Here is an 89,424-nt window from a genome sequence, read left to right as displayed (position 1 = left end):
GGCTCTTCGCGTCCGGGCGCAGCCAGTTGAGGCGGCCGTCCTTACGCAGCTCGGCCTGGCGCTGCATGATGCGGTGGGCGTAGTAGATCGGTAGCGGCATCAGCGACGGCGTCTCGTTGCACGCGTAGCCGAACATCAGGCCCTGGTCGCCGGCGCCCTGGTCGAGGTCGATGCCTTCGCCTTCATTGACGCCCTGGGCGATGTCGGGCGACTGGCGGTTGATCGCCGTCAGGATCGCGCACGACTTGTAGTCGAAGCCGATCTCGGAGTTGTCATAGCCGATGCGGCGGATGACGTCCTGCGCGATTTCCTTGTAGTTCGGGTGGGCGTGGGTCGTGATTTCGCCGGAGATCACGACGAGGCCCGTCGACACGAGGGTTTCGCACGCGACGCGCGCGTGGGGATCTTCGGCGAGGATCGCGTCGAGGACGCCGTCGGACACCTGGTCCGCGACCTTGTCGGGATGGCCTTCCGAGACCGATTCCGAGGTGAAGAGGAATTCCTTGCTCACTGAGCTGCTCCTGAAAAACAAAAATCCCCGGTGCTGTCCGGCGTTGCCGGCTCCGGGGATTTCGTCGAGCAGGCGACGCTTTAGCAGTACTTGTTTGCCACGACCGGTTTGGTGCGCTCGCGGCCCCGCCCTGCAAGTTGTCGTATTAACTCGGCGGGTAAGCGATAATTATAGCTTCCGTATTCAGTCGGTCAAATGCGCGTCGCCCGTCGGCCCGCACGGAGGCCGGCGCTTGTGATCGTGACCGTCGATTTTCTCTTTCGTATTCTCGCCCGCTTTCCGCTCTCCTGGCTGCATTGCCTGGGCGGCATTGCGGGCTGGCTGACCTGGCGCTTCTCGCCGACCTACGCCCGCCGCCTCGAAGAAAACCTCACGCGTGCCCTCGGACGCCGCGATCCCGCGGTTCTGCGCGCGGCGATCCGTGAAGCCGGCCGCCAGGCCCTCGAGCTGCCCTATGTATGGCTGCGTCCGCAGGACGAGGTGCTGTCGCGCATCGTTCGCGTCGAAGGGGCCGAGTTGCTCGCACAGGCGCGCGCCGACGGTGCGAGCGTGCTGCTGCTGACGCCGCATCTGGGCTGCTTCGAGATGTGTGCGCAATATTGCTCCACGCATGGGCCGATCACGGTGTTGTTCCGCGAGCCGCGCAAGGCGGCGCTGGGGCCCTTGATGGAGGCGGGGCGCAAGCGCGGCAACATCAGCGTCGCGCCTGCCGACGTGTCCGGTGTGCGCCGCCTCGTGAAGGCACTGCGTGGCGGCGAGATGGTCGGCATGCTGCCGGACCAGGCCCCGGGGCAGGGCGAGGGTGTGTGGGCGCCGTTCTTCGGCAAGCTCGCGTGGACGATGACGCTCGCGGCGCGCCTGTCGGAGGTGAAGGGCGTGCGCGTGATCATGCTGTGGACGGAGCGCCTGCCGCGCGGCCAAGGCTATGTGCTGAGGGTGTCGGAGCCGGTCGAGCCGATCACGGGCTCGCTCGAGGAGCGCTGCGTGAAGATCAACCGTGCGATCGAGCGCCTGATCCTCGCCTGCCCGCAGCAATACCTGTGGGGCTACAACCGCTACAAGCGTCCCTCCGGCGTCGAGCCGCCGCCGGCCGAAGGGGGCGCGCAATGAGAATCCTGAGCTATCTCGCGGTCGCCGTCTTCTGGCTGCTGCACTGGCTGCCGCTGCCGGTGCTGGCCGTGCTGGGCGAGGCACTCGGCGAACTGCTGTTCCTGGTCGGACGACATCGCCGTCACGTCGTCACGGTCAATCTGCGCCTGTGCTTTCCCGAGCTCGACGACGCGGCGCGGCGGCGCCTCGCGCGTGCGCATTTCCGCGCGCTCGGCCGCAGCCTGCTCGAACGCGGGCTGGTGTGGTGGGCGAGCAAGGAGCGACTGCAGAGACTGATCCGTTTCGAGGGCGTGGAACACCTGCGCGCGCTGGTCGATGCCGGCACGCCGGTGATGATGCTGTCGCCGCACTTCCTCGGCCTCGACATGGGCGGGGCGCGCATCGCGATGGAGTTCGACAGCGTCAGCGTCTATGCGCGGCAGAACAACCCGGTCTTCGACCGGCTGCTCTACCACGGCCGCAGCCGCTTCGGCGACCAGCTGCTGCTGTCGCGCCAGGACGGGGTGCGCGGCACGATCAAGGCGATGAAGGCCGGACGGCCCTTCTACTACCTGCCGGACATGGATTACGGGCGCAAGGACGCGATCTTCGTGCCCTTCTTCGGCGTGCCGGCGGCGACGATCACCGGCGTGTCGCGCCTGTCGCGTCTCGCGCGCGCCGCGGTCGTACCCTGTGTGACGCGCCAGTTGCCGGGCGGTCGCGGTTATGTCGTGCAATTCGGGGCGCCATGGCCCGACTTCCCGACCGAGGACGTCGAGGCTGACACCTTGCGGATGAACCGTTGGCTCGAATCGGTGGTCCGTACGATGCCGGAGCAGTACTACTGGGTGCATCGCCGCTTCAAGACCCGCCCGCGCGGCGAACCCCGCCTATATTGATATGACTGCCGCACCGGGCGGGAAGTGGACTCCCCCCGGTCGCTGCGCGAGAATTGCCGGATTCGCCCACCGCGAATCCCCCGCCAATCGCTCACCTGAGCCTCACCCGAAGATCCGCCATGCGCCTGCGCTTTGCCAAGATGCACGGACTGGGCAACGATTTCGTCGTCATCGACGCGGTCCGCCAGTCCGTCGAGCTGACTCCCGAACGCGTCCGTTTTCTCGCCGATCGCCATTTCGGCGTCGGCTGCGACCAGTTGCTGGTGGTCGAACCGGCCACGCAGCTCGGCGTCGATTTCCGCTACCGCATCTTCAACGCCGACGGCGGCGAGGTGGAGCAGTGCGGCAACGGGGCGCGCTGCTTCGTGCGTTTCGTGCATGAGCAGGGCCTCACCGACAAGCGCGAGATCCGCGTCGAGACGAAGTCGGGCGTCATCGCGCCGAAGCTCGAGGAAAGCGGGCTCGTGACCGTCGACATGGGCGTGCCGGTATTCGAGCCGGCGCGCGTGCCTTTCGTGTCGGATTCGGATGCCGTCGTGCAGCCGCTCGACGTCGCGGGCGAAACGGTGGCGATCACCGCGGTGTCGATGGGCAATCCCCATGCGGTGCAGGTCGTCGCCGACGTCGACAGCGCGCCGGTCGCGAGCCAGGGCCCGTTGATCGAGCATCACGCCCGCTTCCCCGCGCGCGTAAACGCAGGCTTTATGCAGGTCGTCGACGAACACAATATCCGTTTGCGCGTGTACGAACGCGGGGCCGGCGAGACGCTCGCCTGCGGCACCGGCGCGTGCGCGGCCGTCGTCGCGGGCATCAGCCGCGAACTGCTGGCGTCGCCGGTGCGCGTGCATACACGCGGCGGCGAGCTGGAGATTGCATGGGGCGGACCGGGCCAGCCGGTGCGGATGACCGGGCCCGCCGTGACCGTATTTGCCGGCGAGATCGAGCTCGCCTGACCCTCATACCCTGGGGCGCCGTCCGCGCCCGACTGGAGTTGTCTGTAATGAATGCCACCGATGTCGCACGTTACCTGAAGGAAAATCCCGATTTTCTGTCCGACCACGGGGAATTGTTCTCCGAGCTGACCGTGCCGCATCCGCACGGGGGCCAGGCGATCTCGCTTGGCGAGCGGCAGCTGCATGCGCTGCGCGACAAGATCCGTCAGCTCGAAGGCAAGCTCGCGGAGCTGATCCGCTTCGGCGAGGAGAACGACGAAATCGGCGGCAAGGTGCACGGCCTGAGCCTCGACCTGCTCGCCGCGGAGGACTACGAGAGTTTGCGCGGGGTGCTGTTCGAGAGCCTGCGCAGCGATTTCTCGGTGCCGAACGTCGCGCTACGTGTATGGAACAGCGTGCTGACGCGCGCCGGCGAGGATTTTTCGCCGGTCACCGAATCGGTGCGCTTTTTCGCCGGCGACCTGCGCCACCCCTACTGCGGTGCGCCGGGCAACCTGGAGGTGCTCGATTGGTTCGGCGTCGCTGCGCCACACGTGCGCTCGGTCGCGTTGGTGCCGCTGCGTCGCGAGGCACAGGTGTTCGGCCTGCTCGCGCTCGGTAGCGAAGAGGCGGAGCGCTTCTACGCCGAGATGGGCACGCTCTACCTGTCGCGCATCGGCGACCTCGTCGCCGCCGCCTTGCGCCGCCAGCTCGGCTGAGCATGGACGCGCCGCGGGGGGCGGAGGGCGGGCCGCAAGAGCCACCGGAGTGGCTGGACGCCTATCTCGACTACCTCGCGACCCAGCGGCGGGCGGCGCCGCTGACGCTCGAAAACTATCGGCGCGATCTCCTGCGTCTGGATGCGTTGCGTGACGGGCGCTCGCCCGTCGATCTGACATCCCACGACATCCGCCGCTTCGTCGCGCGCCTGCACGCGCAGGGGCTGGGCGGGCGCTCGATCGCGCGTGTGTTGTCGGCCTGGCGAGGCCTCTATCGCTGGCTGATTCGCCATCGGCGGGCGCTCGAGGTGAATCCCGTGGAAGGCGTGCGTGCGCCCAAGTCGCCGCAGCGTCTGCCGAAGGCGCTGTCGCCGGACCAGGCGCAGGCGCTGCTCGACGCGCCGGGCGAGGAGCCGCTCGACGTGCGCGACCGCGCGATGTTCGAGCTCTTCTATTCATCCGGACTGCGCCTGGCCGAGCTCGCGGCCTTGGAGGTCGATGGTGGATTGGATCCCCTTGAGGGCATGATCACGGTGCGCGGCAAGCGCGCCAAGATGCGGACCGTGCCGGTCGGCAAACCCGCCCTCGCGGCCCTGCAGGCTTGGTTCGCGGAGCGCGCGGCTTTCGTCCCGGCCGACGGCGAGACGGCGCTCTTCGTGACGCGCTCCGGTGGGCGCATGAGCCCGGGCGCGATCCGCTCGCGCCTTGCGGCATGGGCCGAGAAATGCGGGCTGGGCGTGCACGTGCATCCCCATATGCTGCGCCACAGTTTCGCCAGCCATCTGCTGCAGTCGAGCGGCGATCTTCGCGCGGTGCAGGAGCTGCTGGGACACGCCAGCATTCGCAGCACGCAGGTCTATACGCACCTTGATTTCCAGCATCTGGCGAAGGTCTACGACGCTGCACATCCGCGTGCGAAACGCCGATGAGATTCGCCGGTGAAGCGCATACTCAGGACGTTTCAGCCCGTGCGTGAAAAAGTGTAAATTTATGCCCAAATCGGGTAACAACATTAGCGGGAGGTGATGGGGTCTAGGCTATGCTCGGTTCAAAACCTCCTTCTTAAAGGGGTTGAAAAGAGTCTGTGATAGACCGAGTTTTGATGACGACCGCCTTGTGTGCCCCGAGGAGCGGGCGAAAAGAATAAGGCAGTCACGCCCAACAACGAAAAATTCACGAAACAACAATTTCATGGGCAAGTCCTGCTACACCGCTCCGACTACGCGACCGGCGGCCCTCGACCCTGGCGCAAAGGTATTGCGAGCCGCGGCGGTCCTGCTCGCGCGCTATCAGATCCGCAGCCTGCGACGGCTGTTCGAGGAATTCGAGCGCGACATCCTGTTGCCGATCCTGCTCGGTGAGATCGCATTGCATAACCTCGGCGCCCTCGAGAATGGGCTCAGCGCGGGTATCTTTGACGATATGTCGTCATTGATGACACGTTTGCGACCTTGCAACGCCTACTCGATCGCCGCGGCGACGGGCCTGCCGCGCGAGACCGTCCGACGCAAGATCGCGCGCCTGGCCGACCTCGGCTGGATCACGCGGCAGGGCAACGGCCATCTGTTCCTGACCCAACAGGCGGTGCAGCATTTCGGCGACCTGCTCGGTTCGCGTGATCTGCCCGAACTGCTCGAAACTGCCGACAAACTCCGTCGCTTCCTCGAGGTCTGAGGCCCGCCGTCTGGCGACGGCGGCAGGCAGGCGATACACTCTCGCGCCTGTCCCTTCCTGCGGTTCCGTCCCATGTCCAAGCTGATCCTCAAACCCGGCAAGGAGCGTTCGCTCCTGCGCCGTCACCCGTGGGTGTTTGCCGGCTCCGTCGAGCGGCTCGAAGGACGCGCGCGGCCGGGCGACACCGTTGAAGTCGCTGCCGAAGACGGGCGTGAGCTCGGGCGCGCCGCATGGTCGCCGGAGTCGCAGATCCGTGCGCGGATGTGGACTTTCGCATCGGATGTGTCGATCGACCACGCCTTCTTCAAGCGCCGCGTCGCCGAATCGGTCGCGCGGCGGGCGACGCATCCGCTGCTCGCGAATGAAACCGGCGTGCGCCTGATCCACGGCGAATCGGACGGCCTGCCGGGCGTGATCGCCGACCGCTTCGGCGATGTCGTCGTTGTGCAGCTCACAAGCGCGGGCGCCGAGAAGTGGCGCGACGCGATCGTCGCGGGGCTGGTGCAGGCGACAGGCTGCAAGGCGGTCTACGAGCGCTCGGATTCGGATGTGCGCAAGCTCGAAGGCTTGGAGCTGAAGACCGGGTGCGTGTACGGCGAACTCCCCGAAGGGGCACTGACGATCGTCGAGAACGGCGTGCGCATGGAAGTCGATGTCGTCGCGGGCCACAAGACCGGGTTCTACCTCGATCAGCGCGAAAACCGCAAACTGACTGGCATGCTCGCCGCCGGCCGTAGCGTGCTGAACTGCTTCTGCTATACGGGCGGTTTCTCGCTGCAGGCGCTCGCCGGAGGGGCGACGTCGGTGCTGTCGATCGACTCGTCGGGACCGGCGCTGGAAGTGGCGCGGCGCAACGTCGCGCTGAATCCGCAGCTCGACGCCTCGCGCGCCGAGTGGATGGAGGCCGACGTGTTCGCGGCGCTGCGCGCGCTGAAGGCCGAAGGGCGGCGCTTCGACCTGATCGTGCTCGATCCGCCGAAGTTCGCGCCGTCGGCGGCACATGCGGACCGGGCGTCGCGGGCGTACAAGGACATCAACCTCTTCGGCTTCCGCCTGCTCAATCCGGGGGGCATCCTGATGACTTACTCGTGCTCGGGCGGCATCGGGCTGGAGCTCTTCCAGAAGATCGTCGCGGGGGCGGCGAGCGATGCGGGCGTCGATGGGCGCATCCTGCATCGGCTGTCGGCCGCGGCCGACCATCCGATCGGGCTGGCGGTGCCGGAAGGCGAATACCTGAAGGGCTTGGCCGTTCAGGTCGGTTGATCGATAGTACTTCCCGGCGCACGCCAGTCCGGGTTCGGGCCGCGTTCGCCGAGGCTGAAGGCGGCGCTGACGAGGCCCAGCGCGAGCAGGATCAGCAGGAAGTAGCGGATCTGCCAGCGCTGCGACGCGCTGCCCACACGGCCGCGTCGGGCCTGGCCGATCGCCATCAGGCCGGCTCCGGCGATCGTCAGCAGGCCGGCGCCGAGGAGTTGCGAGGCGAGCCCGCCGAGGAAGATGCCTTGCGACGGGTCGAATCGGTCCGGCCAGAAGAAGGCCGGCCCTTGCAGCAGCCACAGACCGCCGACCGTGCACAGCACGATCGTGAAGGCGATGAAGGTGCGCATGCCTCGGGCTTAGGCGCTGAACAGGTCTCCGTCGCCGCGTCCCGGACGGGCGAGGCCGAAGTGTTCCCAGATGGCGGCGGTCGCGATCCGTCCGCGCGGCGTGCGTTGCAGGTAGCCCTGCTGGATCAGGTAGGGTTCGAGCACGTCCTCGATGGTGTCTGAGGATTCGCCGATCGCCGCGGCGAGGTTGTCGAGGCCGACCGGGCCGCCGGCGAATTTTTCCAGCATCGCGCCGAGCAGTTTGCGGTCCATCAGGTCGAGGCCGAGGTGGTCGACGTCGAGCATGCGCAGGGCCGCGTCGGCGACCTTGGCGGAGATGTCGCCATCGGCCTTCACCTGTGCATAGTCGCGCACGCGGCGGAGCAGCCGGTTGGCGATCCGCGGCGTGCCGCGCGAGCGGCGCGCGATCTCGAAGGCACCGTCTTCATCGATTGCGACGTCGAGCAGGCGCGCCGAGCGGCTGACGATGAAGGCAAGCTCCTCGGGCGTGTAGAACTCCAGCCGTGCCACGATGCCGAAGCGGTCGCGCAGCGGGTTGGTCAGCATGCCGGCGCGCGTCGTCGCGCCGACCAGCGTGAAGGGCGGCAGGTCGAGCTTGACCGAGCGCGCTGCCGGGCCTTCGCCGATCATGATGTCGATCTGGAAGTCTTCCAGCGCGGGGTAGAGGATCTCCTCGACGACCGGCGACAGGCGGTGGATCTCGTCGATGAAGAGGACGTCGTGCGGTTCGAGGTTCGTCAGCAGCGCCGCGAGGTCGCCGGCGCGTTCGAGCACCGGGCCGGAGGTCTGGCGGAGATTGACGCCCATCTCGGCGGCGACGATGTGTGCGAGCGTAGTCTTGCCGAGACCCGGCGGGCCGAAGAGCAGTACGTGGTCGAGCGCTTCGCTGCGCTGGCGCGCAGCGGCGATGAAGATTTCGAGCTGTTCGCGGATCTTTGCCTGGCCGACGTATTCGGCGAGCCGCTTCGGGCGCAGCGCGCGCTCGACGGCGTCTTCCTGGCGGTCGGCGGGCTGCGCCGAGATCAGGCGCGGGGCCTGGAGCTTGTCGGTTTCGATCATGGGGGAGAAGTGTACTGCGAAAGGGCGCCGGGGTTGCCGAATTGCGTGAGGGCCTGTGGGGCGGAAACGGGAAGCGCCTTCCGCCGCACCTGACGTTTCGTTAATGGGGGCGATAACGCGTCCGGCTCATCCGCCCTACGGTTCCACCACTCCGAACAGTCCGTCTCGTCAGTGCCGCTTGCTCGGCGGTTCGATCTGGATGCGCAGGTTCGCGAGCTTGACGTAGAGCGTGCTGCGCGAGATGCCGAGCAGCTTTGCGGCGCGCGAGATGTTGCCCTTGGCGTTGGCGACCGCGGAGTAGATGGCCTGGCGTTCGAGGTTTTCGAGGCTGGTGCAGGGGAGGGCGGTCGACGCGTTGGTCGCGGCTTCGGCGGCAGGCGAGGGCCCGCGGATTTCGTCCGGCAGCAGCGAGGCGTCGATCGCGTCCCCTTCGGAGAGCGCGAAGACCGATTCGAACACGTTCTGCAGTTCGCGCACGTTGCCGGGCCAGCGGTAGTCGCGGAAGGCGGCGCGGACGTCGCGGCCGATGTGGCGCGGCGGGCAGCCGTACTTGGCGGCGAGGCGCGTGTTGAGATGGTCGAGGATCCGGTCGATGTCGCCGGGGCGTTCGCGCAGTGCGGGCAGGCGCAGCGTGGTGACGCACAGTCGGTGATACAGATCCTCGCGGAAGCGGCCGGCCGCGACTTCGCTCTTCAGGTCGCGGTTGGTCGCGGCGATCAGCCGCACCGAGACGCGCCGCTCGCGGGTGTCGCCGAGGCGCACGACGACGCCGTCCTGCAGTACGCGCAGGAGATGCGGCTGCATGTCGAGCGGCATCTCGCCGATTTCGTCGAGGAAGAGCGTGCCGCCGTCGGCGAGTTCGAACTTGCCGGCGAGGCCGCCGCGGCGCGCGCCGGTGAAGGCGCCTTCGGCATAGCCGAAGAGTTCGCTGGCGAGGAGTTCGCGGGTCAGCGCGCCGCAATTGACGGCGATGAAGGGGGCGGCGGATTTCGCGCCGCTCAAGTGGATCGCGCGCGCGAACACTTCCTTGCCGACACCGGTCTCGCCCAGCAGCATCACCGGCAGGTCCAGTGTCGCGAGCCGGCGGGCGCGGGAACGGGCGTTGTCGATGACTACGCTGTCGCCGATCACGTCGGCGAAGGGATCGGCGCTGCGGGTGGACGATGGGAGTCGCGGAGCGCTCTGCGCGGCAGGCGCGCGATGCGTCAGCGGGATCACGAGCAGCGTGCCCAGATCGCCCTCGGGCGAGTGCAGCGGGTGCAGCCATTCCGAGCGCAACCAGTGCGGTGCGCGAAGGGCGCGCTCCTGCGGCGCGAGCGCGAGGTCGAGCGCGTCGAGTCGGGCTCCCGCTTCCGCCGGCAGGTTCGCGCCGTGTTGTTCGCGGGCCGCCTGGAGGCGTCCGTTGCTCTTGACGATGCGCCCACGGCGGTCGAAGAGCGCGACGCAGTCGCTGCCATAACGCAGGAAGCCGTCCATCGACTGCTCCAGCAGCCGCATCTGCAGGTCCATCTCCTGGTGCGCGATCAGCGATTCGATCTGTCGCGAGGCGGCGATCACGAGGCCGAGGCTGTGGCCGTGGAAGGTCTCCTTGACGCCCGAGACGTCGACGACGCCGAGCAGCAGTCTGCGCGTCGCGTCGAAGACTGGCGCGGCGGCGCAGGTCCAGCGTTTGACGTCGAGGCAGTAGTGTTCGCTCGCGTAGATCTGCACCGGCGCGCGCGCGGCGATCGCGGTGCCGATGGCGTTCGTGCCGATCACTTCCTCGACCCAGCGTCCGCCCTGCGCGAGGTTCACATGCTCGCCGGCCTGGCGCGCGCGGCTGTCGCCTTGCAGGTCGATGATCACGCCGCCGGGGTCGGTGAGCATGATCAGGGTGCCGCATTCGCGCAGCACTTCGCGCAGGTTGTCGAGCACGGGGCGTGCGGCGTCGTAGAGCTGGTGATGCTGTCGGCGCAGCTCGCGGATGCGCGCGTCGTCTGCGGCTGGGGCGCTATGGCTGGCGGGGTCGACGGCATCCGAGCGGCAGCGCCGCCACGATTCGAGCACGACGTCGCGCACCGGTGCCCGCGGCAGCGGATCGTTCTGGACGAAGCGCTCCCAGCATTGGGCGACCGCCTGTTCGTTGTTCGTACGCGGGATGAGCAGACCTGAGGGCATGGCGCGGGCGTCGAAGGCTCTCCGAAGGGGCGGACGATAGTTCGAAGAACTTATGCCTCTGCGTCTCTTACGTCAAGAAAAACCTTGAAAGATCAATTGGTTGTGCAATGCAACATGTCCGGCCCGGACTTGCCCGGAAGCCGGACAGTCGCGGGCCCGGTGTCCGGATTCCGGACAGTCCAAAAAATACCGGATGTCATCGAGCGTTTATTTATCGACCCATACAAACCGCTGATGTGACGCGGTTTTTTTGTCGATCGACGGCCTCGTGACCCGAAGTGGCCCGGCCCTTGCGGAAGAGGTGCCGGGGGCGACAGCTCTCCGGATCGTCCGAGGCGACCGGCCGGTGTCCAGCGTCTGTGGCGACCGGCAGGCACCGTGACTTCCAACACACCAATGACAGGAGGCAACATGCAAGTCCAGCAGTCATCCGTACAGGTGATGGGCATCGATGCCGGCGGCACGATGACCGACACCTTCTTCGTGCGCGCCGACGGCCGCTTCGTCGTCGGCAAGGCCCAGAGCAACCCCGGCGACGAATCGCTCGCCATCTACAACTCCTCCGTCGATGCGTTGGCGCACTGGGGCCGGGAGGTGGATGACGTCTATCCCGAGCTCGTGACCTGCGTCTATTCCGGCACCGCGATGCTCAACCGCATCCTGATGCGCAAGGGCCTCGATGTCGGTCTGATCTGCAACCGCGGCTTCGAGCAGATCCATTCGATGGGCCGTGCGCTGCAGAGCTACCTCGGCTACGCGCTGGAAGACCGCATCCACCTCAACACGCACCGCTACGACGAGCCGCTGGTGCCGGTCTCGCGCACCCGTGGCGTGACCGAGCGCACGGACGTGCAGGGCAAGGTCGTGATCCCGCTGCGCGAGGAAGAAGTGCGCCAGGCGACGCGCGAGCTGGTGGAAGCCGGTTCGCAGGCGATCGTGATCTGCCTGCTGCAGTCCCACAAGAACGAAAGCAGCGAGCTGCGCGCCCGCGATCTGGTCAGGGATGAGCTGAAGAAGTTGAAGGTCGACATCCCGGTGTTCGCTTCGGTGGATTACTACCCGTCGCGCAAGGAAAGCCACCGGATGAACACGACCATCCTCGAAGCCTACGGCGCCGAACCTTCGCGTCAGACGCTGAAGAAGGTCAGCGACCGCTTCAAGAAGCACGGCGCGAAGTTCGACCTGCGGGTGATGGCGACGCACGGCGGCACGATCTCGTGGAAGGCCAAGGAACTGGCGCGCACCATCGTCTCCGGCCCGATCGGCGGCGTGATCGGCTCGAAGCTGCTGGGCGAGTACCTGGGTGACGAGAACATCGCCTGCTCGGACATCGGCGGCACCTCCTTCGACGTGGCGCTGATCACCAAGGGTAGCTTCGCGATCAAGTCCGACCCCGACATGGCCCGCCTGGTGCTGTCGCTGCCGCTGGTCGCGATGGACTCGGTCGGCGCCGGTGCCGGCAGCTTCGTGCGCCTCGACCCGTACAGCAAGTCGATCAAGCTCGGCCCGGACAGCGCCGGCTACCGCGTCGGCACCTGCTGGCCGGAAAGCGGGCTGGATACGGTGTCGGTGTCCGACTGCCACGTCGTGCTGGGCTACCTCAACCCGGAGAACTTCCTCGGCGGTGCGATCAAGCTCGACGTGCAGCGCGCCCGCGACCATATCAAGGCGCAGATCGCCGATCCGCTCGGGCTGTCGGTCGAGGACGCCGCGGCGGGCGTCATCGAGCTGCTCGACCTGACGCTCTCCGAGTACCTGCGCGCCAACATCAGCGCCAAGGGCTACAACCCGGCGGAGTTCACGTGCTTCTCCTACGGCGGCGCCGGCCCGGTGCATACCTACGGCTATACCGAGGGCGTCGGCTTCAAGGACGTTGTGGTGCCCGCCTGGGCGGCCGGTTTCTCGGCCTTCGGCTGCGCCTGCGCGGACTTCGAGTATCGCTACGACAAGTCGGTCGACCTCGGCGTGGCGCAGTTCGCCAGCGATGCCGAGAAGGCGGCGGCCTGCGCCAGCCTCCAGCAAGCCTGGGAAGAACTGGCGGTCAAGGTCGTCGATGAGTTCGTGATCAACGGCTACAAGCCGGAAGACGTGATGCTGATCCCCGGCTACAAGATGCAGTACATGGGCCAGCTGAACGACCTCGAGATCGTCTCGCCGGTGTCCTCCGCGGCGACGGCGGCCGACTGGAACCAGATCATCGAGACCTTCGAGAACACCTACGGCCGTGTCTATGCCAACTCGGCGCGTTCGCCGGAACTGGGTTTCTCGATCACCGGCGCGATCCTGCGCGGCATGGTCGTGACGCAGAAGCCGGTATTGCCGGAAGACGCCGACTGCGGCCCGACGCCGCCGAAGGAAGCCTACCTGGGTACGCGCCCCTTCTATCGCCACAAGCGGTGGGTCGATGCGGCGCTGTGGAAGATGGAGTCGCTCAAGGCGGGTAACCACATCGTCGGTCCCGCGATCATCGAATCCGACGCGACGACCTTCGTCGTGCCCGACGGCTTCGAGACGACGGTCGACAAGCACCGCCTGTTCCATCTCAAAGAAGTGAAGTAAGGAGGAGACCCGCCATGAACATGATGACAAACAAGGAAGTCGGCTTTGCCGACCTGCTGAAGAACGGCCAGACGCTGAAGCAGTTCCGCGACGGCATCATCGAGCGCACCAAGACCACCGGTTACTACAACGGCATCGAGAAGCTCGAATTCCGGGACAGCGATCCGATCGGCTACGAGAAGCTGTTCTCCAAGCTGCGCGGCGGCCTCGTGCATGCCCGCGAAACGGCGAAGAAGATCGCCGCGAGCCCGATCGTCGAGCAGGAAGGCGAGCTGTGCTTCACGCTCTATAACGCCGCCGGTGACTGCATCCTGACCTCGACCGGCATCATCATCCACGTCGGCACGATGGGCGCGGCGATCAAGTACATGATCGAGAACAACTGGGAAGGCAACCCCGGCATCAATCCCGGCGACATGTTCACGACCAATGACTGCGCGATCGGCAACGTGCACCCGTGCGACATCGCGACCATCGTCCCGATCTTCTGGGAAGGCAAGCTGATCGGCTGGGTGGGCGGCGTGACGCACGTGATCGACACCGGTGCGGTAACCCCGGGTTCGATGTCCACCGGCCAGACCCAGCGCTTCGGCGATGGTTACATGATCACCTGCCGCAAGACCGGCATCAACGACGAGCCGCTGCGCGACTGGCTGCACGAAAGCCAGCGCTCGGTGCGCACGCCGAAGTACTGGATCCTCGACGAGAAGACCCGGATCGCCGGCTGCCACATGATCCGCGAGCTGGTCGAGGAAGTGATCCGCGCCGACGGTCTCGATGCCTACGAAAAGTTCGGCGCCGAGGTGATCGAGGAAGGCCGCCGCGGCCTGATGAGCCGCATCAAGGCGATGACGCTGCCGGGCAAGTACCGCAAGGTCTCCTTCGTCGATGTGCCGTTCAACCACGAGGACGTGCAGGTCTCGAACGCCTTCGCCAAGCTCGACTCGATCATGCACTCGCCGGTCGAAATGACGATCCGGCCGGACGGCAAGTGGCGCCTCGATTTCGAAGGTGCGAGCCGCTGGGGCTGGCACACCTTCAACGCCCACCAGGTGGCCTTCACCTCGGGCATCTGGGTGATGATGTCGCAGACCCTGGTGCCGACCCAGCGCATCAACGACGGCGCGTACTTCGCGACCGAGTTCAAGCTGCCGAAAGGCACCTGGTGCAACCCAGACGACCGCCGTACCGGCCACGCCTACGCCTGGCACTTCCTGGTCTCCGGCTGGGCAGCGCTGTGGCGCGGCCTCTCGCAGTCCTACTTCAGTCGCGGCTATCTGGAAGAAGTTAACGCCGGCAACGCCAACACCTCGAACTGGCTGCAGGGCGGCGGCATCAACCAGGACGGCGAGATCCACGCGGTCAATAGCTTCGAAGCTTCGAGCTGCGGCACCGGCGCCTGCGCGGTGAAGGACGGCCTCAACCACGCCGCCGCGATCTGGAACCCGGAAGGCGACATGGGCGACATCGAGATCTGGGAGATGGCCGAGCCGCTCCTGTACCTCGGCCGCAACGTGAAGGCCAACTCCGGCGGCTACGGCAAGTATCGCGGTGGTTGCGGCTTCGAGACGCTGCGCATGGTGTGGAACGCCCAGGACTGGACGATGTTCTTCATGGGCAACGGCTTCATGAACAGCGACTGGGGGATGATGGGCGGCTACCCGTCGGCGACCGGCTATCGCTTCGAGGCGCACAAGACCGGTCTGGAGCAGCGCATCGCGATCGGCGACTCGCTGCCGCTCGGGGGCGACCTCGATCCGACTCGCCCGGACTACGAGCGCCACATCGACGCGACCGCCGTGGTCAAGCGCGACAAGCAGTGCATGACCACCGAGGACTGCTACGACAACCACGACCTGTACCTGAACTACCTGCGCGGCGGCCCCGGTTTCGGCGACCCGATCGATCGCGAGCCGAAGGCGATCGAGAACGACCTGAACCAGAAGTTCCTGCTGCCGGAGTACGCGCAGAAGGTCTATGGCGCGGTCTTCACGCAGGACGCGAAGGGCGTGTTCTCGGTCGATCCCGCGAAGACGCAGGCCCGCCGTGCGGAGATCCGCAAGGAGCGTCTGGCCCGTGCGCTGCCGACCCGCGAGTGGATGAAGGAAGAGCGCGAACGCATCGTGAATAAGCACGCGGCCGTGCAGGTGCAGCACATGTTCGCGACGAGCTTCGCCCTGTCGGAAAAATTCACGAACGAGTTCAAGGCCTTCTGGAGCCTGCCCGCCGACTGGCAGCTGCTGGAAACCGAACTGGGCGTGCCGTCCTACGGCTCCAAGCACCGCATGGACCTGTCGCTGCTGCCCGACGTCACGACCGTCGTCCAGGTCGAAGAGTGATCACCGAATCAAGGAGTTGAGAAATGTCTACCTACACCAATGAACAGGTCTCACACCTCGTCGAGGGCTCGCTCGACTGGGAAACCACCTTCCGCATGCTGTCGATGCCCAAGGACAACAGCCGCTTCGAGCAGTACGTGAAGGCGCTGCAGGCCAAGGTGAGCTTCAAGGACAAGATCGTGCTGCCGCTCGGGCCGCATCTCTACATCGTGCAATCGGCGAAGACCAAGCAGTGGGTCACCAAGTGCGACTGCGGCCATGAGTTCGGCGACTACCGGCAGAACTGGAAGCTGAACGCGGCGATCTACGTGCGCGACACCGAGGAGGCGATGACCGAGGTATACCCGAAGCTGATGGCGCCGGACACGCAGTGGCAGGTGTACCGCGAGTACTACTGCCCGACCTGCGGGACGATGCACGACGTCGAGGCGCCGACCCCGTGGTACCCGGTGATCCACGACTTCGAGCCGGACATCGAGGCCTTCTACAAGGAGTGGGTCGGTCTGCCGGTGCCTGAACGCGCGGCGTAAGCCGTCCCGGCCGGGCGGGGTGCCCGGCGGCTGAGGGCCGGCGCTTTCGCCTGGAAAGCGCCGGCCGGGGGGCCGTAGTCCGGGCCCCCGATTTTCCCCGAACAAGGTAACGAACCATGCGAGGCGAATGCCCTGCAGGGATTCGGCTGCCCAAAAAAAGAAAACGCGCGCCGTTCCGGGGCGTGAAGGAGACTCTGATGCTGCGTCGATTGAGAAAGTATGGAGGCGGCGCCCGGCGCGTCGTGACCTTGATGACGTCGTCCGCGCCCCTGGTGATCGTCGGCGGACTGCTGTACGCCGGCCTCTTCGTCAAGGCCGAGGCGGTGGTGCAGAAAGTCGAACCGCCGGCGATCGAGCGCCGCGACACGTTCTACAGCGTCGCCACCCCGGACAGCCAGGTCGTATGGGCGGCGGGCGCCGGCGGCAAGATCGTCCGCAGCGAGGACGGCGGCCAGTCCTGGGTGCGCCAGAGCTCCGATACCGAAGTCAATCTGCAAGGCATCGCGGCGTGGGACAGCGAGCACGCGATGGCCGTCGGCAATGACGGCGTCGTCGTCGTGACCGGCGACGGCGGTCGCAGCTGGGCGCGCGCCGAGATTCCCGCCAGCAGCAATCCGAACAAGCTGTTCCGCGTTCGCATCGCGAGCGGAGCGGCCTGGGCCGTCGGCGAGTTCGGGGCCGTGCTGCGCTCGACCGACCGCGGCGCGACCTGGTCGCGTGTGCTGCCCGAAGAAGACCGCGCCTGGAACGACATCGCTTTCGTCGGCGATTCGGGCTGGCTCGTGGGCGAGTTCGGCGCGCTGATGCGGACCACCGACGGCGGCGCGAACTGGCAAGCGGTGGCGACGCCGAACAAGGTCAGCCTGATGGCGCTCGCCTTCCGCGACGCCGCACACGGCGTGGCCGTCGGTCTCGCCGGCACCTTGCTGGTCACCAGTGACGGCGGCGCCAGCTGGCGCCAGGTGCCGGCCTTCACCCGCGAACACTTCTACAGCGTGATGTGGGACGACGGCCGCTGGCTCGCCGTCGGCGACAAGGGCGTGATGGCCAGCGCCGACGCGGACGCGCAGACATGGCAGCTCGGCCGCGTCGCCGACGGCGACGTGTCGTGGCGCACCCAGGTCGCCCGCGTCGGCACGCGCTACTTCCTCGCCGGCAGCAACCTCGCCGTGCTCGACAACGGCGCCCTGCGCGTCGCCGGCCAACAGCGGATGTGAGGGAACACAGGTGAAAAACACGACATTCGGCAAGGTCGATCGCGCCTTTGCCTTCCTCATCCGCTTCCGCGCGCTGGTGGTCGCCGCGGTGGCCCTGGTGACGCTGGTGATGGGCTATCAGGCGAGCCAGATCGAAGTGAAGACGATCTTCAGCGACTTGCTGCCGCGCGATCATCCCTACGTCGCCGTGAACCAGCGCTTCAAGCAGACCTTCGGCGGCTCGAACATGGTCAGCATCATGCTCGAGGTCGAGCACGGCGACATCTTCAACCCGGTGGTGCTGGGCAAGGTGCAGAAGCTCACGGTCGATCTGCAGCAGGTCGAAGGCGTCGATACCTACCAGATCATTTCGCTCGCGTCGAAGAAGATCAAGGAGGTGCGCGCCTCGACCGAGGGCGTCGAATCGCGTCCGCTGATGTGGCCGGAACTGCCGCGCGACGAGGCGGCGCTCGCGGCGCTGAAGGCGTCGGTGCTCAACAATCCGCTGGTCTACGGCCCCTACGTGTCGACCGACCTGAAAGCGACGCTGGTCACGGTCGATTTCAGCGACGGCAATATCGACTACACACGCGCCTTCAACCAGCTGATGACGCTGGTGGAGGAGGCGAGCGGCGACGGCGTGCAGGTGCGCATCGTCGGCGAGCCGGTGCTCTACGGCTGGGTGAACCACTACCTGCACGAGACGCTGACGATCTTCTTCATCGCGGTCGGTGCGCTGGTGGTGTTGCTGTGCCTGATCACGCGGACCTGGCACGGCACGACGCTGCCGCTGCTCGCCGGCACGGTCAGTGCGATCTGGGCACTGGGCGCGGCGCGGCTGATGGGCTTCCATCTCGATCCGCTGGTGGTGGTGGTCGCGTTCCTGATCACCGCGCAGGCGATCTCGAACTCGGTGCAGCTCATCGCCCGCTTCGACGACGAGACCGCGCACGGCGTCGCGTTGGCCGAGGCCGCCGCACGGGCGAGTGCCCGCAACCTGTTCAAGCCGAGCATGCTCGCGATCGTCGCCGACGCCGGCTGTGTGCTGGTGGTCGCGCTGACGCCGATCCCGCTGCTGCAGAAGATCTCCTTCATCGGCACGGTGTGGGTGCTGACGATCCTGATCAGCGCGCTGGTGCTCACGCCGGTGATGCTGTCCTGGGTCAGCGCACGCCAACGCCCCATCCACCCGGTGAACATCAACCCCGTGCTGATGGCGATCCTCAAACTGTGCTCGGCGATCGTCACGACGCGCTGGCGCTACGCGGTGCTCGGGGCGGCAGGGGCGGTGTTCGTGGTCTCCGGCCTGTACGCCTTCAACCTGAAGGTCGGCGATGCCAACCCGGGTTCGCCGATCCTGTGGCCGGACTCGAGCTACAACCGCGACGCCGCGGAGATCAACCGCCAGTTCCAGGGCTCGGACCGCATGTTCGTCGTCGTCGCCGGGAATCAGCCGGGGGCGCTGCGCGAACCCGAGGTGCTGTCGAGCATGACGCGCTTCCAGAAGTACATGGAGGCTCAGCCGGAGGTCGGCGGCAGCATCTCGCTCGCCGACATCCTGCCGCAGGTCAAGCGCGTGCTGCGTGAAGGCAATCCGATGTACCAGGAGCTGGGGCAGAGCGGCGACGAGAACGGCGAGCTGATGTACATGTTCGTGTCCGGTTCCGATCCGGGCGACATGGATCGCTATGCCGATGCCGACGCGAAGAACGGCGCGGTGACGCTGTTCTTCCGTGACCACCAGGGCGAGACGATCCGCACGGCGGTGGCCCGCGTGCGCGACTACGTCGCCCAGCACCCGATCAAGGACGCCGAGTACCTGCTCGCCGGCGGCCTCGTCGGGGTGCTGGCGGCGGTGAACGAGGTGATCCTCGCCGGTCAGATCGAGGCGATCGCCCTCGCGCTGCTGGTGCTCGTCGTCTGCTGCACGATCACCTACCGCTCCACGGTGGCCGGGGTGTTCTTCATGATCCCGGTGCTGCTCTCCAACACCATCACCTTCAGCTACATGGCGTGGCAGGGCATCGGCATGAACATCAACACGCTGCCGGTGGTGGCGCTCGGCATCGGGCTCGGCGTCGATTACACCTTCTACATCGTCGATGGCATCCGCGAGAACCTGCACCGCTCGCACAACGTCGAGCGCGCCATCGTCAATGCGCTGATGGGGCCGGGCAAGGGCGTGCTGATCACCGCGATGACGCTGATCACGAGCGTCGTGCTGTGGCACTTCTCGTCGCTGCGCCTGCAGGCCGACATGGGCGTGCTGATCGCCCTGTGGCTCTTCATCTCGGCGTTCAGCGCCCTCTTCATCATGCCCGCCCTGGTCTATGTGTTCCGGCCGGAATTCATCGTGGGCAGCAAGCGACATCCGATCGAGCAGGCCGAGCCGGTGATGGTCGCTTGATGCGGTCCCGCGGGCGCGGCAGCGCCGAGCGGGCCGCGTCCGCCCATGAAGCTTTCAGTGCAGTGCCAAAACCATAAGGAGCGAGGAGATGACGAAGGGAGTAGCAAGAAGAAAGATCGCAGCGGCCGCCGTGGCCGCCGCGATTGCCGGGCTCGCGGGGAGTCCGGCACACGGTGCCGAGAGCCCGGCCCGGGGCGCCGAGGACGACGGGTCCTGGGCCAAGGATTTCAGCTTCAACCTGTCGGGCTATGCGCGCGCCTGGGTGTCGATGAACCTCGAGGACCAGCCCGAACTCGATGCGATCGACAAGAAGAGCAAGGGCAAGCTGTCGATGGTGCGCGGCTCGCTGTTGCTCGACGCGGATGCGCGCACCGGGCCGGTGAAGTGGAAAGCCATCGGCCGTCTCGATCGGGAAGCCAAGACCGACTACCTGCGGGACCTCGAGCGCCTGCGCGAGACCAACGGCACGGCTGGCGGCAACAGCATCCTGGACAACTACAACCAGCGCGAACTGCGTGAGCTGTGGGCCGAAGTGCCGCTCGGCGACCGGGTGACCGTGAAGGCGGGCAAGCAGCAACTGGTGTGGGGCGAATCCGACTTCTTCCACGCGATGGATCTGGTGCATGGCTATGACCTGTCGTGGCGCCTCTTCTTCGAGGGCGAGAACGAGGAGTGGCGCAAGCCGCTGACGCTGATCTCGACCAAGATCCGCGTCCCCGAGGCCGACGGCATGCTCGCGGCCTATGTGCGGCCGGGCTGGGACAGCTGCGAGTCGATCGGCAACACCTACGATATCCGCGGCGGACGCTGGTTCTTCCAGCCCTATCGTGGCTTCGACCTCAGCACCGTGACCAACAAGGACTGCAAGCACCCCGACGGCGATTACCGCGACGTCACCGGCGGCGTGCGCTGGTCGGGCGAGGCCTACGGATTGAGCTATTCCTTCGCCTGGCTCAGCACCTTCTCCGCCGATCCGGTCGCGAACTCCACGTTCAGGCCCTTCGAGAAGGCGCCGACCGGCTCGGTGTTCGATCTGATCCACCCGAAGATCGATGTCTATGGGATGACGGTCAGCGGCTACAGCGGCCCGCTCGACGCCGTGCTCAGCGCCGAGATCGCCTACACCCAGGATCAGCCCTACAACGTCGGGACCGGGGCTTTCCTCGATCCGAAAGTGCCGGGCAATGTCGGCATCGGGCTCGGCGGCGTGAAGAAGAAGGACACGCTGACGACGATGCTGCGCATCGACAAGAACCTCGGTCTCGAAGGCCTGCTCGGCACCTCGCGCCCGTCGTTCTCGTCGATCCAGCTGTTCGACACCCAGGTGCTGAACTTCAAGGAGTCGGACGACCTCGTGCGTCTCTTCGCCTACGGCACGCCGCTCACCGAGCACAACACCATCCTGACCGCGTTCACGACGCTGAACTACCGCAACGACACGATCAACCCCGGCTTCGCGATCGGCTTTGATCTCACGCACGGCGGCGGCTTCGCCATTCCCAGCGTGTCGATGACGCTCTCCGAGCAGTGGCTGGCGAAGATCGAGGCCGACCTGTTCTGGACCGGCGACCGCTCCAGCAAGGTCCCGTTCAGTAACCAGAAATCGCAGCTGTTCGGCTATTTCGACAACGCCAGCCAGATTGTTTTCCGCTTGACCCGGCAGTTCTAAAAAAGGAGGAGACCACCATGTACAAGCATTCCCGAAACACCGACCGCCCCGCGGTGCGACGCCTCGCCACCGGCGGCGCCGTCGGCCTGATGCTGTTGTTCGCGATGCAGGGCGCGCAGGCCAAGGTGCTGGAGCCCGGTTTCGTCATCACCAAGGACAACCTCGCCGGCGTCAAGAACGACACCTTCGAGGGCAAGACCATCGCGAGCATGATTCCCGAAAAGCTCGAATGGATGATCAACAACTACGACCTGACGATCAAGATCGCCCACTCGAAGAAGATCGAGATGGACCCGAAGTACGTCGAGGCGACGAAGAACTGGTCGAAGGACGTCAAGTTCAACCCCGCCGACCGCACCGTCACCGGCTGGAAGGCGGGCATGCTGTTCCCGCCCGAAGCGATCAAGCTCGACGACCCCAACGCCGGCGACAAGGTGATCTGGAACCTGCGCGCGGCGACCTACGGCGCGACGATGGACCTGCGCGACATCGCCTGGGTGTTCCTCGACGCGAAGAAAGGCTTCGAGCGCGTGCAGCGCTTCCAGTCGCGGCGCTACTACATGGAAGGACGCCTCGACGGCGGGCCGATCTCGGTCGGCGACGGCAACGTCGCGCAGAAGACCTACTTCGTCGCCACCAGCCCGCAGGAGATCCGCGGCATCGGCTCCTTCTCGGTGCGCTACAACGAGGCCGACTCGAAGAAGCCCGACGACGCCTACGCGTACCTGAAGTCGGTGCGTCGCACCCGTCGCCTGTCGGGCGGCGCGTGGATGGATCCGATCGGCGGCACCGACCAGCTCTATGACGACTGGGATATCTGGGACGCCTGGCCGACGAAATACACGTCGAACAAGCTGATCGAGAAGCGCTGGGTCTTCGCCATCGCCCACAGCCCCGACATGAGCGTCGACAACAGCCAGACCGGCAAGTCGATCGAGAAGGAATACCCGCGCATCGGCATGAGCGAGCCGCCCTTCTTCAACCCGGCGAAGGACATCGAGTGGGAGCCGCGCGAGGTGTATGTGGTCGAGGGCACGCCGCCGCCGGAGCACCCGTACAGCAAGAAGGTGGCCTACATCGAAGTCGAGTTCCCACGGCCATACCTAGGCTATGCGCTCGATCGCAAGGGTGAGTTCTGGAAGATGTTCATCTTCCAGAACCGCCCCGACACCGGCGACGACGGCTACAAGGCGGTGATGCCGGTGGTGGGCCACATCATCGACGTCAAGCGCGGTCACGCCACCAACTGGTCGTCGAACATGAAATCCAACCCGAAGGGCGTGAAGGAGACCGACGTGTCGCTCAACGTCCTCGAGGAAGTCGCAACCGGCGCGGGCCGCTGAGGCGGCTTCCGCCACCGCGATCGGGATTCCGGCTCTCCCCCTTTGTCCGTCCCCAGCCCCCTTCGGGGACGGACATTTTTTTGCGCAAGGGCGAGGCGGGACCGCTGCGGTCCGCGGCATCGACAAGGACAAGGCCGGGAGAACTCCGACATGAACATGTATACGCCCACGGGCTACGAATGGCGCACGACGCAGCTCGCGCGCTTCATCGCGCGCCACGGCTATCGTGACCTCGACGACCTGCGCGAGCGGGCGGCGTGCGAGCCGGCACGCTTCTGGGACCAGGTCGTCGAAGCGATCGGCCTCGACTGGGTGACGCCGTACCGCGAGACGCTCGATGTGAGCGACGGTGCGATGTGGCCGAAGTGGTTCGTCGACGGGCGCCTCGACCTCGTCGACAACCTCGTCGGCAAGCACGCCGGTGCGACGCCGACCAAGATCGCGATCCGCTGGGAGGGTGACCGCGGCGAGCTGCGCACCATCAGCTATGCGGAGCTGTGCGCCGAGGTGGAGCGCGTCGCCGCCGGCTTGCGCGCAATGGGCGTGGGCGAGGGCGACCGCATCGCCCTCTACCTGCCGATGATCCCCGAGGCCGCCGTGACGATGCTCGCTGCGACCCGCATCGGCGCGATCTTCATCCCCTTCTTTTCCGGCTACGGCGCCGACTCGGTCGCGCAGCGCATCGCCGACTGCGAGGCGCGCGTGCTGGTCTGCGCCAACGGCTACTACCGGCGCGGCAAGCGCGTGCCGATGCTCGCCGAGGCCCGGGCGGCGGCGCGCGCGAGTCCCTCGCTGCGCCACCTCGTCGTCGTCGACCGGCTGGGCATCGGTCCGGCCGACGTCGCCGACGATGCCGGCGAAGCCTCCTGCGTCGAGTTCGAATACCGGCGGCTCCCGGGCTACCTGTCCACCTGTCCGCGCACGGCCTTCCTGGCCGATCAGACGCTGATGCTGATCTACACCTCGGGCACCACCGGCAAGCCGAAGGGCGTCGTCCACACGCACGCTGGCTTCCCGGTGAAGGCCGCGCAGGACCTGCAGATGGCCTTCGACCTGCGCGCCGACGACACGCTGATGTGGATCACCGACATGGGCTGGCTGATGGGGCCGTGGATGGTCTACGGCGGGCTGATGCTCGGCGCGACGCTGATGTTCTACGAAGGCACGCCCGATTACCCCGACGCCGGGCGGCTGTGGCAACTGGTTGAGCGCCACCGCGTCACGCATCTCGGCCTGTCGCCGACGCTGGTGCGGATGCTGATGACGAACGAGGCAAGCCTACCTGCGCCGGGCACCCTCGACACGTTGCGCGTATTCGGCTCGACCGGCGAGGCGTGGAACGAGGCGCCGTGGCGGTGGCTCTTCGAGCAGGCGGGCGAATCGCGTCGCCCGATCATCAACTACTCGGGCGGCACCGAGATCGGCGGCGGCATCCTCGCGTGCTTTCCCGGCCTGCCGCAAAAGCCGTGCTCCTTCAACGGGCCGATTCCGGGCATGGCGGTGGACGTGCTCGACGGCGACGGCCGCTCCGTGCGCGGCACCGTCGGCGAACTCGCGATCCGTCAGCCCTGGCCCGGCATGACCCACGGCTTCTGGCGCGACGCGGAGCGCTACCGCGACGCCTATTGGTCGGTCTGGCCGGACGTGTGGGTGCACGGCGACTGGGCGCGCGTCGACGAGGACAGCTACTGGTTCGTCCATGGCCGCAGCGACGACACGATCAAGATCGCCGGCAAGCGCGTCGGCCCGGCCGACTTCGAATCCGCGCTGGTGTCGCATCCGCTGGTCGTCGAGGCGGTGGCGGTCGGGGTGCCCGACGAACTCAAGGGCGAAACCGCGGTGTGCTTCGTCACCGTTGCCGACCGCGAGGCGCTCGCGACGCGGCCATGGGAGGCGTGGGAAGCGAAGCTCGTCGAACACGTCGGGCGCCAGCTCGGCAAGCCCTTGCGTCCGGCGCATGTGCATCGCGTCGACGCGATCCCGAAGACCCGCAACGGCAAGACGGTGCGCCGCGTGATGCGCAGCGCCTACCTCGGCACTCGCGTCGGCGACCTGTCGTCGATCGAGAATCCGGCCGCCATCGACGCGGTGCGCGTGATTGGGCCGGCCGCCCGCGACGTGGCGGACGCCGTCGGAACATGATCTTTACCAGGAGAACCTTATGAGCAAAGTGTATCCGGACGCCGCTGCCGCACTGGCCGGCGTCGTGCAGGACGGGCAGACCGTCGCGGTCGGGGGCTTCGGCCTGTGCGGCATTCCCGAGACGCTGATCCACGGGCTGCGCGACGCGCAGGTGAAGGACCTCACCGTGATCAGCAACAACGCGGGCGTTGATGGCGTCGGCCTCGGGCTCCTCCTCGCCACGCGGCAGATCCGCAAGATGGTCGCGTCCTACGTCGGCGAGAACGCCGAGTTCGAGCGTCAGCTGCTGTCGGGCGAGCTTGAGGTCGAGCTGACGCCGCAGGGCACGCTCGCCGAAAAGCTGCGCGCCGGCGGCGCGGGCATACCGGCCTTCTACACCCGCACCGGCGTCGGCACGCTCGTGGCCGAGGGCAAGGAGGAGCGCGACATCGACGGTCGGCGCTACCTGCTGGAGCACTCGCTGACCGCCGACGTCGCCCTCGTCAAGGCGTGGAAGGCGGACCGCGCCGGCAACCTCGTCTATCGCAAGACCGCGCGCAACTTCAACCCGGTGGTCGCGACGGCCGGCCGGATCACGGTGGCCGAGGTCGAGGAGCTGGTCGACACCGGCACCCTCGACCCCGACCACATCCACACCCCCGGCGTCTTCGTCCAGCGCATCGTCGTCAATCCGCGCCCGACCAAGCACATCGAACAACGCACCACTCGGCAGGAATGAACATGGCCTATACTCGTGACGACATGGCCCGGCGCGCCGCGCAGGAGCTACGCAACGGTTATTACGTCAATCTCGGGATCGGCATGCCGACCCTCGTCGCCAACCACATTCCGCCGGGCATGGAGGTGTGGCTGCAGTCGGAAAACGGACTGCTCGGCATCGGGCCGTTCCCGACCGAAGCCGAGGTCGACGCCGACCTCATCAACGCTGGCAAGCAGACGGTCACGACGCTCGCCGGCAGCAGCATCTTCAGCAGCGCCGATTCCTTCGCGATGATCCGCGGCGGCCACATCGATCTCGCCATCCTCGGCGCGATGCAGGTGAGCGAGCGGGGCGACCTCGCCAACTGGATGATCCCGGGCAAGCTCGTGAAAGGCATGGGCGGAGCGATGGACCTCGTGGCGGGGGTCCAGCGGGTGGTGGTGATGATGGAGCACGCGGCGCGCGACGGCACACCGAAGATCGTCCGCGAATGCTCGCTGCCGCTGACCGGCGCCGGCGTGGTCGACATCATCATCACCGACCTCTGCGTGTTTGCCGTCGACAAGCGGCCCGGCGGGGGCGGTCTGGTGCTCATCGAACTGCACCCCGGCGTGAGCGTCGCCGAGGTGAAGACCAAGACCGGCTGCGAGTTTGCCCTCTCCCCCGGGCTGGCGGCGCAGAACGAGGCGGATTGTGTGGCCGGCTGAACCGCCGCCCGCTCGCGCCTGCGCCGACGCGCAGGCCGAGCGCATCCGCCTTGCGGAATCCCTGCGCGACATTACCCGCCGGCATCTGCTCGGCCGACTCTCCCGCGGGGAGTACCGCTGTGCCCTCGGCGCCCTCTGCAACGCCGGGGCGGGGGGCCTCAGCGAACCCCCTCGCAGCCGACCCAGCGCAGCCGGTCCCCCACCCGCAGCATCTGGCCCCGCGACCGCAGGTAGGCCTGCTGCACCGCGTAGGCCTGGCGCTCGGCCGCCATGACGTCGGCGCAGGTGTCGAACGGGTGCCCGCTGCTCGCGCCATCCTGCAACGCGTGCACGAACTCGTGCACCAGGAAGGAGTTGTCGATGTCGTTGTCGAGGCTGAGGTCGTCGCGATAGACGATGCGACCCTGCTCCACGATGTAGGCCGCCACGAGGCCCTGTTGCCCGGTGCACCGCTCATAGCGCGAGGAATCGAGGTCCGGCTCCTCGCAGACCGCCGGCCACATCGCGTGTTGCGTCGTGCAGTCATCGAATGCCGCGAGCAGCTGCCGGGCATCCGTCTTGAGATCGCTGCAGATCTCCTGCAACAGGTCCCGATACGGCATCGCCTGCACCGGGGGGCGTGCCTCCATCGCCGGCAGTCCGCTCAGCTCGACCGCCGCCGCAAACAGCAAGCTCAATAATTCGTCCATTGGCCCTGCCTCCCGCGGTTCCGGCAAGCTCCTGCTTGCCCTTGCGCTGGATGAGCCTCCGTGTCCCCTCCGCAGGGGAAGGCTGCCTCAGGCTTTGGACAGGCTCTTCAGTGCGAGACGGATGCCATCGGAGACGCCGCTGTCTTCCGGCACTCCCTTCATTGCCGACAGCGCTTCCTTCTCGTTATAGCCGAGCGCGAGCAGCGCGTTGAGAATGTCGCTACGCGCGTCCGGTTCGGCCGTCGCGCTGCCGGCCGGGAAGACCGTCGCCCCCAGCGTCGGCAGCGCCTTGCCGAGCTTGTCGCGCAGCTCCAGCAACAGGCGTTCGGCGGTCTTCTTGCCGATGCCGGGGATCTTGATCAGTCGCCCGGCCTCCTGCAGCGCCACGGCCTGCGCGAGATCCGTCACCGACAGCCCTGACAGCACCGCGAGCGCCGTGCGCGCGCCGATGCCCGACACCTTCAGCAGCTGGCGGAAGGCCGCGCGTTCGTCGGCGCTCGCGAAGCCGTACAGGAAGTGCCCGTCCTCGCGCACCGCGAGGTGGGTGAAAAGCGACACGGCTTGTCCGCTCGCGGGCAGGCCGTAGAAGGTGCTCATCGGCACGTCGATCTCGTAGCCGACGCCGTGCACGTCGACGACGATCTGGGGCGGGTTCTTTTCCAGCAGGATGCCGGCGATGCGTCCGATCATGGGATCAATCCGAAATTGAAGTCAGGTGTGGCGGCCGAAGGCGAGGGTGGCCGCGAGCACGAAACCGTGCAGGTTCGTCGCAAGAATTGTCAGCTTGATCGCCGGTGCGAGCTTCGCCGGTTCCTCCGCGTGCTCGCGCAACAGCCGCGCCGCATGGAAGGACAGGACCAACGTCAGCGCCGCGGCGGCGCAGGCCTGCGGCAGGTTGTAGCGCCCGACCTGCAGCACGAGCCAGCCGTAGGCGATGATCGCGACGCCAAAATAGGCCCATTTCGCGCTATCCGCGCCAAGCTGCACGACCAGCGTGCGCTTGCCCGCCGCCTGGTCGCCCGCGCGGTCCGGAAACTGGTTGATGAAGAGCAGATCCGCAACGAGCAGTGCGAAGGACACCCCGGCCGCAACCGGCGTCCACGCGAAGGTGCCACGCTGCACGAAGTCCGCACCAATTACGACCAGCAGCCACGCCGCCGCGACCGCGAACTCGCCCAGCCCGCGGCTCGCGAGCTTCAGCGGCGGCGCCGAATAGGCCCAGCCCAGCACGAGCCCCGCAAGTCCGATCGCAATCAGCCCCGTCCCCGACCCGGCCGCGAGCCAGATCCCGGCAGGGACCACCGGCACCAGCAGCGCCCAGCCCAGCCGCGCCGTCTCGCGCTCCGTCAGCACGCCGTTCTGGATGAAACGGCTGCCGCCCGTAAAGGGGAAGATCCGCTGCGTGTTCGCCGCGTCCGCGCCGCTCAAGGCGTCGTGGTAATCGTTCAGCACGTTGGCCCCGGCATGCGCGAGCAGCGCAAAGACGACCGTGACGATCGCGCGCAGCATGTCGAAAGGCAGGCCATCCGAATGCGCCGCCGCCAGCCCGATCAGGCAACCGGCGAGCGTGACGCTGAGGAAGGCGGGGCGGGTCGCGAGGAACCAGCGCAGCGGAGTGGCGCCGAAGCGCTCCGGCGTCGGCTCGCGCGGTGTTGCAGGCACGCCGACGCTCACAGCAGCACGATGTCGAACTGTTCCTGCTGGTAGCTCGCCTCCGCGTGCAGCGAGATCTTCTTGCCGATGAAGTCCGACAGCATCGCGAGCGACTGCGATTCCTCGTCGAGGAAGAGATCGATCACGCCCGGCGCGGCGAGGATGCGGAATTCGCGCGCGTTGAACTGGCGCGCCTCGCGCAACAGCTCGCGCAGGATCTCGTAGCACACGGTGCGGGCGGTCTTCACTTCGCCGCGGCCGCTGCAGGTCGGGCAGGGCTCGCACAGCAGATGGGCGAGCGATTCGCGCGTGCGCTTGCGGGTCATCTCGACGAGGCCCAGCGCCGTGAAGCCATTGACCGTCATCTTCGTGTGGTCGCGAGCGAGCGCCTTACGGAACTCGTCGAGCACCATGTCGCGGTGCTCCTGGCTTTCCATGTCGATGAAATCGATGATGATGATGCCGCCGAGGTTCCTGAGGCGCAGTTGCCGCGCGATGGTCTGCGCCGCTTCGAGGTTGGTCTTGAAGATCGTGTCGTCGAAGTTGCGCGCGCCGACGAAGCCGCCGGTGTTCACGTCGACGGTCGTCATCGCCTCGGTCTGGTCGATGATCAGGTACCCGCCGGACTTCAGGTTCACCCGCCGCGCGAGCGCCTTCTGGATCTCGTCCTCGATGTTGTGCAGATCGAACAGCGGCCGCTCGCCGCCGTAGTGTTCGAGCAGCGGCAGCACCTTCGGCGTGTATTCCGCGGCGAAGGTGCTGAGCTTCTGGTAGTTCTCGCGCGAGTCGACCTGCAGGCGCGTCGTGTCGTCATCGACGAGATCGCGCAGCACGCGCTGGGCGAGGCTGAGGTCCTCGTACAGCAGCGTCGGCGGAAAGCGCCCCGTGGCGCTGTTGCGGATCTCGCCCCACAGCTTCCTCAGGTAGCCGATGTCGGAGGAGAGCTCGGTGTCCGACGCCGACTCGGCCATCGTCCGCACGATGAAGCCACCCGGCTCGTCCTCGGGCACGAGGCGCGTCAGTCGCTCGCGCAAGGCTTCGCGCTCGCTCTCGTCCTCGATGCGCTGCGAGATGCCGATATGCTTTTCCTGCGGGAGGTACACGAGCAGCCGCCCTGCGATACTGACCTGCGTCGAGAGCCGCGCGCCCTTGGTGCCGATCGGATCCTTCAGGACCTGCACCATCAGGCTCTGGCCTTCGACGAGGATGCGCTCGATCGGCCGCCCCGTGTCGCCGTTGTGGCGGTCGCTCCAGATATCCGCGACGTGCAGGAAGGCCGTGCGCTCGAGGCCAATGTCGATGAAGGCGGACTGCATCCCCGGCAGCACGCGCACGACGCGGCCCAGGTAGATGTTGCCGACGATGCCGCGGCTCGCGGTCCGTTCGACGTGCAACTCCTGCACGACACCCTGTTCGACGATGGCGACCCGCGTCTCCTGCGGGGTCACGTTGATGAGGAATTCGATGCTCATGGAAACAGCCGCTCAATGGGAAATGCGCAATCGCAGTGCAAGGGTCGAACAGCGATTGCGCATTGCCCATCGGATGCAATGCGCGCGTACCGGCGTCGTCACAGAGGATAGCCGAAGGTTTCGAGCAACTGCGCGGTTTCGTACAGCGGCAGTCCCATGATGCCGGTGTAGCTGCCACGGATCTCCTCGATGAAGATCGCCGCGTGCCCCTGGATGCCGTAGGCGCCGGCCTTGTCCATCGGTTCGCCGCTCGCGACGTAGGGCCGGATCTCGGACTCCTTCAGTTCGCGGAAGCGCACCTCGCTGACGTTGATATGGCTGCGGATCTTCGTGCCGTCGCTCATCGCGACCGCGGTCAGCACGCGATGCGTCCGCCCCGACAGGCGTTGCAGGATCGCCGTGGCGTCGGCGGCATCCGTCGGCTTGCCGATGATCGCACCGTCGAGTTCGAGCGTCGTGTCGGCGGCGAGCACCGGGTTGAAGGGCAGCGAGCGCCAATGCAGGCGCTTGAAGCCGGCCTCGGCCTTGGTCAGCGCGAGGCGTTCGACATAACGCTCGACCGGCTCATTCTCGAAGGGTGTCTCATCGACGTCGGCATCGTCGCCGCGCTCGCCGCTGCGGAACACCAGCACGTCGAAATTCACGCCGATCTGGCGCAGGAGATCGCGCCGGCGGGGGCTGCGCGATGCGAGGTAGATGCGTGGAGGCAGGTGGGTCATGGCATTCTGGTGCCCGAAGCGGTAATGGTCGGGGTTTCCTCGATTCTACCCCGCGCCCGGCATGGGCGTTGCAACCACCCGGCCAGCCGGCGCAAGCTCTTGAAAATAATTGATACAATCTCAGGGTTAATATGCCGCGTCCATCCACTGGTTTCGATGGCGTGCCCTTCCGACCTTTCGAGGAGATCACCGCAATGCGCAAGTCCTTCCTGGCCCTCGCCGTCTCCGCGGCTTTCGTCCTTGCCGCCCCCGTTGTCATGGCCGCCGACTACATTGTCGACGGTCCCACGATCGTCAAGGCGGCAAATTGGGACGCGCTGGAGACCGTGACCATCGAACTCGAGGACTTCAGCTATTCGCCGCAGGACCTCAAGCTGAAGGCCGGCCAGCCCTACCGGCTCGTGATCAAGAACATCGGCGAGAAGGACCACTACTACACCGCGGCCGACTTCTTCAAGAACGTCGCGTGGCGCAAGGTGCAGACGCCGAAGCCGAACGGTGCGGAGATCAAGGCGCCGTATTTCAACGCCGTCGAAGTCTACAAGGGTGGCGGCACGGCCGAACTCTTCCTCGTCCCGGTCACCAAGGGGGAGTACGAAGTGCATTGCACGATCGACGACCACAAGGACAAGGGCATGCACGGCACGATCACCGTCGAGTAAGCGCATGAAGATCCGTCCGTCGATGACCCGCTCCCCGATGTGCAGGCTGCTCCTTCCGCTTGCGCTGCTGCTGCCGCAGGCGGCTTTCGCCGACGCGCCGCCCCAGGTCGTGGCGGTGCAGAACCTCGGCTCGACGCCGAAGGTCGACGGCGAGCTCGGCGAGTGGGGCAGCGACGGCTGGATCAAGATCCCGGTCAAGCCCGCGCTACCGCGTGACGAGCGCGCGAAGTACGGGCTGGAACCTTCGGGTGAGCGCAACACCACCGGCAAGCTCGAAGTGGAGATGAAGGCGGGCGTTGCCGGCGGCAAGCTCTTCATTGCCGTCCGCTATCCGGACGACGCCGCCGACACGCAATACAAGGACTGGGTGTGGCGCGACAACAAGTACCAGCGCGACAACCAGCTCGACGACATGTTCGCGGTGCGCTTCCACCTAAGCGGCGACTACGACCGCACGATGCTGTCGACCAAGGAATACCGCGTCGACGTGTGGCTATGGTCGGCCGCGCGCAGCAATCCGACCGGCTTCGCCGAGGATATGAATCACTTCATCACGACGAAGATGCAGGACTCCGCGGCCGAGTACCAGGTCAAGGACGGCCCGGTGATTTATATCTCCAAGCAGCGCGACGAGGGCGCCGGGCCCTACGACGTCGTGCCGCGTCCCCGCGAGAACAAGGGCGACAAGTTGATATCCTTCGTCCCCGCGACGCCCTCGGGCAGCGGCGCCGATGTCGCCGCGAAGGGCGTGTGGAAGGCGGGCCAGTGGTCGCTTGAATTCGCCCGCGCGCTCAACACCTCGCGCCCCGACGACGTCGTGTTCAAGCCAGGGACCAAGCTGCTGGGCCAGATCGCGGTGTTCAACCGTTCGGCAGCGGAGAACAAGAGCGTCTCCGAGCCGCTGCTCTTCGATTTTTCGGCAGTGAAGTAAGCGTTTCGCGGAGGGGGGCGATATGCTGGTGTTGGGCAATGTCGTGACCCGCGCCTTGCGGGCACTGAGGTGGCTGATGCTCTTGGCTGTGACCGCCGCTGCGTTCGCCGAGGACGACCTGCCGCAAGGTATGCACCCGGCCTTGGTCGGAATCGACTGGGCGCAGGCGACCCGCGTTGAGGTGGATCTTGGCGATCATCTGTACGAGCCGGATCGAATCATGCTGCACAAGGGCAAACCTTACAAGCTGACGCTCAACAACGTCGGTCGTTTTGCGCACGACATGGTCGGCGGCTCCTTGTTCGACGAGTCGGTCATTGCGCTGCGGATGGTCAATTCCAATGCGGGACGGGTGATCGCCGACCGCGTGAATTCGGTGTACGTCCGGCCGAAACACACTATCGAGCTGTGGCTGGTGCCACTGATGGAGGGCGAGTATTCCTTCTACTGCAGCCTCAATGGCCACCGGGAAGACGGAATGGAGGGAGTCGTCACGATCGTCCCGTAGAACGACACGCTTTCATTCCCTGTGATACGGGTGGTTCTTCAGCACCGTCCAGGCACGATACAGCGCCTCCGCGAGCAGCGGGCGCACCAGCGCATGCGGCAGCGTCAGGCTCGACAGGCGCATGCGCTCGTGGGCCGAGGCCTTGATCGCCGGGGCGAGCCCGTCCGGGCCGCCGACGATCAGCGCGACGTCCGCGCCTTCGCCTTGCCAGCCTTCGAGCCGGCGCGCGAGTTCCATCGTCGTCAGGTCCGAGCCCCGCTCGTCGAGGATCACGCGGCGGCAGCGGGGCGGCAGCGCGGCTTCGATGCGCGCCGCTTCGGCCGCCATCATCGCTTCTACGGTCTTGCCCGTCGTGCGCGGTTCGGCCTTCACCTCGACGAGCTGCAGCGGCAGCTCACGCGGCATGCGGCGGGCGAATTCGTCGAAACCCGCTTCGACCCAGGTGGGCATGCGGGTGCCGACGGCGACGATCAGGAGTTTCATCGCCTAGCGGGCGACAGGGCGCGTGCGGGGACCGGACTCAGGCCGCGCCGACGGCGCTGCGCGGACGGCGCATTGAGCTGCCGGTCCACAGTTCTTCGAGGTTGTAGTAGGCGCGCACCGCGGGCTGCATGACGTGCACGACGATCTCGCCGAGGTCGACCAGCACCCATTCGCCGCTCTCTTCGCCTTCGACGCTGACGACGGTGCCGCCTGCTTCACGCACCTTTTCCTGCACATTGCGGGCGAGCGCCCGGGTCTGTCGGTTGGAGTCGCCGGAGGCGACGACGATGCGGTCGAATAGCGAGGTCAGCTTGGTGGTGTTGATGACTTCGATGTCCTTGGCCTTGATATCTTCGAGAGCGTCGACGACGAGTTTTTCGAGCGTGTGGATGTCCATCAGTTTTTGCAATAGAGGTGGTGCAACCCAATATAGTCGAGAACCGGATCGGGCAGCAAATAACGGGCGCTGTGTCCGGACCGGATGAGGTCGCGGATCAGCGATGCGGAAATGGCCAGCGGCGTCATGTCGAACGGGACAATCTTTCCCGCTGGTGACTGCCGCAGCACGGTAGAGTCGGTCGCAATGCGACCGGCACATGCGTCATCGAGTTCCTGCGACAGCGTCGCCGGCCAGCGCCGGCCGTGCGGCGCATAGCCGGGACGGTTGGCGACGGCGACGTGGGCGAGTTCGAAGAGGTCTTGCCAGCGGTGCCAGCCGGGCAGGCCGGCGAAGGCGTCGGCGCCGAGGATCAGTACGAGGGGGCGCGCCCGTCCATGCTGCGTGCGCAGCCGTTCGAGCGTGAGCACGGTGTAGCTGGGGCCTTGGGCGAAGACTTCGCCCGCATCGACGATGAATCCGTCATTGCCGGCGCTGGCGAGCTGGACCATCGCGAGGCGTGCCGAAGCCGCGGACTGGGGCGTGTCGCGATGCGGCGGGGCGCCCGCGGGGATCAGCGCGACCTGGTCGAGCTGCAGCGCTTCGCGCGCCTCTTCGGCCAGGCGCAGATGGCCGAAGTGGATGGGATCGAAGGTGCCGCCGAGCAATCCCAGCGGACCGGCATCACGCACCTGCCGAGCCATCGCGGGGCGGGCCGAAGACGTCGCAGGCATTGACGTAGAAGCTCGCGAACACGATCGGGATCACGACCAGCGGGAGCGGCACCGACAGCAGCGTCGCGAGGATCGGCGACAGCCGGCCGACGAGCGCGAGCACCATGCTCGGCAGCACCGCAGCGAACATCGCCAGCGCGATCGAGTACATCAGGAAGGGGCGCCAGTTGCGCTGGCAGGCGATGAAGCTGAAGAACATCGCCTTCGGCGCCGGGATCTTCCACCAGCCGGCGAGTACCGGCGCGAACCAGTAGGCCATCATGACCGGGGTCGAGAGCGCGATCGCGATCAGCAGCGCGATTGTGAAGCCGGTGCCGCCGGTCGCCTGCGGGTCGATCCTGGCGCCGGTGGTCATCATGCTCAGCAGCGTCCCGCCGTCGGCGACGATCGTGATCGCAAGAACGGCGACGCTTGCGACGAGATAGATCGCGCCGATCATCACCAGTGCGGGAAGGTTCTGCTGGAAACCCGAGAACAGCACGTCCGGTCCGGCCTTGCGTCCCTGGTCGATCGCCAGGCAGGTGTTGAGCACGCCGAGCGAGAGCACCGGCATCAAGAGCGATGCGATCGGCTGGCCGATGAAGGGAACGATGCTGACGAGCAGCAGCGTCAGCAGGTAGCCGAAGGAGACGAAGGTGAGCAGCGCCGGATTGCGGCGCCACAGCCGGAAGCCTTCGTTGAGCCAGGCGAAACCGCGTTGCGAGGGGAGTTGTCGGGCGTCCATCGCTTTCAGGCTGCGTCGTCGGGGGTGGATCGGGAGTCGGCGGCGGGTGCGAGCAGCGCCGGCTGCGACTCGCCGAACGTATCTTTCCACGCCGCATGCAGCGCGCCCGCAAGCACGGGGATGAGCACTAGCACGCCCAGTCCGAATGGCAGCATCGCGAACCAAGCCAATAAATACAGGATAAAGCCCAAGACGATAAAGCTGGCGAGATTCGAGACGCCCGCACGCAAGGAGAGCCTTATGGCGTCGAGAGGCGAGACGTTTTGCAGCATGACCAAGGTCGGTGCGAACCAGAGGGCCATCAGCAGCAGGACCAAGAAGACCGGCCACAGTGCAAGTGACAGCAATGCGACCGAAGATCCCAGTCCGATATTGCCCAGGCTGCCGACAATCACGCCGGTGACGGCGGCGCTACTGCCCACGACGATCGCAATCAGCGCAGCGAGCAATCCGCCGAGGACACAGAAGAAGCCGATCATCAACAAATTGCCAGGATGACGACGTGCTCCGTCGAACAGATAGGCAAACTGCAGCGGCTGCCCCTGATCCAGTGCATGAGCGCCTGAAATCATGCCGGCAACGAGCATCGGGAAAAGCATCTGCAGGACTAACGGAGCCAGCAATGGGCCGTAGGTCGGAATGACGCCAATCACGAAGGCCAAGGTAAACAGGATCGCGGTAAGCGCCAGCGTCTGGAGAATCCACAGACCGGGGCTTGCGGCAAAGGTCTTCCAGCCGGCGGCGAGCCATTGCAGGGTCTGGGCGGGTGTGACGTGGCCCGGGTGCGGCAGCGGATGCCGGCGGCGGTGGTGGTTGGCGGACGCGTTGGACGTTTCGGTCATTGGGTCAGACGGGCAGCGAATGCGGCTGTGCGATGCGCAGGCGCAGGATGTCGCGATATTCGGAGGGCGGCTTCACGAGCACCATCTCGCCCGGCTTGGGCAGATGGAAGTCCTCGGCGCGCGACAGCCAGAAACGCAGGGCCGCGGCGCGGAGCATCGCGGACCAGTTGCCCCGCTCGGCGTCATCGAAGGGGCGTTCGGCGTGATAGGCGTCGAGCAGCGCCTGGCTGCGCTCGGGGTCGAGCGCGCCGTCGGGCGTCGCGCACCAGTCGTTGACGGTGACGGCGACGTCGAAGAGCAGTGCGTCGTGGCCGGCGAAGTAGAAGTCGATGACGCCGCCGATGTAGTCGCCTTCCCACAACACGTTGTCGCGGAAGAGGTCGGCGTGGATCACGCCCTGCGGCAGGCGCGAGTAGTCGTTGCCGGCCTGGAAGGCCAGTTCCGCGTCGAGCAGCGTGCGTTCTTCGGCGGGCAGGAAGGGACGCACGCGCTCGGCGGTTGCGTGCCGCCACGCGGCTCCGCGCGGATTGTCCTGGCGGCGACCGTAGGACAGGCCCGCCAGATGCAGGCCGGCAAGCATCGCGCCGACGCGCGCGCAATGCGCAGCGGTCGGGGCCATCTCGGAACGCCCCGACAGGCGCATCACGAGCGCTGCGGGCTTGTCGCTGAGCGTGCCGAGGTATTCGTTGTCGCGGTCGGCGATCGGGCCGGGCACCGGCAGGCCGTGGCGCGCGAGATGCCCCATCAGGTGCAGGTAGTAGGGCAGCTCGGCGCGCGGGATTCCTTCGAACAGCGTCAGGACGTAACGGCCGAGCGTCGTCGTGACGAAGAAATTGCTGTTCTGAACGCCAGCGGAAATGCCCTGCAGCTCGACCAGGCGGCCGACAGCGTAGTGGCCGAGCCAGTGGGCGAGCGATTCGTGGGCAACCGGGGTGAAGACGGACATGACAGTGCTTACGGCAGGTTCAGGAGCCCGGAAGGCGGGCGGGAGTCACCAGGACTTGAGCACCCAGAGTGGCACGGCGAGCGTCGGCATCACGTCCTGGCGGGTCATCACGCCGTTGCCTTCCTGGTCGATCAGGTAGTAGGGCACGCCGTGAGGGGGCGTGACCTTGATCATGTAGAGCCTCCCCGAGATGCGATATTCCTGCACGGTGTCTTGCCCGCGCTTGAGAATCGTGACCTGGGGTTCCGGCGTCTGGTCGGAAGGCATCGGCGGGGGTTCGGGCAGCGGTTCGAGTTTCGGGGGCTGCTGGGCGGCCAGCGGGGTCGCCGCCACCATCAGCAGCGCCATCAGAGTGCGGCGCATGGTGCTCTCCTTGTTTGGCGCGGATTCTAGCAGGGAGCCGCGTTGCTCGTCCGTCATTAAGATCAAAGTTGCATCAAAGGTTGAGCAGCAATTCGTGTTCCTCGGGCAGCGGCAGGAATCCGCGGTTCTCGTAATGCTTGAAAATCGCCTCGACGACGTCCTCCGGTTTGTCGATCACCTGGATCAGGTCGAGGTCCTCGGGGTTGATCATGCGCTCGGCCACAAGGCGGTCGCGGAACCAGTCGATCATGCCTTTCCAGAACGGGCCGTGCACGAGGATGATCGGGATCTTGCGGCTCTTGCCGGTCTGGATCAGCGTCAGCGCTTCCATCAGTTCGTCGAGCGTGCCGAAGCCGCCGGGCATCACGACGTAGGCCGTGGCGAAGCGCACGAACATGAACTTGCGCGCGAAGAAGTGCTGGAAGGTCTGCGAGATGTCCTGGTAGGGGTTGGAGCTCTGCTCCATCGGCAGCTGGATGTTGAGGCCGATCGAGGGGCTCTTGCCGAAGTAGGCGCCCTTGTTGGCCGCTTCCATGATGCCCGGCCCGCCCCCGGAGATCACCGCGAAGCCCGCGTCCGACAGCAGACGCGAAATGCGCTCGGTGAGGATGTAGTACATGTGATCGGGCGCAATCCGCGCGCTACCGAAGATCGACACCGCGGGCCGGATGGCATTGAGCCGTTCGGTCGCCTCGACGAACTCTGCCATAATTCCGAAGATCCGCCAGGACTCGCGCGCGTTGAAGCGTGGCGCGGTACTGCTTGTGGCGCTGTGCGGGATTTTGTCTTTCGCAGTCATTTTCTTCTCGTCGTGTCGTTTTCCGGCTTCCGCGCCGGTATTCATTCGAGGCTCGGCCCCTGCGGCCCGGTTTCGCGCAAGGATTTTTCTCGATGCCTGTCCTGTTGCTCGTCGATGGTTCCAGCTATCTATATCGCGCCTTTCACGCGCTGCCGGATCTGCGCAACTCGAAGGGGGAGCCGACCGGTGCAATCCGGGGCGTTTTGTCGATGCTACGTCGGCTGGAGAGCGACTACAAGGCAGAATTCCGCGCCTGTGTCTTCGACGCCAAGGGCAAGACTTTCCGCGACGACTGGTATCCGGAGTACAAGTCGCACCGCCCTCCGATGCCCGATGACCTGCGCTTGCAGATCGAGCCGCTGCATGAGGCGGTGAAAGCGGAGGGCTGGCCGCTGCTGTGCGTCGAGGGCGTCGAGGCCGACGACGTGATCGGCACGCTGACCCGCGAGGCGCTCGAGCGCGGCTGGGAAGTCGTGATCTCGACCGGCGACAAGGACCTGACGCAGCTCGTGCGCCCCGGCGTGAAGTGGGTGAACACGATGAGCGAGGAGGTGCTCGACGAGGCCGGCGTCGCGGAGAAGTTCGGTGTGCCGCCCGAGCGTATCGTCGACTATCTGGCCCTCGTCGGAGACACCGTCGACAACGTGCCCGGGGTCGAGAAGTGCGGGCCGAAGACGGCGGTGAAGTGGCTGACCGAGTACGGCACGCTCGACAACCTCGTCGCGAACGCGGACAAGGTCGGTGGCAAGGTCGGCGAGAACCTGAGAAAGCACCTCGAATTCCTGCCGCTCGGCCGCAGACTCGTGACGGTCGCGACCGACATCGCGCTGCCGATTGCGCTCGAAGAGCTGCCGGCGCGCGAGGACGACAAGGTGGCGCTGCGCGCGCTGTACGAGCGCTTCGAATTCCGCGGCTGGCTGCAGAGCCTGGACGGCGCGGCTGCAGCCGCTGCCGCCACCGGCGCGACCCCGACTGGCGTCGCTGCAGCCGCCGAAGATCCTCTGGAGCCCGGCGCGCATCGTCAGGGCTACGTCTGCATCCATGACTGGGAGACGTTCGAAGCCTGGGCCAAGAAGCTCGAAGCCGCGGAGCTCGTCGCCTTCGACACCGAGACGACGAGCCTCGATCCGATGATGGCGCAGTTGGTCGGCATGTCGTTCGCGACCGTCGAAGGCGAAGGGGCTTACCTGCCGCTGTGCCATCGCGGCCCCGATCAGCCCCAGCAACTGCCGCCGGCCGAAGTGCTCGCGCGGCTGAAGCCGTGGCTCGAATCCGCACAGCACGCGAAACTCGGCCAGAACATCAAGTACGACGCGCATGTGCTCGCGAACCAGGGCATCCGTCTCGCCGGCATCGTGCACGACACGCTGCTCGAGTCCTACGTGCTCGAGAGCGACAAGTCGCACGACATGGATTCGCTCGCGAAGCGGCACCTGGGGCTGACGACGATTCCGTATTCGGAAGTCTGCGGCAAGGGCGCGAAGCAGATCGGCTTCGACCAGGTGCAGCTCGAACGCGCGACCGAATATGCCGCCGAGGACGCGGATGTGACGCTGCGGCTGCATCGCAAGATGTGGTCCGAGCTCGAGGCCGAACCGGCTCTCGCGGCGCTGTATCGTGATATCGAGATGCCGGCGATGCAGGTGCTCTTCGACATGGAGCGGACCGGCGTGCTGATCGACGCCTTCCTGCTCGCGCAGCAGAGCGAGGAGCTGGGGCGCCGGCTGATGGACCTCGAGCGCGAGGCGCACAACCTCGCGGGGCAACCTTTCAATCTGTCGTCGCCGAAGCAGCTCGGCGAGATCCTGTTCGGCAAGCTGGGCCTGCCGGTCGTCAAGAAGACCGCGACCGGCCAGCCCTCGACCGACGAGGAGGTGCTGCAGCAGCTCGCGGAAGACTTCCCGCTGCCGAAGCTGCTGCTTGAACACCGCGGCTTCGCGAAGCTGAAGAGCACCTACTCGGACAAGCTGCCGCGGATGGTCAATCCGAAGACCGGGCGCGTGCACACGAGCTTCTCGCAGGCGGTGGCAGTGACCGGGCGGCTCGCGAGCTCGGAGCCGAACCTGCAGAACATCCCGATCCGCACGGCCGAGGGGCGCCGCATCCGCGCGGCCTTCATCGCGCCGCGCGATCACGTGATCGTGTCGGCCGACTATTCGCAGATCGAGCTGCGCATCATGGCGCACCTGTCGGGCGACGCGCGCCTGCTCGAAGCCTTCGCGCAGGGCGAGGACGTGCACCGCGCGACGGCGTCCGAGGTGTTCGGCGTCACGCCGGCAGAAGTCACGAGCGAGCAGCGCCGCTATTCGAAGGTGATCAACTTCGGGCTGATCTACGGCATGAGTGCGCATGGGCTGGCCAAGAACCTTGGTATCGACCGGTCGGCGGCGCAGGGCTGGATCGACCGCTATTTCGCGCGCTATCCGGGGGTCGCGGACTACATGGAGCGGATCAAGGGCGAGGCGAAGGCGAAGGGCTACGTCGAGACGGTGTTCGGGCGGCGGCTGTATCTGCCCGAGATCCGCGCGCAGCAGGTGGGGCGCCGTCAGGCCGCCGAGCGCGCGGCGATCAATGCGCCGATGCAGGGCACGGCCGCGGACCTGATCAAGAAGGCGATGATCGCCGTGCATGGCTGGCTCGGGACGTCGGGGCTCAAGTCGCGGCTGATCCTGCAGGTGCACGACGAACTGGTGCTCGAAGTGCCGCGCGACGAGCTGGACCTGATTCGGCAGGAGCTCCCCGCGCACATGGGCGGGGTCGCGGATCTAGCGGTGCCGCTGCTGGTCGAGGTCGGGGCGGGGGATAACTGGGATGAGGCGCACTGAGCGGCCATTCATCCGGCAATTCGACGCGGTTCGGGCTGCGCCTGTCGAAACTCGTCCGACCGGGGCCCGTGGGCAAGCTCCGGGTGAACGCTCGCCCTGTTTCGAACGCACCTTGTTCTATTGATCGCGGCCTCAATAAACGTCTTCTGAGACTCCACCGTGGCATTCACTGTTCTCGGCCTCACCGGTAGCCGTCTAGCTGATCCGGCGGCCGCGCTGTACCTCGACGGCCGGCTCGCCGCGGCAGTTGAAGAGGAGCGCTTCGTGCGCGAGCGGCATGCGCCCGGAAGCATGCCGCGCGAGGCCGCGCGATTTTGTCTTGAGTCTGCGGGGATTGCGCTGGACGCGGCCGACGTCGTTGCAGTGGCGCTCCCGCCGGGCGGGGAGTCAGCCGATGACCGCGCGCGGGTCGGGGCTTTCCTCGAAGAGCTGGGGTTCGATCCGGCGAAAACCCGGATCACGACGGTCGACTACCTCGACGCCCACGCCGCGAGCGCCTATCTCGGCTCAGGCTTTGCTGAACGCACGGCCATCCTGTGTCTCGCAGAATCCGGCAGTTTCTTCGGCTATGGCGAGGCCGGTCGCATCCACCGCCTTCACGAATCCGCCTGGCCGCACTCGCTATGGGCCCTGTATGGCGCAATGACCGAGTATCTCGGCTTCGAGATGGGCGACGGCGAGTACAAGCTGATGGGGATGGCGCCCTATGGCGACGCCCGCCGCTACGACCTGTCGCGGCTCGCGCGCTTCGAGGATGGCGAACTCGTCGTCGATACGTCGTACGTGAATGTCGCCGATCACGAGCGCTACGAGGCGGATGGCCGTCGCTACGCCTTCTCGCAGCGCCTCGTCGACTGGCTCGGGCGGCCGCGACGCGGCGACGCGGCCGACGAGCCTTACGTGCATTACGCGGCGGCGACGCAGGCCTTATTCGAGAATCTCGTGGGGCGGATGATCGACCATCACCTCGGCGACGTCCTGCGCGACACCGGCCGGATTGCATTTGCCGGCGCCGGGGCGCTCAACGTCAAGCTGAACCAGCGCATCGTGGCGCGCGCGGACGTGCGCGAACTCTTCGTGCAGCCGGCAGCGGGCGACGCGGGGACCGCGCTCGGGGCTGCGGCGGCGGTGTCAGCAAAGCACGGTGTCGTGGTGGAGCGCATGGAGCATGTCTATCTTGGGGCGCGCTACACGAACGAAGACGTGGTCGCGGCATGCCGGGCGCATTCGGTCCCTCCGCGCTGGCAAGTGATCGATGACGTGCCCCGGCGTGTCGCACGCCTGCTGGCTGATGGACATCCGGTCGCGTGGTTCCAGGGGCGGATGGAGTTCGGCCCGAGAGCGCTGGGCGCGCGCTCGATTCTCGGCTGTCCGAGTGTCCCGGGGGTCGCCGACCGCATCAACGAGCAGATCAAGTTCCGCGAGCGCTGGCGGCCGTTCGGGCCGGCGATGCTGGACCGTGTTGCGCCGCGGATGCTCGCGGGTGAGCATCCTGCTCCCTTCATGACGCTGACCTTCGACGTCGTGGAGGACTGGAAGTCGCGCGTGCCGGAGGTCGTGCATGAGGATGGAACGGCGCGTGCGCAAGTCGTCCGACGTGAGCTGCATCCGCGGTACTACGCGTTGATCGAAGAACTCGAAAAGCTCACCGGCAACGGTGTCGTGCTGAATACGTCGCTGAACCGGCGCGGCGAGCCGATCGTGTGTTCGCCGCAGGATGCGCTCGACATGTTCTTCGGCTGCGATCTGCGCTACCTCGTGATGGAGGATGTGCTGGCGGAAAAGGGATAAGCCAGCGTAGTCTGGGCTGACACTGGGAACCCGATCTGCATTGCCGAACGCAATCCCATCGGGGGCAATGCACTGTGCTTGTCGCTACTGGTGCCGATATCAGATGCAACCACATCCGTTCACCGTGAATTCGTCGAAGGGCACTGGCAGGGCTTCGACAAGCTCAGCCCGAACGATATTCAGCTGCCGGCAGACAGCGCGAACTCCGCGCGCCGGATCGGCGGGTGCTTCGACGTGTTCTTGAGGTGCATCTTCCACAGCACACCGACCAGCGTGTCCCCATAGGACACGGCCTTGCGCGGCAGCGTCAGCGGGTCATCGGCGGGCGTCGCCGGCGCGCGCAGGCAGGTTGTCGCGCAAGTGTAGCCGGCTTCGGCGACGGCTTCGACGGCCCGGATGTCGTGGCTGCCGTAGGGGTAGCAGAAGTGCGGCACGACCTCGCCCAGGAGGTCTTCGAGCATCGCCTTGCAGTCGCTGACTTCGCGCCGGATCGTCGCGGAGTCCTGTTCGGCGAGTTTCACGTGATTCACCGAGTGACCGCCGAAGTCACAGCCTTCGCGGCGTAGCTGGCGGATACGCTCGGCGCTCATCAGCGGCGGGGTGTCGCGGCCGTCGCGGGCGAACCACTCGGAGGGTTTGCCGATCAGCCCGGCGATCAGATACACCATCGCCGGGAACTGGTAGCGCTGCAGGACCGGCCAGGCGTGCTCGTAGAAGTTCTCGTAGCCGTCGTCGAAGGTCAGCGCGACCGCGCGCTCCGGGATCGCCATCTCGCCCGTCACGCAGGCGAGCACCTCGTCCATCGACAGCACGTGATAGCCGAAGCGGTGCAGCCAAGCCATCTGTGCAGCGAAGCGGTCGACGCGGCAGTAGGTCGAGCGATGCGCCTTCATCGGCGCGAACTCGCCGATCTGGTGGTACATCAGGATGTTGATGCCGTGGCTCATGGCGGGGGCGCGCGGGGATTCAGGCTCGCATTGTCGCACGACGCGGCCGCATCAACCGCCGACGAGCCGCGCGTAGAGTTCCTGGTAGCGGGCGAGGATCGCGGCCTCGCCGAAGTCGTCGGTGACGCGGCGCTGGCCCTGCGCGACGAAGGCGGTTTGCAACGCCGCGTCGGCGAGCAGCCCCTCGATGCCGGCCGCGAGCGCGGCGTCGTCGTCGCAGGGGACGATCCAGCTGTCCTTGCCGTGATGGGCGATCTCGCGGGCGCCGCGGAAGGCGGTCGCGACGAGCGGTTTGCGGTAGGCCCAGGCTTCGAGCACGACGTTGCCGAGCGTCTCCTCGTCGCGCGACGGGAACACGACCGCATCGGCGAGGTGGAACCACTGCGCGGGCTCATGCTGCCAGCCGGCCCAGACAATGCGGTCCATGATGCCGAGTTCGCGCGCCTGCGTTTCGAGGGATTCGCGCAGCGGGCCGTCGCCGAGCAGGATCAGGCGTGGCCGGCGGCCGGCGATCTCGGCAGGCAGGCGGGCGAAGGCGGCGAGCAGTGTCGCGTGGCCCTTGACCTTCACGAAACGCCCGGGGTGTAGCAGCAGCCAGTCGTCGTCACGGGCGCCGAGCTGGGCGCGCAGGGCCGCGACTTTCTCGACGTCGACGGGAATGGGCGTGTCGGCGAAGTTCGTGATGTGATGGACGCGGTTCGCCGGCAGACCGTGCTGGATCATCCAGTCGCACAGGCCCTTCGTGTTGCCGATCCAGGCATGCGCGTGACGGAAGGGATGCAGCGCGTAGTAGCCGCCGAGACGCGCGACGTGGATTTGGCCGCGGCCGGGTTTGAGGTGCGTGAGGCGAGAGGCGCGACCCATGTAGGTCTGGACGATCGGCGTGCGGGCGGCACGTGCGTAGGCGCTGACCTGCCAGCGTGAGATCGGATCCCACACGGTGCGCATCGGCAGCTCGTGCGTCGGGATGCCGGCGAGGTGGCGCGTGGCGAGGTCGCCGCCGCTGCGCACCAGCGCCTGCACCGGCAGGCCGGCGCGTTGCATGGCGCGCAGGAAGCGCACGAACCAGCGTTCGGCGCCGCCCATTTCGCGGCTGCCGATGATGTGGAGCGAGGGAATCGTCATCGGGTCCTGTTCCCGGTCACTTTGCGGTAGACGGCGAGGTTGCCCTCGACCATCGCGTCGATGGAAAACTCCGCGAGGATGCGCGCGCGGCCCGCGTCACCGAGGCGGCGTCTCAGGGCGGGGTCGGCGAGCAGTCGGCGCAGCGCGGCACCGAGGGCATTGATGTCGCCGGGCGGAATCAGCAGGCCGGTCACACCATCCGCGACCGCTTCGGGAAGTCCTCCGGCGCGGCTCGTGACGATCGGCACGCCGGCGGCGGAGGCCTGCAGCAGCGCGATGCCCAGCCCTTCCATGTCGGCCGGATGGGCGAGGATATCGGCGCCGCCGAGCCAGCGCGGCAGGTCGTCGCGAAAGCCCGCGAGGCGCACGCGATCGGCGAGCCCACGCGCGGCGATCTCGGCACGCAGTTCGGCTTCGAGCGGGCCCTTGCCGAAGAGCACCGCGTGCAGCGTCGGAAACTCGGCGAGCAGCGGCGGTAGCGCGTCGAGCAGATAGCGGTGGCCCTTGCGCGGGATCAGCTGGGCCGCCATCGCGATCGTCAGCGCGTCAGTCGGCAGGTTGAATTCGCGGCAGAAGGCGGCGCGGTCGACCGGCTCAAGCCAGGGTGTCGCGTCGAGTGCGCTGCGCACGCAAGTGACCTTCTCCGGCGCCAAGCCCTCGGAAAGAAGCACCTCGCGGATGCCTTCCGAGATCGTGATCACGTGGTCGTAGAGCCGGTATTTGAATGCGACGAGCCAGCGCGGCTCGGGGTTGTCGACGCGGCGCGAGAGCACGCAGGGCACGCCCGTGAGGCGCGCGGCGATGCCGCCCCATAGGTCCGCGCCGCGGCGGCTGTGTAGGTGCACGACGTCGGGGCGCTCTGTGCGGATCAGCGCGGCGAGGCGCTGCACGAGTCCGACGTCGGCATCGCCGCCCATCTTCATCGGTACGACGGTCGCGAAAGGGGCAGCGGCTGCCGCGATGTCGCTACCGATCGGGCAGGCGAGGACGTTGTCGACACCCCGTGCCTTCAGGCCTTCGAGGATGAAGGCGACCTGGCGCGCGCCGCCGTAGTAGTGCTTGCCGGCTTCGACGTGCAGCACCTTCACGCGTCGGCTCCGGCGGCGAGTGCGAGGCGCGCCTCGGCGAGTGCGCGATCCGCGCTGATGTCGCGCAGGCAGGTGAAGGCACCGTTGCAGGTCGGGCTGCGCTTGCAGGGCGAGCAGGAGAGGCCCAGCCAGATCACGCGGGCGTTCGGCCGTCCGGTGTCGAGGTAGGGCCGCGTCGAGCCGAAGATCGATACGGTCGGCCGCGCGAAGGCGATGCCCATGTGCGTGAGGCCGGTGTCGACGCCGATGACGAGGCCCGCGTGCTTGACGATCGCGCTCGCCTCGGGGAGCTTGGTGGCGCCGGTGAGGTTCAGGATGCCGGTGCCGGGGGCGGCGATGCGCGCGGCCGCTTCCCGGTCGCCGGGGCCCCCGAGGATCACCGGCGTGAACCCGAGTTCGGCCGCGACTTTCGGCCCCAGCGCCTGCCACGCGTCCTCGAACCAATGCTTCTGCGGGCGCGTCGTGAAGGGCGCGAAGACTGCGTAGCGGCCGGGCTGCAGGCCGTGCTCGGCGAGCAGCGCCAGCGCGCGTTCTTCAGCCGCAGGATTTACGTGGAGGAAGGGCACGAACTCGCCTGCCGGCAGGCCGAGTTCCTCCGCGAGAAAGCGATATTCGGAGCTGATGCGCTCGATGATGCCGCCCTTTGGGACGACTTCCGTCATCAGGAAGCGGCTGCCTTCGCGCGAACCGAGCCCGACGCGGCGCTTAGCGCCCGACAGCCAGGTCGCGATGCCGCTCTTCAGCAGGCCCTGCATGTCGAGCGCGAGATCGAAGCGCTCCGCGTGCATCCGCTGGCGGAAGCCGCGCACGGAGCGCCACAGCTCGACGAAGCGACGCTCGCGCCACAGTTTCGCCCACTCGGCCTTCGGCCACGGCAGCACGGCGTCGACGTCCGGATCGTCGGCAACCAACGCGCCGAGACCCGGTTCGGTGAGCCAGGCGATGTGCGCGTCGGGATAAGCCTTGCGCAGCACCGAGGGGAAGGGTGAGGCGAACACGATGTCGCCGATCGCCGAGGTGCGGACGATCAGGATGCGCAAGGGGCGTTGTTCGGTTCGAGTCATTGCGGTCGAAGGGGAGTCTGCTCGCCATGCTCCGCACCGTCGGCCTGGCTCAGCAGGCGCAGCGAGAGCAGCGACAGGATCGTAAAGAATTGCATGTCGGGGTGCGACAGGCGGTAGTCGAAGAAGGCCCAGATCGCGACGTAACCGATGGTCGCCAGGACGGTCGGCACGACTGCGCGCACGCGGGCATTGCGCTTGGCGCAGCGTAAGAGGTCGCGCAGCAGCGCGGCAAACAGCAATGCCCACAACGCTGCACCGATGAAACCCTGGCTCCAAAGCGTCTGGAGATAGGTGTTATGGACGTGGTCGAAGCCCTTTTGCCCGGGGAAGGCAGTGTGCACGTCCAGATCGCGTTCCATCACGTGTTCCAGATTGCCGAAGCCGTGGCCGATCCAAGGGGCGTTCCGGATGCCTTCTAGCGCGTATTGCCACATGCGCAGGCGCGCGGTGATCGACGAGGCAGGAGCGTTCTGCAGCCCGTTTTCCTCGACGGCCTGGACGACGTTCTGTTCGGCATTCAAGCGCTCTCCGAGGACAGTGCGGTTCAGTCCGATCACCGCTGCGCCGATCGCCAGCGCCAGTACGAGCGCCGGAAGGCTGCGCCGGAGCAGGCGGTGATCGCCGGTGCGCAGCATCGACCAGATCCGGCAGGCCACGGCGGGCGTAGCCACCGCGGCGAGGCCGAGAAAGCTGCTGCGGTTTTGCGAGGTCGCCAGGACTTCCAGGTAGACGAGGATCGTCGCGATGGCGCCGATGCGCAACTGCCAGCGCCATTTCGCGGCGTTCCACCAATAGCGCCACAGGCCGACCAACATGATCACGAAGCAACCCGCATAGAGACCAATGCCCAGCGGCCGGTTCAGGTGGAAACCGAGCCGTTCGCCGGACCACAGCACGCTGATGCCGCGCGCAAAGAGAAATTCCGCGATGCCGACCGTGCAGCCGGCGAGCGCATATCCCCACAGGACGGCCGTACGACGAATGGGATCGGTGCCCGGCAGCGTCGCGAGGGGCACAAACGCGAGTGCCAGCATCCAGTCGTTGAAGACGGTGACGCGTTCGAAGAGCGCCGGATCGCCGACACCGAGGATCTGCAGCAGCCCGCGCAGCGCGAGCCAGGCGGCTACTGCGAGGGTGATGCGCTCGACGGCGTCCCAGCGACGTCCCCGCACGCTCACACCGTCGGTGAAGGCCTGGAACAGCGCGAAACCGACGCCGACGTAGGCCGGCGCGGTCTTCCATACGGCACTGAACGCGAAGAAGTACAGGCCCGGGATGCCGAGCCGTGCCGCTACGCCGTTGATCATCGCAGCAAGCTTCACGCGGCGCGCAATCCGGTCAGCGCCAGAAGCCGCTGGGCGCGCGTGTCCCAGCCGTAGTCGCGTGCAGTGGCGCGTCCAGCCTCGGCGAGCGCGAGCGCAGCTTCGGGGTTTGCGCGGACCTGGGCCATCGCGGCGATCCAGGCCGCAGGGTCGTCCGGATCGACGAGGAGCCCGTTTTCGCCGTGGCGCACGACCTCGCGGATCGGCGGCAGGTCGGACGCGATGACGAGCCGTCCAGCCGCCATCGCTTCGAAGAGCTTGATCGGGCTGATCGTCGCGGCATGCTGCAGGTCGGCCTGGTAGGGCATCAGTGCCACGGAGGCGCGGGCGAGGCAAGCCGGGACCTGGGCGTGCGGTACGGCGCCTTCGACCTTGAGGTGTTCGCTGCGCACGCTCGGTTCATCGTCGCGCGGCCCGACGAGCGTCACAGGATAGCCCGCGGCGGCGACCGCTTCGAGCAAGTCCAGGCCGCGGTCGCGGCTGATGCGTCCGACGTAGATCGCCTGCGCGGCACGAAAATCCTCGATGCCCGGTGTCGGAATCGTGCTGAAGGCGCCGAGATCGACGCCGCTCGGCAGCACGCCGAGGCGCTCAGGGGCGAATCCGAGTTCGACCAGGGCGCCGCGTCCGGCTTCGCTGATCGCGATCAGGCCGCGCAATATCCCGGCCTGCGCCGCCTTCAAGAGCGCCGGCGCCAGCCCCTTGCCGACCAGCGTTTCCGTGTCGTGAACTTCGAGAAAGTGCGGGATCCCGTTGCGCGCAAGCAGTTGCGAGAGTTCCGGTACGCGCGTGTAGACTGCCTTCGCTCCCAGCAGCTCCTTGCGATGCAACAGCACGAAAGGCCAGCCGGCCCAGCGCCGGTTGAGGCTCGTGCGGCAGCGCAGGTCGATCGGATGGCGGATGCCCATGCCCGCGAGAAAGCCTGCCAGATCGAAGCTCCCCGGCACGCCCGGCAGATAGAGACGAGCCGCCACCCCGGCTGCGGAGAGCGCCTCGACGGTATGCAGCGTCTGGATCAGGTTTGCGCGTGGGCGTTGCGGCCGGCCTCTGGCCAGGTAGATCAGATCGGGGGGCATCGCCACCTGAGGGGCAAGATAAACAGATTATAATACCCGACAAATCAGGGGGTGTTCGCAGTGCTGCCGCCCCGGCGAACGTAAAGGAGCGCGTGCATTGAGTCGCAGGAAAGTGGTATTCGTGATGGGCAACGGCCATAGCGGGTCGACCCTGCTCGAATTGATCCTCGGCGGCCACCCGAAGGTTCGTGCGCTCGGAGAGCTGAACAACCTGCACAAGGCGATCGATGCCGACGAACCGGACGAGCCGCGGCTGTGCCACGTCTGCGAAGGCTACTGCGAATTCTGGAACGGCCAGGTCGACCGTGCGACCATCGCACGCCACGTGTCGCAGCGCGGCCTCTTCGCGCCGCTCAAGCGCGGGGTCAGCCTGTTGCGGAACGACCTCTACCGTCACCTCTTCACGAAGAGCGGCGCCGAGATCCTGGTGGACGGCAGCAAGAGCGTTAGCTGGATCTCGCGCCAGGTGCGGCCGCGCCTGAGCTGGGGCGACGTCAGCCCCTTTCTCCTCTACATCGTCCGCGACGGCCGTGCCGTCGTGAATTCGCGCCTGCGCAAGTACCCGGACCGCAGCGTCGAGCAGGAGGCGCGCCACTGGAAGCGCATCACTGAGCGCCTGCACGCTTACTACGACAAGTTCCCGGCCGACCGCCGTCACCGGGTCTCCTACGAGGATCTCGCGACCAAGCCCGAAGAAGTGATTCGCGGCGTGTGCCAGGCACTGCAGATCGATTTCCGTCCATCGATGCTGCGTTACTGGGAACACGATCACCACACGACTTTCGGCAACACCGGCACCCGCTCGCTGATCGCGCGCTACCGCACGCAGTTCGGCGTCGCGGACGCTCCGGCAGCCGCGGAGTCGGTCGAGATCACCCGTGCGCGTCACGGCGAGCATTACGACCAAGTGGGGCTCGCGATCCGGCTCGACGAGCGCTGGAAGCGCGAGTTGAGCGAAGAGCAGCTCGCGGCCTTCGATTCGATCGGCGGCGAACTCAATCGCCGGCAACTGGCTTTCTTCGGCCGCTCGTAACGATGCGTTTGGCCTTGTTCATGCCGTCCTTCGGTGACGGCGGCGTCGAGCGGATGCTCGTCAACCTTGCGGGCGGGCTCGTCGAACGCGGCGTACAGGTCGATTTCCTCACTCGCAGCCGCAAGGTGCCCTACCTTGATCGCCTGGATGCACGCGTGCGCCTGATCGAGACCGGAAAGTCGGGCCGGCTGTCGGTGCAACCTGCGATGTGCCGCTACCTGCGCGAGGCGCGGCCGGACTTCGTGCTGTGCGGCAAGGACCGTGCGGCGCAGGCGGCGCTGCTCGCGCGCCGGCTGTCCGGCGTGCCCTTCGAACTCGTGATGCGTCCCGGCACGACCGTGTCCGAGCGCGTCGCGCGCCGTGGCTTCATCAAGCGCTGGCGCGCCTTCCGCCTGATCCGCAGCACCTACGGGTCGGCGGCGGCGGTCGTCGGCAATTCGGAAGGGGTCGTACGCGACGTGCAGATGATTGCGGAGCTGCCCGACGCGCGCATGCACCTGATCCGCAATCCGGTCGTCACGCCCGACCTCGCTGCACAGGCCGCGGAGCCGGTCGACCACCCGTGGTTCGCCGCCGGCGAGCCGCCAGTGATCGTGGGTGTCGGCGGGCTGCGGACGCAGAAGGGCTTCGATACGCTGTTGCGCGCCTTTGCGCAGGTCCGCGCGCAACGGGCTTGCCGCCTGCTGATCCTCGGCGAAGGGCGGCTGCGCGAGGAACTTCATGACCTTGCGCGCGAGCTTGGCGTCGCCGAGGACTTCGCGCTGCCTGGCTTCGACCAGAATCCCTATCGTTTTGTGGCACGCGCCGGCCTCTTCGTGCTCGCGTCGCGCTGGGAAGGTTCGCCGAACGCGCTGACCGAGGCGCTGGGCCTCGGCGCGCCGGTCGTCGCGACCGATTGTCCGTCGGGCCCGCGCGAGGTCCTCGCCGGTGGCACCGTCGCGCCCCTGGTGCCCGTCGACGACGTCCCGGCGCTCGCTGCGGCGATGAACCAAGTGCTTGACAACCCGGGCGAGGCGGAGCAGCGGCGCGCCGCGGTCTCCGAATACACGGTCGAAACCTGCGCTGCGCGCTATTACGCGCTGTTCGAGCAGATCCTGCGGGAGCGCCGATGAACGTCGATCTCGCCATCTTCGCCGCAACGTCCGGCCACAGCGGCGTCGACCGCGTGCTGCGCAACCTCGTGCCGGCGATCGCGCAGCTGGGCTTGAAGGTGGACGTCCTCGGCGTTGAAGGCCACGGGCCGAAGTTCGAGACGCCTCCGCAAGGCGTTCGCCTCGTGCCGCTCGGCGCGCGCCACGTGAATTCCGCGCTGCCGGCGCTGGTGCGTTACCTGCGCCGCGAACGGCCTACCGCAATGCTCTCCGACAAGGACCGCGTCAATCGCGCGGCGATCTTCGCGCGCTGCGCGGCGCGTGTTCCGACCCGCGTCGGCGTCCGCCTGGGTACGACGGTGTCCGTCAATCTCGCGAGCCGCGGCGCGTGGGAGCGTACCGTGCAGACCGCGTCGATGCGCTGGATCTACCCGGCGGCGGACGCCGTGCTCGTACCCTCGGCGGGCGCTGCGGACGACCTCGCGGAGCACGCGAAGCTGCCGCGCGAGTCGATCAGTGTCGTGCCGAGCCCGATCATCACGTCGCGGCTGCATACGCTTGCCGACGAAGCGCCGGAGCATCCGTGGCTGATCGACGGCGGCGCGCCGGTGATCCTCGGTGTCGGCGAGCTCTCGGAGCGCAAGGATTTCGCCTGCCTCGTGCGCGCCTTCGCCCGCGTCCGCGCGACCCGGCCCTGTCGACTGCTGATCTACGGCGAGGGGCGGCGGCGTGGCGAACTGGAACAGCTCGCCGCCCAACTCGGGGTTGCCGAGGAGGTTGCGCTGCCCGGTTTCATCGGCAATCCCTATCCCGCGATGGCACGCGCCGCCGTGTTCGCGCTCGCGTCACGCTGGGAAGGCATGCCCGTCGTGCTGATCGAGGCGCTCGCGCTGGGCACGCCGAGCGTCGCCTGTGACTGCCCGAGCGGGCCGCGTGAAGTGCTCGACGGCGGACGCGTTGGATCGCTGGTGCCGGTCGGCGACGACGAAGCGCTGGCGTCGGCACTCACGACCCAACTCGACAATCCGACGCCGCGTGCTGCCTCGAAGGCTGCCGTCGTCGGCTACACCGACGAGGGCAGCGCACGCGCCTACCTCGCCGCGCTCGGCTTCCGGGAATTCGCATGAGTAGTGGCAAATGACTAGGCTCGCAGTCCTGATCTCCTTCTCCGGCGAAGGCGGCGTCGAGCGCATGGTACTGAACCTCGTCGAAGGTTTTGCGGCGCGCGGCATTGCCGTCGACCTGCTCGCGATCCGCGCTGACAGCGCCCATCTCGGTACGCTGCCGCCGGGCGTGCAGCTGATCGACCTCGGCGTGCGCCACAGCGCGCTCGCGATCGGCCCGCTCGTGCGTTATCTGCGCCGGGCGCGTCCTGCCGCGCTGCTCGCGGCGAAGGATCGCGCGATCCGGGCGGCTGTCGCGGCGCGCGCGATCGCCGGCGTGCGCTGTCGCATCGTCGGACGCCTCGGCACCAACCTGTCGGCGGCGCTCGAAGGGCGCGGCGGCCTTGCGCGCTGGCTGCGCGTCGCGCCGATGCGGCTTTTCTACCCGCATGTGGATCACGTGGTCTGTGTCTCGGACGGCGTGCGCGAAGACGTGACGCGTCTGACTGGCCTCAACGGCGAGCGCCTGTCGGTCGTGCGCAATCCGGTCGTCACGCCACGGCTGGCCGGGCTTGCGCAGGAGGTCCCCGAACACCCCTGGATCGCCGACGCCAGCGTGCCCCTGATCCTGGGTGCCGGGCGACTGACGGAGCAGAAGGACTTCCCGACCTTGATCCGCGCCTTCGCGAAGCTGCGGGCGAGTCGCCCGGCGCGCCTCGTGATCCTCGGTGACGGACGCGGACGCAAGCGCCTCGAGCAGCTCGCCGTCGAACTCGGCGTCGCGGACGACGTCGCGCTGCCCGGCTTCACGCCGAACCCCTATGCATGGATGACGAAGGCGCGCCTCTTCGTGCTGAGTTCTGCGTGGGAAGGCTCGCCCAATGTGCTGACCGAAGCGCTGGCGCTGGGCGTGCCGAGCGTCTCCACCGACTGCCCGAGTGGGCCCCGGGAGGTGCTCGCCGGCGGACGCTGGGGACCGCTCGTGCCGGTTGGCGACGCTGATGGCCTGGCTGTCGCGATGGCGGCGACGCTCGACGCGCCGCAGCCACCCGAAGTGCTGCGTGCCGCGGTCTCCGCCTACACGCGCGACGCCGCCGCCGGCGCCTACCTCGAGCGCCTCGGCGTCACCCCGAACAATGAATTGCCCTTGAAAGGCTGAAGATGCTGCTGTCCCTGAAATACAACTTCCTCTTCGTGCACACGGCCAAGACCGGTGGCACCTCGGTGCGCGACGCACTGAGCCCGCTACGCTTCCGCGATCCCTGGTATCCGGTGCAGTTCCTATGCTCGCGGCTCTCGGCGCTGTCCGGCCACCGGCTCGGCATCAAGTTCCCGCGTCACTCGAAGATCGTCGCTGCGCAGGAGATGCTGCCGCAGGAACTCTTCGCGAAGCTCTTCAAGTTCGTCTTCGTGCGCAACCCGTGGGACCTGCAGGTCAGCTCCTTCCACCACATCCGCCGCGAACGCCCGCACCTGATGAGCCACGTCGAGACCTTCGAGGAGTTCATCCGCTGGAAGCTCGACCCGGAGCGCCCCTACCAGTATCACGTCGATACCAGCATCGACCTGCAGTCGGACTATGTGATCGACCTGCACGGCAAGGTGCTGGTGGACTTCATCGGCCGCTACGAAAGCCTGCATGACGACTTCGAGGAAGCCTGCCGCCGCATTGGCGTCAAGGCGCCCGAGCTGCCGCATAAGCGTCAGGCGAAGGATCGCGGCAAGGACTACCGCAGCTACTACACGGACGAGCTCGCCGCGATGGTCGCCGAGCGCTTTGCGCCCGACATCCAGCTCTTCGGCTACACCTTTGACCCGCAGTAAGGCGGGGGTTGCTCCGCGTTCGCTCCGAGGCCGTCGAAGGGCGCCGGCAGGGCCTGGCCAGGCCGACGTCCGCCGAAGCTGAAGGGTTCAGTCCGAACGGTATTGGGTCTCGAAGTCGGTAGGAGACAAGCCCCGGCGCTTCAGGAGCGCTGCGGTGCGGGGACGGGCTCGACGGGCAGGGGATCGCCGTCCGGCGCGATGCCTTCGCCACTCGCCAACAGGCGAGCATAGGTGCCGCCGGCCGCTGCGAGTTCGGCGTGATTGCCTTGTTCGACGATGCGCCCGTGTTCCATCACGACAATCAGGTCCGCATCGCGGATCGTCGATAGCCGGTGCGCGACGACCAGCACGGTGCGGTTCTGGCGCAGCTCGGCGAGCGCCTCCTTCACCGCGCGCTCGGATTCGTTATCGAGCGCCGACGTCGCTTCGTCGAGCAGCAGGATCGGCGCGTCCTTCAGGAAGGCGCGCGCGATGGCGATGCGCTGCCGCTGACCGCCCGAAAGCTGGCTGCCGTTCGCGCCGACACGAGTCGCGAGGCCTTGCGGCAGCTTGTCGATGAACTCCATCGCGTGCGCGTGGCGCGCCGCGCGGATCACATCCTCTTCGGCGACGTCCGGACGCCCGTAGGCGATGTTGGCGGCCACCGAGTCGTCGAAGAGCACGACTTGCTGACCGACCCAAGCGATCTGCGCGCGCAGCCAGGCGAGCGGCGCCTCAGCGATCGGCGCGCCGTCGAGCAGGATGCGGCCGGATTCGGGTTCGAAGAAGCGCGCGATCAACTGGATCGTCGTCGTCTTGCCGCTGCCCGATGCGCCGACGAGCGCGATCGTCCTGCCGGGCGGGATGTCGAGCGTGAAGTTGCGGATTGCGGGCTCGGTCTGGCCGGGGTAGCGGAAGCCGACGTTTTCAAAGCGCAGCGCGCCGCGCGCCCGCGGGCCCTCGGCCCCCGCCGCGTCGGGTTCCGGTTCGCGGTCGAGCAGTTCGAAGATGCTCTGCGCGCCGGCGAGCCCCTTCTGGATCACGGTGTTGACGTTGGTGAGGCGGCGGATCGGCTCGAACAGCATCGCCATCGCAGCGACGAAGGCGACGAAGGTGCCGGGCGTTAGCCGGTCCTGCGCCGACAGTGCCGAGGCTGCCCAAATCACGAGCGACACCGCGGTCGCCGCGAGCACCTGCACGAGCGGCACGTTCACCGACGAGATACGCACCGTGCGCATCGTCTCCTTCCTCAGCCGCTCGGAGATGTCGGCGAAGCGGCGATCTTCGTGTTCGTGCGTGCCGAAGAGCTTGATTTCGCGGATGCCGGTGAGGCTTTCGCCGACCGTGCCCGTCATGCGTGCGGCGGTCTCCTGCATGGCCCGGTTGCCACCGCGCAGCTTCCGGCTCGCGCTGCGGATCGCCCAGGCGACCGCGGGGGCGATCAAGAGCAGCAGCAAGGTCAGCTCCCAGGCCGTCCACAGCAGGTAGCCGGCGAGGCCGATGATCACCATCGTGTCGCGCACGACGATGATCCACGCGTTCGACAAGGCGCTGCCGACCTGCGGGATGTCGTAGAGGATGCGTGACATCATCCGGCCCTGCGCCTCGGCCTGATGCACGGACAGCGGCAGGTGCATCTGGTGGCGATAGACGCGCTGGCGCAGGTCGGTGATCGCCTTGTTCGCGACCCACTGGCTCGACACGCTCGCCGCATATTCAGCGAGGCCCTTCACGAGAAAGGCGAGCATCAGGAACAGCGGCACCTGCCACTGCGCGGCGTGATCCTTCGCGATCAGGCTCTTGTCGACCAGCGGCTTCAAGAGTGCCGGCATCACCGGTTCGAGCGATGCCGCCGCGATCATCGCGACTACCGACACCGCGACGACCTTGCGGTAGGGCAGGACGCTCGCCAGCAGGCGGCGATAGAGGGCAAAGGCTTGCTTCATTCGCGGTGCAGGACCTTGTCGACGACGAGGCTCGCCCAGCCGTCGGCGCGGAATTGCGACTTCAGCTTGCGGTCGTCGTACACCGTCTGGACCCAGTCCATGAAGTCGATCGGCGTGTGCGCGTTGTACGCGAGGTAGCTCATCAGGAAGAAATCGAGCACGCCGGTGCGCGCCTGCTTGAAGTGGCCGTAGCGCCACGACAGCTCTTCAAGCGTATCGGCGACGGAGTGCTTGAGATGGAAGATGCGGTACAGCGCGGCGCCCAGCCCTGCGCGGTCGGCGCCGGATTTGCAGTGGATCAACGCCGGGTACTCCATCGTCTCGAAAAGCTCGCGCAGCTCGGCCACGCGCTCGGCGCTCGGCGGGATGCGCGAATGCAGGCGGATGTCGTGCAGTGTGATGCCGAGTTCGCGGCACACCTCGCGTTCCAGCTCGTAGGAGCCGTATTCGCTGCTGCCGCGCAGATTCACGATGCTGCGGATGCCGTAACGCTTGTGATACTTGCGGATCTGCGCCGGACTCGGCTGGCTGCAGCGGTACATGCCGCCGCCGAGATCGTGGAAGTTGTTGTAGGCGGCACGGAAGACGCCGTGATCGACGATGTGCATGTTGAGCCATGCACGCAGCCGTGCCTGCGGGGTGGAAAACGTAGTGGTCATCGAAAGAGGAGTCGTGTTCACGCGCGTTGCGCGAGCCAGTCGAGGTAGCGCGGCACGCCGTCCTCCACGGGCATGAAGGGCTTGTCGTAGCCGGCGGCACGCAGTGCGCCGATGTCGGCTTCGGTGAAGCTCTGGTAGCGGCCCTTGAGGTGATCGGGGAATGCGATGTAATCGATGCCGCCGCCACCGTGCCAGTTGATCGCCGCGCGGGCGACCGCGTTGAAGGCCTGGGCGCGGCCGGTGCCGACGTTGAAGATGCCGCTCACCTGCGGATTGTCGAGCAGCCACAGGTTCACCGCGACGACGTCGTCGACGTGGATGAAGTCGCGCAGCTGTTCGCCGGGACCGTAGCCGTCGCAGCCGTCGAAGAGGCGCAGCCGCCCGCATTCGTTCAACTGATTGTTGAAGTGGAAGGCGACGCTCGCCATGCTGCCCTTGTGTTGCTCGCGCGGGCCGTAGACGTTGAAGTAGCGCAGTCCCGCGACCTGGCTCTGGAGGCCGGGCAGTTGCGGCCGCAGGTGGCAGTCGAAAAGGAATTTCGAGTACGCGTACATGTTGAGCGGGCGCTCGAACTCGCGCGACTCGCGGAAATTCGGTCCCATGCCGTAGACCGATGCCGACGAGGCGTACAGGAAGGGCACGCCGCGCGCGACGCACCAGCCGAGCAGCGCCTTGCTGTACTCGTAGTTCACGGCCATCACGAAGCGGCCGTCCCACTCGGTGGTCGAGGAGCAAGCGCCTTCGTGGAATACCGCCTCGACCTGACCGAAGTCCTCGCCGGCCTGAACGCGGCGCAGGAAGTCGTCCTTGTCCACGTAGTCGCGGATGTCTGCGTCCGCGAGGTTGAGGCACTTGTGCCCGTCGCTGAGGTCGTCGACGACGAGGATGTCGGTAATGCCGCGGGCGTTGAGGCCCTGCACGATGTTGCTGCCGATGAAGCCGGCGCCGCCGGTCACGATGTACATGGCGCTTCCTCCGTTCAATGCGCGGCGGCGAGGGCCGCGTGCAGTTCGTCGAGGCTGACGGTCGCCGTGCCGAGCTTGCCGACGACGATGCCGGCCGCGATGTTGGCGAGCGCCGTGGCGTCGGGCAGCGACAGGCCGCAGGCGAGGCCCGCGCCGAGCACTGCGACCACGGTGTCGCCCGCGCCGGTGACGTCGAACACGTCGCGTGCGCGCGTCGGCAGGTCGAGCGGTGGCTGGCCTTGCTGCAGCAGCGTTACGCCGCGCTCCGAACGCGTGATCAGCAGTGCTTCCAGCTCCAACGCGTCGCGCAGCGCCGAACCGCGTTCGCGCAGCGTCGCTTCGTCGGCGCAGTGACCGACGATCGCTTCGAATTCGGTGAGGTTCGGCGTGATGACCGTTGCGCCGGTGTAGCGGGCGAAGTCCGTGCCCTTCGGGTCGACGACGACCGGCACCGAGTGGCTGCGGGCGATGCCGATCAGGGCGCCGACCTGGGCGAGCGTGCCCTTGCCGTAATCCGACAGCACGACGGCCCCGCAGGACTCGATCGCGTCGGCGAACTCGCGCTCGATGCCGGCGCTGTCGAGCACTGCGAAGCTGTCTTCGAAGTCGAGCCGGATGAGTTGCTGGTGACGGCTGATGATGCGCAGCTTGGTGATCGTCGGGTGTTGCGGTGCCTCCAGCAGGTGGCAGGCGACCTTCCCGTCGACCAGCCGTTCGCGCAGCAGGCGCGCGGCCTCGTCACGGCCGACGAGGCCCACGAGCGAGGTTGCCGTGCCCAGCGAAGCGGCGTTGAGCGCGACGTTGCCCGCGCCGCCCGCGCGGTATTCATCGCCTTCGACCTTCACGACCGGCACCGGTGCTTCCGGCGAAATCCGCGTCGTCGAACCGTGCCAGTAGCGGTCCAGCATCACGTCGCCGGCGATGAGGATGCGACCGGCGGAAAAGTCGGGCAGGGGAGGCAGCATTGAGTTCCGGAACGCCCAGGGCGCTGAAAAGTCTGCAATTATCCCACGAACCGGGGCATCCCACGCAGCCGGGGCGCCGGATCGTTCAGCGATTGAACCACTTGAGCACGACGCCCCACTGTTCGACGTCGATGCGGGTGACGTGGCCGCAGGCGAAATCGAGCGCCAGCCAGTGTTGGGCGGGCATCTTCAGCAGGTGGCCGGCGATCGCGCGCAGCGGCCCGCCGTGGGCGACGATCACGACCGGGTCGGCCGGCGCGCTCGCGACGAGCGTGTCGAGCCAGTCGAGCGCGCGTGCGGCCATGTCCTGTGCGGACTCGCCGCCGGGGGCGCGGAAGCCCATCGGGTCTTCCGCCCAGGCGTCGATCGCGGGGCCGATGTCGGCGAAGGGGCGCAGCTCCCACTCGCCGAAGTGCATTTCCTTGAGGCGTGCGTCCAGCACCGGCTGGCCGAGCGCCTCGGCGAGCAGGCGTGCGCGCGCCAGCGGACTCGCGTGCAGCACGAAGCGTTCGGGCAGGTGCGGGCGCAGTCGTGCCGCGACGACATCGACAGCCTCGACGAGGCCGACGTCGGACTGGCCGTAGCACACCCCCGCGGCTACGTCGGGCCGCGGATGGCGGATCAGATGAAGTTCCATGTCGCGACGATCGCGAGGTAGCACGCGAGCTCGGCGGCCTGTTGCAGGGCGCCAAGGCAGTCGCCGGTGTAGCCGCCGAGGCGACGTACGAAGAAGCGCGCCGCCCAGACCGTCACGGCAGCGCTCGCAAGGAGCGCGGTAAAGCCCTGCACGGGGGCGAGCAGCGCGAGCGGCAGCAGGCCGAAGGTGCAGGCGATCGCGAGTTCTACGTGGGTGAGCTGGCGCGCGAGCGGCTTCGACTTCGAACTCAGATCCTCGCGGACGTATTCCAGCGTGTGGATCAGGCTCGTCGACGCGAGCCGGGACAGCGGGTGCGCCGCCAGCAACGCACAGGCCGCCAGCATGTGACCGTGTGCCGCGAGCTCGGTGAGCGCCGCAGCTTTCGCCAGCAGCATCAGCACGATCCCGACCGTGCCGTAGCTGCCGATCCGCGAGTCCTTCATGATCGTCAGTACCTGCTCCTTGCTCCAGCCGCCGCCGAGCCCGTCGCAGGCATCCGCCCAGCCGTCCTCGTGGAAGGCGCCGGTCGCGCGGATCGTGACCGCCATCGACAGCAGTACCGCGAGCGAGGGCGGCAGGACCTGCGCGAAGGCGAGGAAGCTCGCGGCGCCGATCCCGCCGACGACCCAGCCGACGAGCGGGAAGTAGCGCGCCGCGTGGTTGAGCCGCTCCGGCGACCACGGCACCCAGGCGGGCACCGGTAGCCGCGTGAAGAAGCCGAGCGCAGTGAAGAAGAGTTCGAGCTGGTAGCGCATGGGCCCGCGCGTGTCAGGCGGACTTGTCGCTGACGCCCGCGGAGTCGAAGCTCGCCATCTCGTTGAGGAAGTTCGCAGCGGCCTGCAGCAGCGGGAAGGCGAGTGCCGCGCCCGTGCCTTCGCCGAGGCGCAGGTCGAGCGAGACCAGCGGGTCGGCGCCGAAGTGCTTGAGCTGGGCAGCGTGGCCCGCCTCCTGCGAGCGGTGCGCGAACACGCAGTAGCCGAGGATCTCGGGCGCGATCGCCTGTGCGACGAGCAGGGCGGAGGTGACGATGAAGCCGTCGATCAGCAGGACCATGCCCTTTTCGGCTGCGCCGAGCATGGCACCCGCCATCATCGCGATCTCGAAGCCGCCGTATTCGGCCAGCGCCTGCAGCGGGTCGGTGGGACGACCGCCGCGGGCGAGCGCCTGACCGAGGAGTTCGCGTTTGCGGGCGAGGCCGGCGTCGTCGAGGCCGGTGCCGCGGCCCGTGACGGTCGCGAGGTCGGTGCCGGTGAGGCAGTGCGTCAGCAGCGAGGCAGCAGCCGTATTGCCGATGCCCATCTCGCCGAAGCCGACCACGTTGCAGCCGTTGGCTGCCAGCGCATGCGCGAGTTCGCGGCCACGGGAGAGCGCGGCGTCGCGTTGCTCGGCGCTCATCGCGGGCTGCTCGAGGTAGTTCTCGGTGCCGTTGCCGACCTTGGCGCCGATCAGGCCGGCGCGCTGGCCGAACTCGTGATTGACGCCCGCGTCGATGACCGTGAGGCCGAGGCCCATCTGGCGCGAAAAGACGTTGATCGCGGCGCCGCCGGCGAGGAAGTTCTCGACCATCTGCCAGGTCACGTCCTGCGGGTAGGCCGAGATGCCGGCGCGCGCGGCGCCGTGGTCGCCGGCGAAGACCATGATGTGCGGCTGGCGGATCTCCGGCCTCAGCGTTTGTTGCACGAGGCCCAGTTGCAGCGCCAGCGCTTCGAGCCGGCCGAGCGCGCCGACGGGCTTGGTCTTGCGATCGATGCGGTGCTGGAGGTCGGCGGCGAGGGTTCGGTCGGGCGCGGAGATCGTGATTTGCATAGCGGGCTCGTGACGGTGTCCTTGGAGGGCAAGGATGTTAGCACGCCCGTTTACCCGCTTGCGGGTCAGGCTGCGACCGATCCGCGTCCGCCACCGACTTCGCGCTGGTTGAGCCGCTTGCCTTCCTTGCCACGCCGCATTAGCTTCGCCGCATGCTTGAGCAGGGCCGAGGCATCGGTGCCGCCGTCGGGGTAGATCGCGCTGCCCAGCGAGATGGAGACGTCCAGGACCTCGTCGCCGATGCGGAAGGGCTGCGCGAATTCCTCCGCGAGTGCCGCGACGACGCGCTGCAGGTCTTCTGCGTCGAACACCTCCTCGAGCACGATCACGAATTCGTCGTTTTCGGGCCGAGCCACGGTGTCCTGCTCACGCACGATGCCGCGCAGGCGGGTCGCGATCATCTTGAGCAACGCGTCGGTCGTATCTTGGCCGAAGGTTTCGGAGAGTGTCTGGAAGCCATTCACATCGACCAGTATGACGGCCGTCCGCGTGTTGTGGCGCTTGGACCGGATGATCCCCTGCTCGATGCGGTCGGTGAGCAGCAACTGGTTCGCGAGGCCCGTCAAGGGGTCGAGGTGCGACATCTGCTGGAAACGATGCTCGCTCTCCTGCAGGCGCCGGGTCAGCTGGTCGACTTCCTGGTTGCGCAGGCTGAGGCTCTGCGTCAGGGTGTGTTCGGCCGCGGTCAGGGCTTCGATCTGCTGCTCGGCGTTCGCGAGGGCCTCGCTCTGATCGACGGCGTGTTCCCGAACCTGTGCTCCGGCACGTTCGGACAGCGCAAACGAAAGCATCAGAATGCCGAGTGCCGAAAAGACGGGCGTTGCACTGGCGGCCAGCGTGTCGTCGTTGAGGACGCCGATTCGGGTCCCGATCAGGACGGCGACGCCGACGAGCAACGCAGCCCAGCCGAGAACGTTCAGGCGTGCCGCGGGCGTATTCAGCTTGCGGCAGCGCATCGCCGAGACGATCGCGAGCACCCCGAAGAGCGGTCCGGCAAAGGCGAGGAAGGTGTTGACGAAGCCGAAGGGCAGGACGAACCCGATCAAGGCGATGGCGGCAAAGATGGCCGCGAATAGACGCAACGCATTGTCGAGGCGGGGGGCTTGCACGGGCGTTTGCAGTACCTCGCGCATGAAGAGGGCGCCGCCGACGCCTGCGATGGCGAATCCAACCGGGAGGAGCATGTCCGGCCACGCGCCGTCCCAGCCGAAGAACCCCCTGCCTACACCGCTCCATCCGATTTCGGCGGCGGCGATCCCGAGCGTGAATACGGCGTATTGCAGGTAGCAGCGGTCGCGACCGGTGACGAAGAGCACGCCGTTGTAGACGATGACGGCTGCCAGCGCGCCGAGGTAGAACATGACGCCAGCGATTCCGCCGGTCAGGAGCGACGCGGCTGAGTCCGACGCCGTGTCGGCAGCAAAGCTCGCGGTCGCAGCAAACGTCAGGAGGATCAGCAAGGATGACGTCGACCGCCGAGCCCCTTCTAGCCGTTCGTGTAATCCGTGCCGAGTCTTCCCGCCGCCGAACATTTCCATCTCTCTGTGAGTCTTTTGTCCATCGGCGATTGTATGGGCTTGTTGCGCGCTTTGGGCGAAATAAATGCCTATCGAGTGCCCTTTTCGGGGGGCTGAAGCGACATCCGACCTGAACTACCGGAAAGCCCTTACTCGTTTCCCTTTAAGGTGAGCGGCAGGCCGGCGGCAACGAAGGTGACGCGGGCGCAGGCGGCGGCCAGCGCCTGGTTGAGGCGCCCGGCTTCGTCGCGGAAGAGGCGCCCGAGCGGCGTTTCCGGAACGAGTCCGAGGCCGACTTCATTCGACACGAGCAGCACTTCGCCTGCCACCTCGGGCAGCAGGTCGAGCAGGGCCGTGCGTTCGGCTTGCAGTTTCAGCAGACTGCCGGCGTCGGGCGGTTCGGGCAGGTTCTCAGCGCCGGCCATCAGGTTGAGTAGCCACAGCGTGACGCAGTCGACGATCACGCAACGGCCTTCGCGGGCCTCGTCGCGCAGCGTCTCGGCCAGTGCGACGGGCGTTTCGACCGTGCGCCAGTGGCTCGGCCGGTCGTCGCGGTGGCGGCGGATGCGGGCGGCCATTTCGGCGTCGAGCGCTTCCGCGGTCGCGATCACGGTGACGGGCAGTCCGCCGGCGCGGGCGAGGTTTTCGGCGAGGCGGCTCTTGCCGGAGCGGGCGCCGCCGAGGATCAGGTGTGCGGGCATGTCCTTGGAATTGCGAAGATTTTCCGCGCTGCGGAAAGTGATGGAACAGAGTATTATCCGCCCTCGCGCCCCGAATGGGGGTGTGCGTGTGTAAGGTGCCCGACGGCGAAGCCGCCCGAGGGTTGAACGGGAGACAGGTGCGTCCCCGGCTCTCATGCCGGCGAGACAAGGCCTGTGCTGCCCCCGCAACGGTAAGTGGACGTAAGGCGCATCCAACCGCCACTGGACGAAGGTCCGGGAAGGCGATGCGACCGGTCCGGCGCTCGCGACGAGCGACGGCCAGCCCACGAGCCCGGATACCGGCCTCGACACGCGATGGCGGAAGTGCCGCGGGGTGGCGGCGACGGGCGTGGTGTTCTGCGGCTCCCGGCGTGTGTGCCCGGCCGGCGCTTCCTTGTTGAAATGGCCGGGGAGCGGGGACGCTGACTCCGGCGCAGGGAGAATCCCCCCAATGAACATCCGCTTGTCCGCAACCGCCGTCGCGGTGGCTGCCGCCTTCCCGTTTGTGTCGACCGCGTTCGCCGCCGATGAGCCGACCGGCGAAACCGTGATCGTGTCGGCGAACCGCATCGACACCCCCGACGTCGCGGCGACCTACGCCTCCGAAGTGCACACGCGCAAGGACATCGAACGCTCGGGCGCGACCTCGCTCGTCGATTATCTGAACCGCCAGTCGTCGGTGCAGCTCACGCCGAACTTCGGCAACCGCTTCACGCCCAGCATCAACATGCGCGGTTATGGCACCAATGACGGCTTCCAGAACGTCGTGATTTCGATCGACGGACGCCGCCTCAACAACATCGACATGGTGCCGCAGCTCGTCGGCTCGATTCCGCTTGAGGACATCGACCGCATCGAGATCACCAAGGGCAGCGGTTCGGTAGCTTACGGCGACGGCGCGACGGCGGGCTCGATCCAGATCTACACCAAGCCCCGCACCGGAGCGAGCATCGACGTCAATGCCGGCAACCACGAGGCGCTGGGGACTACCGGCTACGCCGGCTATGTCGGTGAGCGCTTCACCGCGTCGGCGACCGCAGAACACACCGAAGATGGCGGCTTCAGCGACAAGGACCCGTCCGGTCACCGCGACGCGTCGACCTCCGACAACTGGCGTGTCAGCCTGACTGGTCGTCCCATCGACCGCCTCAAGCTGACCCTCGATACCGGCGACGCGCGCATCGACCTGCGCTACCCGAATTCGCTGACGCTCGCGCAGTTCCACGACGATCCGGGGATGAACACCGGCCGCGACTATACGCACCAGTTCTTCCGCGACGGCTACTGGGCGGTCGGCGCTGAATACGACTTCGCGTCCAACTGGCGCCTGACGGCACGCCACAACGACGAAGACAAGCGTTCGGAATTCCTGCAGTTCAGCTTCCGTACCGATTCCCGCTACCTGTCGGACGACATCGCGTTGCAGTATCTCGGCGACGCGCTGGCCGTGACCACCGGCGTGCAGACTTTCGACGGCGAGCGCGCCGATGGTTTCAGCGAGACGACGAAGAAGAACGAAGCGATGTTCGTGCAGGGCCAGTACGAGATGGGCCGCCTGACGCTGTCGGCCGGTGCGCGGCGCGAAAAGGTCGAGTACGAATACGATCCCTCGTTCGGCTCGCGGCTGAAGGACGACAAGCAGCTGTCGTCGTGGGATCTCGGCGCGAACTACCGCATCGACGACGTGCTGTCGGTGTTCGGCAACTACAATGCGTCCTACCAGGCGCCCGACATCGATCGCTTCTTCGCCTTCAATCCGGTCACCTTCGAGACGATCTTCAACGGCCTCATCAAGCCGGCGAAGGTCCGCACCGTGACGCTCGGATTCAACCATGTGCTGCCGACGAACCGCCTGAAAGTCGGCGTCTTCCATGCCGATCTGAACGACGAGATCTACTTCAACGCGTCGACCTTCAGCAACACGAACATCGACAAGTCGCACAAGTACGGTCTGGAAGTGCAGGACACCTGGCGCATCTCGCCGGTCCTGACCGGCGTGCTGAACTACTCGTGGACGCGCGCGCTCATCGACCGCGAGGACATGGGCGGCGGCGCCTTCGACGGCAAGGAACTGCCGGGCGTGCCGCGCAACAACGTCGTGCTGGGCTTGAACGTGGCCGTGGGCGACCAGGGCAACCTCTACGTGTCGCACACCTGGCGCAGCAAGACCTGGGCGGCGAACGACTTCGACAACAACAACGCTCAGCGCCAGCGCGCCTATCAGTCGACCGACGTCGCCTATCGCCATCGCCTGAACAAGGTCGAGTTGTACGCAGCCGTGTCCAACCTGTTCAACTACAAGAACGGCACCTGGGTGCGCGACGACGCGATCTATCCGGTCGACTTCGAACGCACCTGGAAGGTCGGCGCGAAGCTGTCGTTCTAAGGCCTGACCGAGGCGCAACGGCATGACGCGTCCGCCCGTGCTGACCATCCTCGCCGCACTCGTCGTGGCGGCGGCGCTGGCTTTTGCCTGGGCGTTGTCGGCGGGCGACCTGCCGATCAGCCTCGGCGAAGTCGTCGGCGCGCTCTTCCGCGGCGCCGACGGCATGGCAGCGGATGTCGTACGCGAGTTGCGCCTGCCGCGTGCCGTCGCAGTCTTCGTCTGCGGCGGGTTGCTCGCGCTCGCCGGCGCGCTGATGCAGGTGCTGCTCCGTAATCCGCTGGCCGATCCCTACGTGTTGGGCATCTCCGGCGGAGCGGCGGTCGGCGCCCTGTTGGCGATGCTGATCGGCCTTGCGCCATGGGTCGTCGACGCGGCGGCCTTCGGCGGAGCGCTGGCGGCGACGCTGCTGGTGTTCGGGCTCGCGCACGGTGACGGCTCGTGGACGCAGACGCGGCTGCTGCTCACGGGCGTCATCGTCGCGGCCGGCTGCGGCGCGGCGGTGACCCTGATCCTGTCGCTCGCTACCGACACGCGCCTGCAGTCGATGCTGTTCTGGCTGATGGGCGACGCGAGCGGGGCCGCCCGGCCGTGGCCGGCGCTGGTCGTATTGCTCGTGGGCCTCGCAGTGGTGATGCCTTTCGCGCGCGACCTCAACGTGCTCGCGCGCGGCGAGATCGCGGCGCAGGCCCTGGGCGTGCGCGTGCAGCGCCTGCGCTACCTGCTGTACCTGCTGGCGTCGCTGCTGACCGCGGCCGCCGTTACGCTGGTCGGCTCGGTCGGCTTCGTCGGCCTCATCGTGCCGCATCTCGTGCGCTTCGCCTTCGGCAACGACCAGCGCCTGCTGCTGCCGGCATCCTTGCTCGCAGGCGGTACGCTGCTGACCGTTGCCGACACGGCGGCGCGCACCGTCATCGCCCCGGCGCAGTTGCCGGTCGGAGTGCTGACGGCGCTGATCGGCGTGCCGGTGTTCCTCTTCCTGCTGTCGCGCAATCCCCGCTAATGAGCGCCGAATCGATCCTCCTCGAAGCGGAAAACCTCGCGCTGCAGGTCGGCGGGCGCTGGCTGTGCTGCGAGTTCAGCCTGTGCCTGGCGGCGGGGGAGTGCTTGGTGCTGCTGGGACCGAATGGCGCGGGCAAGACGACGCTGCTGCATACGCTGGCCGGGTTGCGCGCGCCGACCATCGGGAGCGTGCGTCTGGACGGTCGCCCCTACGCCGACTGGGACAGCGTCGCCGCGGCGCGCTTCCGCGGACTGCTCCCGCAGCAGCAACCGGACCATTTTTCGGCGACGGTGCTGCAGACCGCGCTCGTCGGCCGCCACCCGCACCTCGGTCGGTGGGGCTGGGAGAGCGCGCAGGACATCGGGATCGCGAAGGAGGCGCTCGCCGCGGTCGGCCTCGCGGCGCTCGCCGGGCGCGACATCCTCAACCTCTCCGGCGGCGAGCGCCAGCGCGTGTCGATCGCGACCCTGCTGACGCAGGCGCCGAAGCTCTTCCTGCTCGATGAACCGACGAACCACCTCGACCTCCATTACCAGATCGCCGTGCTCGATCTCTTTGCGCGTCTGAAGCGCGAGGGGCGCGCCGTCGTGATGGTGCTGCACGACATCAACCTCGCCGCGCGCTTCGCCGACCACGTGATCCTGCTCGACGGCCGCGGCGGCGTCGTGGCTGGCGCGAGCAGCGACGTCTTGCTGCCCGAACGCCTCAGCCACGCCTTCGATCATCCGATCCGCTGCATCGAAACCGATGGGCGGAGCGTTTTCATCCCGGACTGAACATGAACGATTCCGACAAGGACGCGCGCCACTCCGCGCGCATGCAGCGCAAGAAGGAAGTGGTCGACGGCAAGATCGCCGCGGCGCAGATCGAACGCGGCGTGCTGCTGGTCAACACCGGCAACGGCAAGGGCAAGTCGAGCGCCGCCTTCGGCGTGCTCGCGCGAGCGCTCGGCCACGGCATGAAAGTCGGCGTCGTCCAGTTCATCAAGGGCCGTTCGGACACCGGCGAGGAAGCCTTCTTCCGACGCCAGCCGGACGTCACCTGGCACGTGATGGGCGACGGCTTCACCTGGGACACGCAGGACCGCTCCCGTGACGTGGCGAGCGCCGAAGCGGCGTGGGACAGGGCAAGAGCGATGCTTGGCGATCCGGGGATCCATCTGGTCGTTCTGGACGAACTCAACATCGCGCTGAAGTATCACTATCTGGACGTCGCACAGGTCGTCGCCGACCTGCAGGCCCGCCCGGTGACACAGCACGTCATCGTCACTGGCCGCGCAGCCCCGTCGGCGCTCGTGGAAGCGGCCGACACCGTAACCGACATGACTTTGGTGAAGCATGCGTTTGCAGCGGGTGTCAAAGCAATGCCCGGCGTCGAATTCTAAGAAACAGAAGCCGTTACCCTGGCAGGAGCGCGAATCCAGGAAAGCGCAGCCCGCTGCGGGGCGGATTTCGAGCCGAGGCGTCCGCTTGCGCCAACGAGGAGCGAAATCCGCCCCGTAGCGGGCGGGTTGATGCCCCGACAAACGTCGACACCTCACATCGAGTCGAAAGAAACGTAGCCAAGAGAACACGGAAGAGCCCATGTCCCTCCCCGAGATCCCGAACCCCCGTCCCGGACCCGCCGCCGGCCACGTCTATCTCGTCGGTGCCGGCCCCGGCGACCCCGAACTTCTGACGCTGCGCGGCGCCCGCCTGATCGCCGGCGCCGATGCCGTCGTCTACGACAACCTCGTCAGCCCCGCCATCGTCGACATGGCGCCCGCCGCCGCCGAGCGCCACTACGTTGGCAAAAAAGCCTCCGACCACACGCTGCCGCAGGAAGAAATCAACCTGCTGCTCGTGCGCCTCGCCCAGGCCGGCAAGCGCGTCGTGCGCCTAAAAGGCGGCGACCCCTTCATCTTCGGCCGGGGCGGTGAAGAGATGGAAGTGCTGGTCGAAGCCGGCGTCACCGTCGAAGTCGTGCCCGGCGTCACCGCCGCGGCCGGTGTCGCCGCCTACGCCGGCATCCCGCTGACCCACCGCGACCACGCGCGCTCCGTCGTCTTCACGACCGGCTTCCTCAAGGATGGCGCGCTCGACCTCGACTGGCCGATGCTCGCCCGCCGCGGCCAGACGCTCGTGATCTACATGGGCATCTCGCGGCTCGGCGAAATCTGCCAGCAACTCGTCGCCCACGGCCTCCCCGCCGAGACGCCCGTTGGCGTCGTCGAGCGCGGCACGACCCAGGCGCAACGCGTCGCTGTCGGCACCCTCGCGACCCTCGCCGATGTCGTCGCCGAATCCGGCATCCGGCCGCCCGCGCTGACCATCGTCGGCGACGTCGTCAGCCTCTATCCGCGTCTCGAATGGTTCTCGCCGCACCCCGCCGCCGCGCCGCATGCGCCGCACGTGGGCTGTACCGCCGTGCATGGCGGCGAGGAGACGAAATGAGCGGGCAAGGTGACGTCGCCCGCTGCGCCGCGCTCTTCGTCGCCGCGCCGGCCTCGGGCCAGGGTAAGACCACCGTCACGGCCGCGCTCGCGCGCCTGCACGCCCGACAGGGGCGCCGCGTGCGCGTCTTCAAGTGCGGGCCCGACTTCCTCGATCCGCAGATCCACGCTGTCGCAAGCGGCGCGCCGGTCTATAACCTCGACCTCGGCATGTGTGGCGAGGCCGACGCCGCTTGGCGCCTTTATGACGCGGCCCGCCACGCGGACCTGATCCTCGTCGAAGGCGTGATGGGCCTCTACGACGGCCAACCGTCTGGCGCCGACATCGCCCGCCGCTTCGGTCTGCCCGTGATGGCGGTGATCGACGCGCGCGCGATGGCGCAGACCTTTGGCGCGGTCGCTCATGGTCTCGCGCACTACCAGCCGGGCCTGCCGTTTTCCGGTGTGCTCGCGAACCAGGTCGGCAGCGTGCGCCACGCCGACATGCTACGGGCGGCCTTGCCCGAAGGCATGCGCTGGTATGGCGCGCTCGCGCGGGACGTTCAGGCCGGATTGCCCGAGCGCCACCTCGGGCTGCTGCAGGCGGCGGAAATCGTCGACCTCGAATCGCGCCTCGATCGCTTCGCCGATGCCATCGCGTCAACCGGTGCCGCCGACCTGCCTGAAGCGGTCGACTTTCCCCCGGCGCCCGCGCCGGACGTGCCGCCGCTCCTCGCGGGGCGCAGGATTGCCATCGCGCGCGACGCCGCTTACGGCTTCATCTACCCGGCGAATATCGACACGCTGCGCGCCCTTGGCGCCGAGCTGAGCTTCTTCTCGCCGCTCGCCGGGGAGACGCTTCCGAAGTGCGATGCGGCCTGGCTGCCGGGCGGCTATCCGGAATTGCACGGCGCGACGCTCGCGGCGAACCCGGCCTTCTATCGCGACCTGCGCTCGCATGCCGCGGAGGGGCGTCCGCTGCTCGCCGAATGCGGCGGGATGATGAGTCTCTTCGAGGAAGTCGTCGACAAGGCCGGCCAATGCCATGCCTTCGCGGGGCTCTTGCCGGGTCGCTCGGTGATGCAGCAGCGGCTCGCGGCGCTCGGCATGCAGGTCGCGGAGCTGCCGGAAGGGCGGCTGCAGGGCCATACCTTCCACTATTCGAAGAGCGACACGCCGCTCGCGCCGCTCGTACGCGCAGCGACGCCGGACGGGCGCGAAGGCGAGGCGATCTACCGCCAGGGGCGGCTCACCGCGTCCTACGTGCATTTCTATTTTCCTTCGAATCCTAAGGCGGTCGCGGCACTGTTCGGCTGACTGTAGTCGTCGGGATGGGGCGGGCGGCGTGAGCGCGGGTGCCTGGCATCCGCCCCCTTGCGGGCGTGTTTCGCGCCTCGTTGGCGCGCGGCGGACGCCTCGGCACGAAACACGCCCGCAAGGGGGCTGCGTCGGGGCATGCCTTTAGGGCAGCGGGATCGCGGTGCGGCTACACTTCGCGAATCGAAACATTGGTCGCGGGTGTGCGACTGTTCTGGAGGAAACATGAACCAGCGTTGCGCGTGGGCCGGAAGTGATCCCTTGTACATCCAATACCACGATGCCGAGTGGGGCGTGCCGACCCGGGACGCGCACACGCTGTTCGAATTCCTGATTCTGGAAGGCGCGCAGGCGGGATTGTCGTGGATTACGGTGCTGAGAAAGCGCGAGCGCTATCGCGCCGTGTTCGACGGCTTCGACGCGGAGCGCATCGCCCGCTACGACGACGCGAAGAAGGCGGCGCTCCTGGTCGACCCGGGCATCATCCGCAACCGCGCGAAGATCGACGCTGCCGTGATCAACGCGCGCGCCTGGCTCGATCTGCGAGACGCCGGCACCGATCCGGTCGAGTGGCTGTGGAGTTTCGTTGATGGCGAGCCGGTGCAGAACGCCTTCGCCTCCCTCTCCGAGGTGCCCGCGACGACGCCGCAGTCGGACGCGATGAGCAAGGCGCTGAAGGCGCGCGGCTTCAAGTTCGTCGGCAGCACGATCTGCTACGCGCTGATGCAGGCGGCGGGGATGACGAACGATCACATGGTCGCTTGCGGCCGCCACCGCGAGGTCGCGGCGCTCGCCTGCGCGGAGGGGAGGGCTTGACCGCGTCGCTGCGCCGCGTGCCGCCGATGCGCGCGCTCGCGGCTTTCGAGGCTGCGGCCCGGCTCGGCGGTTTCGCGCAGGCGGCGGAGGAATTGTGCGTGACCCCCAGCGCCGTGAGCCATCGCATTCGGCAGTTGGAAGGGATGCTGTCGACGCCGCTCTTCGAGCGGGCGGCGGGGGGCGTGCGCCTGACGACGGCCGGTCGTCTGTACCTCGACAGTGTGCGCGAAGCTTTCGACAAGCTCGCGCAAGCGGGCGCGGTGCTGCGACCCGAGCGCGAACGGCTGCGCGTGTCGCTGCCGCCGACCTTCGCCCGGCAATTGCTGATGGCGCGGCTGCCGGAATACCTGCGGGCGCATCCGGAGGTCGAACTCGAAGCGCACCTGTCGATTCCGCTACAGGACGTCACCGCCGAGTCGGCCGACGTCGAGGTGCGCTGGGGGCGCGGCGACTACCCGGAGCGCGTCGTGCGCAAGCTCTTCGACGACACAATGCTCCCGCTCGCGGCACCCTCGTGGATCGCGACTCACGCGCCGCGGGACATGGCCGACCTCGCCGGCGCCGAGCTGCTGCGTTCGACGCTGTTGCCATGGAAGCCGTGCTTCGCGGCGGCCGGACTGGACAGCCCCGAGCCGGACCGCGGCGCGGTGTTCAACGACCTGGGGATGCTGCTCGAAGTGGCGGCGGCGGGCTTGGGGGCGGCGGTCGGCACGCGTCGTCTGGCCGCATCCTGGGTCGAGGCTGGGCGGCTCGTGCCGCTGTTTGGCGTCTCCGCCCCCGCGCCCTTCACCTACTATGCAGTGGTGACGCCGGCACAGAGCAAACGGCCTGTCGTGCAGGAATTCGTCGACTGGCTCGCCAGCGTCTTCGCCTGACGGAGCCTTGGCCGTGAATTTCCTCGCGCATGCCTTCCTCGCCGGCGACGCGCCGGCCGACCAGCTCGGTGGGCTGATGGGGGACTTCGTCAAAGGACTGCTCCCCGCCGGACTGCCCGACGACGTCGCCGCAGGCGTACGGCTGCATCGGGAGATCGACGTCTTCGCCGAGACCGAGCCGGCCTTCCGGCGCAGCCGTGCCCGCGTCTCGCCCGAGCGCCGCCGGGTGTCGGGCGTGATGGTTGACATGTTCTACGACCATTTCCTCGCGCGCGACTGGTCCGACTTCCACCCCGAGCCGCTGGATGTGTTCACCGCGCGGATGTACAGCCTGATGGCCGAGCGCGGCGAACTGCTGCCGCCCCGCCTCGCGGCGATCCTGCCGCGAATGCGCGAGTCGGACTGGCTGGGGAGTTACGAATCGCCCGATACGATCGCGATGGCCCTGGATCGCATGGCACACCGCCTGACGCGCGCCAACCCGCTGACGGGCAGCGGCGCCGAACTGTTGGCCGATTATGCGGGCTTCGAGGCGGACTTCCGGGAGTTCATGGCCGCTGCGCAGGCGTTCACGTCACACCGGCGCAGCGTGCGTTGAAGAAAGCTGATCTGCTCAGCGCAGCGGGATGACCAGCGGCGGGATATCGACGCCGATCGTGATCGCCGGGTCGCGGCGATAGACGCGCGGCGCATAGACCGGCACTGCCGGGGCATAGACCGGGGCCGGCGCGTAGAACTCGACCGGGCGCTCGTAGTAGCGGTATTCGCGCACGACCGGGCGGCGCTCGATGATGCGCTCGCGGACCACGACGCGGTCGCGCTCGCGGTCCCAGTGTTTGTGATGCCCGTAGTGGTGGCCGCGATCACCCCAGTCGCCATCTCGGTCGGCGTGGGCGGGGATTGCAGCCAGCATCGTGCCGCCGGCGAAAAGGGCTGCAAGCAGTTTGAATGCGTTCGATTTCATGCTGAAGTCTCCTGACTGGCTGGACAGTGCCGCTTTCGGCGTTTGCTGTCCTCCTGTCCGATTAAACGCGACTTCTACCGTAAGGTTGGCATGAAGTTGTAAGGGAATCCTGCAAGTAACGGGCCCGGCGTGCGCTTTGACGCGCCTTCGCGCCGGGCCGAGGCCTCAACCGACGAGGATCACATGCACGCGCCGAGGTCCGTGCGCGCCGAGCTGGATCGTCTGCTCGACGTCGGCCGTGCGCGAGGGGCCGGAGATGATGTTGGTCGCTCGCGGCATGCCTTCTGCACGCGCACGCAGTTTTGCCCAAGCTTCTTCGAAGTGGCCGACGATCTCCGAGGTTTCGAGCACGACGACGTGGTCGTCCGGCACGAAGTTGTGCGTGATCGGGCTGTTCGGGCCGGAGGCCATCATCAGGCTGCCCGGCTCGGCGATGCCGGCCAGCGCCTGCGACACCGACAGCATCTCGCTGACGCCCGCCGGCCCATGGTGGATTTCGAGGCCCGGAAACGCCAGGTCCTGCAGCGCGGCTCCGACCGCGGCGCGAGCGGGCAGACCCTTCTCGGCGCGGTAGGCTTCGACGGCGGCGGGCACGTCGGCCCGGGTTGCGACCCGCGCAATCGTGCCAGCGCGGCTCTCGAACTTGCGCACGAAGCGCGCGACGAGGTCTTCGTCCTGCGCGGGACGAGTATGCCGCGGGATGCGGGCGTCGAGTTCGGCGCGCTGGCCGTCGTCGAGCGGGCCGCGCCGCAGCGCGCTGCGGACGGAGTTGAGGATGGCCTCGCGGGCGTTCAGGGGGGCGTTCATCGTTGGCCTCGCTTGCCTTGCCACAGTTCGAGGAAGGTGCGCCCGGCCGGAGCCGGCAGGTCGCGCACGTCGGTCCAGCCGCTCGCGAGCGGCAGGCGGCGGATGCTGCCATTCTTGGCAATGCCCGACAGCACGCGCGCGCCGATCTGCTCCAGCGCGTGATAGAGCTTCGGCCGCGTCGCGACGAAGCTCCACACTTTGAGTGCGCGCTTCTGCATCGCGGGCGTGATGTCCTGCTGATGCTGCATGTGCCGCAATTCGCGCAAGAGGTCCGGCAGCGGGATCTTGACCGGGCATACCGACGCACAGCGGCCGTTGAGCGTGCAGGCGTTCGGCAGGTCGTAGGCGTTGTCCAAGCCCTTGATCAGCGGCGTCAGCACCGAGCCCATCGGGCCGGGATAGACCCAGCCGTAAGCATGGCCGCCGACTGCGCCATACACGGGGCAGTGGTTCATGCATGCGCCGCAGCGGATGCAGCGCAGCATCTCCTTGAAGCGTCCGGCGAGCATCTTCGAGCGGCCGTTGTCGACGAGCACGACGTGGTACTCCTCGGGTCCGTCGAGGTCCTCGGCGCGGCGCGGGCCGGTCGAGATCGTCGTGTACGTCTCGGTCTCCTGGCCGGTCGCGCTGCGCGCGAGAAGCCGCAGGAAGAGCGTCGCGTCGTCGAGCGTCGGCACCACGCGCTCGATGCCGGAGGTCACGATATGCACCTTCGCCAGCGTCTGCGTGAGGTCGCCGTTGCCCTCGTTCGTGACGATGATCGACGAACCGGTCTCCGCGACAAGGAAGTTGCCGCCGGTAATGCCGACGTCGGCGCGGAAGTACTTGTCGCGCAACACCCTGCGCGCTTCATTGACGAGATCCGCCACCTCGGTCTTGCGCGGGCCGCCGTGCGCGGCTTCGAAGAGGTCCGAGACCTGGTCCTTAGTTTTATGCACGGCTGGCGCGATGATGTGCGACGGCGGTTCGTGCGCGAGCTGGATGATGTATTCGCCCAGATCGGTCTCGACGACTTCCATGCCGTTCTCGATCAGCGCCTCGTTGAGGCCGATCTCCTCCGACACCATCGACTTGCCCTTGGTGACGGTCTTCGCGTCGACGCGCTTGCAGATGTCGAGGATGATCTTGCGCGCTTCCTCCGCATCACGCGCCCAGTGCACTTGGCCGCCGGCCTTCGTCACGGCCGCCTCGTAGCGCTCGAGGTAATGGTCGAGGTTGTCGAGGATGTGGTTCTTGGTGTTCTTCGCTTCCTCGCGCAGCTGCTCGAACTCCGGCAGCTCCGCGGCCTGCTGCGCACGCTTGCCGACGAAGCCGCCGCGCGCCTTGCCGAGCGCCTGCTGCAGGTTCGCGTCGTGGATCGCGAAGACCGAGCGCTTCTTGAACTCCTTCGAGCGGATCTCCATCAGTCGGACTCCTTCGCGGCGCCGGCAAGGCCCGGGCCGTCCGCGAGGCCGGCGAGCACTTCGGCGGTGTGGAAGACCTTCACCGGCGCGTTGATGCGTTTCAGGCGCCCGGCGATGTTCATCAGGCAACCCAGGTCGCCGCCGACCACCGTGTCGGCCCCCGAAGCGAGGATGTTCTTCACCTTGTCGTCGACCATCTTCTCGGAGATTTCCGGATATTTCACGCAGAAGGTGCCGCCGAAGCCGCAGCACACCTCGCTGTCTTCCATCTCCTTGAGCTTGAGGCCTTCGACTTCGCCCAGCAGCGTGCGCGGCTGGCCCTTGATGCCGAGCCCGCGCAGTCCGGAGCAGGAGTCGTGGTAGGTGACCGTTCCCTCGTAGCGGGCCTTGCTGTCGGTCGCGCCCAGCACGTCGGCGAGGAAGGACAGCAACTCGTAGCTCTTCACCGACAATGCCTGCGCGCGCGGCAGCCATACGGGGTCGTCCTGGAACAGCACCGGGTAGTCGTGGCGGATCGTCGCCATGCAGGAACCTGAGGGGCCGACGATGTAGTCGTATTCCTCGAAGGTCGCGATCACCTGACGGGCGAGCGCGCGGGCCGCATCGTAGTCGCCGCTGTTGTAGCCCGGTTGGCCGCAACAGGTCTGGTTCGCCGGCACCTCGACGATACAGCCGGCGTCTTCGAGCAGCTTCGCCGCGGAAAAGCCGACGTTGGGCCGGAAGACGTTCATCAGGCAGGTGGCGAACAATCCGACGCGGGGCCCGCGGGTGGGCGTTTCGGTCATGAGGGAGGTCTCCGGTTCTTGTTCGGAAGGGGTGTTCGATAAGCGTGGCGTGATCGTATCAAGCCCCGTGCAGCGCTGCGGCGAGCGATTTTCAGGTCCCGCATGAGCGCGATTCATCTCACCGGCAGCTTAGGACAAAACCTCATGCGGCCGCCATTGGGGCTTCCATCATGCAGAGCGTTGCGATGTTCTATGCTCGGGTGGAAGCGGGAAGGTTTCTGCGCACCTGGAGGCCATGCCGATGTTGGAACGCGTCGCCGCCGACGTGGTCGTGCTGATCCACGCGGCATTCATCGCCTTCGTCGTCGCGGGCGGACTGTTGGTACTGCGCTGGCCGCGTGTGGCGTGGCTGCATCTGCCGGCTGCCGTATGGGGCGCGGCGATCGAACTCGTCGGGGGAATCTGTCCGCTGACGCCGCTCGAGAACGCGCTGAGGCGGACGGCGGGGGAGTCGAGGTACGCGGGAGGTTTCGTCGAGCACTACCTGTTGCCGCTGATCTATCCCGCGGCACTGACGCGCGAGCTCCAGCTGGGACTGGGGCTCGGCGTCATGCTCTTGAATGTGCTGCTGTATGGGGTCGTCGCAACACGCCGGCAAAGGAGGAGGAGAGAAAACCGGCGCGGCGACGACGGTAAAGCTTAGTGGGGCAGGGGGTGGCGCGGTCCGAGCAGATGGGCGACCACGGCGCGTTTGACGCGGATCGCCAGGCGCTTCGCAGCGTGAAAGCCGTCGGCGATCATCTGGCCGAGGGCTTCGTTGCGCAGGCGCTGGGCTTCGCGGATGCGGTCTTGGCAGAAGACGTAATTCGTGTCCATTTTGTGGCTCCTTGAGACGTTGTCCCGTCGTGTGGGTACGGCCGCCAATGTAATTTCTTTGTTGCATTGCAACAAACGATCGTTCATCATGTGATGGCTTAGAAAATCTCATCCATATGTCCGGCCGTCTTCCCCCGCTGAATGCGCTGCGTGCCTTCGAGGTCGCCGCGCGCCACTTGAGCTTCAAACTCGCCGCCGAGGAGCTTTCCGTCACGCCGACCGCGATCAGTCACCAGATCCGCGGGCTCGAGGGCGACCTTGGCGTGCCGCTATTCCGACGCCTGACGCGGGCGCTGGAACTCACGCCCGAAGGCGAGGCGATGCTGCCCAAGCTGCGCGAGGCCATGAGCGCGATTGCCGCGTCGGTCGAAACAGTGCGTGCGATGCGGCCGGTGAGCCGGCTGTCGGTCGTGGCGCCGCCGTCCTTTGCGTCACGCTGGCTCGTGCCTCGGCTGCAAGGCTTTGCCGAGCAGCATCCGCAGGTCGAGCTTCATTTGGCGAGCGCGACCAAGGCGATCGACGGCGTTGAAGCCGGCGGGCTCGGCATCGACCCGCCGACCACGCGCAGCGAAGGGGCGCAGCTATGGATCCGCTTCGGTTCCGGCCGCTATCCCGGCTACCGCAGCGAGCTTCTCGTCGAACCCGAATACACCGCGGTCTGCAGCCCTGCGCTGCTGCGCGCAAAGTTGCCGCTACGCGAGCCGTCGGACCTGAGACGGCACACGCTGATCCACGACGACACGGTGCCGGACACGCGCGAGCGACCGACTTGGCCGGAGTGGCTGGCGGCGGCCGGGGTCCCCGGCATCCGCCCCGCCGGCGTGCACTTCGGCGACTCGGGGCTCGCGATCGCCGCGGCGCTCGATGGGCTCGGCATTGCGCTGCTGTCGAAGCCGCTCGTCGCCGCCGAAGTCGCGGCGGGACGGCTAGTCGTGCCCTTCGACATCACTGTGCGACGGCGCTTCGCGTATTACCTAGTCACGCAGGAGGCGGTGCCCGATGTCTTGCCGATCGCCGCGTTCCGTACCTGGCTCCTCGACGAGGTGCGCCGTGATGCGGCCGTCGTGGGCGCGCGGCACCTCTGACATGGCCGCGGCCTCCCCGATTTGAACCGAACGATGGCTGTGGCCTCTTAGTACAATGCCCGCGACAATGAATACCGATACCCTCCCCAGCATCTTTGCTGCCGCGCGTCCGCCGGCCCGTCCCGCCCCCTTCCTGCCGATGTCCCGCGTCGAGATGAAGGCGCTCGGCTGGGACGAATGCGACGTCGTGCTCGTCACCGGCGACGCCTACCTCGACCATCCGAGCTTCGGCATGGCGCTCGTCGGGCGGCTCCTCGAAGCGCAGGGCTTTCGCGTCGGCATCATCAGCCAGCCCGACTGGAAGAGCGCTGAGCCCTTCCGCGCACTCGGCAAGCCGCGCCTCTTCTTCGGCATCACGGCCGGCAACATGGATTCAATGGTCAACCGCTACACCTCGGACCGCAAGATACGCTCCGACGACGCCTACACGCCGGGCGCCGAAGCGGGCAAGCGGCCGGACCGAGCAGTGACCGTCTACGCGCAGCGCGCGCGCGAAGCCTTTCCTGACGCCAACGTCGTCGTCGGCAGCATCGAGGCCTCGCTGCGCCGTATCGCGCACTACGACTACTGGTCCGACAAGGTGCGCCGCTCGGTGCTGCCGGATTCCAAGGCGGATCTCCTGATCTTCGGCAACGCCGAGCGTGCACTCGTGGATCTCGCGCACCGTCTCGACGCTGGCGAGCCGATCGGATCGATCCGCGACCTGCGCGGCACGGCCTTCATGGTCAAGCCCGGCTGGCTGCCGAGCGAGGAGTGGAGCGAGATCGACTCGCTCACGCTCGACCGCCCCGGCCCTGTCGCGCCGCATCCCGACCCCTACGCGATGGAGGCGGAGAAATCCGCCGCGGCGCCGGCAGACGGCGCGCAGCCCGTGCGCATCGTCCCCGCCGCCGAACGCGTCGCCGCCCGCCGCGCCGCCCGCGGCAAGATGGTCGTGCGCATGCCGTCCTACGAGGCGGTCGTCGCCGACCCCGTGATGTACGCCCACGCCTCGCGCGTCTTCCACCTCGAGTCGAATCCCGGCAACGCCCGCGCATTGGTGCAGGCCCACGGCGAAGGCCCCGGCCGGCGCGATGTCTGGCTCAATCCGCCGCCGCTGCCGCTGACAACGCCCGAGATGGACTTCGTCTTCGGCCTGCCTTACGCCAGGCGCCCGCATCCGTCCTACGGCGACGCCCGCATCCCCGCCTGGGACATGATCAAGTTCTCGATCAACATCATGCGCGGCTGCTTCGGCGGCTGCACCTTCTGCTCGATCACCGAGCACGAGGGCCGCATCATCCAGAGCCGCTCGGAGGAATCCATCCTCCACGAGATCGAGGAGATCCGCGACAAAACACCGGACTTCAAGGGCCACATCACCGACCTCGGCGGCCCGACCGCAAACATGTATCGCATGGCCTGCAAGGACAAGAAGATCGAGTCCTCGTGCCGCCGCCTGTCCTGCGTCTATCCGGCCATCTGCGAGAACCTCAAGACCGACCACGCGCCGCTGATCTCGCTCTATCGCAAGGCCCGCGCGCTGCCCGGCGTGAAGCGGGTCACCATCGGCTCCGGCCTGCGCTATGACCTCGCGGTGCGCTCGCCCGAGTACGTCAAGGAACTCGTCACCCACCACGTCAGCGGCCTGCTGAAGATCGCGCCCGAGCACACCGAGGAAGGGCCGCTGTCGAAGATGATGAAGCCGGGTATCGGCACCTACGAGAAGTTCGCCGAGATGTTCGAGAAGTACTCGCGCGAAGCCGGCAAGAAGCAGCACCTCGTGCCCTACTTCATCGCCGCCCACCCCGGCACGACGGACGAGGACATGGTCAACCTTGCGCTGTGGCTCAAGAAGCAGGGCTTCAAGCCCGACCAGGTGCAGACCTTCATGCCGACGCCAATGGCGATGGCGACGACGATGTACCACAGCCGCAGGAACCCCCTGCGCAAGGTGTCGGCGGAATCCGAGATCGTCGAGACCGCGCGCGCGGGCAAGGTCCGCAAGCTGCACAAGGCGCTGCTCCGCTGGCACGATCCCGAGAACTGGCCGCTGATCCGCGAGGCGCTGCAACACATGGGGCGCAACGACCTGATCGGCAACGGCCCGAATTGCCTAGTGCCGCGCCATCAGCCGGGGGTGCCGCTTGTCACCGGCGGCCAGCAGCCGGCGGCACGCCGTCCGGGCGCCGGTGCGCGCATGACGGCGGTCGGCAAGACGAGCCGGGACGATCAGCCGTCGAAGGCAAGGCCATGCAGCCGCAGCCGCCGCCCGGCCACCGACAGCAAGCCCGCTCGTCCAGCGAAGCGTCGCGCGTGAGGGGCCGGATGAGCGGGGGAGGGCTGACGAGCGCCTTGCACGACGGCTGGCTGGATACGGCCGAGCAGTGCCCCTCGCCGAACTTCGATGCCCGCCCGGACGGCACCGGCGTGAACCTGATCGTCGTGCACGCGATCAGCCTGCCGCCGGACGAATTCGACGGCCCCGGGGTGCAGCAGCTTTTCACCAACGCGCTGGATCCGGCTGCGCACCCTTACTACGCCACGATCTGCCATCTGCGCGTGTCGGCGCACTTCTTCATCCGTCGCGACGGCAGCTTGATGCAGTTCGTGTCGACCGATGAGCGTGCCTGGCATGCCGGCGCGTCGCGCTGGGGTGATCGCGAACGCTGCAACGACTTCTCCGTCGGAGTCGAACTCGAAGGCTGCGACACGATGCCCTTCGAAGCCGCGCAATACGATCGCCTCGCCGCCCTCGTGCGCCAGCTGTGTGCCCACTACCCGATCGAGGCTGTCACCGGTCATTCGGACATCGCCCCAGGGCGCAAAACCGACCCTGGCCCCCGCTTCGACTGGCTACGTCTGCGTCGCCTGGTCGACCTTTCGAACGTCGAGTGCGGGCCTCTCTGAGGGGCGTTTCGAGCCTCTTTTCACCTTTTGTGACAATTCCGTTGTTTCCTGTACCGGCGCGGTTTCGGCAAGATTCGCTGCCCGTTTGTCGCCCCCAGGAGGCCGTGTTCTCCCGAACGGGATTGACCAAATCCAAAGGAATCAATAAAGTAGAGCCGTTGCTGCGATGCAGCAATAAATTTTGAGTATTGGATTGCGGGAGCAGCGACCGGTCTTCCCGAGGCCGGAGCCGTTGCAGTGACACCGGAAGCATGTGTCGCGACAACCCCGCAGGGCACGCTGTCAGGTTGCGCTCGCGTGCTCGACCAACCACTGAAGACGGGTTTCTTCGATCCACGGATACCCATCCGGCGGGGCCTTGTGCGCCGCAGATCGACGAGGCTTTCGTCGCAGCAGGAGGAACCATGAATCAAGCAACTCGTTCGAGCCGCTTGCTGGATGACGCGGCCGCGTTCTTAGTTCATTTCGTGCACGGCGGTGTAGTGTTGGCGGTTTTTTTCGCGCTGGCCTGTGTCGCGACCCAGTATATTCACCAGGAGCCCTTGAGCTACGACGACCTCCGGGCCGCGGAGGAAGAAACGCCGGCCACCGTCGCCCCCGTCGCCACGCCCGCGGCGCCAGCCGCCGAGCCCTTGAAGCAGCAGCACGCTGCGGCGCGCCTGACGGGCGAAATGACGCGCGTCAGGGATTTCGTCGCCCGGCAGTACAAGGTGTCGACGCGCACGCTCGAACCGATGCTCGCCGCCGCCGAGACGAGCGGCCGCAAGCTCGGTATCGATCCGCTGCTGATCGTCGCCGTGATGGCCATCGAGTCGAAGTTCAACCCCTTCGCCGAGAGCAGTATGGGCGCCCAGGGGCTGATGCAGGTCATCCCGCGCTTCCACGTCGACAAGATAGGCAAGGACGCGAACGAGCGCGCGCTGTTCGATCCGATGCTCAACATCCGCGTCGGCACCCAGGTGCTCGTTGAGGGGATGAAGCGGTTCGGTAGCGTGCAGGGTGCCCTGCAGTACTACGGCGGCGCCCTCGACGACCCCGACGCGAGCTACGCCAACAAGGTTCTGGCGCTCAAGCGTCGGTTGAGTACCGCCGCCGACCGGACGGCCGCAGAGCGGGAGCAGGCTCCGGCATCGGGCGCCTGACGCGCCGAGGCTTTTACCCCCGCATGCGGGCGATGCGCTCCGCTGCTTCGATCAGTCGCTCCTGGCGGGTCGTATAGGCGATACGGAGGTGGCGCCGAGGCTGGTTGTCCCCGAAATCCAGCCCCGGTGTTGCTGCCACGCCGGCTTCCTCGATCAGGCGCTGGGCGAAGCGCTCGCTGTCGTCCGCGAAGGGCGAGATGTCGGCGTAGATGTAGAAGGCGCCCTGCGGTTCCGCGGCGACGATAAAGCCCTGCTCGCGCAGCGCGGGCAGCAGCGTGTCACGGCGTTCGGCGAACTCGTGGCGGCGTGCTTCGAGGATGTCGATTGTAGAGGGCGCGAACGCGGCAAGCGCCGCGTACTGCGCCGGCGACGAGGCGGAGATGAAGAAATGCTGCGCGAGCTTCTCGATCTCGCGCACGTAGGCTTTCGGCGCGACCAGCCAGCCGAGGCGCCACCCGGTCATGCCGAAATACTTCGAGAAGCTGTTGACGACGAAGACATCGTCCATCGACTGCAGCACGGTGCTCGACGGCACGCCGTAGGTGAGCCCCTGATAGATCTCGTCGACGATCAATGTGCCTGAGCGCGCCAGCACCGCCGTGCGTAGTGCCGCGAGTTCGGCCTGGTCGAGCAGCGTGCCGGTCGGATTCGACGGACTCGCCACGATCAGTCCGCGCGTGCGTGCGGTCCAGGCGCCGGCGACGTGCTCGGGCGTCGGCTGGAAGCGCGTGTCGGCATTGACCGGCAGCGCGCGCGCGACGCCTTCGAAGCTCCGCACGATATGCCGGTTCGACGGATAGCCCGGATCGGGCAGCAGCCATTCGTCGCCCGGATCGGTCGTCGCCGCCAATGCGAGCATCAGCGCGCCGGACGCACCGGGCGTCACGATGATGCGTTCGGGCGCGACGTCGGCGCCGAAACGGTCATGGTAGAAGCGCGCGATCGCCTCGCGCAGCTGGGGCAGACCGAGGGCCGCGGTGTAATGGACGTCACCCGTCGCGAGAAAGCGCGTCGCCGCGTCGATCATCGGCTGCGGCGTCGGAAAATCCGGTTCGCCGACTTCCATGTGGATGATGTCGCGCCCCATCGCTTCGAGTTCGCGCGCGCGTCGCAGCAATTCCATGACGTGGAAGGGCTGGATTTCGGCGGTGCGGCGGGCAAGATGCGGCGTCATGGAAAGTCCTCGCAGACAGGCTTGATGAAATTGTAGGGGTAGAAAAAGCAAAAGCGCCGAAGATCGGCGCTTTTGCAGCGTTCGTCGGCCGGCCGCCGGCAGCTGCCGGCGGCCAGGCTCGCGATTGAGCTTACAGCGACAGGGCGAGCTCAAACATCTCGCGCTTGAGCGTGAGCTGGCGCGGCAGGCGATCCTGCAGCTTGTCGAACCACTCCTTGTGCAGCGCGAGTTCGTTCTTCCATGCGTCGGCATCGACCGAAGTCAGCGCGTCGAACTCTTCCTTCGTCACATCCGAACCGGTCCAGTCGATGTCCTCGAACTTGGGCATCCAGCCCAGCGAGGTTTCCTTCGCGCCGATACGGCCACGCACGCGGTCGACGATCCACTTCAGGACGCGCATGTTCTCGCCGAAGCCCGGCCACATGAATTCGCCGTTTTCGTTCATGCGGAACCAGTTCACGCAGAAGATCTTCGGCGTGTGCTCGACCACGTGGCCCATCTTCAGCCAATGGTTGAAGTAGTCGCCCATGTGGTAGCCGCAGAAGGGCAGCATCGCGAACGGGTCGCGGCGCACGACACCCTGCGCGCCGAAGGCGGCGGCGGTCGTTTCCGAGCCGAGGGTCGCGGCCATGTAGACGCCGAAGTTCCAGTTGAAGGCTTGGTAGGCGAGGGGCACGGTGGTCGCACGGCGACCGCCGAAGATGAAGGCCGAGATCGGCACGCCGGCCGGATCTTCCCAGTTCGGGTCGATCGACGGGCACTGCTCAGCCGGGGCGGTGAAGCGCGAGTTCGGGTGGGCTGCCTTGCGGCCGGTTTCCTTCGCGATCTCGGGCGTCCAGTCCTTGCCTTGCCAGTCGATCAGGTGGGCGGGCGCCTCCTTGCTCATGCCTTCCCACCACACGTCGCCGTCGTCGGTCAGCGCGACGTTGGTGAAGATGATGTTTTCCTTCAGCGTCGCCATCGCGTTGAAGTTGGTCTTCTCGGACGTGCCCGGGGCGACGCCGAAGAAGCCGGCTTCGGGGTTGATCGCGTAGAACTTGCCATCCTTGCCCGGCTTGATCCAGGCGATGTCGTCGCCGACGGTGTAGATCTTCCAGCCATTGAAGCTCTTCGGCGGGATCAGCATCGCGAAGTTGGTCTTGCCGCACGCCGACGGGAAAGCTGCCGCGACGTAGGTCTTTTCGCCTTCGGGCGACTCGACGCCGAGGATCAGCATGTGTTCGGCAAGCCAGCCTTCGTCACGCGCCATCGTCGAGGCGATGCGCAGCGCGAAGCACTTCTTGCCCAGCAGCGCGTTGCCGCCATAGCCGGAGCCGTAGGACCAGATCTCGCGCGTTTCGGGGAAATGCACGATGTACTTGGTGTCCGGGTTGCACGGCCAGCGCGAGTCCTTCTCGCCCACGCCGAGCGGGGCGCCGACGGAGTGCACGCAGGGCACGAACTCGCCGTTGGTGCCGAGGATGTCGAACACGGCCTTGCCCATGCGGGTCATCGTGCGCATGTTGGTCGCGACGTAGGGGCTGTCGGAGATCTCGATGCCGATGTGTGCGATCGGCGAGCCCAGCGGGCCCATCGAGAACGGGATCACGTACATCGTGCGGCCCTTCATGCAGCCCTTGAACAGGCCGGTGAGGGTCTCGCGCATCTTCGCGGGCTCTTCCCAGTTGTTGGTCGGGCCGGCGTCGCCCTTGTCCTTCGAGCAGATGAAGGTGCGGTCTTCGACACGCGCGACGTCCGAGGGATCGGACCAAGCGAGGTAGGAGTTCTTGCGCTTTTCCGGATTGAGCTTGATCAGCATGCCCGCTTCGACCATTTCGGCGCACAGGCGGTCATATTCCTCGACCGATCCGTCGCACCAGTAAACCCGCTCGGGTTCAGTCAGTGCGGCGATCTCCGCGACCCACTTCTTCAGACCTTCATGGCGGACATATGCGGGTGCGGAGGCGATGACGGCCTCGGCGGAACAGCGTTGATTCATGGCTAAAAGCTCTCCAGATAGCACAAGCGAAACCAGGTCCCGACGGGAATGCGTGCAGCCGCGCTTCCGGCGGGGGTGACGGGTCTTTTGACCTCTTGTTGCTCCCTTATTGCGGAAATTACTAGGGTAAACCGCAGTCGGCGAAAGCCTAATATTATGCCACGGCTGCCACATCGACGGGAAACCCCTACATGTGTTGCCTGCCCAACCTGCGATTGACTGTTTCCTGAAAGCTGGCGGGTGCATCATTGCAGCTTGGAGAGGGACGGCTCACGCCGGCAATCCGACGACAACAACGAAGAGACATCACATGGACGAACATATCCGCGCAGCAGCGCTCGAATATCACCGCAACCCTCGCCCGGGCAAGATCTCGGTCACGCCGACCAAGGTGCTGTCCAACCAGCGCGACCTGTCGCTGGCGTACTCACCGGGGGTTGCCGCGGCCTGCGACGCGATCGTCGAGGATCCGGCCGAAGCGGCCACGCTCACCGCGCGCAGCAACCTGATCGGCGTCGTCACCAACGGCACCGCGGTGCTGGGCCTGGGCAACATCGGCCCGCTCGCCGCCAAGCCGGTGATGGAAGGCAAGGGGGTGCTCTTCAAGAAGTTCGCCGGCATCGACGTCTTCGACCTCGAGATCGCCGAGAACGACCCCGACAAGCTGATCGACATGATCGCGGCGCTCGAGCCGACTTTCGGCGGCATCAACCTCGAGGACATCAAGGCGCCGGAGTGCTTCTACATCGAGCAGAAGCTGCGCGAGCGCATGAAGATCCCGGTCTTCCACGACGACCAACATGGCACCGCGATCGTGGTCGGCGCGGCGCTGCTGAACGGCCTGCACCTGCAGGGCAAGGACATCAAGAAGGTCAAGCTCGTGACCTCCGGCGCTGGCGCAGCGGCGCTCGCCTGTCTGGGACTCCTCGAGAAGCTCGGTGTGCCGGTCGAGAACATCTGGGTCACGGATATCGAAGGCGTGGTCTATGAAGGCCGCACGACGCTGATGGACCCGATCAAGGCGCGCTATGCGAAGCCCACCAGCGCGCGCAAGCTGACCGAAGTGATCGAGGGCGCGGACGTCTTCCTCGGTCTGTCGGCGGGCGGCGTGGTCAAGCCCGAGATGGTCGCGAAGATGGCGGCGAAGCCGCTGATTCTGGCGCTCGCGAACCCGGTGCCGGAGATCCTGCCCGAGCTTGTCAAGGGCGTGCGTGACGACGCGATCATTGCCACTGGCCGTTCGGATTATCCGAACCAGGTGAATAACGTGTTGTGCTTCCCCTTCATCTTCCGCGGTGCGCTCGACGTCGGCGCAACGACGATCACTGACGAGATGCAGCTCGCCGCGGTCAAGGCGATCGCCGAGCTCGCGCGTGCCGAGCAGAGCGACATCGTGGTCGCTGCGTACGGCGAGAAGGCCTCGCCCTTCGGTCCCGAATACATCATCCCGCGCCCCTTCGATCCGCGCCTGATCGTCAAGATCGCGCCGGCGGTTGCCGAAGCCGGCGTTGCGTCGGGCGTGGCGACGCGCCCCATCGCGGACTGGGATGCCTACCGCGGCCAGCTCAATAACTTCGTCTGGCATTCGGGCCTGATCATGAAGCCGGTGTTCGCCGCCGCGCGCCGCGCGAGCCAGCGCATCATCTTCGCGGAAGGCGAGTCCGAACGCGTGCTGCGTGCCGTGCAGACGGTCGTCGACGAAGGGCTCGCGCGCCCGGTGCTGATCGGCCGCCCGGAGGTCGTCCTGGCGAACATCGAACGCTTCGGTCTGCGCATCCGCACGGAGCAGGATTTCGAACTGGTCAATCCGGATTCGGATCCGCGCTTCAAAGAGTTGTGGACCTACTACCACAGCCTGATGGAGCGCAAGGGAGTGTCCGTCGAGTACGCGAAGAAGGAAGTCCGCCGCCGCACCACGCTGATCGGTGCGCTGCTGCTCAAGCATGGCTATGGCGACGGCCTGGTCTGCGGCACCTACGGCATGCACAGCCTGCACCTGGAGTTCATCGAGACCGTGATCGGGCGTCGCGAGGGCGTTCAGCACTGCTACGCGCTCAACGTGGTGAACCTTCCTGAACGCACGCTCTTCCTCGCCGACACCTACGTCAACAACGATCCGACGCCGGAGCAGATCGTCGAGATGACGCTGCTCGCGGCCGAGGAGATGGCGCGTTTCGGCATCACGCCCAAGGTCGCGCTGCTGTCGCATTCGTCCTTCGGCAGCTCGGATTCGCCGACTGCGGTGAAGATGCGCACGGCGCTGCGCCTGCTGCACGAGAACCACCCCGAGCTCGAGGTGGAGGGTGAGATGCACGGCGACGCGGCGCTCGACGCGGAGCTGCGCCTGCGCATCTTCCCGAATGCGCGCATGCGCGAAGCGGCGAACCTGCTGATCTTCCCGACGCTGGATGCCGCCAACATCGCCTTCAACCTGCTGAAGACGGCGGCCGGCGAAGGCATGACGATCGGCCCGATCCTGCTCGGCGCGGCGCGTCCGGTGCACATCCTGACGCCGTCCGCGACGGTGCGCCGCATCGTCAACATGACTGCTCTGGCGGCCGTCGAAGCAGCGAAGACGCAGCCCTGAGCTGCGACCCAAGCGCCCCCTACCTTGCCTCATGTACGTCGCCCTCCCCCTTTTCCGGGGGTGCGGCGGCGTGGCATGATGTTCGCGCACACGGTGCACTAAAGGGGCGGGGGCGTCATGGCGGACGGCAAGGCGGCTCTGGTGCTGACTGGCGGTGGGGCGCGAGCGGCCTATCAGGTCGGCGTGCTCTCTGCTATCCGCGAGATTCGCGGGCGCCGTTCCGGCAATCCCTTTCCCATCCTGTGCGGTACCTCGGCGGGCGGCATCAACGCCGCCGCGCTGGCTGTCGATGCGGCCGACTTCGGTCTCGCCGTGCGGCGACTCGTGCATATCTGGCGCGATTTTCACGTCGATCAGGTCTATCGCTCCGACCCCCGTGCGCTGTTTGCGACCGGGGCGCGCTGGGGCTCGGCGCTGATGTTCGGCTGGGCGGTGCGGCAGACGCCGCGATCCCTGCTCGACAACGCGCCGCTGCGCCAACTGCTGATGCGGGTGCTGGACTTCTCGCGCATCCAGAAGTCGATCGAGGGCGGGCACCTGCATGCCGTGAGCGTCGCAGCCTGCGGCTATTCGTCGGGCGAGAGCCTGGCCTTCTTCGAGGCCGCGCCGGAAGCGGAACCCTGGCGGCGGACGCAGCGGCTGGGGGTGGCGACGAAGCTCAACGTCGATCATCTGCTCGCCACCAGCGCGATTCCGTTCGTCTTCCCTGCGGTGCGCATCAATCGGGAATGGTTCGGCGACGGCTCGATGCGCCAGCTCGCGCCCGTGAGCCCGGCGATCCATCTCGGTGCCGACCGCATCCTGGTCGTCGGTTCCGGGCGGCTTGCCGAGGAGGGGAGGCAGCGCACCGACGGTTACCCGTCGCTCGCGCAGATCGCGGGCCATGCGCTGTCGAGCATCTTCCTCGATGGATTGGCCGTCGATCTCGAGCGCCTGCAGCGCATCAACACCACCGTCAGCGCGCTGAATCCCGAACAGCGCGAGGCCGCCGGCATCCGCCTGCATCCGATCGAAACCCTCGTGATCTTGCCCTCGCAGCGCCTCGACGCCATTGCGGGCCGGCATCGCGACAGCCTGCCGCTGGGCTTGCGCACCGTCCTGCGGGGCATCGGGGCGATGCGGCGCGACGGTTCGACCTTGCTGTCCTATCTGCTTTTCGAGCCGCCTTTTACACGCGCGCTGATGGATCTCGGCTACTCGGACACGATGGCGCGACGGGAGGAAGTCGCCGCCTTTTTGCGGATATGAGCGTTATTTTTTGTCTCGTTGCGTCATCTCAAGCACAGCTTTGTGCGTTGGTGGGAAACTGTGAAAGGATTTATTTTGAATTCACTTCAAAAAGGCTTGATATCTGCCTAATTTGATTAAGAATATAATTACGCATCC

At 67.0% G+C, this 89,424-nt stretch carries 82 protein-coding genes and 1 riboswitch; of the genes, 43 read left to right on the top strand and 39 right to left on the bottom strand.

Annotated elements, in window-relative coordinates:
• The coding region (locus VJ673_RS22460) for an S-adenosylmethionine synthetase N-terminal domain-containing protein (protein ID WP_324128406.1) at window positions 1-511 on the bottom strand (511 nt) is incomplete at its 3' end.
• 195 nt (window positions 512-706) lie between these two features.
• On the opposite strand from VJ673_RS22460, the gene VJ673_RS22455 reads away from it, so the two are divergent.
• From VJ673_RS22455 to VJ673_RS22425, 7 genes are all read left to right on the top strand, one after another.
• On the top strand, window positions 707-1,621 hold the full coding sequence (locus tag VJ673_RS22455; RefSeq protein ID WP_324128405.1) for a lysophospholipid acyltransferase family protein: 915 nt from the start codon (window positions 707-709) through the stop codon (window positions 1,619-1,621).
• A gap of 5 nt (window positions 1,622-1,626) precedes the next feature.
• Window positions 1,627-2,499 (top strand): lysophospholipid acyltransferase family protein, encoded by an 873-nt coding sequence (locus VJ673_RS22450; protein WP_414635682.1) that lies wholly within the window; start codon window positions 1,627-1,629, stop codon window positions 2,497-2,499.
• Window positions 2,500-2,618: 119 nt separating this feature from the next.
• On the top strand, window positions 2,619-3,452 hold the full coding sequence (gene dapF, locus VJ673_RS22445; protein WP_324128403.1) for a diaminopimelate epimerase: 834 nt from the start codon (window positions 2,619-2,621) through the stop codon (window positions 3,450-3,452).
• A gap of 47 nt (window positions 3,453-3,499) precedes the next feature.
• Complete coding sequence (locus VJ673_RS22440; protein ID WP_324128402.1) at window positions 3,500-4,150, top strand: DUF484 family protein; 651 nt, start codon at window positions 3,500-3,502, stop codon at window positions 4,148-4,150.
• 2 nt (window positions 4,151-4,152) lie between these two features.
• The gene (gene xerC, locus VJ673_RS22435) at window positions 4,153-5,079 is read left to right on the top strand and encodes a tyrosine recombinase XerC (protein ID WP_324128401.1); all 927 of its coding nucleotides are present in this window, start codon (window positions 4,153-4,155) and stop codon (window positions 5,077-5,079) included.
• A 262-nt stretch (window positions 5,080-5,341) separates the two neighbouring features.
• Window positions 5,342-5,824 (top strand): hypothetical protein, encoded by a 483-nt coding sequence (locus tag VJ673_RS22430; protein WP_324128400.1) that lies wholly within the window; start codon window positions 5,342-5,344, stop codon window positions 5,822-5,824.
• Window positions 5,825-5,896: 72 nt separating this feature from the next.
• A complete protein-coding gene (locus VJ673_RS22425; protein ID WP_324128399.1) occupies window positions 5,897-7,087 on the top strand; it encodes a class I SAM-dependent rRNA methyltransferase in 1,191 nt (396 codons plus the stop codon).
• Here the strand turns inward: VJ673_RS22425 and VJ673_RS22420 are convergent.
• The 3 genes from VJ673_RS22420 to VJ673_RS22410 all read right to left on the bottom strand — a co-directional run bounded on the left by VJ673_RS22420 (window position 7,075) and on the right by VJ673_RS22410 (window position 10,647).
• A complete protein-coding gene (locus VJ673_RS22420; protein WP_324128398.1) occupies window positions 7,075-7,431 on the bottom strand; it encodes a hypothetical protein in 357 nt (118 codons plus the stop codon). The genes VJ673_RS22425 and VJ673_RS22420 overlap by 13 nt on opposite strands.
• Window positions 7,432-7,440: 9 nt before the next feature.
• Window positions 7,441-8,490, bottom strand: a complete 1,050-nt coding sequence (ruvB, locus tag VJ673_RS22415) for a Holliday junction branch migration DNA helicase RuvB (protein WP_324128397.1) — start codon at window positions 8,488-8,490, stop codon at window positions 7,441-7,443.
• A gap of 168 nt (window positions 8,491-8,658) precedes the next feature.
• Window positions 8,659-10,647 (bottom strand): sigma-54-dependent Fis family transcriptional regulator, encoded by a 1,989-nt coding sequence (locus VJ673_RS22410; RefSeq protein ID WP_324128396.1) that lies wholly within the window; start codon window positions 10,645-10,647, stop codon window positions 8,659-8,661.
• A 411-nt stretch (window positions 10,648-11,058) separates the two neighbouring features.
• Here VJ673_RS22410 and VJ673_RS22405 point away from each other — a divergent pair, with 411 nt between their 5' ends.
• From VJ673_RS22405 to VJ673_RS22360, 10 genes are all read left to right on the top strand, one after another.
• Window positions 11,059-13,206: a hydantoinase/oxoprolinase family protein gene (locus tag VJ673_RS22405; protein WP_324128395.1), complete on the top strand. Its 2,148-nt coding sequence runs from the start codon at window positions 11,059-11,061 to the stop codon at window positions 13,204-13,206.
• A 14-nt stretch (window positions 13,207-13,220) separates the two neighbouring features.
• Window positions 13,221-15,545: a hydantoinase B/oxoprolinase family protein gene (locus VJ673_RS22400; RefSeq protein ID WP_324128394.1), complete on the top strand. Its 2,325-nt coding sequence runs from the start codon at window positions 13,221-13,223 to the stop codon at window positions 15,543-15,545.
• A 23-nt stretch (window positions 15,546-15,568) separates the two neighbouring features.
• Window positions 15,569-16,075 (top strand): acetone carboxylase subunit gamma, encoded by a 507-nt coding sequence (locus tag VJ673_RS22395; RefSeq protein ID WP_324128393.1) that lies wholly within the window; start codon window positions 15,569-15,571, stop codon window positions 16,073-16,075.
• A gap of 197 nt (window positions 16,076-16,272) precedes the next feature.
• Window positions 16,273-17,292, top strand: coding sequence for a WD40/YVTN/BNR-like repeat-containing protein (locus VJ673_RS22390; RefSeq protein ID WP_324128392.1), 1,020 nt, complete (start codon window positions 16,273-16,275; stop codon window positions 17,290-17,292).
• A 10-nt stretch (window positions 17,293-17,302) separates the two neighbouring features.
• Window positions 17,303-19,678, top strand: coding sequence for an efflux RND transporter permease subunit (locus VJ673_RS22385; protein WP_324128391.1), 2,376 nt, complete (start codon window positions 17,303-17,305; stop codon window positions 19,676-19,678).
• Window positions 19,679-19,766: 88 nt separating this feature from the next.
• Complete coding sequence (locus tag VJ673_RS22380) at window positions 19,767-21,347, top strand: DUF1302 family protein (RefSeq protein ID WP_324128390.1); 1,581 nt, start codon at window positions 19,767-19,769, stop codon at window positions 21,345-21,347.
• A gap of 17 nt (window positions 21,348-21,364) precedes the next feature.
• A complete protein-coding gene (locus VJ673_RS22375; protein ID WP_324128389.1) occupies window positions 21,365-22,690 on the top strand; it encodes a DUF1329 domain-containing protein in 1,326 nt (441 codons plus the stop codon).
• A 150-nt stretch (window positions 22,691-22,840) separates the two neighbouring features.
• Window positions 22,841-24,832 (top strand): AMP-binding protein, encoded by a 1,992-nt coding sequence (locus tag VJ673_RS22370; RefSeq protein WP_324128388.1) that lies wholly within the window; start codon window positions 22,841-22,843, stop codon window positions 24,830-24,832.
• 19 nt (window positions 24,833-24,851) lie between these two features.
• The gene (locus tag VJ673_RS22365; RefSeq protein ID WP_324128387.1) at window positions 24,852-25,550 is read left to right on the top strand and encodes a CoA transferase subunit A; all 699 of its coding nucleotides are present in this window, start codon (window positions 24,852-24,854) and stop codon (window positions 25,548-25,550) included.
• Window positions 25,551-25,552: 2 nt separating this feature from the next.
• The gene (locus tag VJ673_RS22360) at window positions 25,553-26,239 is read left to right on the top strand and encodes a CoA transferase subunit B (protein WP_324128386.1); all 687 of its coding nucleotides are present in this window, start codon (window positions 25,553-25,555) and stop codon (window positions 26,237-26,239) included.
• Window positions 26,240-26,397: 158 nt separating this feature from the next.
• Here the strand turns inward: VJ673_RS22360 and VJ673_RS22355 are convergent, their stop codons facing one another.
• The 5 genes from VJ673_RS22355 to VJ673_RS22335 form a co-directional block, all read right to left on the bottom strand.
• The gene (locus tag VJ673_RS22355; protein ID WP_324128385.1) at window positions 26,398-26,928 is read right to left on the bottom strand and encodes a hypothetical protein; all 531 of its coding nucleotides are present in this window, start codon (window positions 26,926-26,928) and stop codon (window positions 26,398-26,400) included.
• 87 nt (window positions 26,929-27,015) lie between these two features.
• Complete coding sequence (gene ruvA, locus VJ673_RS22350; protein ID WP_324128384.1) at window positions 27,016-27,618, bottom strand: Holliday junction branch migration protein RuvA; 603 nt, start codon at window positions 27,616-27,618, stop codon at window positions 27,016-27,018.
• A 21-nt stretch (window positions 27,619-27,639) separates the two neighbouring features.
• Window positions 27,640-28,590, bottom strand: coding sequence for a prenyltransferase (locus tag VJ673_RS22345; protein WP_324128383.1), 951 nt, complete (start codon window positions 28,588-28,590; stop codon window positions 27,640-27,642).
• 8 nt (window positions 28,591-28,598) lie between these two features.
• A complete protein-coding gene (rng, locus tag VJ673_RS22340) occupies window positions 28,599-30,053 on the bottom strand; it encodes a ribonuclease G (protein ID WP_324128382.1) in 1,455 nt (484 codons plus the stop codon).
• Window positions 30,054-30,151: 98 nt separating this feature from the next.
• Window positions 30,152-30,772: a Maf family protein gene (locus tag VJ673_RS22335; protein WP_324128381.1), complete on the bottom strand. Its 621-nt coding sequence runs from the start codon at window positions 30,770-30,772 to the stop codon at window positions 30,152-30,154.
• 194 nt (window positions 30,773-30,966) lie between these two features.
• On the opposite strand from VJ673_RS22335, the gene VJ673_RS22330 reads away from it, so the two are divergent.
• From VJ673_RS22330 to VJ673_RS22320, 3 genes are read left to right on the top strand one after another with little or no spacing between them, the layout of a single operon-like run.
• Window positions 30,967-31,434 carry a cupredoxin domain-containing protein gene (locus VJ673_RS22330; RefSeq protein ID WP_324128380.1) on the top strand — a complete coding sequence of 156 codons (468 nt, stop codon included), beginning with the start codon at window positions 30,967-30,969 and terminating at the stop codon, window positions 31,432-31,434.
• A 4-nt stretch (window positions 31,435-31,438) separates the two neighbouring features.
• A complete protein-coding gene (locus VJ673_RS22325) occupies window positions 31,439-32,365 on the top strand; it encodes an ethylbenzene dehydrogenase-related protein (protein ID WP_324128379.1) in 927 nt (308 codons plus the stop codon).
• 22 nt (window positions 32,366-32,387) lie between these two features.
• A complete protein-coding gene (locus VJ673_RS22320; RefSeq protein ID WP_324128378.1) occupies window positions 32,388-32,873 on the top strand; it encodes a cupredoxin domain-containing protein in 486 nt (161 codons plus the stop codon).
• A 12-nt stretch (window positions 32,874-32,885) separates the two neighbouring features.
• On the opposite strand, the gene rlmH is transcribed toward VJ673_RS22320, so the two are convergent.
• From rlmH to VJ673_RS22280, 8 genes are all read right to left on the bottom strand, one after another.
• A complete protein-coding gene (gene rlmH / locus VJ673_RS22315) occupies window positions 32,886-33,356 on the bottom strand; it encodes a 23S rRNA (pseudouridine(1915)-N(3))-methyltransferase RlmH (protein WP_324128377.1) in 471 nt (156 codons plus the stop codon).
• 37 nt (window positions 33,357-33,393) lie between these two features.
• The gene (rsfS, locus tag VJ673_RS22310) at window positions 33,394-33,753 is read right to left on the bottom strand and encodes a ribosome silencing factor (protein WP_324128376.1); all 360 of its coding nucleotides are present in this window, start codon (window positions 33,751-33,753) and stop codon (window positions 33,394-33,396) included.
• Entirely contained in the window at window positions 33,753-34,436 is a 684-nt protein-coding gene (nadD, locus tag VJ673_RS22305; protein WP_324128375.1) for a nicotinate-nucleotide adenylyltransferase, read from the bottom strand. Before nadD ends, rsfS begins: the two co-directional genes overlap by 1 nt.
• On the bottom strand, window positions 34,417-35,190 hold the full coding sequence (locus VJ673_RS22300; protein WP_324128374.1) for a BPSS1780 family membrane protein: 774 nt from the start codon (window positions 35,188-35,190) through the stop codon (window positions 34,417-34,419). Before VJ673_RS22300 ends, nadD begins: the two co-directional genes overlap by 20 nt.
• Window positions 35,191-35,195: 5 nt before the next feature.
• Window positions 35,196-36,032 carry a DUF2189 domain-containing protein gene (locus tag VJ673_RS22295; protein WP_324128373.1) on the bottom strand — a complete coding sequence of 279 codons (837 nt, stop codon included), beginning with the start codon at window positions 36,030-36,032 and terminating at the stop codon, window positions 35,196-35,198.
• Between the two features lie 4 nt (window positions 36,033-36,036).
• Window positions 36,037-36,978 carry a homoserine kinase gene (locus VJ673_RS22290; protein ID WP_324128372.1) on the bottom strand — a complete coding sequence of 314 codons (942 nt, stop codon included), beginning with the start codon at window positions 36,976-36,978 and terminating at the stop codon, window positions 36,037-36,039.
• 45 nt (window positions 36,979-37,023) lie between these two features.
• A complete protein-coding gene (locus tag VJ673_RS22285; RefSeq protein ID WP_324128371.1) occupies window positions 37,024-37,341 on the bottom strand; it encodes a DUF2782 domain-containing protein in 318 nt (105 codons plus the stop codon).
• A 73-nt stretch (window positions 37,342-37,414) separates the two neighbouring features.
• Complete coding sequence (locus VJ673_RS22280; RefSeq protein WP_324128370.1) at window positions 37,415-38,140, bottom strand: LOG family protein; 726 nt, start codon at window positions 38,138-38,140, stop codon at window positions 37,415-37,417.
• Between the two features lie 92 nt (window positions 38,141-38,232).
• Here VJ673_RS22280 and polA point away from each other — a divergent pair, with 92 nt between their 5' ends.
• Both polA and VJ673_RS22270 read left to right on the top strand, forming a co-directional pair.
• Complete coding sequence (polA, locus tag VJ673_RS22275) at window positions 38,233-40,965, top strand: DNA polymerase I (RefSeq protein ID WP_324128369.1); 2,733 nt, start codon at window positions 38,233-38,235, stop codon at window positions 40,963-40,965.
• Between the two features lie 159 nt (window positions 40,966-41,124).
• Window positions 41,125-42,756, top strand: coding sequence for a carbamoyltransferase family protein (locus tag VJ673_RS22270; protein WP_324128368.1), 1,632 nt, complete (start codon window positions 41,125-41,127; stop codon window positions 42,754-42,756).
• Window positions 42,757-42,935: 179 nt separating this feature from the next.
• Here VJ673_RS22270 and VJ673_RS22265 read toward each other — a convergent pair whose 3' ends face one another.
• The 6 genes from VJ673_RS22265 to VJ673_RS22240 are packed head-to-tail and all read right to left on the bottom strand — an operon-like array spanning window position 42,936 to window position 49,378.
• Window positions 42,936-43,703 (bottom strand): polysaccharide deacetylase family protein, encoded by a 768-nt coding sequence (locus tag VJ673_RS22265; protein ID WP_324128367.1) that lies wholly within the window; start codon window positions 43,701-43,703, stop codon window positions 42,936-42,938.
• Window positions 43,704-43,754: 51 nt separating this feature from the next.
• Window positions 43,755-44,828, bottom strand: coding sequence for a glycosyltransferase (locus VJ673_RS22260; protein ID WP_324128366.1), 1,074 nt, complete (start codon window positions 44,826-44,828; stop codon window positions 43,755-43,757).
• Window positions 44,825-45,916: a glycosyltransferase family 4 protein gene (locus VJ673_RS22255; RefSeq protein WP_324128365.1), complete on the bottom strand. Its 1,092-nt coding sequence runs from the start codon at window positions 45,914-45,916 to the stop codon at window positions 44,825-44,827. The genes VJ673_RS22260 and VJ673_RS22255 overlap by 4 nt, the downstream gene beginning before the upstream one ends.
• Window positions 45,913-46,980, bottom strand: a complete 1,068-nt coding sequence (locus VJ673_RS22250) for a glycosyltransferase family 9 protein (RefSeq protein ID WP_324128364.1) — start codon at window positions 46,978-46,980, stop codon at window positions 45,913-45,915. The genes VJ673_RS22255 and VJ673_RS22250 overlap by 4 nt, the downstream gene beginning before the upstream one ends.
• Window positions 46,977-48,302, bottom strand: coding sequence for an O-antigen ligase family protein (locus VJ673_RS22245; RefSeq protein WP_324128363.1), 1,326 nt, complete (start codon window positions 48,300-48,302; stop codon window positions 46,977-46,979). Before VJ673_RS22245 ends, VJ673_RS22250 begins: the two co-directional genes overlap by 4 nt.
• Window positions 48,299-49,378, bottom strand: coding sequence for a glycosyltransferase family 4 protein (locus VJ673_RS22240; RefSeq protein WP_324128362.1), 1,080 nt, complete (start codon window positions 49,376-49,378; stop codon window positions 48,299-48,301). The genes VJ673_RS22245 and VJ673_RS22240 overlap by 4 nt, the downstream gene beginning before the upstream one ends.
• 97 nt (window positions 49,379-49,475) lie before the next feature.
• On the opposite strand from VJ673_RS22240, the gene VJ673_RS22235 reads away from it, so the two are divergent.
• From VJ673_RS22235 to VJ673_RS22215, 5 genes are read left to right on the top strand one after another with little or no spacing between them, the layout of a single operon-like run.
• A complete protein-coding gene (locus VJ673_RS22235; protein ID WP_324128361.1) occupies window positions 49,476-50,411 on the top strand; it encodes a sulfotransferase in 936 nt (311 codons plus the stop codon).
• Window positions 50,412-50,431: 20 nt separating this feature from the next.
• Window positions 50,432-51,523 (top strand): glycosyltransferase, encoded by a 1,092-nt coding sequence (locus tag VJ673_RS22230; RefSeq protein ID WP_324128360.1) that lies wholly within the window; start codon window positions 50,432-50,434, stop codon window positions 51,521-51,523.
• Entirely contained in the window at window positions 51,520-52,629 is a 1,110-nt protein-coding gene (locus VJ673_RS22225; protein WP_324128359.1) for a glycosyltransferase, read from the top strand. Before VJ673_RS22230 ends, VJ673_RS22225 begins: the two co-directional genes overlap by 4 nt.
• 10 nt (window positions 52,630-52,639) lie before the next feature.
• Window positions 52,640-53,764, top strand: coding sequence for a glycosyltransferase (locus VJ673_RS22220; RefSeq protein WP_324128358.1), 1,125 nt, complete (start codon window positions 52,640-52,642; stop codon window positions 53,762-53,764).
• Between the two features lie 2 nt (window positions 53,765-53,766).
• Entirely contained in the window at window positions 53,767-54,429 is a 663-nt protein-coding gene (locus VJ673_RS22215; protein WP_324128357.1) for a sulfotransferase family 2 domain-containing protein, read from the top strand.
• A gap of 140 nt (window positions 54,430-54,569) precedes the next feature.
• On the opposite strand, the gene msbA is transcribed toward VJ673_RS22215, so the two are convergent.
• The 9 genes from msbA to cobU all read right to left on the bottom strand — a co-directional run bounded on the left by msbA (window position 54,570) and on the right by cobU (window position 63,604).
• Window positions 54,570-56,354, bottom strand: a complete 1,785-nt coding sequence (gene msbA / locus VJ673_RS22210; RefSeq protein WP_324128356.1) for a lipid A export permease/ATP-binding protein MsbA — start codon at window positions 56,352-56,354, stop codon at window positions 54,570-54,572.
• Window positions 56,351-57,013 (bottom strand): fused DSP-PTPase phosphatase/NAD kinase-like protein, encoded by a 663-nt coding sequence (locus VJ673_RS22205; protein WP_324128355.1) that lies wholly within the window; start codon window positions 57,011-57,013, stop codon window positions 56,351-56,353. Before VJ673_RS22205 ends, msbA begins: the two co-directional genes overlap by 4 nt.
• Window positions 57,014-57,030: 17 nt before the next feature.
• Entirely contained in the window at window positions 57,031-57,978 is a 948-nt protein-coding gene (gene rfaD, locus VJ673_RS22200; RefSeq protein ID WP_324128354.1) for an ADP-glyceromanno-heptose 6-epimerase, read from the bottom strand.
• Window positions 57,979-57,992: 14 nt separating this feature from the next.
• Complete coding sequence (rfaE1, locus tag VJ673_RS22195; protein WP_324128353.1) at window positions 57,993-58,943, bottom strand: D-glycero-beta-D-manno-heptose-7-phosphate kinase; 951 nt, start codon at window positions 58,941-58,943, stop codon at window positions 57,993-57,995.
• Between the two features lie 85 nt (window positions 58,944-59,028).
• On the bottom strand, window positions 59,029-59,580 hold the full coding sequence (gene cobC, locus VJ673_RS22190; RefSeq protein ID WP_324128352.1) for an alpha-ribazole phosphatase family protein: 552 nt from the start codon (window positions 59,578-59,580) through the stop codon (window positions 59,029-59,031).
• Window positions 59,565-60,335: an adenosylcobinamide-GDP ribazoletransferase gene (locus tag VJ673_RS22185; protein ID WP_324128351.1), complete on the bottom strand. Its 771-nt coding sequence runs from the start codon at window positions 60,333-60,335 to the stop codon at window positions 59,565-59,567. Before VJ673_RS22185 ends, cobC begins: the two co-directional genes overlap by 16 nt.
• 13 nt (window positions 60,336-60,348) lie before the next feature.
• The gene (gene cobT / locus VJ673_RS22180) at window positions 60,349-61,386 is read right to left on the bottom strand and encodes a nicotinate-nucleotide--dimethylbenzimidazole phosphoribosyltransferase (protein WP_324128350.1); all 1,038 of its coding nucleotides are present in this window, start codon (window positions 61,384-61,386) and stop codon (window positions 60,349-60,351) included.
• A 65-nt stretch (window positions 61,387-61,451) separates the two neighbouring features.
• Window positions 61,452-62,846, bottom strand: a complete 1,395-nt coding sequence (locus VJ673_RS22175; RefSeq protein WP_324128349.1) for a diguanylate cyclase — start codon at window positions 62,844-62,846, stop codon at window positions 61,452-61,454.
• A gap of 206 nt (window positions 62,847-63,052) precedes the next feature.
• Window positions 63,053-63,604, bottom strand: coding sequence for a bifunctional adenosylcobinamide kinase/adenosylcobinamide-phosphate guanylyltransferase (gene cobU / locus VJ673_RS22170; RefSeq protein ID WP_324128348.1), 552 nt, complete (start codon window positions 63,602-63,604; stop codon window positions 63,053-63,055).
• A 75-nt stretch (window positions 63,605-63,679) separates the two neighbouring features.
• A riboswitch (cobalamin riboswitch) is annotated at window positions 63,680-63,926 on the top strand.
• A 129-nt stretch (window positions 63,927-64,055) separates the two neighbouring features.
• Here cobU and VJ673_RS22165 point away from each other — a divergent pair.
• From VJ673_RS22165 to VJ673_RS22125, 9 genes are all read left to right on the top strand, one after another.
• Complete coding sequence (locus VJ673_RS22165; protein ID WP_324128347.1) at window positions 64,056-65,990, top strand: TonB-dependent receptor; 1,935 nt, start codon at window positions 64,056-64,058, stop codon at window positions 65,988-65,990.
• Window positions 65,991-66,012: 22 nt separating this feature from the next.
• Window positions 66,013-66,990 carry a FecCD family ABC transporter permease gene (locus VJ673_RS22160; protein ID WP_324128346.1) on the top strand — a complete coding sequence of 326 codons (978 nt, stop codon included), beginning with the start codon at window positions 66,013-66,015 and terminating at the stop codon, window positions 66,988-66,990.
• Window positions 66,990-67,766 (top strand): ABC transporter ATP-binding protein, encoded by a 777-nt coding sequence (locus VJ673_RS22155; RefSeq protein WP_324128345.1) that lies wholly within the window; start codon window positions 66,990-66,992, stop codon window positions 67,764-67,766. Before VJ673_RS22160 ends, VJ673_RS22155 begins: the two co-directional genes overlap by 1 nt.
• 2 nt (window positions 67,767-67,768) lie before the next feature.
• A complete protein-coding gene (gene cobO / locus VJ673_RS22150) occupies window positions 67,769-68,374 on the top strand; it encodes a cob(I)yrinic acid a,c-diamide adenosyltransferase (RefSeq protein WP_324128344.1) in 606 nt (201 codons plus the stop codon).
• 199 nt (window positions 68,375-68,573) lie between these two features.
• Window positions 68,574-69,422 carry a uroporphyrinogen-III C-methyltransferase gene (gene cobA / locus VJ673_RS22145; RefSeq protein ID WP_324128343.1) on the top strand — a complete coding sequence of 283 codons (849 nt, stop codon included), beginning with the start codon at window positions 68,574-68,576 and terminating at the stop codon, window positions 69,420-69,422.
• Window positions 69,419-70,717 (top strand): cobyrinic acid a,c-diamide synthase CobB, encoded by a 1,299-nt coding sequence (locus VJ673_RS22140; RefSeq protein WP_324128342.1) that lies wholly within the window; start codon window positions 69,419-69,421, stop codon window positions 70,715-70,717. The genes cobA and VJ673_RS22140 overlap by 4 nt, the downstream gene beginning before the upstream one ends.
• Before the next feature lie 225 nt (window positions 70,718-70,942).
• Window positions 70,943-71,533 (top strand): DNA-3-methyladenine glycosylase I, encoded by a 591-nt coding sequence (locus tag VJ673_RS22135; protein WP_324128341.1) that lies wholly within the window; start codon window positions 70,943-70,945, stop codon window positions 71,531-71,533.
• Window positions 71,530-72,408, top strand: a complete 879-nt coding sequence (locus VJ673_RS22130) for a LysR substrate-binding domain-containing protein (protein WP_324128340.1) — start codon at window positions 71,530-71,532, stop codon at window positions 72,406-72,408. Before VJ673_RS22135 ends, VJ673_RS22130 begins: the two co-directional genes overlap by 4 nt.
• 13 nt (window positions 72,409-72,421) lie before the next feature.
• A complete protein-coding gene (locus VJ673_RS22125) occupies window positions 72,422-73,006 on the top strand; it encodes an acyl carrier protein phosphodiesterase (protein ID WP_324128339.1) in 585 nt (194 codons plus the stop codon).
• A gap of 15 nt (window positions 73,007-73,021) precedes the next feature.
• Here VJ673_RS22125 and VJ673_RS22120 read toward each other — a convergent pair whose 3' ends face one another.
• The 4 genes from VJ673_RS22120 to VJ673_RS22105 all read right to left on the bottom strand — a co-directional run bounded on the left by VJ673_RS22120 (window position 73,022) and on the right by VJ673_RS22105 (window position 76,367).
• Window positions 73,022-73,372: a hypothetical protein gene (locus tag VJ673_RS22120; RefSeq protein WP_324128338.1), complete on the bottom strand. Its 351-nt coding sequence runs from the start codon at window positions 73,370-73,372 to the stop codon at window positions 73,022-73,024.
• A 165-nt stretch (window positions 73,373-73,537) separates the two neighbouring features.
• Window positions 73,538-74,179: a LutC/YkgG family protein gene (locus VJ673_RS22115; RefSeq protein ID WP_324128337.1), complete on the bottom strand. Its 642-nt coding sequence runs from the start codon at window positions 74,177-74,179 to the stop codon at window positions 73,538-73,540.
• Complete coding sequence (locus VJ673_RS22110; protein WP_324128336.1) at window positions 74,176-75,582, bottom strand: LutB/LldF family L-lactate oxidation iron-sulfur protein; 1,407 nt, start codon at window positions 75,580-75,582, stop codon at window positions 74,176-74,178. The genes VJ673_RS22115 and VJ673_RS22110 overlap by 4 nt, the downstream gene beginning before the upstream one ends.
• The gene (locus VJ673_RS22105; protein WP_324128335.1) at window positions 75,582-76,367 is read right to left on the bottom strand and encodes a (Fe-S)-binding protein; all 786 of its coding nucleotides are present in this window, start codon (window positions 76,365-76,367) and stop codon (window positions 75,582-75,584) included. The genes VJ673_RS22110 and VJ673_RS22105 overlap by 1 nt, the downstream gene beginning before the upstream one ends.
• Before the next feature lie 241 nt (window positions 76,368-76,608).
• Here VJ673_RS22105 and VJ673_RS22100 point away from each other — a divergent pair, with 241 nt between their 5' ends.
• On the top strand, window positions 76,609-77,010 hold the full coding sequence (locus VJ673_RS22100; protein WP_324128334.1) for a DUF2784 domain-containing protein: 402 nt from the start codon (window positions 76,609-76,611) through the stop codon (window positions 77,008-77,010).
• On the opposite strand, the gene VJ673_RS22095 is transcribed toward VJ673_RS22100, so the two are convergent.
• A complete protein-coding gene (locus VJ673_RS22095) occupies window positions 77,007-77,183 on the bottom strand; it encodes a hypothetical protein (RefSeq protein WP_324128333.1) in 177 nt (58 codons plus the stop codon). The two genes, VJ673_RS22100 and VJ673_RS22095, sit on opposite strands and share 4 nt — an antisense overlap.
• A 116-nt stretch (window positions 77,184-77,299) precedes the next feature.
• Between VJ673_RS22095 and gcvA the strand changes: the two genes are divergently transcribed.
• From gcvA to VJ673_RS22075, 4 genes are all read left to right on the top strand, one after another.
• Window positions 77,300-78,268: a transcriptional regulator GcvA gene (gcvA, locus tag VJ673_RS22090; RefSeq protein ID WP_324128332.1), complete on the top strand. Its 969-nt coding sequence runs from the start codon at window positions 77,300-77,302 to the stop codon at window positions 78,266-78,268.
• Window positions 78,269-78,407: 139 nt separating this feature from the next.
• Window positions 78,408-80,567 carry a YgiQ family radical SAM protein gene (locus VJ673_RS22085; RefSeq protein ID WP_324128407.1) on the top strand — a complete coding sequence of 720 codons (2,160 nt, stop codon included), beginning with the start codon at window positions 78,408-78,410 and terminating at the stop codon, window positions 80,565-80,567.
• A gap of 8 nt (window positions 80,568-80,575) precedes the next feature.
• On the top strand, window positions 80,576-81,157 hold the full coding sequence (gene ampD / locus VJ673_RS22080) for a 1,6-anhydro-N-acetylmuramyl-L-alanine amidase AmpD (protein ID WP_324128331.1): 582 nt from the start codon (window positions 80,576-80,578) through the stop codon (window positions 81,155-81,157).
• A gap of 404 nt (window positions 81,158-81,561) precedes the next feature.
• Window positions 81,562-82,299, top strand: a complete 738-nt coding sequence (locus VJ673_RS22075; protein WP_324128330.1) for a transglycosylase SLT domain-containing protein — start codon at window positions 81,562-81,564, stop codon at window positions 82,297-82,299.
• 13 nt (window positions 82,300-82,312) lie between these two features.
• On the opposite strand, the gene VJ673_RS22070 is transcribed toward VJ673_RS22075, so the two are convergent.
• Window positions 82,313-83,473 carry a pyridoxal phosphate-dependent aminotransferase gene (locus VJ673_RS22070; protein WP_324128329.1) on the bottom strand — a complete coding sequence of 387 codons (1,161 nt, stop codon included), beginning with the start codon at window positions 83,471-83,473 and terminating at the stop codon, window positions 82,313-82,315.
• A 130-nt stretch (window positions 83,474-83,603) separates the two neighbouring features.
• The gene (locus VJ673_RS22065; protein ID WP_324128328.1) at window positions 83,604-85,451 is read right to left on the bottom strand and encodes a phosphoenolpyruvate carboxykinase (GTP); all 1,848 of its coding nucleotides are present in this window, start codon (window positions 85,449-85,451) and stop codon (window positions 83,604-83,606) included.
• Between the two features lie 310 nt (window positions 85,452-85,761).
• Here VJ673_RS22065 and VJ673_RS22060 point away from each other — a divergent pair, with 310 nt between their 5' ends.
• Window positions 85,762-88,038 (top strand): NADP-dependent malic enzyme, encoded by a 2,277-nt coding sequence (locus tag VJ673_RS22060; protein ID WP_324128327.1) that lies wholly within the window; start codon window positions 85,762-85,764, stop codon window positions 88,036-88,038.
• 117 nt (window positions 88,039-88,155) lie between these two features.
• Window positions 88,156-89,286 (top strand): patatin-like phospholipase family protein, encoded by a 1,131-nt coding sequence (locus VJ673_RS22055; protein ID WP_324128326.1) that lies wholly within the window; start codon window positions 88,156-88,158, stop codon window positions 89,284-89,286.
• Window positions 89,287-89,424: the final 138 nt, after the last annotated feature.

Origin of the sequence: Aromatoleum sp. (assembly GCF_035254505.1) — a bacterium.
Taxonomy (GTDB): domain Bacteria; phylum Pseudomonadota; class Gammaproteobacteria; order Burkholderiales; family Rhodocyclaceae; genus Aromatoleum.
This window is presented reverse-complemented; position numbering and strand designations above follow the sequence as displayed.

Coding starts and splice junctions, on each gene's coding strand:
- VJ673_RS22360 (WP_324128386.1), top strand. CDS start 25,553: ATGGCCTATACTCGTGACGACATGGCCCGGCGCGCCGCGCAGGAGCTA.
- cobT (WP_324128350.1), bottom strand. CDS start 61,386: ATGCAAATCACGATCTCCGCGCCCGACCGAACCCTCGCCGCCGACCTC.
- dapF (WP_324128403.1), top strand. CDS start 2,619: ATGCGCCTGCGCTTTGCCAAGATGCACGGACTGGGCAACGATTTCGTC.
- VJ673_RS22265 (WP_324128367.1), bottom strand. CDS start 43,703: ATGAGCCACGGCATCAACATCCTGATGTACCACCAGATCGGCGAGTTC.
- VJ673_RS22300 (WP_324128374.1), bottom strand. CDS start 35,190: ATGGACGCCCGACAACTCCCCTCGCAACGCGGTTTCGCCTGGCTCAAC.
- VJ673_RS22355 (WP_324128385.1), bottom strand. CDS start 26,928: ATGGACGAATTATTGAGCTTGCTGTTTGCGGCGGCGGTCGAGCTGAGC.
- VJ673_RS22325 (WP_324128379.1), top strand. CDS start 31,439: ATGAAGATCCGTCCGTCGATGACCCGCTCCCCGATGTGCAGGCTGCTC.
- VJ673_RS22375 (WP_324128389.1), top strand. CDS start 21,365: ATGTACAAGCATTCCCGAAACACCGACCGCCCCGCGGTGCGACGCCTC.
- VJ673_RS22425 (WP_324128399.1), top strand. CDS start 5,897: ATGTCCAAGCTGATCCTCAAACCCGGCAAGGAGCGTTCGCTCCTGCGC.
- VJ673_RS22140 (WP_324128342.1), top strand. CDS start 69,419: ATGAGCGGGCAAGGTGACGTCGCCCGCTGCGCCGCGCTCTTCGTCGCC.
- VJ673_RS22160 (WP_324128346.1), top strand. CDS start 66,013: ATGACGCGTCCGCCCGTGCTGACCATCCTCGCCGCACTCGTCGTGGCG.
- VJ673_RS22440 (WP_324128402.1), top strand. CDS start 3,500: ATGAATGCCACCGATGTCGCACGTTACCTGAAGGAAAATCCCGATTTT.
- VJ673_RS22115 (WP_324128337.1), bottom strand. CDS start 74,179: ATGAACGCCCCCCTGAACGCCCGCGAGGCCATCCTCAACTCCGTCCGC.
- VJ673_RS22370 (WP_324128388.1), top strand. CDS start 22,841: ATGAACATGTATACGCCCACGGGCTACGAATGGCGCACGACGCAGCTC.
- VJ673_RS22280 (WP_324128370.1), bottom strand. CDS start 38,140: ATGACTGCGAAAGACAAAATCCCGCACAGCGCCACAAGCAGTACCGCG.
- VJ673_RS22230 (WP_324128360.1), top strand. CDS start 50,432: ATGCCGTCCTTCGGTGACGGCGGCGTCGAGCGGATGCTCGTCAACCTT.
- VJ673_RS22390 (WP_324128392.1), top strand. CDS start 16,273: ATGCTGCGTCGATTGAGAAAGTATGGAGGCGGCGCCCGGCGCGTCGTG.
- ampD (WP_324128331.1), top strand. CDS start 80,576: ATGAGCGGGGGAGGGCTGACGAGCGCCTTGCACGACGGCTGGCTGGAT.
- VJ673_RS22250 (WP_324128364.1), bottom strand. CDS start 46,980: ATGACTCGAACCGAACAACGCCCCTTGCGCATCCTGATCGTCCGCACC.
- rlmH (WP_324128377.1), bottom strand. CDS start 33,356: ATGAAACTCCTGATCGTCGCCGTCGGCACCCGCATGCCCACCTGGGTC.
- cobC (WP_324128352.1), bottom strand. CDS start 59,580: ATGGAACTTCATCTGATCCGCCATCCGCGGCCCGACGTAGCCGCGGGG.
- VJ673_RS22455 (WP_324128405.1), top strand. CDS start 707: ATGCGCGTCGCCCGTCGGCCCGCACGGAGGCCGGCGCTTGTGATCGTG.
- VJ673_RS22405 (WP_324128395.1), top strand. CDS start 11,059: ATGCAAGTCCAGCAGTCATCCGTACAGGTGATGGGCATCGATGCCGGC.
- VJ673_RS22420 (WP_324128398.1), bottom strand. CDS start 7,431: ATGCGCACCTTCATCGCCTTCACGATCGTGCTGTGCACGGTCGGCGGT.
- gcvA (WP_324128332.1), top strand. CDS start 77,300: ATGTCCGGCCGTCTTCCCCCGCTGAATGCGCTGCGTGCCTTCGAGGTC.
- VJ673_RS22285 (WP_324128371.1), bottom strand. CDS start 37,341: ATGCGCCGCACTCTGATGGCGCTGCTGATGGTGGCGGCGACCCCGCTG.
- VJ673_RS22365 (WP_324128387.1), top strand. CDS start 24,852: ATGAGCAAAGTGTATCCGGACGCCGCTGCCGCACTGGCCGGCGTCGTG.
- cobO (WP_324128344.1), top strand. CDS start 67,769: ATGAACGATTCCGACAAGGACGCGCGCCACTCCGCGCGCATGCAGCGC.
- VJ673_RS22085 (WP_324128407.1), top strand. CDS start 78,408: ATGTCCCGCGTCGAGATGAAGGCGCTCGGCTGGGACGAATGCGACGTC.
- VJ673_RS22220 (WP_324128358.1), top strand. CDS start 52,640: ATGACTAGGCTCGCAGTCCTGATCTCCTTCTCCGGCGAAGGCGGCGTC.
- VJ673_RS22105 (WP_324128335.1), bottom strand. CDS start 76,367: ATGACCGAAACGCCCACCCGCGGGCCCCGCGTCGGATTGTTCGCCACC.
- polA (WP_324128369.1), top strand. CDS start 38,233: ATGCCTGTCCTGTTGCTCGTCGATGGTTCCAGCTATCTATATCGCGCC.
- VJ673_RS22215 (WP_324128357.1), top strand. CDS start 53,767: ATGCTGCTGTCCCTGAAATACAACTTCCTCTTCGTGCACACGGCCAAG.
- VJ673_RS22075 (WP_324128330.1), top strand. CDS start 81,562: ATGAATCAAGCAACTCGTTCGAGCCGCTTGCTGGATGACGCGGCCGCG.
- cobU (WP_324128348.1), bottom strand. CDS start 63,604: ATGCCCGCACACCTGATCCTCGGCGGCGCCCGCTCCGGCAAGAGCCGC.
- rsfS (WP_324128376.1), bottom strand. CDS start 33,753: ATGGACATCCACACGCTCGAAAAACTCGTCGTCGACGCTCTCGAAGAT.
- VJ673_RS22135 (WP_324128341.1), top strand. CDS start 70,943: ATGAACCAGCGTTGCGCGTGGGCCGGAAGTGATCCCTTGTACATCCAA.
- VJ673_RS22060 (WP_324128327.1), top strand. CDS start 85,762: ATGGACGAACATATCCGCGCAGCAGCGCTCGAATATCACCGCAACCCT.
- VJ673_RS22330 (WP_324128380.1), top strand. CDS start 30,967: ATGCGCAAGTCCTTCCTGGCCCTCGCCGTCTCCGCGGCTTTCGTCCTT.
- rfaE1 (WP_324128353.1), bottom strand. CDS start 58,943: ATGCTGCCTCCCCTGCCCGACTTTTCCGCCGGTCGCATCCTCATCGCC.
- VJ673_RS22260 (WP_324128366.1), bottom strand. CDS start 44,828: ATGACGATTCCCTCGCTCCACATCATCGGCAGCCGCGAAATGGGCGGC.
- nadD (WP_324128375.1), bottom strand. CDS start 34,436: ATGGCTCGGCAGGTGCGTGATGCCGGTCCGCTGGGATTGCTCGGCGGC.
- VJ673_RS22400 (WP_324128394.1), top strand. CDS start 13,221: ATGAACATGATGACAAACAAGGAAGTCGGCTTTGCCGACCTGCTGAAG.
- VJ673_RS22335 (WP_324128381.1), bottom strand. CDS start 30,772: ATGACCCACCTGCCTCCACGCATCTACCTCGCATCGCGCAGCCCCCGC.
- VJ673_RS22225 (WP_324128359.1), top strand. CDS start 51,520: ATGAACGTCGATCTCGCCATCTTCGCCGCAACGTCCGGCCACAGCGGC.
- VJ673_RS22290 (WP_324128372.1), bottom strand. CDS start 36,978: ATGTCCGTCTTCACCCCGGTTGCCCACGAATCGCTCGCCCACTGGCTC.
- VJ673_RS22055 (WP_324128326.1), top strand. CDS start 88,156: ATGGCGGACGGCAAGGCGGCTCTGGTGCTGACTGGCGGTGGGGCGCGA.
- VJ673_RS22410 (WP_324128396.1), bottom strand. CDS start 10,647: ATGCCCTCAGGTCTGCTCATCCCGCGTACGAACAACGAACAGGCGGTC.
- VJ673_RS22240 (WP_324128362.1), bottom strand. CDS start 49,378: ATGCCCCCCGATCTGATCTACCTGGCCAGAGGCCGGCCGCAACGCCCA.
- xerC (WP_324128401.1), top strand. CDS start 4,153: ATGGACGCGCCGCGGGGGGCGGAGGGCGGGCCGCAAGAGCCACCGGAG.
- VJ673_RS22120 (WP_324128338.1), bottom strand. CDS start 73,372: ATGAAATCGAACGCATTCAAACTGCTTGCAGCCCTTTTCGCCGGCGGC.
- ruvB (WP_324128397.1), bottom strand. CDS start 8,490: ATGATCGAAACCGACAAGCTCCAGGCCCCGCGCCTGATCTCGGCGCAG.
- VJ673_RS22320 (WP_324128378.1), top strand. CDS start 32,388: ATGCTGGTGTTGGGCAATGTCGTGACCCGCGCCTTGCGGGCACTGAGG.
- cobA (WP_324128343.1), top strand. CDS start 68,574: ATGTCCCTCCCCGAGATCCCGAACCCCCGTCCCGGACCCGCCGCCGGC.
- VJ673_RS22165 (WP_324128347.1), top strand. CDS start 64,056: ATGAACATCCGCTTGTCCGCAACCGCCGTCGCGGTGGCTGCCGCCTTC.
- VJ673_RS22295 (WP_324128373.1), bottom strand. CDS start 36,032: ATGACCGAAACGTCCAACGCGTCCGCCAACCACCACCGCCGCCGGCAT.
- VJ673_RS22185 (WP_324128351.1), bottom strand. CDS start 60,335: ATGCGCTACCAGCTCGAACTCTTCTTCACTGCGCTCGGCTTCTTCACG.
- VJ673_RS22155 (WP_324128345.1), top strand. CDS start 66,990: ATGAGCGCCGAATCGATCCTCCTCGAAGCGGAAAACCTCGCGCTGCAG.
- VJ673_RS22110 (WP_324128336.1), bottom strand. CDS start 75,582: ATGGAGATCCGCTCGAAGGAGTTCAAGAAGCGCTCGGTCTTCGCGATC.
- VJ673_RS22070 (WP_324128329.1), bottom strand. CDS start 83,473: ATGACGCCGCATCTTGCCCGCCGCACCGCCGAAATCCAGCCCTTCCAC.
- VJ673_RS22100 (WP_324128334.1), top strand. CDS start 76,609: ATGTTGGAACGCGTCGCCGCCGACGTGGTCGTGCTGATCCACGCGGCA.
- ruvA (WP_324128384.1), bottom strand. CDS start 27,618: ATGATCGGACGCATCGCCGGCATCCTGCTGGAAAAGAACCCGCCCCAG.
- rfaD (WP_324128354.1), bottom strand. CDS start 57,978: ATGTACATCGTGACCGGCGGCGCCGGCTTCATCGGCAGCAACATCGTG.
- VJ673_RS22430 (WP_324128400.1), top strand. CDS start 5,342: ATGGGCAAGTCCTGCTACACCGCTCCGACTACGCGACCGGCGGCCCTC.
- msbA (WP_324128356.1), bottom strand. CDS start 56,354: ATGAAGCAAGCCTTTGCCCTCTATCGCCGCCTGCTGGCGAGCGTCCTG.
- VJ673_RS22380 (WP_324128390.1), top strand. CDS start 19,767: ATGACGAAGGGAGTAGCAAGAAGAAAGATCGCAGCGGCCGCCGTGGCC.
- VJ673_RS22395 (WP_324128393.1), top strand. CDS start 15,569: ATGTCTACCTACACCAATGAACAGGTCTCACACCTCGTCGAGGGCTCG.
- rng (WP_324128382.1), bottom strand. CDS start 30,053: ATGAGCATCGAATTCCTCATCAACGTGACCCCGCAGGAGACGCGGGTC.
- VJ673_RS22205 (WP_324128355.1), bottom strand. CDS start 57,013: ATGACCACTACGTTTTCCACCCCGCAGGCACGGCTGCGTGCATGGCTC.
- VJ673_RS22065 (WP_324128328.1), bottom strand. CDS start 85,451: ATGAATCAACGCTGTTCCGCCGAGGCCGTCATCGCCTCCGCACCCGCA.
- VJ673_RS22095 (WP_324128333.1), bottom strand. CDS start 77,183: ATGGACACGAATTACGTCTTCTGCCAAGACCGCATCCGCGAAGCCCAG.